This is a genomic window from Pseudomethylobacillus aquaticus (genome assembly GCF_003730115.1).
Taxonomy (GTDB): Bacteria; Pseudomonadota; Gammaproteobacteria; order Burkholderiales; family Methylophilaceae; genus Pseudomethylobacillus; species Pseudomethylobacillus aquaticus.
Window position 1 is genome coordinate 461,373 of the sequence record NZ_RJVP01000001.1, and the last position, 113,906, is coordinate 575,278.

109 protein-coding genes, 4 tRNA genes, 1 other RNA gene and 1 pseudogene (2 of these 115 cut by a window edge) are annotated in these 113,906 nt (G+C 59.7%); 52 read left to right on the top strand and 63 right to left on the bottom strand.

Annotated elements, in window-relative coordinates; translation table 11 throughout:
- The 7 genes from ED236_RS02145 to ED236_RS02175 form a co-directional block, all read right to left on the bottom strand.
- A protein-coding gene (locus ED236_RS02145) for a tetratricopeptide repeat protein (protein ID WP_193726049.1) crosses the window boundary here: on the bottom strand, positions 1 to 403 show its 5' portion. The gene continues 257 nt to the left of window position 1, outside the view; only the first 403 of its 660 coding nucleotides appear in the window; it begins with the start codon at positions 401 to 403; the stop codon falls past the left edge of the window.
- Complete coding sequence (locus tag ED236_RS02150; RefSeq protein WP_123236280.1) at positions 400 to 1,236, bottom strand: SDR family oxidoreductase; 837 nt, start codon at positions 1,234 to 1,236, stop codon at positions 400 to 402. The genes ED236_RS02145 and ED236_RS02150 overlap by 4 nt, the downstream gene beginning before the upstream one ends.
- Entirely contained in the window at positions 1,227 to 1,985 is a 759-nt protein-coding gene (locus ED236_RS02155; RefSeq protein ID WP_123236281.1) for an iron-containing redox enzyme family protein, read from the bottom strand. The genes ED236_RS02150 and ED236_RS02155 overlap by 10 nt, the downstream gene beginning before the upstream one ends.
- Positions 1,972 to 3,489, bottom strand: a complete 1,518-nt coding sequence (locus ED236_RS02160) for an AMP-binding protein (protein WP_123236282.1) — start codon at positions 3,487 to 3,489, stop codon at positions 1,972 to 1,974. Before ED236_RS02160 ends, ED236_RS02155 begins: the two co-directional genes overlap by 14 nt.
- Positions 3,489 to 4,223, bottom strand: coding sequence for a thermostable hemolysin (locus tag ED236_RS02165; RefSeq protein ID WP_123236283.1), 735 nt, complete (start codon positions 4,221 to 4,223; stop codon positions 3,489 to 3,491). The genes ED236_RS02160 and ED236_RS02165 overlap by 1 nt, the downstream gene beginning before the upstream one ends.
- A gap of 220 nt (positions 4,224 to 4,443) precedes the next feature.
- The gene (locus ED236_RS02170; protein WP_240031990.1) at positions 4,444 to 4,923 is read right to left on the bottom strand and encodes a hypothetical protein; all 480 of its coding nucleotides are present in this window, start codon (positions 4,921 to 4,923) and stop codon (positions 4,444 to 4,446) included.
- A gap of 11 nt (positions 4,924 to 4,934) precedes the next feature.
- Positions 4,935 to 5,936, bottom strand: coding sequence for a hypothetical protein (locus ED236_RS02175; protein WP_123236284.1), 1,002 nt, complete (start codon positions 5,934 to 5,936; stop codon positions 4,935 to 4,937).
- A gap of 169 nt (positions 5,937 to 6,105) precedes the next feature.
- On the opposite strand from ED236_RS02175, the gene ED236_RS02180 reads away from it, so the two are divergent.
- The 5 genes from ED236_RS02180 (at position 6,106) to ED236_RS02200 (ending at position 14,291) form a co-directional block, all read left to right on the top strand.
- Positions 6,106 to 7,794: a sensor histidine kinase gene (locus ED236_RS02180; RefSeq protein ID WP_123236285.1), complete on the top strand. Its 1,689-nt coding sequence runs from the start codon at positions 6,106 to 6,108 to the stop codon at positions 7,792 to 7,794.
- Positions 7,791 to 9,146 (top strand): sigma-54-dependent transcriptional regulator, encoded by a 1,356-nt coding sequence (locus ED236_RS02185; protein WP_123236286.1) that lies wholly within the window; start codon positions 7,791 to 7,793, stop codon positions 9,144 to 9,146. The genes ED236_RS02180 and ED236_RS02185 overlap by 4 nt, the downstream gene beginning before the upstream one ends.
- Positions 9,147 to 9,209: 63 nt before the next feature.
- A complete protein-coding gene (locus ED236_RS02190) occupies positions 9,210 to 11,114 on the top strand; it encodes a polysaccharide deacetylase family protein (protein WP_123236287.1) in 1,905 nt (634 codons plus the stop codon).
- Positions 11,111 to 12,859, top strand: a complete 1,749-nt coding sequence (locus ED236_RS02195) for a hypothetical protein (RefSeq protein WP_123236288.1) — start codon at positions 11,111 to 11,113, stop codon at positions 12,857 to 12,859. The genes ED236_RS02190 and ED236_RS02195 overlap by 4 nt, the downstream gene beginning before the upstream one ends.
- Before the next feature lie 70 nt (positions 12,860 to 12,929).
- Positions 12,930 to 14,291 (top strand): TAXI family TRAP transporter solute-binding subunit, encoded by a 1,362-nt coding sequence (locus ED236_RS02200; RefSeq protein ID WP_123236289.1) that lies wholly within the window; start codon positions 12,930 to 12,932, stop codon positions 14,289 to 14,291.
- A gap of 71 nt (positions 14,292 to 14,362) precedes the next feature.
- On the opposite strand, the gene ED236_RS02205 is transcribed toward ED236_RS02200, so the two are convergent.
- The 3 genes from ED236_RS02205 to smpB all read right to left on the bottom strand — a co-directional run bounded on the left by ED236_RS02205 (position 14,363) and on the right by smpB (position 17,027).
- A complete protein-coding gene (locus ED236_RS02205; protein WP_193726050.1) occupies positions 14,363 to 15,628 on the bottom strand; it encodes a multidrug effflux MFS transporter in 1,266 nt (421 codons plus the stop codon).
- Between the two features lie 485 nt (positions 15,629 to 16,113).
- Positions 16,114 to 16,478, bottom strand: a transfer-messenger RNA (tmRNA) gene (gene ssrA / locus ED236_RS02210).
- 99 nt (positions 16,479 to 16,577) lie between these two features.
- Positions 16,578 to 17,027 (bottom strand): SsrA-binding protein SmpB, encoded by a 450-nt coding sequence (gene smpB, locus ED236_RS02215; protein WP_123236291.1) that lies wholly within the window; start codon positions 17,025 to 17,027, stop codon positions 16,578 to 16,580.
- Positions 17,028 to 17,175: 148 nt separating this feature from the next.
- On the opposite strand from smpB, the gene ED236_RS02220 reads away from it, so the two are divergent.
- From ED236_RS02220 to ED236_RS02265, 10 genes are all read left to right on the top strand, one after another.
- Positions 17,176 to 17,607: a type II toxin-antitoxin system RatA family toxin gene (locus ED236_RS02220; protein WP_123236292.1), complete on the top strand. Its 432-nt coding sequence runs from the start codon at positions 17,176 to 17,178 to the stop codon at positions 17,605 to 17,607.
- Between the two features lie 32 nt (positions 17,608 to 17,639).
- Positions 17,640 to 17,960, top strand: a complete 321-nt coding sequence (locus ED236_RS02225; protein ID WP_123236293.1) for an RnfH family protein — start codon at positions 17,640 to 17,642, stop codon at positions 17,958 to 17,960.
- A gap of 158 nt (positions 17,961 to 18,118) precedes the next feature.
- Positions 18,119 to 19,579 carry an IMP dehydrogenase gene (gene guaB, locus ED236_RS02230; RefSeq protein WP_123236294.1) on the top strand — a complete coding sequence of 487 codons (1,461 nt, stop codon included), beginning with the start codon at positions 18,119 to 18,121 and terminating at the stop codon, positions 19,577 to 19,579.
- A gap of 14 nt (positions 19,580 to 19,593) precedes the next feature.
- Positions 19,594 to 20,331, top strand: coding sequence for an SIMPL domain-containing protein (locus ED236_RS02235; protein WP_123236295.1), 738 nt, complete (start codon positions 19,594 to 19,596; stop codon positions 20,329 to 20,331).
- A gap of 106 nt (positions 20,332 to 20,437) precedes the next feature.
- Positions 20,438 to 22,000, top strand: a complete 1,563-nt coding sequence (guaA, locus tag ED236_RS02240; protein ID WP_123236296.1) for a glutamine-hydrolyzing GMP synthase — start codon at positions 20,438 to 20,440, stop codon at positions 21,998 to 22,000.
- Between the two features lie 186 nt (positions 22,001 to 22,186).
- Positions 22,187 to 22,678: a GreA/GreB family elongation factor gene (locus tag ED236_RS02245; RefSeq protein WP_123236297.1), complete on the top strand. Its 492-nt coding sequence runs from the start codon at positions 22,187 to 22,189 to the stop codon at positions 22,676 to 22,678.
- Between the two features lie 8 nt (positions 22,679 to 22,686).
- Positions 22,687 to 23,289: a nitroreductase family protein gene (locus ED236_RS02250; RefSeq protein WP_123236298.1), complete on the top strand. Its 603-nt coding sequence runs from the start codon at positions 22,687 to 22,689 to the stop codon at positions 23,287 to 23,289.
- 119 nt (positions 23,290 to 23,408) lie between these two features.
- Positions 23,409 to 25,004 (top strand): ABC-F family ATPase, encoded by a 1,596-nt coding sequence (locus ED236_RS02255; RefSeq protein WP_123236299.1) that lies wholly within the window; start codon positions 23,409 to 23,411, stop codon positions 25,002 to 25,004.
- A 112-nt stretch (positions 25,005 to 25,116) separates the two neighbouring features.
- The gene (locus tag ED236_RS02260) at positions 25,117 to 28,788 is read left to right on the top strand and encodes a bifunctional diguanylate cyclase/phosphodiesterase (protein ID WP_123236300.1); all 3,672 of its coding nucleotides are present in this window, start codon (positions 25,117 to 25,119) and stop codon (positions 28,786 to 28,788) included.
- A 13-nt stretch (positions 28,789 to 28,801) separates the two neighbouring features.
- Positions 28,802 to 28,876 (top strand) — tRNA-Arg (locus tag ED236_RS02265).
- An 18-nt stretch (positions 28,877 to 28,894) separates the two neighbouring features.
- Here the strand turns inward: ED236_RS02265 and ED236_RS02270 are convergent.
- The 8 genes from ED236_RS02270 to ED236_RS02305 form a co-directional block, all read right to left on the bottom strand.
- Entirely contained in the window at positions 28,895 to 29,764 is an 870-nt protein-coding gene (locus ED236_RS02270; protein WP_123236593.1) for a mechanosensitive ion channel family protein, read from the bottom strand.
- Between the two features lie 48 nt (positions 29,765 to 29,812).
- A complete protein-coding gene (locus ED236_RS02275; RefSeq protein ID WP_123236301.1) occupies positions 29,813 to 31,765 on the bottom strand; it encodes an amylosucrase in 1,953 nt (650 codons plus the stop codon).
- Entirely contained in the window at positions 31,758 to 33,965 is a 2,208-nt protein-coding gene (locus ED236_RS02280; RefSeq protein WP_123236302.1) for an HAD-IIB family hydrolase, read from the bottom strand. The genes ED236_RS02275 and ED236_RS02280 overlap by 8 nt, the downstream gene beginning before the upstream one ends.
- Entirely contained in the window at positions 33,962 to 34,909 is a 948-nt protein-coding gene (locus ED236_RS02285) for a carbohydrate kinase family protein (RefSeq protein WP_240031991.1), read from the bottom strand. The genes ED236_RS02280 and ED236_RS02285 overlap by 4 nt, the downstream gene beginning before the upstream one ends.
- A gap of 117 nt (positions 34,910 to 35,026) precedes the next feature.
- Complete coding sequence (locus ED236_RS02290) at positions 35,027 to 35,512, bottom strand: MarR family winged helix-turn-helix transcriptional regulator (protein ID WP_240031992.1); 486 nt, start codon at positions 35,510 to 35,512, stop codon at positions 35,027 to 35,029.
- Between the two features lie 370 nt (positions 35,513 to 35,882).
- The gene (gene pqqA / locus ED236_RS12705; protein WP_123236554.1) at positions 35,883 to 35,954 is read right to left on the bottom strand and encodes a pyrroloquinoline quinone precursor peptide PqqA; all 72 of its coding nucleotides are present in this window, start codon (positions 35,952 to 35,954) and stop codon (positions 35,883 to 35,885) included.
- A 144-nt stretch (positions 35,955 to 36,098) separates the two neighbouring features.
- Positions 36,099 to 36,707, bottom strand: coding sequence for an LON peptidase substrate-binding domain-containing protein (locus tag ED236_RS02300; RefSeq protein WP_123236304.1), 609 nt, complete (start codon positions 36,705 to 36,707; stop codon positions 36,099 to 36,101).
- 17 nt (positions 36,708 to 36,724) lie between these two features.
- Positions 36,725 to 37,072, bottom strand: coding sequence for a hypothetical protein (locus ED236_RS02305; protein ID WP_123236305.1), 348 nt, complete (start codon positions 37,070 to 37,072; stop codon positions 36,725 to 36,727).
- 317 nt (positions 37,073 to 37,389) lie between these two features.
- Here ED236_RS02305 and ED236_RS02310 point away from each other — a divergent pair, with 317 nt between their 5' ends.
- The 6 genes from ED236_RS02310 to modC all read left to right on the top strand — a co-directional run bounded on the left by ED236_RS02310 (position 37,390) and on the right by modC (position 42,551).
- Positions 37,390 to 37,935, top strand: a complete 546-nt coding sequence (locus ED236_RS02310) for a LexA family protein (RefSeq protein ID WP_240031993.1) — start codon at positions 37,390 to 37,392, stop codon at positions 37,933 to 37,935.
- A 45-nt stretch (positions 37,936 to 37,980) separates the two neighbouring features.
- Entirely contained in the window at positions 37,981 to 38,322 is a 342-nt protein-coding gene (locus tag ED236_RS02315; RefSeq protein WP_338053139.1) for a winged helix-turn-helix domain-containing protein, read from the top strand.
- Positions 38,323 to 38,475: 153 nt separating this feature from the next.
- Positions 38,476 to 39,930, top strand: coding sequence for a porin (locus tag ED236_RS02320; RefSeq protein WP_123236307.1), 1,455 nt, complete (start codon positions 38,476 to 38,478; stop codon positions 39,928 to 39,930).
- A gap of 42 nt (positions 39,931 to 39,972) precedes the next feature.
- Positions 39,973 to 40,755 carry a molybdate ABC transporter substrate-binding protein gene (gene modA / locus ED236_RS02325; RefSeq protein WP_123236308.1) on the top strand — a complete coding sequence of 261 codons (783 nt, stop codon included), beginning with the start codon at positions 39,973 to 39,975 and terminating at the stop codon, positions 40,753 to 40,755.
- Positions 40,756 to 40,762: 7 nt separating this feature from the next.
- Positions 40,763 to 41,473, top strand: a complete 711-nt coding sequence (gene modB, locus ED236_RS02330; RefSeq protein WP_123236309.1) for a molybdate ABC transporter permease subunit — start codon at positions 40,763 to 40,765, stop codon at positions 41,471 to 41,473.
- Positions 41,466 to 42,551, top strand: coding sequence for a molybdenum ABC transporter ATP-binding protein (gene modC, locus ED236_RS02335; RefSeq protein ID WP_123236310.1), 1,086 nt, complete (start codon positions 41,466 to 41,468; stop codon positions 42,549 to 42,551). Before modB ends, modC begins: the two co-directional genes overlap by 8 nt.
- A 52-nt stretch (positions 42,552 to 42,603) precedes the next feature.
- On the opposite strand, the gene ED236_RS02340 is transcribed toward modC, so the two are convergent.
- Genes ED236_RS02340 through ED236_RS02360 form a run of 5 tightly spaced genes read right to left on the bottom strand, consistent with a single transcriptional unit; the run spans position 42,604 to position 48,596 of the window.
- Positions 42,604 to 42,831, bottom strand: coding sequence for a formate dehydrogenase subunit delta (locus ED236_RS02340; RefSeq protein ID WP_123236311.1), 228 nt, complete (start codon positions 42,829 to 42,831; stop codon positions 42,604 to 42,606).
- A gap of 2 nt (positions 42,832 to 42,833) precedes the next feature.
- Entirely contained in the window at positions 42,834 to 43,673 is an 840-nt protein-coding gene (gene fdhD, locus ED236_RS02345) for a formate dehydrogenase accessory sulfurtransferase FdhD (RefSeq protein WP_123236312.1), read from the bottom strand.
- Between the two features lie 24 nt (positions 43,674 to 43,697).
- Positions 43,698 to 46,544, bottom strand: a complete 2,847-nt coding sequence (fdhF, locus tag ED236_RS02350; RefSeq protein WP_123236313.1) for a formate dehydrogenase subunit alpha — start codon at positions 46,542 to 46,544, stop codon at positions 43,698 to 43,700.
- Between the two features lie 13 nt (positions 46,545 to 46,557).
- Entirely contained in the window at positions 46,558 to 48,132 is a 1,575-nt protein-coding gene (locus tag ED236_RS02355) for a formate dehydrogenase beta subunit (RefSeq protein ID WP_123236314.1), read from the bottom strand.
- The gene (locus tag ED236_RS02360; RefSeq protein ID WP_275669189.1) at positions 48,129 to 48,596 is read right to left on the bottom strand and encodes a formate dehydrogenase subunit gamma; all 468 of its coding nucleotides are present in this window, start codon (positions 48,594 to 48,596) and stop codon (positions 48,129 to 48,131) included. The genes ED236_RS02355 and ED236_RS02360 overlap by 4 nt, the downstream gene beginning before the upstream one ends.
- A gap of 230 nt (positions 48,597 to 48,826) precedes the next feature.
- Between ED236_RS02360 and ED236_RS02365 the strand changes: the two genes are divergently transcribed.
- From ED236_RS02365 to rpoH, 3 genes are all read left to right on the top strand, one after another.
- Positions 48,827 to 50,191, top strand: coding sequence for an L-lactate MFS transporter (locus ED236_RS02365; protein ID WP_123236316.1), 1,365 nt, complete (start codon positions 48,827 to 48,829; stop codon positions 50,189 to 50,191).
- A gap of 11 nt (positions 50,192 to 50,202) precedes the next feature.
- Complete coding sequence (locus ED236_RS12710; RefSeq protein WP_123236317.1) at positions 50,203 to 50,328, top strand: MFS transporter small subunit; 126 nt, start codon at positions 50,203 to 50,205, stop codon at positions 50,326 to 50,328.
- 261 nt (positions 50,329 to 50,589) lie between these two features.
- On the top strand, positions 50,590 to 51,459 hold the full coding sequence (rpoH, locus tag ED236_RS02375) for an RNA polymerase sigma factor RpoH (RefSeq protein WP_123236318.1): 870 nt from the start codon (positions 50,590 to 50,592) through the stop codon (positions 51,457 to 51,459).
- 311 nt (positions 51,460 to 51,770) lie between these two features.
- Here the strand turns inward: rpoH and ccoS are convergent, their stop codons facing one another.
- Complete coding sequence (gene ccoS, locus ED236_RS02380; RefSeq protein WP_123236319.1) at positions 51,771 to 52,019, bottom strand: cbb3-type cytochrome oxidase assembly protein CcoS; 249 nt, start codon at positions 52,017 to 52,019, stop codon at positions 51,771 to 51,773.
- Positions 52,020 to 52,129: 110 nt separating this feature from the next.
- Between ccoS and ED236_RS02385 the strand changes: the two genes are divergently transcribed.
- From ED236_RS02385 to ED236_RS02405, 5 genes are all read left to right on the top strand, one after another.
- The gene (locus ED236_RS02385; RefSeq protein WP_123236320.1) at positions 52,130 to 52,510 is read left to right on the top strand and encodes a gamma-butyrobetaine hydroxylase family protein; all 381 of its coding nucleotides are present in this window, start codon (positions 52,130 to 52,132) and stop codon (positions 52,508 to 52,510) included.
- Positions 52,507 to 53,250: a bifunctional demethylmenaquinone methyltransferase/2-methoxy-6-polyprenyl-1,4-benzoquinol methylase UbiE gene (gene ubiE, locus ED236_RS02390; RefSeq protein ID WP_123236321.1), complete on the top strand. Its 744-nt coding sequence runs from the start codon at positions 52,507 to 52,509 to the stop codon at positions 53,248 to 53,250. Before ED236_RS02385 ends, ubiE begins: the two co-directional genes overlap by 4 nt.
- 19 nt (positions 53,251 to 53,269) lie before the next feature.
- Positions 53,270 to 53,881: a ubiquinone biosynthesis accessory factor UbiJ gene (locus ED236_RS02395; protein ID WP_123236322.1), complete on the top strand. Its 612-nt coding sequence runs from the start codon at positions 53,270 to 53,272 to the stop codon at positions 53,879 to 53,881.
- Complete coding sequence (gene ubiB / locus ED236_RS02400) at positions 53,881 to 55,425, top strand: ubiquinone biosynthesis regulatory protein kinase UbiB (protein ID WP_123236323.1); 1,545 nt, start codon at positions 53,881 to 53,883, stop codon at positions 55,423 to 55,425. Before ED236_RS02395 ends, ubiB begins: the two co-directional genes overlap by 1 nt.
- A 180-nt stretch (positions 55,426 to 55,605) precedes the next feature.
- Positions 55,606 to 57,075: a high affinity choline transporter 1 gene (locus tag ED236_RS02405; RefSeq protein WP_123236324.1), complete on the top strand. Its 1,470-nt coding sequence runs from the start codon at positions 55,606 to 55,608 to the stop codon at positions 57,073 to 57,075.
- Between the two features lie 229 nt (positions 57,076 to 57,304).
- Here ED236_RS02405 and ED236_RS02410 read toward each other — a convergent pair whose 3' ends face one another.
- Together ED236_RS02410 and ED236_RS02415 are read right to left on the bottom strand one after the other, a co-directional pair.
- Entirely contained in the window at positions 57,305 to 57,988 is a 684-nt protein-coding gene (locus ED236_RS02410) for a DUF4197 domain-containing protein (RefSeq protein ID WP_123236325.1), read from the bottom strand.
- Between the two features lie 125 nt (positions 57,989 to 58,113).
- The gene (locus tag ED236_RS02415; protein WP_123236326.1) at positions 58,114 to 60,618 is read right to left on the bottom strand and encodes a glycogen/starch/alpha-glucan phosphorylase; all 2,505 of its coding nucleotides are present in this window, start codon (positions 60,616 to 60,618) and stop codon (positions 58,114 to 58,116) included.
- Positions 60,619 to 60,886: 268 nt separating this feature from the next.
- Here ED236_RS02415 and ED236_RS02420 point away from each other — a divergent pair, with 268 nt between their 5' ends.
- Complete coding sequence (locus ED236_RS02420) at positions 60,887 to 61,417, top strand: peroxiredoxin (RefSeq protein WP_123236327.1); 531 nt, start codon at positions 60,887 to 60,889, stop codon at positions 61,415 to 61,417.
- Between the two features lie 137 nt (positions 61,418 to 61,554).
- Here ED236_RS02420 and ED236_RS02425 read toward each other — a convergent pair whose 3' ends face one another.
- A complete protein-coding gene (locus ED236_RS02425) occupies positions 61,555 to 62,352 on the bottom strand; it encodes a DUF6776 family protein (RefSeq protein ID WP_148042231.1) in 798 nt (265 codons plus the stop codon).
- Positions 62,353 to 62,431: 79 nt separating this feature from the next.
- On the opposite strand from ED236_RS02425, the gene ED236_RS12485 reads away from it, so the two are divergent.
- Positions 62,432 to 62,644 carry a hypothetical protein gene (locus ED236_RS12485; protein WP_162299571.1) on the top strand — a complete coding sequence of 71 codons (213 nt, stop codon included), beginning with the start codon at positions 62,432 to 62,434 and terminating at the stop codon, positions 62,642 to 62,644.
- Between the two features lie 197 nt (positions 62,645 to 62,841).
- Here the strand turns inward: ED236_RS12485 and ED236_RS02430 are convergent.
- The 8 genes from ED236_RS02430 to ED236_RS02465 all read right to left on the bottom strand — a co-directional run bounded on the left by ED236_RS02430 (position 62,842) and on the right by ED236_RS02465 (position 67,710).
- Positions 62,842 to 62,928, bottom strand: a tRNA-Leu gene (locus tag ED236_RS02430).
- 90 nt (positions 62,929 to 63,018) lie between these two features.
- Positions 63,019 to 63,092: transfer RNA gene (locus tag ED236_RS02435), tRNA-Cys, on the bottom strand.
- Between the two features lie 55 nt (positions 63,093 to 63,147).
- A tRNA-Gly gene (locus ED236_RS02440) sits at positions 63,148 to 63,223 on the bottom strand.
- Positions 63,224 to 63,301: 78 nt separating this feature from the next.
- Complete coding sequence (gene pgsA / locus ED236_RS02445; protein ID WP_123236329.1) at positions 63,302 to 63,913, bottom strand: CDP-diacylglycerol--glycerol-3-phosphate 3-phosphatidyltransferase; 612 nt, start codon at positions 63,911 to 63,913, stop codon at positions 63,302 to 63,304.
- A gap of 17 nt (positions 63,914 to 63,930) precedes the next feature.
- The gene (gene uvrC / locus ED236_RS02450; RefSeq protein ID WP_123236330.1) at positions 63,931 to 65,730 is read right to left on the bottom strand and encodes an excinuclease ABC subunit UvrC; all 1,800 of its coding nucleotides are present in this window, start codon (positions 65,728 to 65,730) and stop codon (positions 63,931 to 63,933) included.
- Between the two features lie 23 nt (positions 65,731 to 65,753).
- Positions 65,754 to 65,936 (bottom strand): tautomerase family protein, encoded by a 183-nt coding sequence (locus tag ED236_RS02455; RefSeq protein ID WP_123236331.1) that lies wholly within the window; start codon positions 65,934 to 65,936, stop codon positions 65,754 to 65,756.
- A 2-nt stretch (positions 65,937 to 65,938) separates the two neighbouring features.
- Entirely contained in the window at positions 65,939 to 66,574 is a 636-nt protein-coding gene (locus ED236_RS02460; RefSeq protein ID WP_123236332.1) for a uracil-DNA glycosylase, read from the bottom strand.
- 68 nt (positions 66,575 to 66,642) lie between these two features.
- Positions 66,643 to 67,710: a cation diffusion facilitator family transporter gene (locus ED236_RS02465; RefSeq protein ID WP_123236333.1), complete on the bottom strand. Its 1,068-nt coding sequence runs from the start codon at positions 67,708 to 67,710 to the stop codon at positions 66,643 to 66,645.
- A 135-nt stretch (positions 67,711 to 67,845) separates the two neighbouring features.
- Between ED236_RS02465 and sodC the strand changes: the two genes are divergently transcribed.
- The 3 genes from sodC (at position 67,846) to ED236_RS02480 (ending at position 69,881) form a co-directional block, all read left to right on the top strand.
- Positions 67,846 to 68,367, top strand: a complete 522-nt coding sequence (sodC, locus tag ED236_RS02470; protein WP_123236334.1) for a superoxide dismutase family protein — start codon at positions 67,846 to 67,848, stop codon at positions 68,365 to 68,367.
- A gap of 12 nt (positions 68,368 to 68,379) precedes the next feature.
- Positions 68,380 to 69,219 carry a 23S rRNA (adenine(2030)-N(6))-methyltransferase RlmJ gene (locus ED236_RS02475; protein ID WP_123236335.1) on the top strand — a complete coding sequence of 280 codons (840 nt, stop codon included), beginning with the start codon at positions 68,380 to 68,382 and terminating at the stop codon, positions 69,217 to 69,219.
- A 125-nt stretch (positions 69,220 to 69,344) separates the two neighbouring features.
- A complete protein-coding gene (locus tag ED236_RS02480; RefSeq protein ID WP_123236336.1) occupies positions 69,345 to 69,881 on the top strand; it encodes a TIGR00645 family protein in 537 nt (178 codons plus the stop codon).
- A gap of 114 nt (positions 69,882 to 69,995) precedes the next feature.
- Here ED236_RS02480 and ppsA read toward each other — a convergent pair whose 3' ends face one another.
- The 4 genes from ppsA to ED236_RS02500 form a co-directional block, all read right to left on the bottom strand.
- Complete coding sequence (gene ppsA, locus ED236_RS02485; protein ID WP_123236337.1) at positions 69,996 to 72,380, bottom strand: phosphoenolpyruvate synthase; 2,385 nt, start codon at positions 72,378 to 72,380, stop codon at positions 69,996 to 69,998.
- 116 nt (positions 72,381 to 72,496) lie between these two features.
- The gene (ppsR, locus tag ED236_RS02490) at positions 72,497 to 73,339 is read right to left on the bottom strand and encodes a posphoenolpyruvate synthetase regulatory kinase/phosphorylase PpsR (RefSeq protein ID WP_123236338.1); all 843 of its coding nucleotides are present in this window, start codon (positions 73,337 to 73,339) and stop codon (positions 72,497 to 72,499) included.
- Between the two features lie 134 nt (positions 73,340 to 73,473).
- Positions 73,474 to 76,053 carry a bifunctional aconitate hydratase 2/2-methylisocitrate dehydratase gene (acnB, locus tag ED236_RS02495; RefSeq protein ID WP_123236339.1) on the bottom strand — a complete coding sequence of 860 codons (2,580 nt, stop codon included), beginning with the start codon at positions 76,051 to 76,053 and terminating at the stop codon, positions 73,474 to 73,476.
- Between the two features lie 120 nt (positions 76,054 to 76,173).
- On the bottom strand, positions 76,174 to 76,584 hold the full coding sequence (locus ED236_RS02500) for a hypothetical protein (protein ID WP_148042232.1): 411 nt from the start codon (positions 76,582 to 76,584) through the stop codon (positions 76,174 to 76,176).
- 165 nt (positions 76,585 to 76,749) lie between these two features.
- Between ED236_RS02500 and purB the strand changes: the two genes are divergently transcribed.
- The 9 genes from purB (at position 76,750) to ED236_RS02545 (ending at position 87,590) form a co-directional block, all read left to right on the top strand.
- A complete protein-coding gene (gene purB / locus ED236_RS02505) occupies positions 76,750 to 78,120 on the top strand; it encodes an adenylosuccinate lyase (RefSeq protein WP_123236341.1) in 1,371 nt (456 codons plus the stop codon).
- 160 nt (positions 78,121 to 78,280) lie between these two features.
- The gene (locus ED236_RS02510; RefSeq protein WP_123236342.1) at positions 78,281 to 80,020 is read left to right on the top strand and encodes an autotransporter assembly complex protein TamA; all 1,740 of its coding nucleotides are present in this window, start codon (positions 78,281 to 78,283) and stop codon (positions 80,018 to 80,020) included.
- Between the two features lie 20 nt (positions 80,021 to 80,040).
- Positions 80,041 to 83,340, top strand: a complete 3,300-nt coding sequence (locus tag ED236_RS02515) for a translocation/assembly module TamB domain-containing protein (RefSeq protein WP_162299572.1) — start codon at positions 80,041 to 80,043, stop codon at positions 83,338 to 83,340.
- 21 nt (positions 83,341 to 83,361) lie between these two features.
- Positions 83,362 to 83,955 (top strand): NAD(P)H:quinone oxidoreductase, encoded by a 594-nt coding sequence (gene wrbA / locus ED236_RS02520; RefSeq protein ID WP_123236344.1) that lies wholly within the window; start codon positions 83,362 to 83,364, stop codon positions 83,953 to 83,955.
- Positions 83,956 to 83,957: 2 nt separating this feature from the next.
- Positions 83,958 to 84,656: a HugZ family pyridoxamine 5'-phosphate oxidase gene (locus tag ED236_RS02525; RefSeq protein ID WP_123236345.1), complete on the top strand. Its 699-nt coding sequence runs from the start codon at positions 83,958 to 83,960 to the stop codon at positions 84,654 to 84,656.
- Positions 84,653 to 85,039, top strand: a complete 387-nt coding sequence (locus tag ED236_RS02530; RefSeq protein ID WP_123236346.1) for a DUF2069 domain-containing protein — start codon at positions 84,653 to 84,655, stop codon at positions 85,037 to 85,039. Before ED236_RS02525 ends, ED236_RS02530 begins: the two co-directional genes overlap by 4 nt.
- 18 nt (positions 85,040 to 85,057) lie before the next feature.
- Entirely contained in the window at positions 85,058 to 85,834 is a 777-nt protein-coding gene (gene surE, locus ED236_RS02535) for a 5'/3'-nucleotidase SurE (RefSeq protein ID WP_123236347.1), read from the top strand.
- Between the two features lie 26 nt (positions 85,835 to 85,860).
- A complete protein-coding gene (locus ED236_RS02540; RefSeq protein WP_123236348.1) occupies positions 85,861 to 86,517 on the top strand; it encodes a protein-L-isoaspartate(D-aspartate) O-methyltransferase in 657 nt (218 codons plus the stop codon).
- A complete protein-coding gene (locus ED236_RS02545; RefSeq protein ID WP_193726051.1) occupies positions 86,514 to 87,590 on the top strand; it encodes a peptidoglycan DD-metalloendopeptidase family protein in 1,077 nt (358 codons plus the stop codon). Before ED236_RS02540 ends, ED236_RS02545 begins: the two co-directional genes overlap by 4 nt.
- Positions 87,591 to 87,659: 69 nt before the next feature.
- On the opposite strand, the gene ED236_RS02550 is transcribed toward ED236_RS02545, so the two are convergent.
- The 7 genes from ED236_RS02550 to ED236_RS02580 form a co-directional block, all read right to left on the bottom strand.
- Complete coding sequence (locus ED236_RS02550) at positions 87,660 to 88,403, bottom strand: dienelactone hydrolase family protein (protein ID WP_123236349.1); 744 nt, start codon at positions 88,401 to 88,403, stop codon at positions 87,660 to 87,662.
- 19 nt (positions 88,404 to 88,422) lie between these two features.
- The gene (locus ED236_RS02555) at positions 88,423 to 88,785 is read right to left on the bottom strand and encodes a thioredoxin family protein (RefSeq protein ID WP_123236350.1); all 363 of its coding nucleotides are present in this window, start codon (positions 88,783 to 88,785) and stop codon (positions 88,423 to 88,425) included.
- Positions 88,786 to 88,964: 179 nt separating this feature from the next.
- On the bottom strand, positions 88,965 to 89,564 hold the full coding sequence (locus ED236_RS02560; RefSeq protein WP_123236597.1) for a nitroreductase family protein: 600 nt from the start codon (positions 89,562 to 89,564) through the stop codon (positions 88,965 to 88,967).
- A 113-nt stretch (positions 89,565 to 89,677) separates the two neighbouring features.
- Positions 89,678 to 90,757, bottom strand: coding sequence for an alkene reductase (locus ED236_RS02565; protein ID WP_123236351.1), 1,080 nt, complete (start codon positions 90,755 to 90,757; stop codon positions 89,678 to 89,680).
- A 40-nt stretch (positions 90,758 to 90,797) separates the two neighbouring features.
- Positions 90,798 to 91,376, bottom strand: a complete 579-nt coding sequence (locus ED236_RS02570) for a YceI family protein (RefSeq protein WP_123236352.1) — start codon at positions 91,374 to 91,376, stop codon at positions 90,798 to 90,800.
- 108 nt (positions 91,377 to 91,484) lie between these two features.
- Positions 91,485 to 92,054, bottom strand: coding sequence for a flavodoxin family protein (locus ED236_RS02575; RefSeq protein ID WP_123236353.1), 570 nt, complete (start codon positions 92,052 to 92,054; stop codon positions 91,485 to 91,487).
- A gap of 10 nt (positions 92,055 to 92,064) precedes the next feature.
- Positions 92,065 to 92,787 carry a pirin family protein gene (locus ED236_RS02580; protein WP_123236598.1) on the bottom strand — a complete coding sequence of 241 codons (723 nt, stop codon included), beginning with the start codon at positions 92,785 to 92,787 and terminating at the stop codon, positions 92,065 to 92,067.
- Positions 92,788 to 92,890: 103 nt separating this feature from the next.
- Between ED236_RS02580 and ED236_RS02585 the strand changes: the two genes are divergently transcribed.
- Genes ED236_RS02585 through tadA form a run of 3 tightly spaced genes read left to right on the top strand, consistent with a single transcriptional unit; the run spans position 92,891 to position 94,829 of the window.
- Complete coding sequence (locus tag ED236_RS02585) at positions 92,891 to 93,793, top strand: LysR substrate-binding domain-containing protein (RefSeq protein ID WP_123236354.1); 903 nt, start codon at positions 92,891 to 92,893, stop codon at positions 93,791 to 93,793.
- Between the two features lie 46 nt (positions 93,794 to 93,839).
- Positions 93,840 to 94,295 (top strand): phosphate-starvation-inducible PsiE family protein, encoded by a 456-nt coding sequence (locus tag ED236_RS02590; protein WP_123236355.1) that lies wholly within the window; start codon positions 93,840 to 93,842, stop codon positions 94,293 to 94,295.
- Positions 94,296 to 94,316: 21 nt separating this feature from the next.
- On the top strand, positions 94,317 to 94,829 hold the full coding sequence (gene tadA, locus ED236_RS02595) for a tRNA adenosine(34) deaminase TadA (protein WP_123236356.1): 513 nt from the start codon (positions 94,317 to 94,319) through the stop codon (positions 94,827 to 94,829).
- A 51-nt stretch (positions 94,830 to 94,880) separates the two neighbouring features.
- Here the strand turns inward: tadA and ED236_RS02600 are convergent, their stop codons facing one another.
- The 9 genes from ED236_RS02600 to ED236_RS02640 all read right to left on the bottom strand — a co-directional run bounded on the left by ED236_RS02600 (position 94,881) and on the right by ED236_RS02640 (position 102,081).
- Positions 94,881 to 95,570: a Bax inhibitor-1/YccA family protein gene (locus ED236_RS02600; RefSeq protein WP_193726052.1), complete on the bottom strand. Its 690-nt coding sequence runs from the start codon at positions 95,568 to 95,570 to the stop codon at positions 94,881 to 94,883.
- Positions 95,571 to 95,673: 103 nt separating this feature from the next.
- The gene (gene nagZ / locus ED236_RS02605; RefSeq protein WP_123236358.1) at positions 95,674 to 96,720 is read right to left on the bottom strand and encodes a beta-N-acetylhexosaminidase; all 1,047 of its coding nucleotides are present in this window, start codon (positions 96,718 to 96,720) and stop codon (positions 95,674 to 95,676) included.
- On the bottom strand, positions 96,717 to 97,442 hold the full coding sequence (locus ED236_RS02610) for a queuosine precursor transporter (protein ID WP_123236359.1): 726 nt from the start codon (positions 97,440 to 97,442) through the stop codon (positions 96,717 to 96,719). Before ED236_RS02610 ends, nagZ begins: the two co-directional genes overlap by 4 nt.
- Before the next feature lie 58 nt (positions 97,443 to 97,500).
- Entirely contained in the window at positions 97,501 to 98,319 is an 819-nt protein-coding gene (locus tag ED236_RS02615) for an ABC transporter permease (protein ID WP_123236360.1), read from the bottom strand.
- Positions 98,316 to 99,227 (bottom strand): nickel ABC transporter permease, encoded by a 912-nt coding sequence (gene nikB, locus ED236_RS02620; RefSeq protein ID WP_123236361.1) that lies wholly within the window; start codon positions 99,225 to 99,227, stop codon positions 98,316 to 98,318. Before nikB ends, ED236_RS02615 begins: the two co-directional genes overlap by 4 nt.
- 57 nt (positions 99,228 to 99,284) lie before the next feature.
- A complete protein-coding gene (locus ED236_RS02625) occupies positions 99,285 to 99,764 on the bottom strand; it encodes a L,D-transpeptidase (protein WP_123236362.1) in 480 nt (159 codons plus the stop codon).
- A gap of 145 nt (positions 99,765 to 99,909) precedes the next feature.
- Complete coding sequence (locus ED236_RS02630) at positions 99,910 to 100,194, bottom strand: type II toxin-antitoxin system RelE/ParE family toxin (protein WP_123236363.1); 285 nt, start codon at positions 100,192 to 100,194, stop codon at positions 99,910 to 99,912.
- A 1-nt stretch (position 100,195) separates the two neighbouring features.
- A complete protein-coding gene (locus ED236_RS02635) occupies positions 100,196 to 100,441 on the bottom strand; it encodes a CopG family ribbon-helix-helix protein (protein ID WP_123236364.1) in 246 nt (81 codons plus the stop codon).
- Between the two features lie 74 nt (positions 100,442 to 100,515).
- Complete coding sequence (locus ED236_RS02640; protein ID WP_420820405.1) at positions 100,516 to 102,081, bottom strand: ABC transporter substrate-binding protein; 1,566 nt, start codon at positions 102,079 to 102,081, stop codon at positions 100,516 to 100,518.
- Positions 102,082 to 102,114: 33 nt separating this feature from the next.
- Here ED236_RS02640 and ED236_RS02645 point away from each other — a divergent pair, with 33 nt between their 5' ends.
- On the top strand, positions 102,115 to 102,666 hold the full coding sequence (locus ED236_RS02645; protein ID WP_123236365.1) for a DNA-deoxyinosine glycosylase: 552 nt from the start codon (positions 102,115 to 102,117) through the stop codon (positions 102,664 to 102,666).
- A complete protein-coding gene (locus ED236_RS02650) occupies positions 102,663 to 103,226 on the top strand; it encodes a GNAT family N-acetyltransferase (RefSeq protein WP_123236366.1) in 564 nt (187 codons plus the stop codon). The genes ED236_RS02645 and ED236_RS02650 overlap by 4 nt, the downstream gene beginning before the upstream one ends.
- A 61-nt stretch (positions 103,227 to 103,287) precedes the next feature.
- Here ED236_RS02650 and ED236_RS02655 read toward each other — a convergent pair whose 3' ends face one another.
- Positions 103,288 to 104,193, bottom strand: a complete 906-nt coding sequence (locus tag ED236_RS02655; protein WP_123236367.1) for a hypothetical protein — start codon at positions 104,191 to 104,193, stop codon at positions 103,288 to 103,290.
- 437 nt (positions 104,194 to 104,630) lie between these two features.
- On the opposite strand from ED236_RS02655, the gene ED236_RS02660 reads away from it, so the two are divergent.
- Positions 104,631 to 106,517 (top strand): choice-of-anchor I family protein, encoded by a 1,887-nt coding sequence (locus ED236_RS02660; RefSeq protein WP_123236368.1) that lies wholly within the window; start codon positions 104,631 to 104,633, stop codon positions 106,515 to 106,517.
- Positions 106,518 to 106,701: 184 nt separating this feature from the next.
- On the opposite strand, the gene ED236_RS02665 is transcribed toward ED236_RS02660, so the two are convergent.
- Positions 106,702 to 107,181, bottom strand: a complete 480-nt coding sequence (locus tag ED236_RS02665; protein WP_123236369.1) for a DUF4188 domain-containing protein — start codon at positions 107,179 to 107,181, stop codon at positions 106,702 to 106,704.
- A 235-nt stretch (positions 107,182 to 107,416) separates the two neighbouring features.
- On the opposite strand from ED236_RS02665, the pseudogene ED236_RS02670 reads away from it, so the two are divergent.
- Positions 107,417 to 107,641, top strand: a pseudogene (locus ED236_RS02670) (IS110 family transposase); the annotation flags it as partial.
- Between the two features lie 350 nt (positions 107,642 to 107,991).
- On the opposite strand, the gene ED236_RS12340 reads toward ED236_RS02670, so the two are convergent.
- From ED236_RS12340 to rlmD, 3 genes are all read right to left on the bottom strand, one after another.
- Positions 107,992 to 108,252, bottom strand: coding sequence for a hypothetical protein (locus tag ED236_RS12340; RefSeq protein ID WP_148042233.1), 261 nt, complete (start codon positions 108,250 to 108,252; stop codon positions 107,992 to 107,994).
- 111 nt (positions 108,253 to 108,363) lie between these two features.
- A complete protein-coding gene (locus tag ED236_RS12450; RefSeq protein WP_155522419.1) occupies positions 108,364 to 108,513 on the bottom strand; it encodes a hypothetical protein in 150 nt (49 codons plus the stop codon).
- A 157-nt stretch (positions 108,514 to 108,670) separates the two neighbouring features.
- The gene (rlmD, locus tag ED236_RS02675; protein ID WP_123236370.1) at positions 108,671 to 110,011 is read right to left on the bottom strand and encodes a 23S rRNA (uracil(1939)-C(5))-methyltransferase RlmD; all 1,341 of its coding nucleotides are present in this window, start codon (positions 110,009 to 110,011) and stop codon (positions 108,671 to 108,673) included.
- Between the two features lie 172 nt (positions 110,012 to 110,183).
- Between rlmD and ED236_RS02680 the strand changes: the two genes are divergently transcribed.
- Entirely contained in the window at positions 110,184 to 111,176 is a 993-nt protein-coding gene (locus ED236_RS02680; RefSeq protein ID WP_162299573.1) for a helix-turn-helix domain-containing protein, read from the top strand.
- Positions 111,177 to 111,219: 43 nt separating this feature from the next.
- Here ED236_RS02680 and ED236_RS02685 read toward each other — a convergent pair whose 3' ends face one another.
- Entirely contained in the window at positions 111,220 to 112,074 is an 855-nt protein-coding gene (locus ED236_RS02685; protein WP_123236372.1) for an SDR family oxidoreductase, read from the bottom strand.
- An 80-nt stretch (positions 112,075 to 112,154) separates the two neighbouring features.
- Between ED236_RS02685 and ED236_RS02690 the strand changes: the two genes are divergently transcribed.
- Positions 112,155 to 112,601, top strand: a complete 447-nt coding sequence (locus ED236_RS02690; protein ID WP_240031994.1) for a winged helix-turn-helix transcriptional regulator — start codon at positions 112,155 to 112,157, stop codon at positions 112,599 to 112,601.
- 47 nt (positions 112,602 to 112,648) lie between these two features.
- Here ED236_RS02690 and eutC read toward each other — a convergent pair whose 3' ends face one another.
- Both eutC and ED236_RS02700 read right to left on the bottom strand, forming a co-directional pair.
- Complete coding sequence (eutC, locus tag ED236_RS02695) at positions 112,649 to 113,428, bottom strand: ethanolamine ammonia-lyase subunit EutC (RefSeq protein WP_123236374.1); 780 nt, start codon at positions 113,426 to 113,428, stop codon at positions 112,649 to 112,651.
- A protein-coding gene (locus ED236_RS02700) for an ethanolamine ammonia-lyase subunit EutB (RefSeq protein ID WP_123236375.1) crosses the window boundary here: on the bottom strand, positions 113,425 to 113,906 show its final stretch. 916 nt of this gene lie beyond the right edge of the window; the window shows 482 of its 1,398 coding nt (coding positions 917-1,398); its start codon lies beyond the right edge, outside the window; its stop codon occupies positions 113,425 to 113,427. The genes eutC and ED236_RS02700 overlap by 4 nt, the downstream gene beginning before the upstream one ends.

Sequence of the window (113,906 nt, forward strand, 5' to 3'; positions counted from 1 at the left end):
CCGGCACCTTGTAATGCAACGAGCCCAGCGTGGTGTAGACCGAGCCCTGCAAGGCGGCCGGATCCTTCTTTTCGGCTTCCAGCAACAGGTCGCGTGCCTGTTCCGCCAGCTTGAGCGCACCCAGCCCTCCCTTGGCCTTGGCATAGCTGCTCAGGATGATGGCTTCCCAGATCAAACTCTCGGCAGAACGTGCCTGCTGTTGTGTAACCTCGTGCGCACGCTCGGCCAGTGTCTGCAAAGTCGCTTCACGCGTATCGTCACTGCTGGCGTAGCTGGCACTGGCCCAGCCGTGCTGCAGGTTGACGATGTCCTGCGACAGCGACTCGGCGGCCTGAACTGGCAGCCCAGCGATACTCAGGCAGAACGCTACAATCAATAATTGGTTTTTTAGTTGCTTGCTCATGCGGAATCTCCATTGATAACAGCGGGGTAAACATAATGACGGGCGATCCTGGCCTGCTTGCGCAGGCCCTGACTGACCAGTTTGGGTAGCACACCATTCAGCCAGGCAAACAAGGACTCGGGCTGCCCCAGGTAACACTCTTCCTGACGCGCCAGCACTGCCTGCAGAATACGTTGGGCCACCCAGTGCGGTGCATCCTGTGTGGTGCCCGTCGCTTGCATCATGGCAGCGGCGCGGCTGTCGTTGATGCGGGTGCGCACTGCGCGCGGCGCGACATAGCTCACATCCAGCGGGCCATCGGCCAGCTCGCGGCGCAGCGCCTGTGAAAAGCCGCGCATGGCGAATTTGCTGGCACTGTAGCTGGCGTAGTAAGGGAAGCCGATGGAGCCGTACATGGAGCCGATATTGACGATATGCCCACGCTGCTGATGCAGCATCTGCGGTAGCAAAGCCCGCGTGAGCAGCATGGGCGTGGTGACGTTGACCTGCATGATGTCGCTGATGCGCGCCGGTGATTGCTGCTCATAGGCGGTGAAATCAAGGATACCGGCATTGTTGATCAGCATGTCCACATGGCCCAGTTGCTGCAGCGCGGCATCGGCCACGCCCTGGGCAGCATGCACATGGCGGAAATCCGCGACGATGGTGACCGCCTGTGCACCTGACACCGGCGCTGCGGCAGCATCCACCTCATGCTGCAAGGCTTGCAGGGCTGATCTGTCATGGCAGACCAGCGCCAGCCGCGCACCCTGAGCCGCCAGCAGCAGCGCCAACTCGCGACCTATGCCGCCAGTCGCGCCGGTCAGCAGGATATGTTGATTGTTCAGGCGCATGCTGCCAGTGCCTCCGTTTTGCTGGCTAGCGGGATAAAACGCGCTGCCAGATCGCGGAAGATGTTGCCGTACAGCTGATAGAACATGCGCGCACTGTGGATCAGCTGGCGCTGATCTTCTGCATCGGTGATGCGGTTGACCAGGCCTGCATAGAATTCGGTGTGCCCCACATCCAGCGCACCGTGCGAACTGAGATAACTGAATGCACGCGGACTCAAGCCCAGGCTGTCACGTATCGCCGTACCGGCCTGCGAGGCCATGGCGGTGCTGGTGCCTTCCAGTACCAGCACCATGCCCAGAAAAGCAAGCGGGTTGATACGGTGGATGGTGTCGTAGACGTAGGCCACCATGAGCTCGGTGGCAGGGCCAGGCCTGCCCTGCCGGACTTGTTCGGCATCGGCTCCGCAAGCGGCGATGTCATTGAGTATCCACTCCTGGTGCCCCAGCTCTTCTTCTATATATTCGGCCATGCCGGTGCGCAGCCATTCGTAACGCTCCGGCAAGCGGGAACCGCATGCCATCAGCAAGGGCACCGTGTGTTTGACGTGGTGATAAGCCTCGGTCAGAAAAGCGATATAGGCATGCAGGCTGACCTGCCCTGCTGCACCTGCGCGCAGCAGGGGCAACTGTTGCAGTTGCTGGCGCTCAAGCTCGGTGGCCTGCAGCAACTGCTCATAGAACGAAGGCGGTTGAAAATGCGCTGCTTCAAAATGTGCTACTTCAAAATTAGATAACTCAGACGTGCTCATGTAGAACTTCCTCATAAAGTGCATTGATCTTGTGTTGATAGGCTTGCCAGATCTGGTCGCGACGCAAACGGAAGTTGGCCGTCAGCTGCTGATTGGCGGTGCTGAACGGCGCATCGGCGCGGCGCCAGGCGGTGACGCGCGCGTAATCCGGCAAGGCGGCGTTGATCATCTGGATGCGGGCATCGATCTGGGTGTCGCTAGCACCACTGGCCGCGACGATCAGCGCCACATTGTATGGACGCGCTTCCCCGAACAGGGCGGCCTGGGCGATCTCCGGGCTTTGCACCAGCTGGCTCTCCACCCATTCCGGCGAAACATTGCGGCCGAACGACGTGATGAACATGTGTTTCTTGCGGCCGTGGATATGCAGATAGCCCTCTGTATCCAGGTAACCCAGGTCACCCGTGGGCCAGTAATCGCCATCGTTACGCAGCAAGCCGTTGTAACCCAGCATGGTGGCGCCCGATACCATGATCTCGCCATCAGCCGCGATGCGTATGCGCACATGCGGCAGGGGTTTGCCCACGCTGCCGGGGCGGCGTGCCGTCATGGTGTTCAATGCCACCACAGACGCGCACTCCGACAAGCCATAGCCTTCGTACACCGGTAGGCCCACCGCCTCGGCACGCTCCAGCAAGCTGACGGCCACAGTGGCGCCGCCCACCGCGATGAAGCGCAACCGTTCCGACAGGGTGTGACCCGCCTCGGTCAGCTGCACCACCGCCTTGAGCAGCTCAGGCGTCAGCACCAGGGTGGAAGGTTGTCGCTGGCGCAGCGTATTGAGCAGCAAACCGATCTCCAGGTGGCTGGCCCCCGGCAGCCCCAGCTGGCTGCCCGGCAACAGGGTCACACTAGCGCCTGCCATCAAGGGCACATACAAGCCGGCCAGGTTCTCCAGCAAGGTGGATAAAGGCAACACACTCAGATGCTCATCCTGTGCGCTGGCAGCCGTACTGAGCAACAGGCTGTGCACCACCTGCTCAATGGCGTTCAGGTCCAGACATACCCCCTTGGCATTGCCCGTGGTTCCCGAGGTGTAGGTCAGCTTGCAGCAACTCACGGGCAACACCGCCTGCATGCGCGGCGCGATCTCGAACTCGGTCAGCCAGCGTTCCGCCACCAGATAACGCGAGCGCTTGAGTATCTGCACACCACCTGCCAGCAAGCGCTGCTCCATGTCGATGGGCTGGTCACTGATCACCGTGCCTACGCCGGCATCGCGGATCACATGCAACTGCTGCGCCTCGGAGAAAAAGCCGGGCAGCGGCACCAGCACGCCGCCTGCGGCGAGCACAGCCAGGTCCACCATGGCCCAGGCCGGGTCATTGTCCATGCACAGCGCCACCACCGCAGGCCCGCTGCGCGCAAAGCGCTGCTGTAAACGCAGCACCGCGTCAGCCAGTGCCTGATAGCTCCAGGTGGTATGGGCTCCGCGCAGCGCTGTCCGGTCTGGCGTTCGTACTGCATGCTGGCGTATGGCGTGCAGAATGATGGAGTCGCGCATCACTGCACCTCGTCGTTAAGCAGCGGCTGCTGACGCTGTATCGCCATCACCAGGGGTTTTTGCTGGTAATAGCTGCCCCAGGCCGCGCGTTCATGCGCAGGCAGCCGCTCTATGCTGGCCGTGCCTAGCGGGTGCAGCTGCATATTGAGCTTGGTCAGGGAGTTGCGCAGCGCCGAGATGCCGGTGAACACCGCCCAGCGCGTATCCGTGCCATGCAGATACAAGCTGATGGCAGCCAGCAGGCAGCGCGAACTGGAAGGCTCACCCACAGCCAGGTTACCGATCTCGATCAGCTGCTCACGCGGCACCTGCTTGCCGGTGGCGAGGGCCAGGGCCTGCTGCACTGGCATGTCCAGATAGCGTTCCAGGAACAAGGGCGTGCTGTCGGCATGCCGTAAGCCGCACACGGCCAGCAGATCGCCGTGCGCATCACGCAGACTCAGCAATTGCGGCATGAAATCACGCACATCCGCACCGTAAGCCCGCTTGAATATCTGATGGATATAGCCTTGCAGCTCGGCACGGTCGGCGGCGTCCGGGCCGGACATGGTCACCGTGACCTGCTGCGGACCATGCAGGCGGACATCAGCGTGATGACGGCTCTGGGCATGCTGGCGGCCCTTGCCATGCTGATGCACTGGCATGCAAGGCAAGTCGAATGCAGGCAGCGCCAGCGTGGTGCTAGCCTGGCCGGATGTAGTCAGAAAAGAAGCGGGTTGATGCAGCGGTAGCATGCGACGATCTCCAAATGAATGATGGAGATAGCGCAACCGTCATGCCATGCTGGCCCGCTGCTGCAGGCACAGCACAAAGTGCCAGGCTAAATTTTATTCACCATAACTATCATAGAGTTAGTGAAAAAATACTGGCGATGAAGTCAAGAATCAATCGTGTTTGGTAAGTAAAGCATACTTTTTTTGCGTGGCACATCCCTGCAAACCATGCAGTCTGCAATCATTGCGGGGTGGCGTCGGCACACTCCGGCCGCTCGCTGCGTCGCCCGTCTGCATCCAGCCAGAGCAAGACCTTGACGCGTTTGTCGACCGCACATGCGGCTACATAGCCGATCGCGCCGCTGGTTTCCGCCACATAGCGCAGCATGCCTTCCGATGAGCCCACCACATGCGGTGGCGAGATGCCATGGAAGTACTGCTCGTTCCAGTATTCCACCTGCGATTCAGGCAAACCGCCCAGCAGCTGCCGTGAGAACTGCCTGCGCAGCGGGTGCTGTGTGGGGAGATTAGCCGGGTGCACGGGCTTGCCATTGGGCCAGTACAGCTTTTTACGCAGATAGATCAGCCCGATGTCGGCTAACTGCATGGGCTTGATGCTGTCTGTGCCCGATACGATCACCGCCATAGGCTCGTCGGCATGGCTGGCCTGAGCCGCCAGCAGCAGGCTGCACATCAGGGCTGTGAATATGGGCTTGAGCATCCGCACGGGCATCAGAACAGGATGGCAAACGAAGCCAGCAGGCCCTTGGGCGAATCCGGGCGTTCTTCATCCCCGCCTACATATTCGACCTTGACGATACGACTGGGCGCCACTTTCCAGGCGGCACCGATCAGCCAGCGGTCACTGGAGCCATCACCGGCACGCTTGTAGTTCTCCAGCCTGCCCACCGCGAACCAGCGCGGGGCGATGGGCGCCACCGCTTGCAGGTAGCCACCGCTGCCACCGTCGCCGCCACTGGTGAGCCAGCGCTGGAACAATTCGCCACTGATCTCCCAGCCAGCATAGCGGCTCAGGAAATCCACGCCCATCAGCCGGTAGCGCTGATTGCCTGCGGTGCTCTCATTGAATTCCAGTGCAGACAGGCCGAACTCGGTACGGCCGGTGAGGTTGAGCCGGCCGCCCGCCGTATTGCGGTACTCCAGCTCGTCACGGTCCACCTGCTGGTCCTTGAGCGCCTCGGCAAACACGGTATATTCCAGCACGCGGGTCTCGAATGGCACCGCGCCGAACAGCATCAGGCCATTCAGCGCCACGGGAAACAGCTCCCGCGTGGCCAGCGGCCGTGTGGTGGTCCACACCAGCGGCGCGGCGTGGATCAGGTTCCAGCGCCCGACCGGCGTCAGATAACGGCCGGCCCTGAGATTGAAGGTCTCGTTGATGTTGTAATCAAAGTACAGGCGCTCGACATCGAGCACGGAGTCCTGATCGGTCAGGCCCTTGCCGGATTCCCAGCGCACTGGCTGTTCGATCTCGATCTCGGAAAAGAACTTCCAGCGGCTGTCACCAGACCAGCTGATGAGCAGGCTGAGCTCTTCCAGCGAGGCTTCGGCGCGGCCGCCAGGGTGCAGGTTGGCTTGGACACTGCTGTAACCGCCCAAGTGAAAGCCTTCCAGCCAATCCGACGTCAGCCCATCCCACCTGGGTTCTGCAGCGTGTGCCTGCAGGGCGAGCGCGGACAGCAGGATGAATCCCCACCAACGTATCGCATGCATTTTGTGCCACTCCTTGCCTTGAACCGGCGAACATTCTAATCTTGTTTGGCTGCTTATTTTGTTTGGCAGCTTAGCTCTTGTTTCACTGATCAGCATCGCACAACCATGATGGCCAGATTACGCCAAACCGAATGAGAACCACAGTGCCCGCTTTATACTTGCCTGCCACATGCTGAACAGACTCAAATCGCTGCCTATCCGTCACCTGCTGTTGGCGGCCTTCCTGCTCACCGGCCTGCTGCCCAGCGTGCTGGTCACCGGGCTCGCGTTCCATGAAGCAGGCCATGTGCTCACCACCGAGATCGCCCACGATCTGGAGACGCGGGCGCGCGCCAGTGCCGATGACATAGACCGCGTGATGTTCGAGCGTGTGCAGAACGCCGCCTCCTGGAGCCGGCTGGAGATCATGCAGGAATTCCGCGTGGACGATGTGGACAAGCGCCTGTCCAAATTCCTGGGTGAGCTCAAGACCAGCTACCAGCAAGTGTATGACGCGCTCTACGTCACCGATGCGCAGCTGCGCATCATCGCCTCCAGTGAGCCGCGCAGCCTGGGCCGCCCTCTGTCAGTACCTCCGGACTGGCTGCATATCCAGCTCGGTGGCACCGATATCCACCTATCACGCCCGTATCACCAGCAACTTTACATCTCGGCACGCATCACCGACAGCATCGATGCCGGCCAGCCCGGCAAGCTGGTAGCCGTGCTCAACTGGCAACAAGTCAGCCGCATCCTCGACGATGCCGTGTCCGGGCGCACCTCGGCCGTGCTGCTGGACAGCGCTGAGCAGCCACTGGCCGCGACCGCCGGCTGGCAGGCGGAGCAAACCATGGCCAGCATCACCGCCAGTGCGCTGAACCAGGGCTTTCAGGGCCTGACCGAAGTACGCTGGCGCGTGATCTTTTCCCAGCACAGTGAAGAAGCGCTGGCGCCAGTGCGGCGCATGGGACTGATCTTTCTGGGCCTGCTGCTGGCCACGCTGGTGCTGGCCAGCGTGATGGCGGTGCCGGTGGCGCGCACCCTGTCGCGGCCACTGGCGGCACTCACTGCGTTCGCCCAGCAATTCATACGCTCCGGTGCCAGCCTGCAACCACCGGTGGGTGGGCCGGCCGAGATCGACAGCATGGCGCGCGCCTTCGGACAGATGATCGCCGACCTGGAACGCTCGCGTGCCAACCTGACCCGCGCCGCCAAGCTGGCAGTGGTGGGCGAGATGGCCGCCGCCATGAGCCATGAGGTACGCACACCGCTGGGTATCCTGCGCTCTTCCGCGCAACTGCTGCAGCGCGAACCCGCGCTCACGCCCGAAGGCCGCGAGCTGTGTGGGTTCATCATCAGCGAGACCGAACGCCTTAATCGCCTGGTGACCACACTCATCGACGCTGCCAAGCCACGCCCGCTGGAATTCACCACCACCGACTTGAGCCAGCTGGCCCGCCAGACCAGCGCCATGCTGGCCGCGCAGGCACAGAAGAAGTCCATCACGCTGAGCTGTCCAGGCACTCGCCAGGTGGTGTGCCAGTGCGATGCCGAGCAGATGACGCAGGTGTTGCTCAACCTGCTGCTCAATGCCATCCAGCTATTGCCGGAAGGGGGTCACATTGAAGTGCTGCTCAGCGAGACCGATCATGAGGTGTTGATCAGCGTGGCCGATGACGGGCCTGGCATCCCGCCCGAACAGCGCGAACTGGTGTTCGACCCCTTCTTCACGCAGCGTCCGGGGGGCGTGGGCCTGGGCCTGGCGGTAGTACGCCAGATCGTGCACGCCCATCTGGGCAGCATCAGCGCCAGCGAGAGTAGAATGCACGGAGCATTGTTTACCATCCACCTGCCCAAGCTGAAAGTCGAAACAACGTGAACGAACAAAAACGCATCCTTGCCGTGGACGACGAGCCCAGCATGCGCCGCCTGCTGGAGATCGGCCTGCGCCAGGCCGGTTATCAGCCACTGCTGGCCGCCAATGGCCGTGAAGCGCTGGACCTGCTGCGTCAGCAAGGGGCCGACCTCATCGTCAGTGACCTGCACATGCCGGGCATGGGCGGCCTGGATCTGCTGCGCGCCCTGCGCAACGACAGCAACGACATCCCGGTGATCATCGTCACGGCACAGGGCGAGATCGGCACGGCAGTGGACGCCATGAAGCTGGGCGCTTCCGATTACATCCTGCGCCCGTTCGACTTGGACACGCTGGAGATCGCCATCGACCGTGCGCTGTCGCTGACGCGACTCAAGCTGGAAAACCAGTTCCTGCGCGATGAAGTGGAGCGCGATGCCAGCGATCTGATCGGCGACAGCGCGGCCATGCAGCGCGTGAAGCGCGCCATCCAGCAAGTGGCCCCGGAAAAGGCCACCGCCATGATCGTGGGCGAGACCGGCACCGGCAAAGAGCTGGTGGCGCGCGCAATCCATCAGTTGTCGCCGCGCAAGGACGCGCTGTTCGTGGCCGTCAACTGCGCCGCCATTCCGGGCGAGATGCTGGAATCCGAGCTGTTCGGCCATGCACGCGGGGCCTTCACCGGCGCCATCAAGGACAGGGTGGGCAAATTCGAACTGGCCGATGGCGGCACCTTGTTCCTGGATGAAGTGACCGAGATGCCCATCGCGCTGCAAGCCAAGCTGTTGCGCGCACTTCAGGAAGGCGTGATCGAAAGGCTGGGCAGCAACCGCCCCACGCAGGTGGATATCCGCATCATCGCGGCCACCAATCTGGACCCACTGCAGGCGGTGAAAGACGGCAAGCTGCGCGAGGACTTGTACTACCGCCTCAATGTGTTCCGCATCGAAGTACCGCCACTGCGCCAGCGCCTGCAGGACATCCCGCAGCTGGCGGCGTTCTTCCTGCGCGTGAGGCAAGGTCAGATCAGTTCGGACAGCATGCAGGTACTGCAGAGCTATCACTGGCCCGGCAATGTCCGCGAGCTGCAGAACGTGCTGGAGCGTGCCGCCATCGTCAGCGGCCAGCAGACCATCGCGCCTGAACACCTGCCTGCCGACCTGCTGAGCCACAGCCTGCCCGCCCAGCATGCCGTGCGCTTGGAAACGGAAATGCTTTCCTGCAGCCTGCCCGACGCCATCGAGGCACTGGAACTGCGCCTGATCAAACAGGCGCTGCAACAATCCGGGGACAACAAGAGCCGCGCCGCCAAACTGTTGGAGATCAGCGAACGCTCGCTGTGGTACAAACTGGGACGCTACAAGATCGGAAGCTAGCCGCATGCATCACCCCTACCTTCACACCACCAGCCAGGCACTCATCTGTGGAAGGTGCCAGGCATGACCCTACGCCGCTACTTGCTGCTGGCCTTGTTGATCGCCCTTGGTCTGGGCTGGTGGCTGTGGCAAGACAGATCGCCGCTCAGCCCGGTCTACGTTTTCAATGGCGTGGTCGGGCCCAGCCACAAGACCGTGCTGCCACCACCCGCACCTGCCATCTGGAAAGACCATGATCAGGGCAGCCAGTCGCGTCTGGCCATCCTGCTCACCGACCCGGATTCCGCCTGGCTGGGGCTGGTGCACGGCCTGCGCAGCATGGGCGTGCCGCTGCGTATCACACGTGATTACAAGGAAGCGCTGCGTCACCGCGTGGTGCTGGTCTACCCCACCATCTCCGGGCGTGTGCTGCCTGCCGAAGCGCTGCAGGCGCTGATCCGCTTCCCGGAAAAAGGCGGCACGCTGATCGGCGTGAACGTGGAAGGCGGTGGTATGGCCGCCACCTTCGGCTTTACCGACATCGCACCGGCACGCACACGCCAGGCCTTCACGCTGGATGCCAGCCACCTGCGTGCGCAGCAATTCGATGATGCGCTGGAACGCACCGTGCCCTTCTCCAACACCGCCTCGGGTGCCGATGCCGCCGGCAGCCTGGGCTATCTGGGCGCGCAGGCACCGCTAGCCAGTTTCGAGGATGGCAGTGCCGCCATCACCGCGCGCAGCCTAGGCAGCGGTCATGCTTATGCCTTTGGTGTGGATATCGGCTTCATGCTGCTCACCGGCTACAACAACCGTGAGCAAGGCGTGGCGCGCAGCTATGTGAACCGTTATGAACCCGCGCTGGATGTGGTGCTGCGCCTGTTGCAGGACATCTACCGTCAGGGCGAACCTCATGCCGTGACGCTCAACCCGGTGCCGCAGGGCAAATCACTGGCGGTGGTGATCAGTCACGATGTGGACTACACCACCTCGCTGGCCAACGCCAACGCCTATGCCGACTACGAGACTTCGGTGGGCATCAAGGCCACCTACTTCATCCAGACGAAATACGTGCGCGACTGGAACGATCAGGTGTTCTTCAATGAACAAGGCCTGGAGCCGCTGCGCAAACTGCGCGCGGCCGGTATGGAGATCGGCAGCCACAGCGTGGCGCATGCCATGGATTTCCACCGCCTGCCGCTGGGCAGCGGGGACGAGCAATACCCGGCCTACCGGCCATTGGTGCGCGACAAGGAAAAAACCGAGGAGGCCACCATCCTCGGCGAGCTGCGCGTCAGTCGCTTCCTGCTGGAGCACTTCCTGCCGGATTACCAGATCAACAGCTTCCGTCCCGGTCACTTGCGTAACCCGTATGTATTGCCACAAGCGCTGCAGGCCACCGGCTATCAGTTCAGTTCCTCGGTCACCGCCAACAACTCGCTGACCCATCTGCCCTTCCGTCTTACCTACAGCCGCGAAACCGCCGCGCCCAGCGCCGTGTATGAGTTTCCGGTCACCATCGAGGACGAATCCGCGCCGCCTCTGGGCAGCCGTTTACCTGAAGCGCTCAGGCTGGCGGAACGGCTGGCACGTTATGGCGGTCTGTTCATGGTGTTGATCCATACCGACATCACTGGTCACAAGCTGGAGTTCGAACGCGGCCTGGTAGAGGCGCTACGCCCCACCGCCTGGTTCGGCACGCTGGGTGACTATGGCCGTTTCTGGCAGGCGCGCGACCGCATCGGTGTGGATATCCTGCCCAACGGCCAGCAACTGGTGCTGCAACTGAGTGTGCCCGTGCCCGTGGACGGCCTGAGTCTGGATCTGCCCATGGGCTACCGCGCGGTGACAGCCAGCCCGTCTGGCGTCAGCTACACTCAACAAGGCGCACGACTCGTTATCGACAAACTCACTGATGACGCCACGCTGACGCTGGTGCGTGACGGTAGCCGGCCGTATGCGAATGTGCCGTTTGGAAGCCGACCATGAGGCGGGCCAGGCAACTGGCCCTGTGCACTGTCAGCCTGCTGGGTTTGCTGATGACTGAACCCGCTTCGGCAACCTGGCTCAGCCTGTGCGATGCCAATACGCTGCCTCCGGGTGCGCAGCTGCTGGCCAGCTATGCTTCCACCTCGGGCAGCAAGCGTGCGCTGGTGCTGAGTGACACGCCACCGCCATGCAACACCGTGCAGCTGCCCGTCCCGGCCAGCCAGGTCAGCGATGGCCGTTTACTGTCGCCCGGCCTCGCCAAGGCTATCCAGCAGGGGTTTTCCCTGACCGGCCAACAAAGCGCAGAGCGTTTTGCAGCCAGCGAAGTCGCTGCACCCGAAACGGCATCCGACCCCAGCCAGCTGCCACTGGACGTGGCCTTGCTGCTGCAGGTGAAGGCAGTAGCGTTCGGGCATGAAGAGCGGGTCAGCGTCAGCCAGCATAACGGTCAACTGCAACTCAGTTGCCAGGCCGGCCACAGCCCGGCGGGCGTGGTGTTGCAACTGCCTTACCGTGGCCTGCCCGGTCAAGTGGCCATGCAACTCCGTGCGCAGTACCGCGCCAGCGCCGGGTTCGAGATCGGCATCTCGGACAGCCCGCGCCAGCAACGCGGTGACCCGCTGACGCTGGGCGCACTGCCCGCCCGTCAGTCACTAGCCGCCTTGGCTATCGCCGGGCACACGCCTAGCATATCCATGCCCATGCCCACCCAGCCACTGGATACGGGCAGCGTGCAATCGTTCACCATCGCTTGCCCGGTGCAGGCCGCCACCCTAGAGCTACAAGACTTGCGCATCCTGCCCGCCAGGCCTGCCAAGCCAGCCGGGAGAAGCCTATGGGTATGGCAACCGGCCGCCTGGATGGATGAGCCGCATGTTCTGCTGAACAAGTTGAACAAGGCCGGTGCCGATAGCGTGTTCATCACCGTGCCAGTCGATCTGGACAGCGGGCTGGTTGCGCAGCCCGACACGCTAGCCGCCTTTGTGAAGCTGGCCCGCCAGCAAGCGGTCAAGGTATGGGCGGTGGTGGGTGACCCAGGTGCCGTGATAGCTGATCAGCGCGCAGCATTCGCGCGTCTGCCTGCCGCTTACCGGCAGTACAATCGCGCCGTTGCTGCGGATGCACAGCTGGCTGGCGTGCAGTTCGACATCGAGCCCTACCTCAACCCTGGCTATGCACTGGACCCGGCAGCCTGGCATGAGGCGTACATCAGCACGCTCACGCAACTGAAACAGGTGGCTGACATGCCGGTGGATATTGCCATCCCGTTCTGGTGGGCCACGCAGGACACCCCGCAAGGCACGCTGCTCGACAGGCTGGCGCCCGTGGTAGACGTGGTCAGTGTGATGAACTACCGCACCCAGGCTGCGCAGATCAAGCAGCTGGCGCAGCCATTCCTGGAATGGGCCGCGCACCATGGCCGGCAGGTGCGCATAGGCCTGGAATCCGGGCCTATCCCGGACGAAGTGCAGCGCCATTACCGCCCCTGGCAGACCGGCACAGCGCTGATGGTCACGCTGGGAGCACAGCAGGTGCTGCTGCAACTGACTGAGCCGGTGACGGTAAAGCCCGCTCAAGCTGGCCTGCAGCCGTTCCGTTTCTCGCATGAAACGCCAGTGCCCGGCAGCGCCACCACCTTCGCCGGCAAGCGCAGCGCACTGTTGGCGCTGTTACCGGAACTGGAAACGCTGTGGAGCGCCTGGCCCGGCTTTGCCGGCATCGCGCTGCACGAATTTGAACCTTGAACACCGTGAATGTTTGGATCGCCAATGCCGGCCATGATGCTGATGGCCGCTACGCCACAGGAACCCGCCCATGACTTTGAAACAAATGATCGCCAGCAGTTTTGCCCGCCTCACCGACCTGTACGGTCGCAGCTTCATCCATAGCCTGATCGTCATTGCAGGCTGCGGCCTGGTGATCTGCGTGCTGGTATTCAGCTTCATCAACGCTGCCGCGCCCACCAGCCTCACCATCGCCAGCGGCCCGGAAGGCAGCTCGTTCAGCAAGAATGCCGAGAAATACAAGGCCATCCTCGCCAAGGAAGGCGTCAAGCTCACCATCGTGCCGTCGGAAGGCTCCACCGACAACCTCAACAAACTCACTGCCAAAGGTAGCAAGATCGACGTGGCGTTCGTGCAGGGCGGTGACACGCAAGGCCCGGATGAAAACAAGGTGGATACCAGCAAACTGATGTCGCTAGGCAGCATCTCCTATCAGCCGCTGTTCGTGTTCTATCGCGGTGAAGGGCGACGCCTGTTGTCGGACTTCCGCGGTGCACGCCTTTCTGTGGGTCAGGTCGGCAGCGGCACGCACAACCTGGCCATGACACTGCTCAAAGAGAATGACATAGACAGCGACAATACCCGCCTGCTCAATGAAAGCCCGGCCGAAGGCGTGGATGCGCTGATGCGTGGGGAGATCGATGCACTGTTCGTGATGGGTGACTCTGCTTCGGTGGACCTGATGCGCAAGCTGGTGCAATCGCCAGGCATCAACATCTTCAACTTCACCCAGGCCGACGGCTATACGCGCCGCGTGAAGTACCTGAACAAGCTGGTGCTGCCGCAGGGCTCGCTGGACCTGGGCAAGAACATCCCGGTCAACGACCTGTACCTGGTGGCGCCCACCGTGGAACTGGTGGCCCAGGACGATCTGCACCCGGCGCTGTCCGATTTGCTGCTGGAAGCGGCACGTGAAGTGCACGGCTCGGCTGGCCTGTTTCGCAAGAATGGCGAATTCCCCACCATCCTGGAGCACGACATCCGTATCAGCCCGGACGCCACGCGTTACTACGCCTCGGGCAAGAGCTTTCTGTACCGCACTTTTCCGTTCTGGCTGGCCAGCCTGATCAACCGCGTGCTGGCGCTGCTGGTGCCCATCTTCCTGTTGCTGATCCCCACGCTCAAGATCGCGCCCATCATCTACCGCTGGCGCTTCCAGTCGCGCATCTACCCCTGGTACAAAGTGTTGCTGGAGATCGAGCGCGAGACGCTCAGCGTCAACATGAGCAAGGAAACGCGCGCGCATCTGGTAAAAAAGCTGGACCACATCGAGCAGTCGGTGAACAAGATCAAGATCCCGCCTTCATTCGGCGACATGCTGTACGGCCTGAAAGGCCATATCGACTTCGTGCGCAGCCGCCTTGGCAGCACAGACCCGGAACCCGTCGGCTGAGCTGCCAGCGCTGAGCCTAGCAATATTGGGCAGGCAACGTTAAGCCAGGACGGCATCTTTTGCGCTGCGCCCTACTCCACCGTCTCCCAGGCATTCACCGTTTTGGGCGGCAGCACATGATGGTCATGGTAGTAACGCCCACCCAGCCATAAACACAGGCCGATACTGGCAAACGCGAGTTGCCCCAGCGCCAGCCACAACACCGAGTGCACCAGGAACGGCGCGGCGATGCCCGACATGGCTGCGCCCAGCATGGTCTGTGTGAACGACTGGCAGGAGGCCACCGTGCCACGGATATGTGGGAACAGGTCCATCACCAGCAAGGTCAGCGTAGGCGCCACCAAGGACATGCCGAAGGTGTAAAAGAACAGCGGCAACACCGACCAGGGCACCGCAGGCGGCATAAACAAGTGGTACACCACGTTTGCCAGCGCCGCGCCTATCAACAGCGTGTAGCCCATCAGCATCAGCCTGGAGATGGCCACCCGGCCTGCCATCCGGTTCGCACTCAGCGCACCCAGAAAGATGCCCGCCACCGCTGGCACGAACTGCCAGGCGAACTGGTCCGGCCCCAGCCCAAGATGACGCGTGATGAACACGGGCGCCGCCGCCACATACAAAAACAGCCCGGCAAAGTTGAAGGCGATGGCCCCGGCCTTGAGCTGGAACGGCAGCGAGCGGAACACCTGCCGGTAACTCTGCCATAGAAAATGCGGGTTGAACGGCGTGCGCTGCTCGGGCGGCAAGGTCTCCGGCAACTTGCGGTAGCAAACCCAGAACAACAGCACGCTGTAGACGAACAGCGACAGGAAAATCACTCGCCAGTCGTAGGCCTTGACGATCCAGCCACCAAAGATGGGCGCCACGGCGGGCGCGATGGCAAAGATCATGGTCACCAGCGACAGTAAGCGCGCTGCAGCCGCATCTGCATACAGATCGCGGATGATGGCGCGCCCCACCACCACCCCGGCCCCGGCCGACACGCCCTGCATCACGCGGAACGCCCACAGATACTCGATGCTGTGCGAAGCTGCACAACCCAGCGTGCCAATCGCAAACACCGCCAGCGAGATCAGGATGATGCTGCGCCGTCCCATCTCATCCGACAGCGCACCATGCCACAGGATCATCACCGCAAACGAGAACATGTACGCCGTCAGCGTCTGCTGCACACCCACCAGATCCGCGCCCAGCGACAACTCGATGTTGGGGAACGCGGGCAGGTAGGTATCCACCGAGAACGGCCCCAGCATGGCCAGCGCGGCCAGGAGGATGGCCAGGCCGTTCTTGCTAGGCATGGGGATGGGTTTGCGTGCCGGGGTTTGGTCTGGAGTCATGACGGGACTATAACAAATTAGCGATTAGTGCTCTTGTTGGCCGGTATTCGACCTAGCTGGAGTTGATTGTGGTCGGCCGGGCGAACCCCAACGGGAGTTCTCATCTACATTGGAGCTTCTTGATTGGGGAAATCGGCCATCCTGGCCAGCCAGTGCGCCTGCATGCGCACTGTCGTTCGCAGGCTCGTCGCATGCGACTCGAAACCGCTGCTCACCCCCCGTCCCGTGGGTTCGATACGCTCAGCGGCACGCATAAAACAAAACAGGTCACCACAAGGGTGACCTCTTTTGTTTGTTTGGTGGAGCCGGGGGGAATGTGTCAGTCTCGCCTAAGGGCGATCCTGCCATCTTTCGCTACGCTCAAGACCGTGCTTACGCACGTCCAGCCGACCAGTGGTCGGCTAGTCGAACCCCAACGGGAGTTCTCATCCAACCAGGCCTTTCAAACAAACAAAAGGCCACCCGAAGGTGGCCTTTTGTTTGTTTGGTGGAGCCGGGGGGAATCGAACCCCCGTCCGCAAGCCCTCCACAGACAGTTCTACATACTTAGCTGTGTTGTTTGATTTAACCTGATGCACACCAACGAGCAAGCAAACAGCAGGCGAGTCACCTTGGATTTAATGGTGTATCAAGTGACCCGATACAACACGATCCTCTCTATATGACGCTGCTGCGGGTTTTACCCCGCCCGACCGAGAGGCTCTTCGGTGCAGCGTTCAGCCGGGATTAAGCGGCTAAAGCGTAAGTTTCGTCGTTTGCGACTATACTTTTTCTAGTTTATTTACGAGGTGACTAGGCCTCGGTATGCCCTGCACTGCTTTGCAACCCACGTCGAAACCTGGTCGGCCCCAATGTGTATTACTGTTTTACGACTGCACTTGTGCGTACAAGTTGCGGTCGGTCCGTGATTATACGCCGGTTTGACGGCGTACCCGGCGATTTCCTGCACTCACTTGTTGTGGGCACGCATGATGCGGCCTTTTTCGCGTTCCCAGTCACGCTCTTTCTCGGTGTCGCGTTTGTCGTACTGCTTCTTGCCCTTGGCGAGGCCGATCTGGATCTTGATGCGGCCGCGCACATAGTGCATATCCAGTGGCACCAGCGTATACCCGGCGCGCTCGACCTTGCCGATAAGCTTGGCGATCTCTTCCGAATGCAGCAGCAGTTTGCGCGTGCGGATGGCGTCCGGGCGCACATGCGTGGAGGCGGAGCCTAACGGCGTGACGTGGCAGCCGATCAAATAGATCTCGCCACGCTGGATGATGACGTAGGCTTCCTTGAGGTTGATGCGGTTATCGCGGATGGCTTTGACTTCCCAGCCTTCCAGCACGATGCCCGCTTCGTACTTCTCTTCAATGAAGTAGTCGTAAAAGGCTTTTTTGTTCTGGGCGATGCTCATGAATTCATTTTACCTGTGTCCGCGCGTGCGCTGCGGTTGCCTGCGCCGTCCCGGCAACATGTCTCAAGCTCACAGACTCTCAAGGTCAAAGACTTAAGCGCGACGGAATCGGCTAAAATCGTTATTTTACTCTAGTTGAATTGTTGCAATGGCGCAGGTTGAAAAAAGCGTGCTGGTCGGCCACTCCGCAGAGCGTATGTACACGCTGGTGGATGACGTGCAGCGCTACCCGGAGTTTCTGCCCTGGTGCGGCGGTGTGGATCTGCTTGAGCGCTCCGAGCAGACCACCACGGCCACGCTGCACATCGCCTATCACGGCATCAAACAGCATTTCACCACGCAGAACGCCAAGACCTTCCCCAGCCGCATGGACATCAAGCTCAAGGACGGCCCGTTCCGTCATCTGGAAGGCGTATGGCACTTTATCCCGCTGGGTACAGAAGCCTGCAAGATCGAGTTCCGCCTCAATTACGAGTTCTCCAACGGCTTCCTGGAGAAGATCATTGCGCCGGTGTTCAGCCACATCGCCAACACCTTTGTAGATTCTTTCGTGACGCGCGCTGACCAACTCTATACCTGACATGCCCCGCCCCATCTGCCGCGAGAAGCCTTATGCCTGACCGTATCACCGTGGAAGTCGCCTACGCGCTGCCCAGCGAGCAGCTCATCATTCCCGTGCTGGTGGCGCCGGACACCACCGCCGAAGCCGCCGTGCGCCTATCTGGCATCCTGGAAAAATTCCCGGACATCGACCTCAATGTGAACAAGATCGGCATCTTCGGCAAGCTCACCAAGCTGGATACCGTGCTGCGCGCGCACGACCGCGTGGAGATCTACCGTCCCCTGATCGCCGACCCCAAGGAAGTGCGCCGTCAGCGTGCCGCCGAGGGCAAGGTGATGAAAAAAGGCGGCGGTGAGGCTGGCACAGAGTAAACAGCGGCGCGCCTGGTTGCGCTGGCGGCCTGGATACGCAAGCCGCCTGGCGGCGCAGACGGCTTTGGCGGCATAAACTTCAAGCACATCATCCGCATGCACAGATTTACCGACACCCGGCTTGTCGGTATAATTGCCTTTTGCCGGAAAGGTATTCCATGCGTCTGCTGCAACAAGCACTCACATTCGATGATGTTCTGCTGGTTCCCGCTCATTCCAACGTCCTGCCACGCGAAGTCAGCCTTGCCACGCAACTGACGCGCAACATCCACCTGAACATTCCATTGGTCTCTGCGGCCATGGACACCGTCACCGAAGCGCCACTGGCGATCGCACTGGCGCAGGAAGGTGGCATTGGCATCATCCACAAAAACATGACCGCGGCAGTGCAGGCTTCCCACGTCTCGCGCGTCAAGCGTTTCGAATCCGGCGTGGTCAACGACCCGGTCACCATACAGCCACACATGACCGTGCGCGACGTGCTCACCCTCACCCGTCAGTACAAGATCTCCGGTCTGCCCGTCGTGGATGGCAGCAAAGTGGTCGGCATCGTCACCAACCGTGACCTGCGCTTTGAGACCAACCTGGATCAAGCCATCAGCAACATCATGACCCCGCGCGAGCGTCTGGTCACCGTGCGTGAAGGCACCAGCCGCGAAGAAGCCATGCACCTGCTGCACAAGCACCGTCTGGAGCGCGTGCTGGTGGTCAACGAAGCCTTTGATCTCAAAGGCCTGATCACCGTGAAAGACATCCAGAAATCCAGCGACCACCCACTGGCGTGCAAGGACAGCAAGGGCCGCCTGCGTGTAGGCGCCGCCGTGGGTGTGGGCGAAGGTACCGAAGAACGCGTCGCCGCACTGGCAGAAGCCGGTGTGGACGTGATCGTGGTGGATACCGCGCACGGTCACTCGCAAGGCGTGCTGGATCGTGTGAACTGGGTGAAAAAGCATTTCCCGCACGTGGAAGTCATAGGCGGCAACATCGCTACAGCAGCAGCCGCAAAAGCACTGGTGGATGCCGGTGCTGACGGCGTCAAGGTCGGTATCGGCCCTGGCTCCATCTGCACCACGCGTATCGTCGCGGGTGTGGGCGTGCCGCAGATCAGCGCGGTGGCCAATGTGGAAGAAGCCCTGCGTGGCAGCGGTGTGCCGTTCATCGCTGATGGCGGCATCCGTTACTCCGGCGACATCTCCAAGGCCATTGCCGCTGGCGCCTACTCGGTGATGCTGGGCGGCATGTTCGCCGGCACCGAAGAAGCACCAGGCGAGATCGAACTGTTCCAGGGTCGCTCCTACAAATCCTACCGTGGCATGGGCTCGGTGGGCGCCATGCAAAAGGGTTCCAGCGACCGTTACTTCCAGGACAACGAAGGCAACGCCGACAAGCTGGTGCCGGAAGGCATCGAAGGCCGCGTGCCTTACAAAGGCAGCGTGCTGGCGGTGATCCACCAACTGATGGGTGGCCTGCGCGCCTCCATGGGTTATGTGGGTTGCAGCACCATCGAGCAGATGCGTGAGCGTGCCGAGTTCGTGCAGATCACCTCGGCGGGCATGCGTGAATCGCATGTGCATGATGTGCAGATCACCAAGGAAGCACCTAACTATCACGTTGAGTGATGCCAGGAGATGTCATGACCGATCAACCACCAGCCCGCGCCACCTTGAGTGCCGTGCCTACCGCGGCCGTGCTGGGCGGCTTGCTGCTGATCGGCTTGACCTTGCTGGGCTATCAGATCGCCCAGAGCATCGTGGATATCAAGCTGCTGGAGCGCTCGGTGGAGGTCAAGGGCCTTTCCGAGCGCGAAGTCACCGCCGATATCGCCATCTGGCCGATCAGCTATAACGTGGCCGACAACGACCTGGGCAATCTGTACCTCGTATTGCAGGACAAGAACGCCAACGTGATCGCCTTCCTCAAGGCCAACGGCTTCGAGGACAAGGAGATCAGCAGCTCGGCTCCGGCCGTGGTGGACAAGCAGGCGCGCGAATACAACGATGGCTCGGCTTCGGCCTACCGCTACACCGCCACCTCCACCATCACCGTGTACAGCAGCAAGGTGGAAGCGGTACGCGACACCATGACCAAGCTGGCCGACCTGGGCAAACAGGGCATCGCCATCGCGGGGGATGCCTACAGCACCCAGTTCATGTACAGCAAACTCAACGACATCAAACCGGCGATGATAGAAGAAGCCACCAAGAACGCACGCGAGGCCGCCACCAAGTTCGCCAAGGACTCGGACAGCAGCCTGGGCAAGATCAAGCGCGCCAACCAGGGCACCTTCAGCATCGAGAACCGCGACTCCAGCACTGCGCATATCAAAAAAGTGCGCGTGGTGTCTACGGTTGAGTACTATCTATCCGATTGATTTTTATACTTATTGATCTGTAACGCAATACTAAACCATGTGCTGTGCCAGCTGAGTGGCCAGCCTGTTTTCTACTATCTACCTTCTGGCGCCCTATCCTTCTGTCATGACGCAAAAAATCCTCATTCTCGATTTCGGTTCCCAATACACCCAGCTCATCGCACGCCGCGTGCGCGAAGCCAATGTCTACTGCGAGTTGCATTCCTGGGATGTCAGCGATGACTTCATTCGTGACTTCGCCCCGGCTGGTGTCATCCTGTCTGGCGGCCCGAACTCGGTGTATGAAGATGAGACGCCACGTGCGCCACAAGCAGTCTTTGAACTGGGCGTGCCAGTGCTGGGCATCTGTTACGGCATGCAGACCATGGCAGCACAACTGGGCGGCAAGGTCGAGAATGCCGCCAAGCGTGAATTCGGCTATGCCGAGATCCGCGCACATGGCCATTCTGCGCTGTTCAAGGATATTCAGGACCGCAGCAACGAGCAAGGCCACGGCCTGCTGGACGTATGGATGAGCCATGGCGACAAGGTCACCGAGATCCCGCCCGGCTTCAAGGCCATCGCCAGCAACAGCTCCACCCCGCTGGCCGGCATGGCCGATGAAGTGCGCCGCTTCTACGCAGTGCAGTTCCACCCGGAAGTGACGCACACCAAACAGGGAAAAGCCATTCTTGGGCGCTTCGTGCACGACATCTGCGGCTGTGACCAAAGCTGGAACATGCCGGATTATGTGGAAACAGCGGTCAAGCGCATCCGCGATGAAGTCGGCAGTGATCAGGTGATTTTGGGCCTGTCCGGTGGCGTGGATTCTTCCGTCGCTGCCGCACTGATCCACCGCGCCATTGGCGACCAGCTGACCTGTGTGTTCGTGGACAACGGCCTGCTGCGTCTCAACGAGGCAGAACAGGTGATGGAGACCTTTGCCAACAACCTGGGCGTGAAGGTCATCCACGTGGATGCCAGCGCCAAGTTCCTGGGTGACCTGGCCGGGGTGACCGACCCGGAGGCCAAGCGCAAGATCATCGGCCGCGAGTTCGTGGAAGTGTTCCAGACCGAATCCGCAAAACTGCCGCAAGCCAAGTGGCTGGCACAAGGCACCATCTACCCGGATGTGATCGAATCGGCCGGTGCCAAGACCAAAAAAGCCCACACCATCAAGAGCCACCACAATGTGGGTGGCCTGCCGGATACCCTTAAACTCAAGCTGCTGGAACCGCTGCGCGAGCTGTTCAAGGACGAAGTACGCGAGCTGGGTGTCGCGCTCGGCCTGCCGCACGCCATGGTCTACCGTCACCCCTTCCCCGGCCCTGGCCTGGGGGTGCGTATCCTGGGTGAAGTGAAAAAAGAGTACGCCGACCTGCTGCGCCGTGCCGATGCCATCTTCATCGAAGAGCTGCGCGCCTCCGGCTGGTATGACAAGACCTCGCAAGCGTTCGCGGTGTTCCTGCCGGTGAAATCGGTAGGCGTGATGGGCGATGGCCGCACCTACGACTACGTGGTGGCACTGCGCGCCGTGGTGACCAGCGATTTCATGACCGCACACTGGGCGGAACTGCCGTACGAGCTGCTGGGCAAGGTGTCCAACCGCATCATCAACGAGGTGCGCGGTATCAATAGAGTAGTCTATGACATCTCCGGCAAGCCGCCCGCAACGATCGAATGGGAGTAAAGCTTCTGCAGGGGTAGCAGGTTCCATCGACAACGTCGATGGATGCGACCCGGAAGAAGCGCCAACTGATGCCGGCAGCTCATTTACTAAGATTGTTTGGCGTACCCACGGGGATTCGAACCCCGGTCGGACAACACCCTTGGCGTTTTCGAGTATGCTCAAACGCAATAGATCAGGGTTATTAGCATGAGCCGCGGTTTCGTCAAGGAAGACGATCTGGAGCATGCCGGCACCGACCTGCCGGAACGCCCGCTAAGCCCGTTTCCCAATTACGTCACCCCTACCGGGCTGCAGCAGTTGCAGGAGCAGGCGAATCTGCTGGAACAGCAGCGTGTGCAACTGGCGCCGCGCAAGGAAGACCCGGTGGTGCAGCAAACGCTGGCACGTGTGGAACGCGACTTGCGTTATCTGGTCGCCAGGCTGGAATCCGCCATCCCGGTAGAGCCTGGCAGCGCGCTGGACACGGTGCGTTTCGGCTGCACGGTGGAGGCCGAAGACGAGACTGGCGCGCTGCAGCAGTTTCAGATCGTCGGGGAAGACGAGGCCGATATCGCGGCTGGCAAGGTAAGCTGGGTGTCACCACTGGCCAAAGCATTGTTAGGCCACAAGCTCGGTGACAGCGTGCTGTGGCCGCGCCCGGCAGGCAATCTGCAATTAGAGATCATTGATATACGTTAAGGATTAAGATGGACGTTCGTACCGCAATTGAAACCCGCCGCTCGATCAAGGCTTATGACGCAGCACACCGCATGAGTCAGGCCGAGATCGATCAGCTGATGTCGCTCGCCATGCTGTCACCCACCGCGTTCAACATCCAGAACTGGCGCTTCGTGGTGGTGCAGGACCCGGTGCTGCGCCAGCAGATCCGTGCAGTGAGCTGGAATCAGGCACAGGTCACCGATGCTTCCCTGCTAATCGTCCTGGTCGCGGACCTCAAGGCTTGGGAAAAACAGCCCGGCCGCTATTGGAAAGACGCGCCTCAAGCCGTGCAGGATTACCTGGTGCCGGCCATCGGCCAGTATTACCAGGGCAATGAGCAGGCGCAGCGCGATGAAGGCATGCGTTCCTGCGGCATGGCCGCCATGACGCTGATGCTGGCAGCCAAGGAGATGGGCTACGACACCTGCCCCATGGACGGTTTCGATTTCGACGCCGTGGGCAAGCTGCTGAACCTGCCGGCTGACCATACGCCCAGCATGTTCGTGGTGGTAGGCAAAGGCCTAAAGGAAGCCTGGCCACGTGGCGGTCAGCTGCCTATGGACGAAGTGGTCATCCAGAACACGTTTTAAACACCTGTTTAGAGACAAACTCTAGATTCAATACCCGAAATGATGCGGCGCGTCCGCCATCGTCGCCTGCGCTTAGCCAGGCCTAGACCATGGATGAGCGCCTTAACCAGGAACACTGAATGTTAATCAGCAACAACATCACCATGCAATTCGGCGCCAAACCCTTGTTCGAGAACGTCTCGGTCAAGTTCGGCGACGGCAACCGTTACGGCCTGATCGGCGCGAACGGCTGCGGCAAATCCACCTACATGAAGATCCTGGCCGGGGTGCTGGAGCCGAGTGCCGGCAACATCACCATCGACAACAACGAGCGCATGGCCTTCCTGAAACAGGACCAGTTCGCTTATGAAGACCAGCGCGTCATCGATGTGGTGATGATGGGCCATGAGCAGATGTGGAGCGCCAATGTAGAGAAGAACGCCATCTACATGAATCCGGACGCCACCGAAGACGACTACATGCGCGCCGCCGAGCTGGAAGGCGTGTTCGCCGAATACGATGGCTACACCGCCGAAGCGCGGGCAGGTGAGCTGCTGCTGGGTGTGGGCATCCCCATCGAACAGCATGACGGCCCGATGAGCGCGGTAGCGCCGGGCTGGAAGCTGCGTGTGCTGCTGGTACAGGCGCTGTTCGCCAACCCGGACATCCTGCTGCTGGATGAACCGACCAACAACCTGGACATCAACACCATCCGCTGGCTGGAAGACGTGCTGAACAACCGCGACTGCACCATGATCATCATCTCGCATGACCGGCATTTCCTGAATCAGGTGTGCACGCACACGGCAGATATGGACTACGCGAAGCTGACCGTGTACCCCGGCAACTACGACGATTACATGGAAGCCTCGGCGCAGGCACGCGCCCAGCAAGCCAAGGACAACGCCAAGGCCAAGCAGCAGATCGCCGACTTGCAGGAATTCGTACGCCGCTTCTCGGCCAATGCCTCCAAAGCCAAGCAGGCGACCAGTCGCGCCAAGCAGATCGACAAGATCAAGATCGAGGAATTCAAGCCGTCCAGCCGCCAGTATCCCTTCATCCGCTTTGAATATGACGAGCGTGAAAAGCTGCACCGCAACGCTGTGGAGCTGAAGAAACTGAGCCATGGCTTCGACCGCCCGCTGTTCAATGACGTGGACCTGATCTTTGAAGCAGGCGAAAAAGTCGCCATCATCGGTGAGAACGGCATCGGCAAGACCACCTTCCTGCGCTGCCTGGCGCGTGATCTGCAAGCCAACCATGGCGAAGTGAAATGGGCGGAAAAGGCCACGCTGGGCTATTTTGCACAGGACCACGAGTACGAGTTCGCCAATGGCGAGAACCTGTTCGACTGGATGTCGCAGTTCACCCAGGAAGGCGATGACGACCAGTCCGTGCGCAGCATGCTGGGCCGCTTGCTGTTCTCGGGCGAGGACACCAAGAAATCCGTCAAGGTGCTGTCCGGTGGTGAAAAAGGCCGCATGCTGTTCGGCAAGCTGATGCTGGCCCGCACCAATGTGCTGCTCATGGATGAACCGACCAACCACATGGACATGGAATCCATCGAATCACTGAACACGGCACTGGACAAGTACAAAGGCACCTTGTTCTTCGTCAGCCATGACCGCGAGTTCGTCAGCTCCATCGCCACCCGCATCATCGAGATCCGCGCTGATGGCATCATCGACTTCCGTGGCAACTATGAAGACTACCTGACCAGCCAGGACCTGGCTTAAGCCCTGACGGCGCGGCATTCCAGGGGCCTGGAAGCCGCGCCTGTAATTGTGCATTTGCATAAAGGCACGCATAATCGGGATGACATGACCCTACGCTCTGCGATCATCCGCCATGAAATTGCGTAACATCACGTTCGGTTCGCGGCAGCCCGCTTCCCCCATGCGCTTGTCGCTGTTGTATGCCCTGCTGGGCGCCGTCTGGATCCTCATCAATGACCGGCTGCTGACTTCCTCCACTGACGCAGTGGCGGCGATCGACCCGATCAACATTCTGCTGGGCCTGATCCTCATCGCGGTCAATTCCGGCGTGCTGTACCTGTTGCTGAAGACCCGCAACGACAACACCAAGCTGCCGCCACACAAGGCCACCACTAGTACCCAATCCCCTACTCCGTTCCTGCTGGCGGTGTTCGTCAGCCTGCTGCTGGTGGCGCCGATGTTCAATTTCGGCATCAACCACATCTACGCGGCCAAGGTGGAAAAAGATGCCTACAGCGACCTGCGCCTGATCGCGGAGATCCGCAGCCTGCAACTGGCACGCTGGGTGGATGCCACGCGCGCCGAGTTGGAAAGCCAGTCCAATCAGCGTTATCTGCTGCAGTTCCTGGCTAACGGCCAAAGCACTGGCAATGCCGAACAGCAACTGGACAGCCTGCTGCGCCAGTACGACTTTTCCAGCCTGAGCCTGCTCGACGCTCAAGGCCGTACCTTGCTGCTGCGCGGCAACAAAACGCGCAAGACCGAGGTGCAGGAGGCACTGTTCAAGGAAGTGCAGCGCAACGGCAAGTTCTCGCGCAGCGATTTCTACCTGCTACCTGACGGGCAGATCCAGCTTGACCTGATGCTGCCCCTGCATAACAGCGACCAGACGCTGCTGGGCTACCTGCGCATCAGCACCGCGCCACATAAATCCATCCTGCAGCAGGTGCTGCAATGGCCCAACGTCAATTCCAGCGCCGAAGCCCTGCTGGTCAAGAGCGACGGCACACGCGAGCAGGTCGTGCATGCCGGCCAGGACGAGATCGCTCATGCGCTGACGCGCCCGGCCATGACCATCAGCCCTTACGACAACACACGTTATCCGGCACGCGGCTATGACTACCACGGCAACTTCGTGCTGGCTGCGCATAAACCGATCGAGAAGTCCTCCTGGCATATCGTCGCGCAGATCGACAAACAGGAAGTGATGGCGCCCCTGCAAGCGCTGATGCAGTTCAGCGGCGTGGTGCTGATGGTGATCTCCATCATCTCGTTCTTCCTGCTGCTGATATGGCGTCAGCAACGCCGTGCTTATGAACTGGAGCTGATGGCGCAAAGCGGTGAACGCGATCGCCTGCTGAAACGCTTTTACGACCTGCCCTTCTTCGGCATGGCCATCAGCGAACCCAACAGCAAGCGCTGGATCCAGGTGAACGACCGCCTGTGCGAGATCCTCGGTTACGAGCGCGACGAGCTGCTCACGCTAAGCTGGGACGACATCACCCACCCGGACGACATCGCCATCGATCAGGATTATTTCAACCAGATGCTGATCGGCATCCTGGACCGTTACGGTCGTGAAAAGCGCTACCGCCGCAAGGACGGGCTGTACATCGACGTGAAGCTGGAAGTGAATTGCCTGCGTAACGCCGACCATCAGGTGGAAGTGGTGCTGACCACCATGGACGACATCACCGAAGCCAAGCGCGCGGCCGATGCGCTGCGCGATTCCGAACAGCGCCTGGCACTCGCCTTCAAGGCCAGCCGTGATGCCTGGTGGGACGTGGACCTGATCACAGGCCGGCCACGCTATTCCGAGCTGTGGGCCAGCATGCTGGGCTACCAGCCGGTGGAGCTGCCGGATGACCCGAACTACTGGCAGATCATCACCCATCCGGAAGACTTGCCGCAGGCCCTGCAGGTGGTATCTGCCGCGCTGAACAGCCAGGAATCCGGCTATCAGGTGGAATTGCGTCTGCAGCATCGGGATGGGCATTATGTGCCGGTGATGATGCGCGGTTTCATCGTGCGTGACCCGGAAGGGACACCGACCCGCATCACCGGCGCCAACACCGACCTCACGGCGCGCAAGGCTGGCGAGGAAAGCATGCGCATGACCACGGTAGTGTTCGAAAACACGCGCGAGGGCATCCTGGTCACGGATGCCGATCAGCGCATCGTCAAGATCAACCGCGCCTTCAGCGAGATCAGCGGCTATAGCGCCGAAGAGGCCATCGGGCTCAAGCCCAGCCTGGTCAGCTCAGGCCGGCATGGCCGGGATTTCTATAGCCAGATGTGGCATTCCCTGAACACGCTGGGGCACTGGCAGGGGGAGATCTGGAACCGGCGCAAGAACGGCGAGATCCATCCTGAACTGCTCAGCATCACCGCCATCAAGGACGGTACTGGCCGCGTCACCAACTATGTGAGCATCTTTGCCGACATCTCCAGCATCAAGGAATCCGAAGCCAAGCTGGAGTTTTTGGCTCACCATGACCCGCTGACCGGGCTGCCCAACCGGCTGATGCTGATCTCGCGCCTGAACCACGAGATCGAGATCGCCAAGCGCAACAACACGCTGATCGCGCTGATGATGCTGGACCTGGACCGCTTCAAGAACGTCAATGACAGCTTTGGCCACCCGGCCGGAGATGCGCTATTGCAGCAGGTGGCCGAACGCCTGACCGCGCGCTTGCGCAGTGTGGACACGGTGACGCGACTGGGTGGCGATGAATTCACCATCGTGCTTGGCGGTATCAACCAGCCTGAAGACGCGGCGCGCGTGGCCATGGACATCATCAGCATGATAGAAGCGCCGTGGAAGCTGGCCAACAACATCGAGGTGCGTATCGGCGCCAGCATCGGCATCAGCCTCTACCCCGGCCACGGCGGCGATGCCATGGAGCTGCTGCAGCACGCCGATGCGGCACTCTATCAGGCCAAGGCGGCCGGACGCGGTTGCATGCGCTTCTTCTCGGAGAGCCTGACCAAAGCAGCACGCGAACGCTTCGACATCGAGGCGCGCCTGCGTAATGCACTGAAACAGAACGAATTGATGGTGTATTACCAACCCAAGGTGGACATCAACACGCGGCGCATCGTCGGTGCAGAAGCGCTGGTGCGCTGGCAGGACCCCAAAGACGGGCTGATCATGCCGCTACGTTTCATTGGCATCGCCGAAGAGACCGGGTTGGTGGGTGCCATCGGAGAGTTCGTGCTGCGCCAGGCCTGCCGGGATGGCAGGCAGTGGCTGGATGCAGGCCTGCCGCCACTCAGCATCGCCGTGAACCTGTCCACGCACCAGCTGCACCACAGCGACATGCTGGCTTATGTGGACAAGGTATACGCCGAGACCGGCTTCCCGCTGGAGCTGCTGGAATTCGAATTGACTGAAAGCGTGCTGATGCAGCGCGAATCCGAGGTCATCAACACGCTCAACAAACTGCGCAGCAAGGGCATCAGCCTGGCCATCGATGACTTCGGCACCGGCTATTCCTCCTTGTCTTACCTGAAGAGCTTCCCGCTGGACGTGCTCAAGATCGACCGCAGCTTCATCGAGGACATCGAGAAGGACGAGGATGACCGCGCCATCACCGCCACCATCATCGGCATGGCGCATACCCTGGGCATGCACGTGGTGGCCGAAGGCGTGGAGACCAAGGAACAGCTGGCCTTCCTGCGCGACCACAAATGCGATATGTATCAGGGCTATCTGTACAGCCCGCCGGTCCCGGTCGCGCAATTCGTGGAGATGATGCGCGCTTCCCTTGCATCAGAAGCGGTCAATCTGGAGCAAACCGGTTAAAATACGCGCTGGCGTCCTCGTGGTGAAATGGATATCACAAGATCCTCCTAAGATTTAGTTACAGGTTCGATTCCTGTCGGGGACACCACTTCCAGCTTCCTGCCTGCTAGACCACCGCTTCGGCACCGCGATACAGCGTGAGATGTGGGTAGGGGATCTCGATGCCCTGCTCGTCAAAGCGGCGTTTCAGGCGTCGCAAATATTCACGGCGCACGCCCCACTGCTCCAGCGGCAGCACGCGGAAGCGGCAACGCAGGATCACTGCCGACTCGTCCCAGCGATCCACACCCGCCATTTCCAGGTCATCTAGGATCTTTTCACGGTAGACCTGATCGTCTCGCAGCTCGGTGCCCACCTGCCGCATGATCTGCATCACGCGGTCCATATCTTCACGATACGCCACACGCACATCGATCACCGACTGCGCGAAACCCCGGCTCATGTTGGTCACGGTGCTGATGGCCCCGTTGGGGATGAAATGCACGTTGCCGTCATAGTCACGCAGCTTGATGTGGCGCAGCGTCACTTCTTCGACCAAGCCACCCTTGCCTGCCGCCTCCACCACATCACCCTGACGTATCTGGTTCTCGATGAGCAGAAAGAAGCCATTGAAATAATCCTTGATCAGGCTTTGCGCCCCAAACCCCACGGCCAGCCCGACCACGCCTGCCGCGGTGAGGATGGGCGCGATGGAGACACCCAATTCATGCAGGATCTCCATCCCGGCCACACCGGCGATCACCACCGTGGCCACATAGCGGAACACGCGCAACAGGGTGTCGATGCGTTTAAGGTCTTCCAGATCCTGCCCAGCACGGGCGCGCAGATGGGCTTTGAGGATCAGGATGCCGCGCCGGCTCAGGCGGATGAACAACAGGGTCAGCAGCACGATCACGCCTATGCGTAGCATGGTGCCGGACACCTGCAATAACTCGGGCCAGTGTAAAAAATCCAGACTATCCATCATGCCCTCCATCATCAATCCTTGTTCCAATTGCATCATCACGCCTGTCAGGTCACCGGCTCAGGTCTGCAGCCAGTAAAAACCGCGCGCCGGGATCATCAGGGCGTCCTCGGCCAGCGTCAGTATCTCGCCGCCATGCCAGTCTCGCACCGTGGCATGCTTCAACAGACCGGCACGCTGCAGGCTTGCCAGCGGGAGTGGCTGCGGTGCCGTGTCAAAATTACCCACCACCAGCACGCGACTGGCCGCATGCAGGATATCGAAGCGCACGAACGCGAACAGATGCGGGTTATCCACTTCCAGCAGTTCGCGGTTGTTGTGGTCGGCGAACGCGCCTATCTCCTTGCGCACCGCGATCAGCTTCTTGAGGCCCTGGAAGATGCGGAACTCCACACTGCCCGGTTTGTTGCGCAGCTCCGCACGCGTCCAGTCCATCTTGCGCCTGTGCACCCAGCGGCTGTCCAGATGCTTGCTTTCGTCATGCACATAGTCACGATCATTGAGCGTACCGATGGCGTCACCGTAATAGATCAGCGGCAGGCCGCCGAACGACAAGGTCATGCTCTGCAGCAGCAGTATGGTGCTGATGGCCAGATCGATCGCTGCCGCATCGTCCTGTTCCAGCGCGGATTCCAGCCCGGCCAGCGAGGCCAGCGAGCCGGAGATGCGTGCGTCCCCGGTCTTGATGTTGCGGCCAAAGGCCAGGCCACGCGCTGGCGAGCCCGGATGATCGCCGGTGAAATAATCAGTGAGAAAGCGGCGATGCGCTTGCGGCTCATAGCCGACCTTGACGATATCGCGGTCATCGAAGCCCCAGCCTATATCGTCATGGCAGCGGATGTAATTGATCCAGGTGGCTCGCTCCAGCTTGTTGGGCAGGCTGCGTATGCCGCGCTCCAGCAAGTTGGTCTTGCGTGTGGCGATGGCGTCCCACAGCAGCGCCATCAGCGTGGCGTTATAAGCCAGCTCGCATTCCTTGGCATTGATGGCGTCTTCGCCGAAGTATTTGATGATCTCCACTGGCGCGACGATGGCCTCTGCGATGAACAGCACGCCGGGGGCGGTGACCTGGCAGCAATCCTTCATCAATTGCAGGATCAGGTGTGCCTCGCGCTCGTTCTGGCAGCTGCTACCCAGTTTTTTCCATAAGAAAGCCACCGCATCCAGACGCAGGATGTCCACGCCCTGATTGGCCCAGAACAAGATCACGTCCATCATCTCGATGAACACCGCCGGGTTGCGGTAGTTGAGGTCCCACTGAAAATCGTTGAACACCGTCATCACCCATTTGCCCATAGCGGCATCCCGGGTGAAATTGCCGGGTGCGTTCTCCGGGAACACTTCCGGCATGGATTGCTCGTACAGGTCCGGCATCTGCCTGTCGTCGAAGGTGTAGTAATAATCCTGATACTGCGGGTCACCAGCGCGCGCCCGCTGTGCCCAGACATGCTGGTCCGAAGTGTGATTGACCACCACGTCCAGCGTCAGCAGCATGTCGCGCTGTTTCATCTGCTGGCTGAGCATCGCCAGCGTGTCCAGGTCACCGTAACGCGGGTCTATCTTGCGGAAATCGCGCACCGCATAACCGCCATCGCTCTTGCCGGGCGGACAATCGAGGATGGGCATCACATGCAGCATGTTGATGCCCAGATCCTGCAGGTAATGCAGATGCGCGATCAGGCCGGGCAGGTCCTGCGCGAACTCCGTGCAATACAAGGCGTAACCCACCCACTTCTGGCTCAGGAACCAGCTGTGATCCTTTTCGCGCGCCATATCCTGCTGCTTGAGTGCGTTGGAACGCGCGATGTATTGCCGCGCCAAGGTCTCGACCAGTCGCTGCAACTGCGGGTGGAAGTCGGCACGCTCACCGTACAGCGTGTGGAACAGGGCATGGATAGCGTAGAAGTTGGCGCCCAGCCGGATGTAGAAATGCTGCAGATCATGCTCAGCCAACTGCGGCTGCAGCGCGATGAGGATGTCGTTGAGCTGGGAATGGGAGACCTGTTCATACATGGTGATGCTCCTCCTGCGACAAACGGTTGTCGAAGGCCTGTTCGAACCGGTAATGGCTCAAGCCTTGCAGAATGCCTGCGGCATAGGCTGCTTCAGCGAAATACACTTGCGGCAGGCCGCGCAGTGGCGCCAGCTCCGGGCTGTGGTTGCCCACCACCACGCCCAGCGTATCGCCGATCAGCATCTCCTGGTCATTGCCGGAATCACCGGCCACCAGAAATGCCTGCAAGGGCAGGCCCCAGCGGTAAGCCAGATAACGGATGGCATGCCCTTTGGACGCACGCACGGGCAGCACGTCCAGGAACTCGCCATGGGAATAGATGAGCTGTGCCTGCAGACGATGGTGCTGCAGATGCCGTGCGATCTCCTGCATGGGCAGCATGCGCTGCGGATGCGTGATGTAACTGAGCTTGAATTCACGCTGATGCTCGGCGGCCTGCAGACGCAAGCCCGGCAGTTCGGCCAGTGCCGCTGCCAGTGCGTCGCGTCGCCACAGATGCCGGATATGCTGCGCCCAGCCTTTATCCGGCGTGAGCTTGGCACCATAGTGGATCTCGCTGCCTACCGAGGTGATGAGTACGTCCGGCATGGGCACGCGGTGCTGCTTGAAGATGCGCACGGCACTTTCCAGTGTGCGACCGGTGGCGATACCAAAAGCGACCTTGTCGCGCTGGCTTCTCAACCAGTCGATCAGCACCATCAGGGCCTGATCGTCGCCGATCAGGGTGTTGTCGATGTCACTGACCAGCGCACGTTCCACCACCGGCAAGGCGGAGCGGCCACTGTGCAGATGACTGGCCAACTGACGGCGCCAGCGCTTGCGGTCACGCCGTAGCAGCTTGCGTACTTCTTTCATGTACTGGCTGACGTGGGCGCTCCAGCTGTAATGTCGCCACACACCAGCCAGACCGGCATTGGCACGCTGGCGCCATTGTTTGCTGTCACCCAGCAATGCCAGCAAGGTGTGTGCGATCTGATCGCTGTCCAAGGTGTTGGCCAGCAGGCCGCTGCGGCAATTGGCCACGATGTCGCGTGGGCCGCCATCATCCGGTGCCACGAAAGGCAAACCGCTGGCTGCGGCTTCGATCAAGGTCAGGCCGAAGGGCTCGGTAAGGGCCGCGTTGACGAACACGCCACGACGGCGTGCGGCCAGCCTGTACAGATCGGGGATAGCTTGCTGATCGACCACCTTGGGGATAGCGACCTTGCCCCACAGATCATAGCGGTCGATATCCAGCAACAGCTCGGTCATGACCTGACGCTGCGAGGCCTCCATACCACTAATATCGTCGCGCGTGCCCGCCACGATCAACAGATTGGCCTGTTGCTGAAGCTGTTTGTTCTCGCCATAGGCCTTTAGCAGGCCTTTGAGGTTCTTGCGCAGATCGGGCCGGCAGATGGTCAGGATCAAGGGTTTATCCGCGTCACTGAGGAAGCGGTCGACCAGCGCCTGCACTGCGACTGGCAGCTTGCTGCGGCCCGGCGGAGAAAAGCGCGAGGTGTCGGTACCGGGCGGGATCACGGCAAAGCGTTTGCGGTCTGCCTGCTGGTACATGCCGTACTGATCATCGATCTCTTGCCGGGTGCTGGTGACGATGAGCGAGGCATGCTGCAACACCTCCTCCTCAGCGGCGATGCGACGACCGAAATTGTATTGTTTGGCGATGGTGTGGGCTTTGCGGCCGCTGGCCAGCAACCTGGCCTGCTTGGGACGCCCCAGTGAATGGCCGGTATGCACTTGCGGGATCCCCAACAGCAGGGAAAGCTGCTGACCTACATACCCCGCATCGGCATAATGACTGTGGATCAGGTCAGGTAACCGCCCTTGCTGGCGCAGAAAATGCAAACAGCGATCCACCAACTGGTCCAGATGTGGCCACAACAGCTCTTTGCGCAGATAGCGCCTGGGGCCGAACGGCAAACGGATGATGCGGGCGCCGGGGGCCAGCGGCTCTTCGGCCTGCGCATAATCAGCGGCCAGGTCAGCATCCTCGATCAGCCTGGTCAGCAGATCGACCCGCCCCACCTGTGGATGCGCCGCCAGTGCGCATGACATTTCCACCACGTAGGTGATCTGCCCGCCAGTGTCAGCGTCGCAGCCCAGCTGCATGTCATGACCGCGCAACAGGCCATGCAGACTGATCATGAGGATATATAAAGGGGTTTCAGCCGACTCCCCCTGCGGATGGGGGCGACTCATCCCCAGGACTCCATCAAACGGGAATAGAGATCGGGCGTAGCCGGCACGGCGCCACGCACGCCACACAAGGCCGAGGCGAATGCCGAGGCGCGCTGCATGGTTTGTGGCAAAGGCCACTGCATCAATTGCCCGAAGATGTACACCGCTGCAAAGCCGTCACCCGCCCCTACCGTATCGACAAATTCAGACACAGGTGCGGCTGGGCAGCGGATCTCCATGCCATCCGCGGTACGTAAGCAGGCACCCTGATCGCCTGCCGTGACGATGAGATAACGGAGTGCGAAACGCTCCATGAGCTGCTGTCCCCAGCTGGCTGGCTGCAGACCCGACAACTTGAGCATGCTGGCCAGTTCCTGCAGTTCATCCTCGTTGAGTTTGACGATGTCGGCGCGCTGCAATGAGCGGCGCACACTGTGCGCGTCGTACCAGGGCGCACGCAGATTGATGTCGAGGAAGCGTGGCGATTTGGCATCTGCCGAGGTCTTGGCATCGCTGAGAAAGGTGTCCAGTGCCAGGCGCGATTCCATATTGCGCTGCGCCAACGTGCCGAAATAGACCATCTCTGGCCTGGCGGCCATGGTCAGCATGTGGGTCACACCAGCATGGATGTAGTCATAGGCCTGGTCGGGCAGGATGTCGAAGCGGTGGCCGTGGTCCTGCATGTGCACCTCCACGCGTCCGGTGGAATGTATGGGGTCGCATTGCACCCCGCTGCTGTCCATGCCCAACTGCTCCATCTCGGCGAGCAGTGTGTCGCGCAGACTGTCGTTGCCAGTGCGCGTGATCAGTAAAGGCTGCAGGCCAAAAGCGCACAAATGACGCGCGACGTTGTAAGGCGCGCCGCCGAGTACCGATCTGTCCGCGAACACGTCTGCCAGCACCTCGCCGAACAGGGCGACGCAGACGGGCGTGGCAGACGCGCGCAAATGCGCAGGAAGATTCAATGTTATCCCCTCATTGCAGTTGGCCCGGTAGATCACCGGTCACTGTTGATAGGCGCCATGACGTGGCACTAGGCCATAGGCAGGCGTAAGACAGCCCGGAAAGGGCCGGTAGGATGTTTACTTGGTGCCGGCGAGCGGCATTAAGGCGTCATCTTCATCTGGCTTGAGGATATCCACCACCTTGGCAAGACTGCTATGCAACAGTTGCAGATCCTGCGCACTGAGCTGCTCAAGTGCATCGAGCAGGATGCCACGTGGAGCACCCGGCGCTTTTTCAAGCACTTGCAGGCCCTGCTCGGTGATGAAAAGTCGTACCACACGCTGATCCACATCCTGACGCTGTTTTTGCAGCATGCTGCGTCGTGCCAACTTGTCGATCAGATTACTGGCAGTGGATTGGTGGATGGACAACTTGGTGGCCAGCTCGGACACTTTCAGACCGGGGCGATTGCGCAGCTCCCACAACACCCATAATTGGGAACCACTGATACCGCATTGGGCTTCCACATTCTTGAAATGCTTCTGAATGGAGCTGAACACCATCCGAAAATCCCGCAAGGTGGTATTGACCAATTTTTCGGCATCTGTTTTTTCAACACCCACGATGAAGCACTTCCTGAAGTCACGGTTTAGTTAACATCATACGCATTTGAGTATGTCAGATTATATACATTTAGACAAATATATTTTGTGTAAATATATTAAGGCGATTTGTACCATTGACCGACCCAGCCTTGTCATAGATGGGTTTGCTAGCAAAGAACTGAGCGACATGGTTCGCCATGAAAACGGCTTGGCAAGCAATTGCCTGGTTGGCAGACAATAAAAAACGGCGCTTTGAGCGCCGTTTTTTTAGTGCAATCGTGATTTATTTTGATTATAGCGATTGCACTCTTTTTAGTTCGCAACCTTAGCGGTTGCGCTTATTTCTGTTTGCAACCTTAACGGTTGCGCACTGTTTTTGTTTGCAACCTTAGCGGTTGCAAACGTACATCGTGACTTCAAAGCCAAAGCGCATTTCGGTAGCTGCTGGGGTGGTCCACATAATGAATCTCCTAAGTTAGATTATTCAGCTAGCAATATTGCTTGCTGGTATGAGATGCATTGTACGCAGCCCGCCTAATGACACGCTGCCTATGATCATGAATGAAGGCTAATGAAAATCATGAGAGATCGCTGCGGGCTGCTTTCAGAACGGCTTGTTATGGTCCAGCATGTCGCAGATCAGCTCCAGCCTCAGCAGATGGCTGTCCAACTCCAGCAGCCGTTGCTTGTTGATGAGCGGCATATTCAGCAGCTCGGTCCAGCGATTGGCCACCCAGGCACAGTCATCGAACTGGTAGGGAGAACAGAACGGCATCTGGGTGATGTCCACGCCCTGCTCTTTCAATGAGGCGATCAACTGCTGCAAGTACTGAACCGTGATCTGCAGGTCTTCCGGGATAGGCAGGCTGGCCTGCTCGATAAGCAGCTCCACCTGTCCCAACCACAAGCCATCGGCTTGTTGCCTGGCGGATACGACGCGAAAACGCTGTGTCGCCAGACAGCGTATCGTCATCAGGCTGGGCTGCGGCACTTCCGCCGCAGTAATGGAAAAGCTGGTACCAATGGCAGCGAATGGTAACGCTGTCGGGCATTCAGCCTCAGGCAACGCGGCCACCATGCCGAACTGGCTGTCATTGCGCAAACAACGGCGCACCATATCCAGATAGCGTGGTTCAAAGATGCGCAGTGGCAACATACCGCCCGGGAACATCACCATCTGCAGCGGGAACAACGGCAATTCAATCAAAGGCATCGGGCTTCCTGCTCGGCTTATCTGCTGCGCACATCAAAAGGTGACACCGGCTCATCCGGGTCATCCACATCTGGCCTATGGTAAGCATCTGCAACGTAAGCCGGCCCTTTCATCAAGCTGATGATCGAGCAGGCGATGCCCAGCACCATCACCAAGGTCCAGTGCAGGATGATCAGGCTGATGACAAAAATCGCCAGTAATTTGAAATCGCGTGGCTCCATACCCGCCAGCAGATAGATGGCGGCCAGGAACAACAGCGGAAGCAAGGTGCCCAGCAGGGTGATCAAGTGCAAGCGACGCAGGATCTGCCATTCCAGACCCGCAGGACTGCGACGAAAACCAGGCAGTTTGTTGAAATAGTCCATCGTGATCCGCCGGTGTCCGTGCATGTAAAGGTGACTGTACTGACCTGCATCGTAACGTCATGTTCCCGACTTGTCATCAAACCGCCTGCTTGCAAGCCGAGATTGATAGTTAGAGCGCCAGCGGCTACACTTGATTCAACGTTACAAAAATCAGAATGATGATGGAACACGGTTCAAGCCAGCAAGCAGCAAACCCGCCTACGGTCAGCGAGCACAATTCTAGCGAGCCTACTTTTAGTGAGGATAGTGAGAACGCGCGCAAGCCAAACAAGGCACATGGCGGTGCTCGCCAGGGCGCAGGACGCAAACCTGACCCAATGACCGAACCCAGCACAGTGGTACGCCTGCCGCTCAGTGCGGTCGCCCCCGTGCGCGATTTTGTCACCGCATTGAAACGTAAACGCCAGTTGAACGCATTGGATCCGGTAGGCGATATCCTGCAGTCCGTGGCACCAGAGCAGGCAAGTCGGCTGGCACTGCCGCTATTTTCCAGCAAGGTCTCTGCCGGCCTGCCCTCCCCGGCAGACAACCATGTGGACAAACGTCTGGATACCAATGAGTATCTGGTGGAACGACCGGGCTCTACATTCTTTGTGACCATACAGGGGCGTTCCATGATCGATGTGGGTCTGATGCCCGGAGACAAGGCCGTGGTCGATCGGTCCCGTGTCGCGGCCATCGGCGATATCGTCATGGCCATGCTGGATGGCGAATTCACTATCAAGACCCTGTCGCGCAAAAAAGATGGCACGCTACGTCTGCTGCCTGCCAACAGCAGCGGGGAATACCCCGCCATCGACATCAGCCCCGAGGCCAGCTTCGAGATCTGGGGCGTGGTCACCGGCTCGTTCCGCAAGTTCTGATGCGGAGCGTGTTCTAATGCAGAGCGTGCCGCGATGACAGCAAACGTGATCCTGAAGGTCCGTCTGGCCCACGGGCCACACACGGCCATGGGCCCAGGCAAGGCTGAGCTGCTGCTCAGTATCCAGCAACTTGGCTCCATCTCGGCAGCCGCCAAACAACTCGGCATGTCCTATCGGCGCGCCTGGGAGCTGGTCAACACCATGAACCTGTGCTTCAAACAGCCGGTGGTGAAGACTTCGCCAGGCGGCAGTCACGGCGGTGGCGCACAGGTCACCGAGTTCGGTCTTAAGGTGCTGACCTTGTATCAAACCATGCTGCATAAAGCCGAGTCCGCTGCTCAGCATGAGCTAGCCGAACTGGCCGAGAGCCTGACTCCAGCACCCTGATCTGGCACTACAGCCACAACCCACCCTAACCATACTGCCCCTGCTCGCCCACGTTCGATACGTCTTGACGCTATCGCTATTCCCGAATGAAAATAGCGAAACATCAAGCTACCCGCAGTAGCGCTTAACACATCACTTAATTCGGAGAACCGCATGTATCAAACCCAAGCTGCAGGCGTGCGCATTCCTGTCATGGCCATGCTGTGCGCGCTAGCCAGTGCCGCGCAAGCGGAGGATACGACCGGAACCCGGCTAAAGCAGCTGGAAACGCTGGTCAAACAGATGCAGCAGCAGCGTGCCGAGCAGGACAAGCAGATCGAGCTGCTGACCAATGAACTGGTCGCCATCGAACACCACATCAGCCAGGCCAAACTTGCCACAAACGAGCCCAACAGAAGCGAAGAGCGTGGAAGCAGCAAGGGTAATCCTGTGTTTGCCGCGTTCAAGGACGGACTGGTATTCGAAGATGGCAGCGGTAACTGGAAACTGCAGATCAATGGCCGCGTGCAGGCCGATTTCCGCCGTTATGACCCGAGCGAATGGCGTGATGACACCTTCTCGATCCGCCGTGCACGCTTCGGCGGCACCTTCAGCTTCCTGAAGGATTTCGCGGTGCGCGTAGAAGGTGAATACGCAAACGACAATACCGGTGCACGGTCCACCACCGCCTTGACCTATGGTTATCTGGACTATACACGCTGGCAAGCCGCCAAGCTGCGCGCTGGCCAGTTCAAACCGTTCTTCGGTCTGGAACGCAGTTACAGCACCAATTTCACCGATTTCGGCGAACTGTCGCTGGCCGGCAACAACGGCAGCATTTTCAATTCCACCTATGACCGCGGCGTGATGGTGCATGGCGACCCGGCAACCTGGCTCAATTACAACGCCTACTACGTGAACGGCACCGGACAGAACAACGACGACCAGAACGATGGCAAGGACATGGGCGCACGCGTGAATGCCAACCTGGCCAGGCTGGGTCAGATCGACGATGCCGTACTGCACATCGGCGCTTCGGCCAGCAAGGGTGATCTGGGCAGAACCTCGCTCGCGCAAAGCACAGAAGCCAATGGCGTCAGTTTCTTCAGTGTTACTGGCCTGGACGCCAATGCCGATCGCGAACGCTGGGGAGTGGAAACCGCGCTCAGTTACGGGCCGGTAAAGTTCCAGGCAGAATATATCAATGCCAATTTCCAGGGAGAACGTGGCGCAACCAGCTATAACAACGACATCAAAGCCTGGTATGCCGATGTGAACTGGCTGGTCACGGGCGAATCCTGGGCTGATGCGTACAAGAGCGGCGTATTCGGCCGGGTCAGACCAAAGCAGAATTTCGATGACAAGCACGGCTGGGGTGCCTTTGAACTGGGCTTGCGCTACAGCCAGTTCGACGCCAGCGATTTCCGTAACATGCTGGCATCAGCCACGGCCAATGCCAGCAAAGCCGAGGCCTGGACACTGGGCGCGAAATGGATACTGAACCCGCATGCGCGCATCGTGCTCAATTATGTGCAGACGCGGTTCGATGCACCCTACGCGCTGACCATCGCTGGCGAGACGGACGATACCGAAAAAGCCGTCTTGCTACGCGCGCAGTACGATTTTTGAGCGTTGCTTCTATACCACCCACTGACTTGAACAAGGACCTGTATGCGCCATTCGAGATCGCTTCCCAATAAGCTGCTGCGCCTGATGTTGCTGGCCAGCCTGAGCCTCAGCATGATGACTGCAAGGGCAGAGCAGAAAGTCACCGTGTTCGCAGCGGCCAGCCTCACCAACGCACTAACCGAGATCGCCAGCGCCTACGAGAAAAGTAGCGGCATCAAGGTGACCAGTGCCTATGCCGCTTCATCCGCGCTTGCCAGGCAGATTGAGAATGGCGCACCTGCCGATGTGTTCATCTCCGCCGACCTTAAATGGATGCAGTACCTGCAGGACAAGAACAAGATCCAGACTGCCACGCGTCGTGACCTGCTGGCTAACCAGCTGGTGCTGATCGCACCGCGTGGCAAGGGTTTCAAGTTCAACATGGATGGCAGTACCGAGCTGGCGCAAGCGTTTGACGGCCGCCTGTGTACCGGTGATGTGGACGCGGTGCCGGCTGGCATCTATGCCAAACAGGCCTTGCAGGGCCTCAGCTGGTGGCAAGGTATCAAACCCCGCATCGTCGGTACCCAGGATGTACGCGCTGCGCTGAATTTCGTTGAGCGTGGCGAATGCGCAGCGGGCATCGTCTATGCCACCGATGCGCGCGTTTCGCAAAAAGTCGAGGTCGTCAGCGTGTTCCCTGCTGCCAGCCACGCGCCTATCGTTTATCCTGTCGCTGTGACGGCGAATGCGCAGGCGTCCGCACGCGGCTTTGTGGATTTTCTCGGCTCGCCTGCTGCCGATGCGATCTTCACTCAACATGGCTTCACCCTGATCAAGCGATAACGCCCTTTTGGACTGGTTATATTTCACAGAAGCAGAAACAGCAGCGCTACTTTTATCCATCAAGGTCGCGCTGTGGTGCACGGTCATCAGCCTGATCCCGGGCGTGGCCACCGGCTGGCTGCTGGCACGCAAGGATTTCCCAGGCAAACCGCTGCTGGATAGCCTGGTGCATCTGCCACTGGTGTTGCCGCCAGTGGTGCCTGGTTATCTGCTGCTGGTGTTACTTGGCTCACAAGGCATCATCGGCCAGTGGTTGCAGCAGCAGTTCGGCATCAGTCTGGCTTTCAACTGGAAAGGTGCTGTGATCGCCTCGGCACTGATGGCCTTCCCGCTCATGGTGCGCGCTGTGCGGCTGGCCATCATGCAGATCGACGCGCGGCTGGAAACCGCTGCCAGTACACTGGGTGCCAGCAAGCTGCGCGTGTTCCTGAGCATCACACTGCCGCTCGCCGCGCCCGGCATCCTCACCGGCCTGATCCTGGCCTTCAGCCGCAGCCTGGGCGAGTTTGGCGCCACCATCACCTTCGTCGGCAATATCGAAGGCGAGACCCGCACCCTCCCATTGGCTATCTACACTTACACGCAAGTACCGGGCGGCGATGCCCAAGCCATGAAACTGGTGGTGCTATCCGTGCTGCTGGCACTGGCTGCCCTGTTCATCAGCGACGCGCTGGAACGCCGCGCTGCACGTCATCTGGCGAGTTCGTCACATGATTGAGTTCGAGCTGGATCTAAAGCGTGGCAATTTCCAACTACAGGCCAGCCTGAACAGCGAGGCCAGCGTGATCGGCCTGTTCGGCCCATCCGGCTCCGGCAAGAGCACGCTGTTGAGCCTGCTCACCGGCAGCCTGCAGCCACAGCATGGCCGTATCCTGGTGGATGGGCGCTGCCTGCTGGATACTGCCCGCCGTATCAACATCCCGGTGCACCAGCGCCGCATCGGCATGGTGTATCAGGAAGGCCGCCTGTTTCCGCACCTGAATGTGCGCCACAACCTGAGTTACGGCCTGCAACTACTGAAACCGGCGCAACGCCGTTTCAAGCTGGACGATATCGTGGCGTTGCTGGAGCTTGGCCCGCTGCTGGAACAACGCCCACGCCAGTTGTCGGGTGGGGAACAGCAGCGCGTGGCTCTGGGGCGTGCGCTACTCGCCGCGCCGCAACTGCTGTTGCTGGACGAGCCGATGGCGGCGCTGGATGACAGGCTGAAAGCGCAGATCCTGCCCTTCCTGCGTCGCATCAAGGACGAGACCGGCGTGCCCATGTTATACGTCAGTCACGCACTGCACGAGATTCTGACACTCACGCAGCACATCGCCGTGATGCAGGCTGGGCGCCTGCTGGCCCATGGGGATGCCTATGAAGTGTTGGGAACGGAGCATGTGTTACCGTTGACGCAGTCGCTGGGGCTGGAAAACCTGCTCAAGTTGCAACTGCTGCCATCACCTCAGGAGTCGGGTTGCAGTGTGGCGCTATGTGGACAACAGCAGGTGGTGCTGCCCTGGGTGGATGCCGTTGCAGGGTGTGAAGTCGCGGTGGTGATCCCGGCTTCCAGCATCGCGCTGGCCAAGCAACGCATAGAAGGCATCAGCATACAGAACCAGCTGCACGGCACCATACGTGCCATACGCACGCATGATCAGCGCGCGCTGCTCAGCATCGACGTGGGTGCGGAACTACTGGTGGAGATCACCGAAAAATCGCGGCAAGACATGGACTTGCAATGCGGCGACAGCGTCTGCTGCCTGTTCAAGACGCAGGCGATCCGGCTACTGGGACATCAGCGCAAAGCATGACCGCGATACGCTGGCTTGGCACAGGGCAACGCCAGCCAGTAGCGGTTCTGCCTTAGCTGGCCAGCGCGGCGCGGTGCTCCTTGATGGCCTCGCCGACGATGGCATGCAAGCCTGCACCCTGCTGTGCTTCCACATGCGCAATGATCTGTTCGCGCATGCTCAGCGCCCAGAACTTCTTGAGATGGTTGGCGATGTCTTTTCTGGCTTCGACCGGGTCCGGGTAGGACTGAAAAAAATCGCCGATCTGGTTGGCCATTTCTAGCAAGCGTTGGGTCTGCATTTCTATTCCTTGTACTGCACGCGCTCGGCGCCACTGTAAATTACGAATTGTTGATTGCGGGCGAACCCGATCAGGGTCATGCCACATTGCTGCGCAATGCGGATCGCCAGCCCGGTAGGGGCGGAAACCGCCACCAGCATGGCCACGCCGGCCGCAGCTACCTTCTGCACCATCTCATAACTGGCCCGACTGGTGGTCAGCACGAAACCCGGCGTCTGGATAGCTTGCCTGAGCCTGGCGCCGATCAGTTTGTCCAGCGCATTATGGCGGCCCACATCTTCGCGCACCAGGCAGATGCTGCCATCCGGTGCCACCCAGGCACAGGCGTGGGTCGCGCCGGTCAATAGCTGCAGCGGCTGGAGTTCGCGTATGCGATGATGCGCCGCGTCGATGGCCACGCTGGCCACCGGGGGCAGCACCGACGTGACCGGCTGAGGAGCCAGTTGCGCTGGCAAACGCATGGCCTGATCCAGGCTCTCGGCACCGCACAGGCCACAACCCGTCTTGCCGGCCAGGTTGCGACGGCGTTCTTTGAGCAGGTGGAAGCGCTCGGTGGCCAGGGCTATATGCACCTCGATACCCTTGTCATGGCGGACCACTTCGATGCCATAGACCTCGTCCAGACCATGGATGATGCCCTCGGCCAGCGAAAAGCCCACAGCAAAATCCTCAAAATCCTGCGGTGTCGCCAGCATCACCGCATAGGAGATGCCGTTGTAGACCATGGCGATCGGCACCTCTTCTGCCACCTGGTCCTGCACAGGCTGAACCAGATGCGCATCGCGCTTGATCACCGCTTGCTGGCTGGAGGTGGCTGAGGTGGCGATCAGCTCAGCGGACAATTTTTCCCATTCTCGTGTTGACCATCACTCTGTCGCCGCGACATCGGCTGGCAAGCCTGCGAAGGCGATCTGCGCTTCACTGAAGTTCTGGTACTCGGTCTGCCAGTCGGACAGCTGCGTCACACGCGCCACCTGCACAGCGGTCACCTTGTACTCGGGGCAGTTGGTGGCCCAATCCGAGTTGTCGGTGGTGATCACATTGGCGCCCGATTCCGGGTGGTGGAAGGTGGTATACACCACGCCAGGCTGCACACGCTCGGTGATGGTGGCGCGCAGCACGGTCTCGCCGGCACGGCTGGTGATGCCCACCCAGTCGCCCTCCTGGATGCCACGCTCCTCGGCATCATGCGGATGAATCTCGATGAGGTCTTCCTGATGCCAGGCCACGTTGGCGGTACGCCGTGTCTGTGCCCCCACGTTGTACTGGCTGAGGATGCGGCCGGTGGTGAGGATGAGCGGGAACCTGGCTGTGACCTTCTCGCTGGTGGGCACATACTGGGTGATGAAGAACTTGCCCTTGCCGCGCACGAATTCATCCACGTGCATGACCGGGGTGCCGTTCGGATGCGTGTCGTTGCATGGCCACTGGATGCTGCCCAGTTCGTCCAGCTTGGCGAAACTCACACCTTCGAAGGTGGGGGTGAGGCGTGCGATCTCGTCCATGATGTCAGACGCATGCTGGTATTCCATGGGGTAACCCAGGGCGGTCGACAGCTTGGCGGTGATCTCCCAGTCTTCCATACCGTTCTTGGGCGTCATCACACGGCGCACCGGCGAGATACGGCGCTCGGCGTTGGTGAAGGTGCCGCTCTTTTCCAGGAAGGACGCGCCCGGGAAGAACACATGCGCATACATGGCCGTCTCGTTCAGGAACAGGTCCTGCACGATGACGCATTCCATGGACTCCAGTGCGTGCGTGACGTGCTGGGTGTTGGGGTCGGACTGGGCGATGTCTTCGCCATTGCAGTAGATAGCCTTGAATTTGCCCTCGCCTGCCAGATCCAGCATGTTGGGGATGCGCAGACCCGGATCGTTGCTCAAGGGACGGCCCCAGGCCTGCTCGAACAGGGCACGCGTCTCGTCGTCCGACACATGACGGTAACCCGGGAACTCATGCGGCATGGAGCCCATGTCACAGGACCCCTGCACATTATTCTGGCCACGCAATGGGTTCACGCCCACACCTTCACGGCCGATGTTACCGGTCGCCATGGCCAGGTTGGCGATGCCCATCACCATGGTAGAGCCCTGGCTGTGTTCGGTGACACCCAGCCCGTAGTAGATGGCGGCATTGCCGCCGGTGGCATACAGGCGCGCCGCCGCACGCAGTTCTTCAGCATCCACACCGCTGAACGGCTCCAGTGCTTCAGGGGAGTTCTCTGGTTTTGCGACGAAATCACGCCAGGCTACAAAGGAATCCCACTCGCAACGCTCGCGCACGAACGCTTCGTTAACCAGGCCTTCGGTCACGATCACGTGAGCCAGCGCCGAGATCAGTGCCACATTGGTGCCAGGACGCAGCTTGAGGTGGTGGTCTGCCCTGACGTGCGGCGACGACACCAGGTCGATGGCACGCGGGTCGGCGATGATGAGCTTGGCGCCTTCACGCAGGCGGCGCTTCATCTGCGACGCGAACACCGGGTGACCGTCGGTGGGGTTGGCGCCTATGATCATGATCACATCGGATTGCATCACGGAATCAAAGGTCTGCGTGCCCGCCGATTCGCCCAGGGTCTGCTTCAGGCCATAACCGGTAGGCGAATGGCAGACGCGTGCGCAGGTGTCCACATTGTTGCTGCCGAACACGGCGCGCACCAGCTTCTGCACCACATAGACTTCTTCGTTGGTGCAGCGCGAAGAGGTGATGGCACCGACGGAATCCTTGCCATATTGGCGCTGGATACGCGTGATCTCGCTGGCGGCGTAGTTGATCGCCTCGTCCCAGCTGACTTCCTGCCAGGGATCCTTGATGCTCTTGCGTATCATCGGTGTGGTGATACGGTCCTTGTGGGTGGTGTAGCCCCAGGCGAAACGGCCCTTGACGCAGGAATGGCCATGATTGGCGCCACCGTCCTTGTTGGGCACCATGCGGATGACCTCTTCACCACGCATCTCGGCATTGAAGGAACAACCCACGCCGCAATAGGCGCAGGTAGTGGTCACGCTATGCTCGGGCAGGCCTTGCTCGATCACCGATTTTTCCATCAGCGTGGCAGTCGGGCAGGCTTGCACGCAAGCACCACAGGACACACACTCGGAGTCCATGAAGTTACCGGTACCGGAAGCGACCTTGGAGTCGAAGCCACGACCATGGATGGTCAGTGCGAAAGTGCCTTGTGTCTCTTCGCAGGCGCGCACGCAGCGAGAACAGACGATGCACTTGGACGGGTCAAAGGTGAAATACGGATTGGAGGTGTCCTTCTCGGCCTTGAGATGGTTCTCGCCTTCGTAGCCGTAACGCACTTCACGCAGCCCCACCGCCCCGGCCATGTCCTGCAACTCGCAATCGCCGTTGGCAGCGCAGGTCAGGCAGTCCAGCGGGTGGTCGGAAATGTAGAGCTCCATCACGCCACGACGGATATCCGCCAGTTTTGGGGTCTGGGTATGCACCTTCATGCCGGCATCCACAGGCGTGGTACACGAAGCCGGATAGCCACGACGCCCTTCGATCTCGACCAGACACAAACGGCAGGACCCGAACGGGTCCAGACTGTCCGTGGCACACAACTTGGGCACCGTGATGCCAGCTTCCATCGAAGCGCGCATCACGGAAGTGCCTGCTGCGACGGTGACTTCGCGGCCATCAATCTCCAGCGTCACCTGCTTGTCGGCGATCGCCGCCGGCGTACCATAATCTATTTGTTTGTCCATGATGTCTCTCCTCTCAGGCCGGATCAGCCAGCGCGGTTTCGCTGGTGATGGCCGAAGCCTTGCTAAAGTCTTCCGGGAAGTGGTTGAGCGCACTCAACACCGGGTATGGCGTCATGCCACCCAGCGCGCACAGCGAACCATTGAGCAAGGTATCACTGAGGTCGCGCACCAGAGCGATGTTCTTGCTCACCTGCTTGCCCTGCATGATGTTGTCCATCACTTCCACGCCGCGCGTGGAACCGATGCGGCATGGCGTGCATTTACCACAGGATTCCACAGCACAGAATTCGAAGGCATACCGGGCCATCTTGGCCATGTCGACGGTATCGTCAAACGCGACGATGCCACCATGACCGAGCACCGCCCAGATCTCGCTGAATTTCTCGTAATCCAGCGGCGTATCGAACTGCGATTCCGGCAGATAAGCGCCCAGCGGGCCACCCACCTGCACGGCACGGATAGGCCGACCGGAGGCGGAACCACCGCCATAGTCATACAGTAATTCACGCAAGGTGACGCCAAAGGCTTTTTCGACCAGACCAGGCTGCTTGATGTTGCCCGCCAACTGGATAGGCAAGGTGCCGCGTGAGCGACCCATGCCATAGTCACGGTAGTATTCCGCGCCCTTATCCAACACGATGGGCACGGTGGCCAGCGAGATCACGTTGTTGACCACGGTGGGCTTGCCAAACAAACCTTCGATCGCTGGCAAAGGCGGTTTGAAACGCACCAGGCCGCGCTTGCCTTCCAGGCTCTCCAGCAAGGAGGTTTCTTCACCGCAAACATAAGCCCCCGCAGCGCGGCGCACTTCGAGGTGGAAGGTATGGGCGCTACCCAGGATGTGTTCACCCAGATAACCGGCCGCCTGGGCACGCTCGATGGCGGTATTGAGCGACACCAGCGCATGCGGATATTCGGAACGCAGGTAGATGTAGCCTTGCGTAGCCCCTACTGCGATAGCGGCGATGGTCATGCCTTCGATCAGTACGTAGGGGTCGTCTTCCATGATCATACGGTCAGAATAAGTACCGGAATCGCCTTCATCCGCGTTGCAGACGATGTATTTCTGATCCGCCACGCAGCCAGCCACGGTCTTCCATTTGATGCCAGTCGGGAATGCCGCACCGCCACGTCCTCGCAGACCGGAATCGGTGACCTGCTGCACGATGGCATCCGGCGTCATCGCCAGCGCATTGCGCAGTCCGCGATACCCGTCATGGGCCAGATAATCATCAAGAGAAACCGGGTCGGTGATACCTACACGCGCAAAGGTCAGGCGTTCCTGATTCTTGAGCCAGGGCAGCTGGTCAGTGATGCCAAGATGCAGGGCATGGGCCCCGCCATGCAGGAAATCTGCATCGAACAGGCTGGCGACATCCGCCACCTTCACCGGACCATAAGCCACGCGTCCATCAGCCGTGCCAACTTCCACCAGCGTTTCCAGCCAGTACAAACCACGCGAGCCATTGCGCACCAGCTCGATAACGAGACCGCGGCGCTCGGCTTCGGCACGGATGGCCTTGGCGACGCGCTCGGCGCCCATGGACAAGGCGCCGGAATCACAGGGGACATAGACTCGCACGCTCATGCCGCCTCCAGCGTATTCAGCAGCTCGTCGATGGTGGCCTTATCCACACGGCCCAGCACCTGTTCGTCGAACATCACGGCAGGCGACAAGGCACAGTTACCCAGACAATAGACCGGCTCCAGCGTCACGGCATGATCGGCACTGGTGCCATGGTAATCCACGCCCAGCCTGGCTTTGACATAATGTTCCAGCTCGCTGCAGCCCATGGCCTGACAGGATTCGGCACGGCACACCTGCAGGATGTGACGGCCAGGCGCATGGGTACGGAAGTGGTGGTAAAACCCCACTACCCCATGCACCTCCGCTACCGACAGATTCATGCCTTTGGCGATGGCGGGATAACTCTCCTCGGGGATATACCCGATGGCATCCTGAACCGCATGCAACAGCGGCAGCAAACCACCCGCCATACCGCGATGGGCTTCGATTTTTTCAGCTATCAGCTCATTATGACCTTGAACCACACTTGCTCCTCGGACGCTACATTTATTGTTTTATTGATCACGGCAGATTGCCATCTTGTGTTGATGTAGACAGCAAAATAGAACGTTTGTTGTATTCTGTGCTACACAAGGAAAAACTGTCAAACTAACATCATGTGGGCGGGATGATACCGACCGCCACGATGACCGATTAAGTGATATTGCGATATAGAAACACGGATAAATAAAATCAATAATTAAAGGAGAGTGACTTGTCTGGCTTTTTTTCAAAGGAAAGAATCACCGCAGGGCCGAACTACAATCGTTGGCTGATCCCTCCGGCAGCACTTTCCGTGCATCTGTGTATCGGGCAAGCCTATGCCTTCAGCGTGTTCAACGAGCCACTCACGCGTGTTATCGGCATCCAGGAGGCACTTCCTGAGGACTGGAAACTCACCACCATAGGCTGGATCTTCAGTCTGGCCATCGTTTTCCTCGGTTTATCCGCTGCTTTCGCTGGCAAATGGCTGGAAAAAGTCGGCCCGCGCATGACCATGTTCACTGCCGCCTGCTGCTTTGGCGGCGGACTGCTGATCTCAGCCATCGGCGTCGAGCTGCATCAGATCTGGTTGATCTATCTGGGTTACGGCGTGGTCGGCGGCTGCGGGCTGGGCCTGGGCTATGTGTCACCGGTATCCACGTTGATCAAGTGGTTCCCGGACCGGCGCGGCATGGCCACCGGCATGGCCATCATGGGTTTTGGTGGTGGCGCGATGATAGGCTCGCCACTCAGCGTGGCCTTGATGAATTTCTTTTCCAGCGACACCTCCACGGGCGTGGCACAGACTTTCGCTGTGATGGGCACGCTGTACTTCATCTCCATGGTCATCGGCTCGCTGGCGATCCGCATCCCGGCCGAAAACTGGAAACCAGCGGGCTGGGTACCGTCCGAAAAGCCTAAAAAGATGGTCACCCAGCACCATGTGCACATTGATGAAGCGCTTAAGACGCCGCAGTTCTATCTGCTGTGGGTGATTCTGTGCTTTAACGTGACGGCGGGTATCGGCATCCTTGGCCAGGCCTCGGTGATGATCCAGGAGATGTTCAAGGGCGGCATCAGCCCAGAGGCGGCGGCAGGCTTTGTCGGTCTGCTCAGCCTGTTCAATATGGCAGGCCGTTTCATCTGGTCTTCCGCCTCGGACTACATCGGCCGCCAAAACACCTACTTCGTGTTCTTCGCGCTTGGCGCGCTGTTCTACTCACTGCTGCCCAGCCTGGGCCAACAAGGCAATGTGGTGCTGTTCATCGCCGCCTCGGCCGTCATCATGAGCATGTATGGCGGCGGCTTCGCGACCATCCCGGCTTACCTGGCCGACATCTTTGGCACCAAGTTCGTGGGCGGCATCCATGGACGCCTGCTCACCGCCTGGGCCACAGCAGGCATCCTCGGCCCGGTACTGGTCAATTACATCCGTGAATACCAGATCGAGCAGGGCATGGCCAAGGCAGATGCTTACAATTTCACGCTGTATATCATGGCCTGTCTGCTGGTCGTCGGCTTCATCTGCAACCTGCTGATGCGCGAAGTGCACCCCAAACATCATCTCAAAGCTGATACTGCCGGCAACGGCCAATAAGGAGATCGCACATGGAAACCAAATCTGCCAGCCTGGGCCGTTATGTGGTGGCCATCCTGTTCTGGGCTTATGTCTTGATCCCACTGGCCTGGGGTGTATCACAGACCTTGCGTAAAGCGCTACTACTGCTGCATTGAACCAACAAGAACGAATATCGGTATCTGCTCTAAAAAGCGATCGCCCATGCATGGGCGATCGCTTTTTTCACAGCTTAATTATCTAGCCGACAAGGCACTTGATAAATGACGCTCAATCGATCTTAAAAGTTATACCGAACCAGTCTCGGCTCCCTCAGCCAGAGTCTTGTCCAAACGCAATATATTCAGAACTTTTCGCCACTAGCACTCTCTCATGGTGAGTGCTAAAATCAACTTAATGCGAAATACGAGGGAGTCATCATGAGCAACGCCCTGACAATTGCTTCATTACCTACTGTTGATAGTGGTTCGGTCGACAGCCTGGATCGCTATCTGCGCGTCATCAAAACCTTCCCGGTACTGACTGCGGAGGAAGAACACGACTATGCCACACGCCTGAAAACCACAGGCGATCTGGATGCCGCCAAAGGCCTGATCATGTCGCATCTGCGCCTGGTCGCCAGCATCGCGCGCGGCTATTCCGGCTACGGCCTGCCTCAGGCGGACCTGATCCAGGAAGGCAATATCGGCCTCATGAAAGCGGTACGCCGCTTCGATCCGGACCGCGGTGTGCGTCTGGTTTCCTTCGCCATCCACTGGATCAAAGCCGAGATCCACGAATACATCGTGCGCAACTGGCGCCTGGTCAAGGTCGCCACCACCAAGGCACAACGCAAACTGTTCTTCAATCTGCGCAGCATGAAACAGGGCAGCGGCAGCTTGCAACCGGATGAAGTGGCCCACATCGCGCGCGAACTCAAGGTCAAGCCGGAAGAAGTGCTGGAGATGGAAGCCCGCATGGGCGGTCACGAGATCTCGCTGGAAGGCGATAGCGACGACGACAGCGAAAGTCACTTCAGCCCTATCGCTTATCTGCCAGACCCTGCCGCCGAGCCATCACAGTGGCTGGCTGAGCAACAAAGCGAGCAATCGCAGATGGATGGACTGGCGAACGCGCTGGACAGCCTGGATGAACGCAGCCGCCGCATCGTGCAGGCACGCTGGCTGCACGAAGGCAGTGGTGCCACGCTGCATGACCTGGCGGCTGAATTCGGCGTATCAGCCGAGCGCATCCGTCAGATCGAGCAAAAAGCCATGCAGAAGATGAAAAGCATGATCGCCACTGCTTAAGCGAAGCTGATCGCAACACAATAAAAAAGCTGCCTTAGGCAGCTTTTTTATTGGTGGTGTCATTGAGCAGATTTACGTTTTGGAGAGGTGTAGATGTTGCTCGATGTTGCGGTTTCGTCACTGAATGCTGGTCTGAATACCGATACCTGCCCTCAATACCCGAGCCTGACCGAATCAAAACTCAGTCTAGTGCTCGATCAGCCGAAGAAAATCACCGACAGGGCGCTCAGCCAGGACATGGTGATCAAGCCCACGGTGATGGTCAGTGGCAGCTTCTCAAAGGTGAAATACTCTTTCATGACGCGTTTTCCTCATTGGTTGGTATCTGCCGGCGCTTTGGATGTTTGCTCGGCGCTTTGCGTGATTTTATGCGCTGCAGCGTTTTGCTTCAAGCGGTTGAACGGGATCATCGGGTCGTCGTCGTCCATGAGGATGCGCTGCGCCGGCCCTTCCATGTCGTCATATTGGCCATTGCGTATCGCCCACAGGATGCCTGCTGCCGCGAGGCCGACAAAAACCAGCGTCAGTACCAGTAACAAACTCAGGGTGGTGAGGGTCATTTGAGCCTATCCGTGGAGTGACCAAGTAGCCTGTCTGCAGGCGCGATCCGCGCTGGATGCCACTTTGATTCTGCTATCATGCTGGTTTAGATTATACGCCAAACATTGTCATGAGCGGTCTGCACCCGTCCTCCCCTCGCCCGACTGAAATCCGCCTGCACCAGGCTTCACGCCTGCTGGAAATAAAATTCGATGATGGTATCCGTGGCATGCTGTCATGCGAGTTGCTGCGCGTGTACTCGCCTTCCGCTGAAGTGCGCGGCCATGGTCACGGCCAGGAAGTGCTGCAGGTGGGCAAGCAGGACGTGAATATCAGCGCCGTCGAACCGGTAGGCAATTACGCTATCAAACTGACCTTCTCGGACGGTCACGATACCGGATTGTATTCCTGGGACTATCTGTACGAACTGAGCGTGGAAACCGACACGCTCTGGCAAACCTACCTGGACAAACTGGCTGCGGCCGGTCAGCAACGCAAGGGATCCGCATGAGCGAACATGACAGTACCACCCATTTCGGCTTCAAAACCGTGGCCGAGAGCGAAAAGGCACGCAAGGTCGGCGAGGTGTTCCATTCCGTGGCCAGCAAATACGATTTGATGAACGATGTGATGTCGGCTGGCATGCACCGTGGCTGGAAGCGCTTTGCCGTGGAAGTCAGCGGCGTGAAAGCCGGTGACCGCGTACTGGATATCGCCGGGGGTAGTGGTGACTTGTCGCGCCTGTTCGCCAAAAAAGTCGGTGCCAGCGGTCAGGTGATCCTCACCGACATCAACGCCTCCATGCTGGCGGTCGGCCGTGACCGGCTCATCGACGATGGTGCCGCGGTGCCTGCCATGCAGTGTGATGCCGAGAAACTGCCCTTCCCGGACCAGCATTTTGATTGCGTGATCGTGGCGTTCGGCCTGCGCAACATGACGCACAAGGACAAAGCACTGGCCGAGATGCAGCGCGTACTCAAAGTGGGGGGTCGCCTGCTGGTGCTGGAGTTCTCGCAGGTATGGAAGCCGCTGGCACCGCTGTACGATCTCTATTCATTCAAACTGCTGCCGCTGATGGGCAAGCTGCTGGCCAAGGATGCAGAAAGCTATCAATATCTGGCCGAATCCATCCGCATGCACCCGGATCAGGACACCCTCAAACAGATGATGCTGGACGCCGGCCTGCACAAGGTGGATTACTACAACCTGTCCGCAGGCGTGGTCGCGCTGCACAAGGGCTGGAAAGTCTGACCGCCAGGGATACATTGCCATGATCAAAGCCATACTGACCCGCCTGCTCAACCACCTGATCACCCAGAATGCCTGGGCGCGTGAGCAATTACTGCCTTACGCCGGGAAATCGGTGCGCTTCGCCATCCCCCCGGTGGAAGCCACGCTGACCGTGCTCGAAGACGGTGGCCTTGCCATGGCTGGTGAATCCAGCGACATCGATGCTGGCATCCAGATGCCGCTGTCCGTCGCGCTGCGCCTGCTGACCGGTGACGAACATGCTGCCACGCTGGTCACGCTGGAAGGCGATACCGAACTGGCTACAGCTATCGCGAAGATATTGCGTGGCCTGCACTGGGAATACGAAGAAGACCTGAGCCGCGTGATCGGCGATGCGCCTGCACACGAACTGGCCGAGGTCGGCCGTAAAGTCGCTAGCGAAGTCAAAAAACAAAGCACCAACCTGGTCGACATGCTGGTGGAATACTGGCAGGAAGAACAGCCCATGATCGCCAAGAAACGTCATGTGGCCAACTTCGTCACCGAGGTCGATACCTTGCGTGACGACACCGAGCGCCTGCAAAAGCGCCTGGAGCTTCTGGAAGCACGCCGTGCTGCCGTCAGACCCGCTGACACGACGAACCCTTCCTGATGCGCCTGTTACGTCTGTTCAAGATCCTGCGCATCGCCCTGCGCTTCAGTCTGGATGAACTCATCCTGTCCCATACCCGGCTACGCCCGCTGCAGCGCGTGCTGAACCGCCTGCTGTTCTGGCGCGACAGCAGCACATCGCGCGGCGAGCGCTTACGGCTGGCCTTTGAGGCGCTGGGGCCCATCTTCGTAAAATTCGGCCAGATGCTGTCCACGCGCCGCGACCTGATCCCGCTGGATATCGCTGACCAGCTGGCTCGGCTGCAGGACCGTGTGCCGCCCTTCCCTTACGCCCAGGTCGTCAGCACCATCGAAACCGCCTTCGGGCAACCCATCGCCAGCCTGTTCTCGCAATTCGACGAAACCCCGGTCGCCAGCGCCTCGGTGGCACAGGTGCACTTCGCCCATCTGCCGAACGGTGCGCCAGTGGCGGTGAAAGTGCTGCGTCCGGGCATAGGTAGCATCATCGAGAAAGACCTGGCCCTGCTGGACACCGGTGCCTGGCTGTTCTCCAAGCTGTGGCATGAGGCGCGCCGCCTCAAACCGCGCGAGATCGTAGCCGAATTCGCGCGCCACACCCATGGCGAACTGGACCTGATGCTGGAAGCCGCCAACTGTAGCCAGCTAAAACGCAACTTCGCCGACAGCACGCTATTACTGATCCCGGATGTGCACTGGGACTGGTGCCGCGAACAGGTGATGGTGATGGAACGCATGCACGGCACCCCCATCAGCCAGATCGAGCAACTGCGTGCACAAGGTCTGGATATCCCCAAACTGGCGCGTGACGGCGTGGAGATCTTCTTCACCCAGGTGTTCCGTGACGGCTTCTTCCATGCCGACATGCACCCGGGCAACATCCAGGTGGCTGCCGACGGCCGTTACATCGCGCTGGATTTCGGCATCGTGGGCACGCTGGATGACATCGACAAGGAATACCTGGCACGCAACTTCCTGGCCTTCTTCCGCCGCGATTACCGCGAAGTGGCCAAGGCCCATGTGGAATCCGGCTGGGTGCCCAAGGACACGCCCATCCCGGAGTTCGAAACAGCGATCCGCGCCATCTGCGAACCCATCTTCGACAAGCCGCTGAAAGAGATCTCCTTTGGCCGCACGCTGCTGGCGCTGTTCCAGATGGCGCGCCGGTTCGGGGTCATCATCCAGCCGCAGCTCATCATGCTGCAGAAGACCCTGCTCAATATCGAAGGTCTGGGCCGTGATCTGGACCCGGAGCTGGACCTGTGGAAGACCGCACGCCCGTTCCTGGAACGCTGGATGTCCGAGCAACTGGGCTGGCGCAGCGTGATGCGCAATGTGCGTGCCGAACTACCATTCTGGGGCAAGATCCTGCCGCAGATCCCCCGTCTCATGCACCACCAGTTACAACGTGCGCATGACACGCCGCTGCAGCCTGAACTGAGCGCCCTGATCGAATCACAGCGCCGTCAGCATAGCGCACTCAAATGGATCGCCGTGGCACTGCTGGTGCTGGTCTTGCTGCAGGCAGCTGCCGCCTATCTGTACTGGATGGCGGCTCACGGCTGAGCGACTGTGGCCTGGACGGCGCATGATCGGGCCAAGACCTTGTTCACCCCCATGGCAAGGCGCAGTTTTTGCTAGAGGTTTTGCTAGCATTCGGGCTTTGCTAGAATTCTCGTTTTGCTGAAATTGCAGGCATCCTGATTCCGGGCACCGTTTGTTGCCGCTTCAACCTAGAGGACTTCCATGCTGATCTGGTTTGTTGTGCTTTACCTGCTGGTCTCCATCAGCATCGGCCTGATTGCCGCCACACGCGTCAAGAACACCAAGGACTTCGCCATCGCTGGCCGTCACCTGCCCTTGCCCGTGGTGATGGCGACCGTGTTCGCCACCTGGTTCGGTGCCGAAGCGGTGTTCGGTGTGTCAGCCACCTTCGTCAAGGACGGCCTCAACGGCGTGGTGGCGGATCCGTTCGGTTCCAGCATGTGCCTGGTGATCGCAGGCTTCTTCTTCGCAACGCAGCTCTACAAACTCAACATCATCACGCTGGGCGACTTTTACCGCATGCGTTACAACCGCACTGTGGAAGTGCTCACCACCATCGCCATCGTGGTCTCCTATCTGGGCTGGGTGGCGGCGCAGATCAAGGCGCTGGGGCTGATCTTCAACATGATCACGCAAGGCGCGGTGAGTGAAGAAGCGGGCATGGTATTGGGTACCGCCATCGTGCTCACCTATACCACCTTCGGCGGCATGCTGTCGGTGGCCATCCTCGATTTTGTGCAGATGATCGTGATCATCGGCGGTCTGCTGTTCATCGGTTATCTGGTATCCGGCATGACCGGCGGCGTGGCACCGGTGATCGCGCACGCCGAAGCGGCAGGCAAGCTGGACTTCTTCCCGGTAGGCGACATCTGGGTATGGATCACCTTCATCGGCACCTGGATGACCATGATGCTGGGCTCCATCCCGCAACAGGACGTGTTCCAGCGCATCACGGCGGCCAAATCAGCCAGGATCGCACTGTGGGGCTCCATCCTGGGGGCTTCCGTCTATTTCTGCTTCACCTTCGTGCCCATGTTCATCGCCTACTCTGCCACGCTGATCGACCCGGCGGTGTTCGGCAAACTGGTGGAGGACGATTCACAAAAAGTGCTGCCCACGCTGGTGATGACCCATATGCCCATCGTCGCGCAGATCATCTTCTTCGGTGCGGTGATCTCGGCCATCATGAGTTGCTCGTCTGCCACCCTGCTGGCGCCGTCGGTCTCGTTTGCCGAGAACATCGTGCGCGGCTACATGCCGCACCTGACCGACAAGGGCTTTCTGAAGGTGATGCGCATCTGCCTGGTCGGCTTTGCCGCCTGTGTGCTGATGTATGCGCTGAACTCCGAGCTGTCCATCTTCGGCATGGTGGAAGCCGCTTACAAGATCACGCTGGCCGGCGCTTTCGTCCCCCTGTTCTTCGGCGCATTCTGGAAACGCGCCAGCAATCAGGGAGCACTGGCGGCCATCGTAGGCGGTATAGGCAGCTGGGTGCTGGTGGAAGTGCTGGTCGGGGAAGCCAGCCTGGTGCCGCCGCAGATGATAGGCCTGCTGGTCAGCATCATCGGCATGGTCGCAGGCTCCCTGCTGCCACAAAAGGTAGGTATCTCGCCACATCAACAGGCCAGCTACCTGCACAGCCACGCGGCGCATCCCCATACACCCCACTAGGCCCGGCACTGCCAGTCAGAAAACCAACGGCGGCGGCTTTAAGGTGCAAGTGAAAAAGCAGCCTGTTGGCTGCTTTTTCGTGCTGACGTTACATGGTCAGTGACTGGCTTATGGCGTGTGCCTGGCGCCAGTGCGCGCCTGAAGCAGACTGCCCGGTCATCTATTTTCCAGACGTTTATTATTTAGACGTCTATGCTTAGACTATCGTCTATTGTGCTTAGACTATCGTCTATTGTCCGATCGCGCCGAACACTTTTTTGACCAGGCTGCTGGCCTGCCCCAGCGGATTGCTGCGTATGGCCTTCTCTTCCTGCGCCATCATCAGGTAGACCCCGTCCAGGGTCTTTTGCGTAACGTATTGTTCCAGGGAAGCCTGCTCTTTCTTCACCAGCCCGTACTTGAGACCAGTTGCGGCGAACTGGTTGTATTGCTGTGCCAGTTGCACGTTCTCGGTGGCCTTGGTCACGATGGGCAGGAATTTCTCTGCCATGGGCGCGGAAGTGGTCTTCTTGAAGTATTGGGTGGCGGCATCATCGCCACCGGTGAGGATGTTCTTGGCATCGGCAAGGCTCATTTGCTTGACCGAGTTCACTAGCAATTCCTTCGCTTCCGGCACCGCCGCTTCCGCCGCCCGGTTCATCTTCAGCACCAGTTCGTCTGCCTGATCGCCCATGCCGAACAGGCGCATGGCTTTTTCCGCTTTTTTCATGGATTCGGGCAAGGGGATCTTCACCTGAGGGTTCTTGAGAAAACCATCAGCAGCACCCAATTGACTCACTGCCTTAGCTGCGCCCTGGATCAAGGCCTCCTTGAGGCCGCTACTGGCCTCGCTGCTGGTCAGGTCTGCAACCCCTGCTGCGCTAGCCTGCAGGGCGAACAGGGCGGATACAAACAATACGGTCAGACGCTGCATGATGATCTCCGAAAAAATAACAGGGAAGCGGCACGTTGCCAGTCTTGCACTCGACCCATAGTCTACTGCAAGACTGACGCGGTGCAAGCTTCCCTGCCGCTGCGTAGGATGAAATGACGCTGGTGCTAACGCTGCACTGGCTTCACCTTCCAGATATTGCTGGCGTATTCGGCAATGGTACGGTCACTGGAGAACTTGGCCATACGCGCCACATTCAACACGGCGCGGCGGGTCCATTCGTCCTGATCCTTGTACAGCGCACCCACGGCATCCTGGGTCGCAACATAACTGGCATAGTCCGCCAGCAGCAGGTAGTGATCGCCCTTCTGCAACAGCGTATCGAGGATGGCACGGTAACGGTCCGGCTCGTCCACCGAGAAGAACCCGTTGCCTATCATGTCCAGCACCTGCTTGAGCTCGGCATTGCCATGGTAGTAATCCCAGGGGTTATAACCTGCCGCCTTGGTCGCGGCCACTTCCGGCGTGGTCAGGCCGAAAATGAAGATGTTGTCGTCGCCGACTTCTTCCTTGATCTCCACATTGGCACCGTCCAGCGTGCCTATGGTCAGTGCGCCGTTCAGGGCCATCTTCATGTTGCCGGTACCTGATGCCTCGGTGCCCGCCGTGGAGATCTGCTCGGACAGATCACTGCCCGGGAACAACAGCTCGGCGGCCGAGACCTCGTAGTTGGGGTAGAACACCACCTTGAGCTTGTCGCCCACCGCCGGGTCGTCATTGACCAGTGCAGCCACATCGTTGATGAGCCGGATGATCTGCTTGGCCATCCAGTAACCCGGCGCGGCCTTGCCGCCGAAGATCACCACGCGCGGCGTGCTGTCCTTGACCTGACCGCTGCGGATGCGGTTATACAAGGTGATCACGTGCAACACATTCAGCAGTTGACGCTTGTATTCGTGGATACGCTTGATCTGCACATCGAACAGGCTGTTGGGGTTGAGCTTCACACCGGTGAGCTTTTCGATGCGGGTGGCCAGGCGCTGCTTGTTGGCAAGCTTGACCGCGCGGAAGGCATTGCGGAAATCGGCATCCTCAGCCAGGGGCTCCAGGCTGGACAACTTGCTCAGGTCCTTCTGGAAGCCATCGCCCAGCGCACTGGAGATCAGTTGCGTGAGACCAGGATTGCACTGGTTGAGCCAGCGGCGCGGCGTGATGCCGTTGGTGACATTGACCAGCTTGCCCGGATAGATGCGGTTGAAATCAGCGAACAGCGTGGTCTTGAGCAGTTCGCTGTGCAGCGCAGCGACCCCGTTCACGGTATGGCTACCCACCACGGCCAGGTGCGCCATGCGCACGCGCCGACCATGTGTCTCGTCGATGATGGAGACCCGACTCAACAAGTCCGTGTCGCCGGGGAAATGGTGGTTCACCATCTGCAGGAACTGATGGTTGATGCGGAAGATGATGCCCAGATGGCGCGGCAACAGGCGACCGAACAGCTCCACAGACCAGGTTTCCAGGGCCTCAGGCATCAGGGTGTGGTTGGTGTAGGCAAATACCTTCACCACCAGTCCCCAGGCGTAATCCCACTTGAGTTTATGCACATCCACCAGCTGATACATCATTTCTGCCACCGCAATAGCCGGATGGGTGTCGTTGAGCTGGATGGCCACTTTCTCAGGCAACAGGTTCCAGTCTTTGTGCTCGCACAGAAAGCGGCGCAGCAGATCCTGCACCGAGGCCGACACAAAGAAATATTGCTGCTTCAGGCGCAGTTCGCGACCAGAGGCAGAAGCGTCATTGGGGTAGAGCACGCGCGAGATGGTTTCCGAGTCATTGCGCAACTCGACAGCCTTTTCGTAATTGCCGTCATTAAAGTGTCCCAGATCGAACTCCCGAGCCGCCTTGGCAGACCACAGACGCAGATTGTTGACGGTTTCAGTACCGTAGCCGGGGATAGGCACATCGTAAGCCATCGCGACCACATGCTCGGTGTCCACCCAATGGTATTCCGTGCCGTGGCTTTCCACGCATTCCACCACACGACCAAAGAACTTCACGTCGTAGGTGTGTTCCGGGCGCTGGAACTCCCAAATGTTACCGTAGCGCAGCCAGTTGTCCGGATTCTCGATCTGTTGTCCACCTTCGATGGTCTGGCGGAACATGCCGTATTCATAGCGGATGCCGTAGCCGGTGCCTGGAATGTCCATGGTGGCCATCGAATCCAGGAAGCAGGCTGCCAGACGGCCCAGGCCACCATTACCCAGTGCCGCATCGTTCTCTTTCTCCACCACTTCTTCCAGGCTGTGGCCGAGCTTGGTCAAACCATCGCGTATTTCTGGTGCAATGCCCAAATTCAGTGCAGCATTGGACATCATGCGGCCGATCAGGAACTCCAGAGAAAGATAGTAAACGCGCTTGGGGTCCTGCTCACGGTAGGCGTCCACCGTCTTCACCCAGCGCTCGATCACGTGATCGCGTATGGTATTGGCCGTGGCTGCATACCAGTCGCGTTCGGTCGCCGACGTGCTGGTCTTGCCGGAAGAAAAGGTGAGATGGTTCTGCAGCGATTGCACTGCCGGCGCCTTGTGCGCAGAGATGCGTCGTGCCGCTGGTTTGGCTGGCCTGGTTGGAGTGCGTGGTTGGTCAGTCGGCGTTTTGCTTGTCGTCATGGCGGTTCTCTCAGTATGAAGTTGCCTGAATATCAGGCATACAGGTTGCAGCGTAGGCAGTGAACTCGTTCATCGGAAATACAGTGTGATTGCAGTACGATAAACCCTGCAATATCCAAGCCAGCTATCAAATCCGATTTTAACCGATAGACTATGCCCTTAGTATTGCTGTCCATGACAGATCAAGGAATTTTTTGTGCACAACATGTCTTAATGGCAGCAGCCTCTACCCTGGCGCCTTCGATCAACACTCTACACAGGATACCTCATGAAACTTCTCGCCATGTTCATCATCACGCTGTTAGCGTTGGCTGCCTATCGGTATGCGGCGGCGGCCAGCGTGCCTGTCGCAGGGCAGCAAGCCCCCGATTTCAAGCTGCTGGATTCTAAGTCCCAGCCTCACCAGCTTAACGACTATGCGGGCGGCTGGCTGGTGTTGTACTTCTACCCCAAAGACGACACACCGGGCTGCACCGAGCAGGCCTGCAAATTCCGGGATGACCTGTTCGCACTGGAAAAGCTGGGTGCCAAGGTAGTGGGCATCAGCGTCGACGACTCGGCCTCACATGCCAAGTTCGCGGAGAAATACAATCTGCCGTTCCCACTGCTGGCAGACAAGGATGGCAAGGTGGCTGACAGCTACGGAGCACTACGCAACCTGGGCGTCATCAAGATCGCCAAACGCTATACCTTCCTGATCAATCCGGCAGGAAAAGTGGCGAAGGCCTACCTCAGCGTGAATACCTCGCGACATTCGCAGGAGATCATTGATGATCTGAAGAAACTGAGTGGTCGCTAGCTGATTCAACAGGCCGTTAGCTGATTCAACAAGACATTAGTTGAGTAAACGAGCATGCTGCCCAAACCGGCATGGCAGGCTCCTGGCTCACCATAGCTTCGCTCAGCATGGCTTCCGGATTGCGCCATGCGCATGGATCAATCCGGAACGCGCACCACCCAGCGGTAAGTCGCTTTAGCCTTGCCCGCTTCATACAGACTGGCTCTTACCTTCTTGCCGGTCCAGTATTCGGGTATCTCCATATCGCCACTGAGGCGTTGTGACTGCTTGAAATTCACCTTCAAGGGCTCGCCGGTCCAGTCCAGATTAACAGGCTTATCGACCTCCAAGCCGGACAAACTCAGCTTCAATTCACCTTGTACTGCAGTGGTCGGCTGCGTCTCTTTGGCAAGCAGTATGGAGAACCGGTACTGACCCGGCTCGTCCTGCCTGCTCACGGTGAAGCTTCTGAGCTTTACTTCCATGGTGACGGGCGTCGTCGCAGGCAACGCGGCGCCAGCCGTCGCCAGCGCTGCTGTGGTGACCGGCGGCGTGGTGACAGCCAACCTGGCGGTAGCGGACGCCTGCTGCATATCCTGCAGCTTGGCCAGCAACTGTTTTGATTTATCCGCCTTGCCAGCAATATTCTTATAGAAGGCCAGATCCTGCTGCAGGGCTATACGCTGCTGCTCCATGGCCTGCATCTGCGTGCTTAGCTTCTGGATGGCGATGCGCTGCACTTCCAGCTTCTGCTTTAACTGCAGCACCGTGTCGCTACTGGATTCCGCCTCCTGCCTGACACTGGCCAGCCTCAATTCTAGCGCCGAGACTGAGATGCCCTGATTACTGAACCTCGCCAATAGATAGCCCGCAGCAAGCAGGGCGAGTATTTGCACACATCGGCGTAGCAGATAAGGCCCGTCGAAGGTGCTGACCACTGCATTTGCAGCGCTCATGCGCTTCAGGTCTTTTCTGGAATAACCTGTTGACGCAGCCCTGCTGAACGATGCACTTGCATCACGCACACGTGCTGATTTGAACAAACCGTGGCGCATCTTTGCAGCAGACGGCATGGTCGACCTGCGAGAAAAACGTGCGAAGCTGGGAAACATGGTGAATGGCGCTTTGGTTACGGCACACCCCAAGGTGGGACAGCATCCTGCTGATACCAGCATGTTCCTGAAAGCAGCGGCATGCGCTTCGTTCAAGAGGATGCTGGCAGGTACGGGGTTGAGTAGAAGCAAGTAACAAGCCACGCAGTTGGGGCCTGGGTGCCGAGACTATCGCCCTGCGCCCGCGATCACACCGAGTGGTACGCAGACGCAGCAAGGCTGGCAATGACAACATAACGGCGGCACATCGATGGCGACCGTTCGATATGGCTGTCAAAAACGGTCAGTAGCCACTTTGGTTGATGATGATGTATCGGAGATAATGCCTGGAGATGGTGCCCGGAGCCGGGGTCGAACCGGCACAGCCGTTAAGCCGAGGGATTTTAAGTCCCTTGTGTCTACCAATTTCACCATCCGGGCGGATTTTGCCAATTTCACCATCCGGGCGGATTTTACCAAGTCCACCTTCCGGACGGGTACTGTCAGTTTCACCATCCGGCGGATATGGACTGGAGGCGCGAGCCGGAGTCGAACCGGCCTAAACGGCTTTGCAGGCCGCGGCATAACCGCTTTGCTATCGCGCCTTTGAGGCTGAAACCAAAACGGGGAAAGCGTCTGCCTTCCCCGTTTTGTTTTGTCTGGAGCGGGAAACGAGTCTCGAACTCGCGACCTCAACCTTGGCAAGGTTGCGCTCTACCAACTGAGCTATTCCCGCGTTGTCTTCAGGACGTCGTCTTGAAGAAGGCTGCATTTTAATGACTTTCCAGCGGCTGTCAACACCGAAAATGTCATATTATTTTGATTGCATATTGGGCCAGGCGGCGCGCAGGTAGTAAGCCATTGACAGTAATGTCAAAAACGCTGCGATCACAATCAGCACGCTGCCGATAAAAAATGTATCGATGATGGCGAGATCAGCAAAAGCTGCCGGAATCTCGACAAACATGGCCAGGTTGATCGGGTCGGCATACAGCAGAAAAAGGATGGCTGCCATCTGCGCGGCAGTTTTCACCTTGCCCAGCGTGGCCACGGCCACACTGCTGCGCTGCCCCAGACCTGCCATCCACTCGCGCAAGGCACTGATGGCGATCTCGCGTCCGATGATGACCAGCGCCACGATGGCCCCGGCGCGGTCCAGCTCCACCAGCACGATCAGCGCCGCTGCCACCATCAGCTTATCTGCCACCGGGTCCAGAAACGCGCCAAAGGCCGAGGTCTGGTTCAGCACCCGCGCCAGATAACCATCGAACCAGTCAGTGATGGCCGCCAGCGCAAACACCAGCGTCGCGGTGAAATTCACCCAGTGCGGCGGGATGGTGGTGGCTGGCAGATAGAAGATCCCCACGAACACCGGAATCAACAGAATGCGCAGCATGGTCAGGCTATTCGGGACATTCCACAACATGCAGGATTCTCACTTTATTAATGTAATTGCTGATAGATCTTTTCTGCCAGCGCGCTACTGATGCCTTCCACCTGTGCCAGCTCGTCGACACTGGCATTACGCACGCCATCCAGACCGCCAAAACGCAGCAGCAGGCGCTGTCTGCGCTTGGCACCCACGCCGTCGATCTCTTCCAGTGAAGATTGCAGCCTGGCTTTGCCGCGCCGTGCGCGGTGGCCAGTGATGGCAAAACGGTGCGCCTCGTCGCGGATCTGCTGCAACAGATGCAAGCCCGGGTGGTCTTTTTTCAGACTGATGCCGTCGCTGCGTTCCGGGAAGAACAGCTGTTCCAGACCAGGTTTGCGCTCTTCACCTTTAGCAATACCGACCAGCAGAATATCAGGTAAGCCCACTTCCCGCATCACTTCGACCGCCACGCCCAGCTGACCTTTGCCGCCGTCGATGAACACCAAGTCAGGCAATTTGCCCTCACCCCCGGCGATCTTTTTATAGCGGCGTGTCAGGGCATCGCGCATGGCGGCATAATCATCGCCAGGCGTGATGCCGGTGATGTTGTAGCGCCGGTATTCCGAATTCTGCATCGCCCCCTTGTCGAACACCACACAGGACGCTACCGTGGCCTCGCCCATGGTATGGCTGATATCGAAGCATTCGATGCGCTCTGTGGTCGCACTCAGTTCCAGCGCCTCGCGCAGCGCCTGCAAGCGCTGCTGCTGACTGCCGTGCTGGCTGGCACGCTGCTGCAGCGCCAGTTCAGCATTGGTCTCGGCCATTTTGAGCCAGACGCGCTTGTCGCCTATGGATTTGCAATTGATGCGGATACGTCGGCCCGCCTGGGTGCTGAACACCTCTTCCAGCGCCTCGGTCTCGATCACCACGCCCAGCACGATCAGCGGCGGGATGGCCTGCGCCAGATAATGCTGTTCCAGGAAGGCTTCCAGTGTGCTTTCCATGTCTGCACCATCGGCATTCTTGGGGAAGAAGCTTTTATCGCCCAGGTGCCGCCCGCCACGCACCATGACCAGATTCACGCAGAACTGGCCCTGCAACTCGGCACAGGCGATCACGTGCGCATCGTTGACGCCGAAATCACTGACGAACTGGCGTGCCTGCACCTGACGCAGGCTTTGCATGCGGTCGCGGAACAGCGCGGCGGTCTCGTATTGCTGCTGCTCGGCGGCCTGCATCATCTTGTCGCTGAGCTCGTCCATCACCTGCTGCTCCTGACCACGCAGGAACAGGCTGGCGTGGTGCACATCGCTACGGTAGTTCTCGGCGCTGATGTAATCGACGCAAGGCGCGGTACAGCGCGCGATCTGATATTGCAGACAGGGCCGCGAGCGGTTGGCGAACACGGTGTCTTCGCAGGTGCGCAGACGGAACACTTTCTGCAGCAGCTGGATGCTCTCGCGCACGGCGACAGCATTCGGGAACGGGCCGAAATAATCATGGCCTTTGCGCTGCGTGCCGCGGTGGAAAGCAAGCCGTGGGAACGTGTCACCCGTCAGCACGATATACGGGTAGGACTTGTCGTCACGGAACAACACGTTGTAACGCGGCATCAGCCCGCGGATCAGGTTGTGTTCCAGCAGCAGCGCCTCCGCCTCGGAACGCGTCACCGTGGTTTCGATGCGCGCGATCTGGCTCACCATCATGCGCGTGCGTGGCGATGGCAGGTTCTTGATGAAGTAGGAGGACACCCGCTTCTTGAGATCCTTGGCCTTGCCGACATAGATCACTTCGTCCTGCGCATTGATCATGCGGTACACGCCGGGCAGGCCCGGCATGGTCTTGAGGAAGGGCTTGGCGTCAAACATGGTGCAACTTCACTAGCGTCAAGTCATTGATCCAGCAGCTCTCCGGCCACCGCCCAGTTCTCTTCTGCCACTTCGTCGAACACGATATAGGTGTAGGACGGCGGCTTGTGGGCGATGCGCTGCATGGTATCGGTGATCTCCTTGGCGATCTTGTCCTTCTGCTCGCGGGTCAGGCTTCCAGCCAGTTTCACATTGATGTACGGCATGCTCAGCTCCTTGCTTCCAGTTGTATCTGTGCGAACACCTGATGGAACATGGGCTCCGTCAGGCGGCGGGTCTGGGTATTGTAGCGACTGCAGTGATAACTATCATAGAGTACGCGGCCATCGGGCAAGGCATGGCGCACCGCATGGCCGAACTTCCAGGCCGCAGGCTTGAGACCCAGCGCCTTGAGCACGGCCAGATGCGCCACATTGCCCAGCGCCAGCATCACCGTGCTGGTCGGCAAGGCCGCGATCTCGTTGGCCAGATAGCGGTTGCAGGTATTGATCTCCTGCGTGGTGGGCTTGTTCTCCGGAGGCAGGCATTTGACCGCATTGCTGATACGGCAACCGATCAGCTGCAAGCCATCGTCAGCCGACACCGACACCGGCGCGCTGGCATAGCCAAAACGATGCAGCGTGTCGTAAAGCAGCACGCCGGCATAATCGCCCGTGAACGGACGACCGCTACGGTTGGCACCGTGCATGCCGGGCGCCAGGCCCACGATCAGCAAGGCAGGCTCATCCACGCCGAAGGGCGGCACCGGGCGGGCGTAATAATCCGGATGCTGCAGCTTCACCTGATCCAGAAAACCAGACAAGCGTGGGCATAAGCGACATGCGCTATCAAAACAGGGATTCATGGGCGTGCTTTTCTGTATCGGGCTTTATCTGTATCGGCAAGAGCTAGGCAATACCTGGGCACGAGGCATCAGTGCTTGTGCGCACCAGGCTTATGACTGGATTGCTGAGTTAGCGGCATGTCAGCCTGCTGGGCGCTGGCAGGCTGCGTGAGCCAGCAAGTGGGCTCGTCATGCAGATGCCCGCCGTGGGCATGCGCCCCCGCCAGCTCAGGCTGCAAAGTGATGTGGTCGATGCCGAAACGGCTATGCAGCACATGCCCGCACGCGGTCAGCACCTGCTGCCAGTGCTGCATATCCTCTACCACCACATGGGCAGACAAGGCGGTCACTTCTGAAGACAGCGCCCAGATATGCACACTGTGCAAGGCCTGCACCTGCGGCACACTGATGATGGCGGCACTCACCTCCCCCATGTTGATATGGTGCGGCACGCCCTCCATCAGCACATGCAGCACCTCGCGCAACAAGCGCAGCGTGGAGATCAGGATCAGCGCGCAGATGAACAACGACAGGATAGGGTCGATGGCCAGCCAGCCGGTGAAATAGATGATGGCCCCCGCCGCCAGTGCCGCGATCGAACCGAGCAGGTCACCCAGCACATGCAGCAAGGCGGCACGATGATTGAGGCTGTCCTGATGCTGATGCAGCTGGCGTGCCACCACGATGTTCACGATCAAACCCAAGGCAGCGATCAGCATCACCTCGATACCCTGCACCGCTTGCGGATGCTCCAGCCTATGCAGCGCTTCGACGACGATGGCGATCACTACCGCCAGCATCAACAAGCCATTGATGAGCGCCACCATCACTTCGGCGCGCACCAGGCCATAGCTATGACGTTGCGAAGCGGGTTTACGGGCGATCCAGCTGCCCAGCCAGGCCAGGCCCAGCGCGGCGGCATCCGAGATCATGTGCCCGGCATCGCCCAGCAAGGCCAGCGAACCGGTGAACCAGCCACCTAGCGCTTCGACAATCGCAAAACTGGCGATCAGCAGCAAGGCCCACAACAGCGTGCGATCCCCGCCCCCCTTGTGATCGCGATGATGCCGATGATGATCCACATCATGCGCGTGCGCATGTGTCTCATGCTGGCCTGGTGCTGCGTGGTCATGCGCCTGGTGGTGTGTGTGTGCCATGAAAAAACTGCCTGTGTGGAAACCTGCAGCCCTGCGCCGACTCCAAGGCTGGCAAGTGTTAAATGCGCGGGCACATCAGCATACCCGCCAACAGCCTCTATAATACAGCCTACTTATACCCCTCAGGAGCAGAACATGCAGATTCGCACTCTCTTGCTAGCCGCACTGATCAGCACGCCCATGATGTCGCTGGCCGCGGAAAAGATCGTCGTCATCAACGCCATCAGCGATAGTGGCATCGGCCCCATCATCGGCGTGATCAAGTTCAGCGACAGCGACAAAGGCTTGATCGTGGACCCCGATATCGGCACACTGACGCCGGGCGAACATGGCTTCCATATCCACGAAAAACCCAATTGCGGTGTGGCCGAGAAGGATGGCAAAAAAGTGGCTGGCCTGGCCGCTGGCGGCCATTTCGACCCGGCCAAAAGCAGCAAGCACGAAGGCCCGGAAGGCCACGGCCATCATGGCGACCTGCCTGCCTTGCAAGTGAATGAAGACGGCAGCGCCACGCGTGCCATGCTGGCCCCGCGCCTCAAACTGGCGGATGTGACCGGGCGCGCCATCATGATCCATGAAGGCGGCGACAACTACAGCGACGATCCGAAACCACTGGGTGGTGGCGGTGCGCGCGTGGCCTGTGGCGTCATCGAATAACAGGCTGTCATCTTGCTCAGTTATCGTCACGGTTTTCACGCTGGCAATCACGCCGACGTACTCAAGCATTTTGTGTTGACGCAGGTGCTGCGTCATGCGGCGCTCAAGGAAAAGCCGTATAGCTACATCGACACGCATGCCGGTGCCGGCATGTATGCGCTGGATCATGGCTTTGCCGCGCAGAATGCCGAATTCAACAGCGGCATCGCGCGCTTGTGGGAGGCGACCGACCTGCCCGCTGCGCTGGCGGAGTATGTAGCGCTGGTCAAAGCCTGTAACAAGAACGGGCCATTGCGCCATTACCCCGGTTCACCGGTGGTGGCGCAGCGCTTGTTGCGCCCGCAGGACCGCATGCGTCTGTTCGAGCTGCATCCCAATGATTTCAAGCCGCTGCAGCAGCAGATGAGTTCGCGCCAGATCATTGTTGAACAGGCGGATGGCTTCAACGGCATCAAGGCCCTGCTGCCGCCACCAAGTCGGCGCGCCATCACGCTGATCGATCCGCCGTATGAAGACAAACAGGATTACCGGCGTTTGGTGCAGATGCTGCGCGACAGCCTGCAGCGCTTCGCCACGGGCACCTATATGGTGTGGTATCCGCTGTTGCAACGGCAGGAACCTGCCATGCTCGCGCATCAGCTGTCTGCCCTGCCGGTCGATAGCTGGCTGCATGTCAGCCTGAGCGTGCATGCCCCTTCTGCTGACGGTTTTGGCATGCATGGCAGCGGCATGTTCGTGATCAATCCGCCGTGGACACTGCCTGCCGTTCTGGAGGACGTGATGCCCGTGCTGGTGCAGCATCTGGGACAGGACGATGCCGCCAGTTTCAGCCTGGACAGTCACATCCCCTGAGGACAAGGTAAAATCCGTCTTAATCAGCCAGCCAAATCAAGGGTTTTCAGCCCCAAAAACAGCCTTATAAAAATCAAGCAAGCAACTAATTCAATTAACTTTTTTATACTTCACAAGGATAGACAATGGAACAACCCCCGGTCAACCCGCGCATGAAACCGATGAGCGCCATTCTGTTCGGCAGCCGCTGGCTGCAACTGCCGTTATACCTGGGCCTGATAGTGGCTCAAGTGGTGTATGTGTTCCACTTCATGGTGGAGCTGACCCACCTGGTGCAAGGCATGGTCACCCTCAGCGAAGAACACATCATGCTCATCGTGCTGGGCCTCATCGATGTGGTCATGATCTCCAACCTGCTCATCATGGTCATCGTGGGCGGTTATGAGACCTTTGTATCGCGCCTCAACCTGCGCGGCCACCCGGACGAACCGGACTGGTTATCGCATGTGAACGCCAACCTGCTCAAGGTGAAGCTGGCCACGGCCATCATCGGCATCTCCTCCATCCACCTGCTCAAAACCTTCATCAACGCCGCCAATCTGGATAACAAGGTACTGATCTGGCAAACCGTCATCCACATGGCCTTCGTGCTGTCTGCGGTGGCCATCGCCTACATCGACAAACTGATGTCGGGCGCAGCGCACCCTCCAGAAAAACACTGAGTGGTTGAGAAACCGCTGACCGGCACAGCGTCGGTCAGCCGATAAAAAAGGCTGCCAGATGGCAGCCTTTTTTATGGTCAGTGTCATGGCGAACAAGCCATGACAGGCGCGGTGTTACTTGCCTGCTTTCGCCAGCCTGCCCCAGGTTTCCAGCAGGGTGTCCGGGTTCAGCGAGATGGTCTGGATGCCTTGTTCCATCAGCCATTCAGCGAAATCCTGATGGTCGGATGGGCCTTGGCCGCAGATGCCCACATACTTGTCCAGGCGGTTGCAAGTGCTGATGGCCATGGACAGCAGCTTCTTCACCGCCGCGTCACGTTCATCGAAGCTTTCCGCCACCAGGCCGGAGTCACGGTCCAGGCCTAGCGTCAGCTGAGTCAGGTCGTTGGAGCCGATGGAGAAGCCGTCGAAGTATTCCAGGAACTCTTCGGCCAGCAGGGCGTTGGACGGGATCTCGCACATCATGATCAGGCGCAGGCCGTTCTCGCCACGCTTGAGGCCGTGCTCGGCCAGCAGCTCGATCACCGCTTTGGCTTCGGCGGTGGTGCGCACGAATGGCACCATCAGTTCGATGTTGGTGTAACCCAGCACATCGCGCGCCTTCTTCATGGCTTCGCATTCCAGCGCGAAGCAGTCGCGGAAATCTTCGGCGATGTAACGTGCCGCACCGCGGAAGCCCAGCATGGGGTTCTCTTCGATAGGCTCGAACAGGTCGCCGCCGATCAGCTTGCGGTATTCATTGGACTTGAAGTCGGACAAGCGCACGATGACCTTGTTGGGCCAGAAAGCCGCCGCCAGCGTGCTGACGCCTTCGGTGATCTTTTCCACGTAGAAGGTGCGTGGGTCTGCATAGCCTTGCGTACGCTTGGCCACCGCGTCGTGCAGGCTGTGTGGCACCTGGTCGAAGCGCAGGATGGCCTTGGGGTGGATACCGATCAGGTTGTTGATGATGAATTCCAGACGGGCCAGACCCACACCAGCGGCCGGCAGCTGCGCGAATTCGAACGCCAGCGAGGGGTTACCCACGTTGAGCATCAGCTTCACAGGGATCGGTGCCAGCTCTGCCTTGGCTTGCACCACCTTGTCGTAATCCAGCGCACCACGGTAAACGTGGCCGGTATCGCCTTCTGCACAGGAAGCGGTGACGATGTCGTCTTCCACCAGGGTTTCAGTAGCGTTGCCGCAACCGACGATGGCGGGGATACCCAGTTCACGCGCGATGATGGCGGCGTGGCAGGTACGACCGCCACGGTTGGTGACGATGGCCGAGGCCTTCTTCATCACCGGCTCCCAGTTCGGGTCTGTCATATCGGTGACCAGCACATCACCGGCTTTCACCAGGTGCATGTCAGCAGCGCTGTCCACGATACGTACCGGGCCCACACCGATCTTTTGACCGATGGCACGGCCTTCGGACAGCACTTCACCGCGCTGCTTCAGGGTGTATTTTTCAGTGGTGGTGGTGCTGGAACGCGACTTGACGGTCTCAGGGCGCGCTTGCACCACATACAGTTTGCCGTCGATGCCGTCCTTGCCCCACTCGATGTCCATCGGGCAGCCATAATGCTTTTCGATGGCGATGGCATGCTTGGCCAGCTCCAGCACTTCTGCGTCGGTCAGCGAGAATTTGGCGCGATCCGCCGGGCTCACTTCCACCACTTTGACCGAACGACCAGCGGAACGCTCGGTGTTGAAGATCATGCGCTGCTGCTTGGAACCCAGGCCACGGCGGATAACAGCCGGGAAACCGGCTTCCAGTTGTGGTTTGTGCACATAGAACTCGTCCGGGTTGACGGCGCCCTGCACCACCATCTCGCCCAGGCCGTATGCCGAGGTGATGAACACCACGTCACGGAAGCCGGATTCGGTGTCCAGCGTGAACATCACACCGGAGGCACCCAGGTCGGAACGCACCATGCGCTGCACACCGGCAGACAGGGCGACTTCGATGTCGTGGTAACCGGAGTGCACGCGGTAGGAAATGGCGCGGTCGTTATATAGTGAAGCGAACACTTCGCGGATGGCATGCAAAATGTTGTCGATGCCGCTGATGTTCAGGAAGGTTTCCTGTTGTCCGGCAAAGGAAGCGTCCGGCATGTCTTCGGCGGTGGCCGAGGAACGCACCGCAAAGCTGCCGTCCCCCGTGGTGTCCAGTGCGGCGTAGTGCGCGCGGATCTCTGCTTCCAGCTTGGCTGGCAGCGGGGCTTCGATGATCCAGCTGCGGATCTGCTCGCCGGTCTTGGCCAGTGCGATCACGTCATCAACATTGAGGGTCTTGAGGGTTTCCTTGATGCGCGCTTCCAGGCCTTCGTGCGCCAGAAATGCGCGATAGGCGTCAGCCGTGGTGGCAAAGCCGCCAGGCACGAGCACATCACTGGCAGCGAGGTTGCTGATCATCTCTCCGAGAGAAGCGTTTTTACCACCGACGCGCTCGACATCGTGCATGCCGAGTTGGGACAGTGGGATTACGTAGTCTTGCTGGGTTGAATCGGCTTGCATACTGCTTTCCTCTTTAGATGATTAGTTGCCTGTTATGCTGTGTAACAGCACAACACCTTCCCGTGGTGATTGCTTTGCTTAATTTCTTAACAGCTTATTTCTTAATAACTTGTAACTTAATATCCGACCAGCCGCTTGTTCTGCCGCATGGTCAGCTGTTGCACGATCATGGACGAGATTTCTTCGACGGAACGCGAGGTGGAGTCGATCATGTTGATGCCTTCACGGTGCATCATGACTTCGGCCATGCGCACTTCTTCCTTGCAGTTATCCAGTGAGGCATAACGGCTGTTGGGTCTACGCTCGGTGCGTATCTTGTGCAGGCGCTCGGGGTCTATGGTCAGGCCAAAGATCTTGTCGCGGTGGTTGGCCAAGGTGCCGGGCAAGGTATCGCGCTCCAGATCCTCGGGGATGATGGGGTAATTGGCGGTGCGGATACCGAACTGCATGGCCATGTACAGGCTGGCAGGCGTCTTGCCGCTGCGCGACACACCGACCAGGATGGCTTCGGCTTCCTGCAGGCCGTTGTCACTGATGCCGTCATCATGACCCAGGGTGAAATTGATGGCTTCGATACGGTCGCGGTATTCACTGCCGCCCACGTTACGCGACATGCCGATGGTCTCGTTGGCGGGCATACCCAGTTCGGAAGACAGCGGATTCACAAAAGTGCCGAACATATCCAGACACATGCCACCGGTAAGCTGGAACAGGGCGCGGATGGAGGGGTTGACGATGGTCATGCACAGGATGGCGCGTACACCGTCCTTGGCCTGTGTGGCATTGATGATCTCGACCGCTTCACGCGCCTTCTGCTCACTATCAACGAACGGCATGCGCACCTGACGCATGGTCACGCCTTCGAAATGCGACAACAAACAAAGGCCGAGCGCCTCTACCGTGATGCCGGTACTGTCGGAGATAAAGAAGATAGTACGCTTGGTGCAGTTGTAGACCATAGGCGGCGCTTGGGCGTCTCTTTTACGTGCGATTAGATGGAACCAGTCTGGATTGTAATACGCTCTGCCCACAGAATCCAGCCAGCTTGCGCTGGCTGGGGTGTAACGGCCTTGCTTGTCTTCTGGCTCGCCCGCTAACTCACTGCGGCTTCGGCGATCGGAATGATCTTCTTGGCCTGGTATTCCGGCATCTGATCGAAATTGAGATACTTGTAGATGCTGTCAGCGTTGCTGGTGATCTTGTCACCTACCGTGTCCAGATACTCCTCCACGCTAGGCATGCGGCCCAGGCGGGCACAGACCGAAGCGAGCTCAGCAGAACCCAGATAGACACGTGCATCGCGGCCCATGCGGTTGTCGAAGTTACGCGTACTGGTGGAGAACACCGTGGCACGGTCCGCCACGCGCGCCTGGTTACCCATGCACAGCGAGCAGCCCGGCACTTCGGTACGGGCACCGGCGATACCGAACACCGAATACACGCCTTCGTCACGCAGCTGCGCTTCGTCCATGCGCGTAGGCGGTGCGATCCACAGCCGCGACGGGATGGCACCCACGCCTTCCAGCACGCGTGCCGCCGCACGGTAATGGCCGATATTGGTCATGCAGGAACCGATGAACACTTCGTCGATCTTGTCGCCCTTGACCTCGGACAGTGGCTTGATGTCGTCCGGGTCGTTCGGGCAAGCCACCAGAGGCTCCTTGATGTCCTTGAGATCGATCTCCAGCACGTAGGCGTAGTCGGCATCGGCATCCGGCTCCAGCAGGCTGGGCGCAGCCAGCCAGGCCTGCATGGCGTCGATGCGGCGCTGCAGGGTGCGCGGGTCGGAGTAGCCCTGCTCTATCATGTTCTGCAGCAAGGCGATGTTGGAGTTCAGATACTCGATCACCGGCTCTTTATTGAGCTTGACGGTACAGCCATTAGCGGAACGTTCGGCCGACGCATCAGCGAATTCGAACGCCTGCTCCACTTTCAGGTCTGGCAAACCTTCGATCTCGAGGATGCGGCCATTGAACACGTTCTTCTTGCCCTGCTTGCCCACGGTCAACTCACCCTTCTGGATAGCCGCGTAAGGAATGGCATTGACCAGATCACGCAGGGTGATGCCGGGCTGCATCTCGCCCTTGAAGCGCACCAGCACCGATTCCGGCATATCCAGCGGCATGGCGCCCATGGCAGCAGCGAACGCCACCAGACCAGAGCCTGCCGGGAAGGAGATGCCGATCGGGAAACGGGTATGCGAATCGCCACCGGTACCCACCGTGTCCGGCAGCAGCATGCGGTTCAGCCAGGAGTGGATGATGCCGTCGCCAGGGCGCAGCACCACGCCGCCACGCGTGGACATGAAATCCGGCAGGCTGTGTTGCAGCTTGATGTCGACCGGTTTTGGATAAGCCGCGGTATGGCAGAAGCTTTGCATCACCAGATCGGAACTGAAGCCCAGGCAGGCCAGCTCTTTAAGCTCGTCACGCGTCATGCCACCCGTGGTGTCCTGCGAGCCGACCGTGGTGGCCTTGGGTTCGCAATAGGTGCCTGGGCGCACGCCCACGCCTTCCGGCAGACCACAGGCCCGGCCCACCATCTTTTGTGCCAGCGTATAACCACGCTTGGAGTCCTGCGCAGGTAAAGGCTGGATGAACAGGTCACTGGCCGGCAGGCCCAGGGATTGTCTGGCACGCGTGGTCAGCCCGCGGCCGATGATCAGCGGGATACGGCCACCGGCACGCACTTCATCCGGCATGGTCAGCGGGGCCAGCTCGAAACTGGAGATCAGGCTGCCGTCTGCCGCCAGCACCTGGCCAGCATAAGGTTTGATGGTGATCACATCACCGGTCTCCATCTTGCTCACATCACACTGGATAGGCAGCGCACCGGAGTCTTCGGCGGTGTTGAAGAAGATAGGGGCGATCTTGCCACCCAGCACGATACCGCCGCTGCGCTTGTTGGGGATGTGCGGGATGTCCTGCCCCATGAACCACTGCACCGAGTTGATCGCGGATTTACGCGAAGAACCGGTCCCGACCACATCACCGACATAGGCCAGTGGCAGCCCGGGGTTGGCCAGCTTGAGCGCGGCGATCTTGTCCTGACCATCCGGCATCTTGTTGACCAGCATGGCTTTGGCATGCAGCGGGATATCCGGTCGCGACCAAGCGTCCTGCGCTGGAGACAGATCATCGGTGTTGGTTTCGCCCGGCACCTTGAATACCACGCAAGTGATCTCGGCTGGCATCACCTCGCGCATGGTGAACCACTCGCCCGCTGCCCAGGACTGCATGAGCTGCATGGCCGCCGCATTACCGGCGCGCGCGCGCGTTTCCACATCATGGAAAGCGTCGAACATCAGGATGGTGTGTGACAGTGCTTTGACCGCTTCTGCCGCCAGCGGGCCATCCAGCAGCTCGACCAGTACCGGCACGTTGTAGCCGCCCAGCATGGTGCCGAGCAGGACCACGGCGCGCTGTGGGGTCAGCAAGGGCGAACTGGCCTTGCCATTGGCGATGTCGGCGAGAAAAGCAGCTTTTACGTAAGCCGCCTGGTCCACACCGGCAGGGACACGGTTCTCCAGCAGATCGAGTAATGCCTGCGCTTCACTGGCTGGCGGGTTCTTGAGCAGATCGACCAACTGCGCGGTCTGTTCAGCGTTAAGAGGGAGGGGAGGTAAAGCTTGCGCAGCACGTTCAGCGCAATGATCACGGTAGGCGGATAGCATGGCTTTCAGTCGGGGAAGTTGAAGGGGTTGACCCGATTATAGCGCTTGCGGACACGGCTTGTAACCGCTATCCGGCCTCAAAAACAAGGATTTTTTACAGCAGGCTGATTTATAAGTCTTCTAGAAGACTGAGCCCGAGAAAGCGGAGCCACAACTGCGGCTTCCGGAAGACAATTCCAGCCGGTCCAGCGTGGCCGACTGATAGCCTTTTCCACGTAGCGATTCGAGATAATGACGCACTTCGCTGACGTCCACCATGCCATTGCGGTCTTTGTCCATGAGACGCAGGTTGTCTTCCACACTGAGCGAGGGGAACGTATTGCTGACAGACGAAGACGCGACGGCACCCGAAGCAGCCGATGGTGCATCCTCTGCGCTATTTTTTATACTGCTATCGTTTGTGCTGCCAGCCTTTATGCTGCCAGCCCCTCCGATGGCATTGAGGCAGAAAAACAACAGCATCATCACAAAAGTGGGTTTCATGGAGATTAGTCTAGCCCAAACATGCAAACTTACAAATATCTTCATCATCCAGTCGCCATGACCATGTAAAACCAGAAAAAGTTGCTTACAAATCAACGCCGCCTGGCATGCAATCAAAATTCGGGATTTTGACTATGTCCCGAGTAGGGTAAAATTATGTTTCGTCTGGATGCCGGCCCTGCCGATCCCAACATTTTATGGAACAGTCTTCTGATGGATCTCTCCCCGCTTAACGCCCTTTCCCCACTCGACGGCCGCTACCAGGGCAAACTCGATAACCTGCGCCCGTATTTCAGCGAATATGCGCTGATCCGCCATCGCATGCTGGTGGAAGTGGAATGGCTGAAGGCGCTGGCGGCGGCCCCTGCCCTGCAGGAGATCAAACCGTTCGGCGCCGACACACTGGCAGAGCTTGATGCCGCCATCAACAGCTTTGGTGAAGCCGAAGCTGCCCAGGTGAAAGCCATCGAAGTACGCACCAATCATGACGTGAAGGCGCTGGAATACTGGCTGAAAGAACGCTTCGACGGCAATCACGAGATCCGCGCCGTGAGCGAGTTCATCCACTTCGCCTGCACCTCGGAAGACATCAACAATCTGTCGCACGGCCTGATGCTCAAGCATGCGCGCGACAAGGTCATGCTGCCCATGCTGGACCAGCTGATCACGCGCTTCACCGAGCTGGCGCACAATCTGGCCGAGCTGCCCATGCTGTCCCACACGCATGGCCAACCGGCTTCGCCCACCACACTGGGCAAGGAGCTGGCCAATATCGTGCACCGCCTGTGCCGTCAGCGCAAACAGGTGGCCGAGATCCAGATCCTCGGCAAGATCAACGGTGCCGTCGGCAATTTCAACGCACACCTGTCGGCTTACCCCGAATTCGACTGGGAAAGCTTTGCACGCAAGTTCGTCGAATCGCTGGGCCTGACCTACAACCCGTACACCATCCAGATCGAGCCGCATGACTACATGGCTGAACTGTATGATGCGCTGGCCCGCATCAACACCATCCTCATCGATGCAGACCGCGATATCTGGGGCTATATCTCGCTGGGCTATTTCAAGCAGAAGGTCAAGGAAGGCGAAGTCGGCTCGTCCACCATGCCGCACAAGGTCAACCCCATCGACTTCGAGAACTCCGAAGGCAATCTGGGCCTGGCCAATGCCGTGCTGCGCCACCTGGCCGAAAAGCTGCCGATCTCACGCTGGCAGCGTGACCTGACCGATTCCACGGTGCTGCGCAATATGGGCGTGGGCCTGGGCTACACGCTGCTGGGCTACGATTCCTGCCTGCGCGGGCTCAACAAGCTGGAAGCCAACCCGGCCAAGCTGGCCGCCGATCTGGACAATAACTGGGAAGTGCTGGCGGAACCTATCCAGACCGTGATGCGTCGATATGGTATCGCCAACCCGTACGAGCAACTGAAAGCGCTGACGCGCGGCAAGGGCGGCATCAACCGCGAATCGCTGCATGCCTTCATCAGTGAACTCAAGATCCCGGCCGCCGCCAAACAGGCATTGCTGGAGATGACGCCGGCCAGCTATATCGGCATCGCAGCACAACTCGCAAAAACCATCTAGCCCAGCATACGCCTGCGATGCCTGCTCAGTCAGGCGTCGCAGCGGCAAGCACGCAGGCTGGGCGCATGGGTCAGCCAGCAAGCGCCGACCCAAAACCGATCTGACAGCACCAATCTGATAGCAAGGAATCCTCGGGCTGAAACATCACCTGACTCATCATTTGCAACGCTGGCATCACGGCCTGTTTGTAGTATTGCTGTTATGGGGCACCCCCCAGGCCAGCCTGCATGCCGAGGAGATCCGCTACCGTGTGGATATCGAAGCCCCGGACAGCCTGGACAGCCTGCTACGCAAGCACCTCGATATCGTCAAAGCGCTGGACAACCCGCGCCTCAACCGCAACGAATGGTTGCGCCTGCTAGGCGAAGCCGAACAGGACGCGCAGTCCATCCTGGCCACCGAGGGCTACTTCAGCCCGCAGATCGACATTGAAACCGACCAGCAAGACACGCTTTCTCACGCCAGTTTCAAGGTAGAGCCGGGGCCACAGACCAGGGTCGCGGAGGTGGAGATCGAGTTCACTGGCGCCATCCATCTGGAAGATGAGCATAGCCGCGTCAACAAGCTCAAAGAGAACTGGGCCTTGCAGGCTGGCGCACCTTTCAGCCAAGACAACTGGGGCAAGGCCAAGCGCACCCTGCTCAGTGACCTGATCGCTTACCGCTACCCCGAAGCACACATCCTGCGTAGCGAGGCGCGCATCCAGCGCGAGCGCAACCAGGTCAAGCTGCGCATCGAGATCGACAGTGGCCCGGTATACCGTTTTGGTACGACGCGCATCGAAGGCGTGCAGCGTTATGATGCCGCCATCATCGAACGCCTCAACCCCATCAAACCGGGCGACATCTACGACCAGAACAGCCTGTTGCGCCTGCAGACCCTGATCCTTGAGAGTGGCTACTACCAGTCGGTGGAAGTCAGCGCCGACACCGAGAACGGGCCCGTGGATGCGGCTCCGGTCATCGTTAAAGTATCAGAGCGCAAAGCGTCCACCTTGAGCACTGGTGCCGGTTTGAGTACCAACACCGGCGCACGTGTGCAACTCAATTATGAGGATCTGGATGTGTTCGGACTGGACTGGCGCTTTGTCGGCAGTTTCAAGGTCGAGCAACTGGCCCAGTCCCTGAATGGGCAGTTACAGCGCCCGCAGACCGAGAACGGCTTCCGCGACAGCCTCAGCAGCACGGTAGGCCGCACCGCCATTGAAGGTCAGACCACCACCATCTTCAACAACAGCCTGAAACGTGCCTGGGGCCCGCGACGCTTCGAACAATTCGTAGGCACCGGCATCCTGTTCGAGCAGGTGGACCTGGATGGTGCGGAATCCAGCAACAAGCAGGTGGCCACCGTCTCCTACGGCATCACGCTGCGCCGCGTGGATAACGAATTGTCGCCCAACCGCGGTTATCTGCTCAATGCGCAGGTCGCCGCTGCGCCGCTGGATAGCCTGTCCGATGGCAAGTTCGTGCAGACCTATATCAAGGGCCAGGCCTATTGGCCGCTGGCAGAACGCACCCAACTGATTACCCGGCTGGAAATCGGTGCCGTGAATGGCGGCAACGCGCCCGCCACCTACCTGTTCCGTGCCGGTGGCGACCAGTCGGTGCGTGGCTATGCCTTCCAGAGCCTGGGTAACCGTGAAGGCGATGCCATCGCAGGTGCGCGCTATCTGCTGACCGGCAGTGCCGAGCTGGTGCAATGGCTGACGCGTGAGTGGGGTGGTGCCGTGTTCGTGGATTTTGGTAACGCCGCCGACACCATCAAAACACTGAAGCCGGTCTATGCTTACGGCCTGGGCGTGCGCTGGAAAAGCCCGGCCGGCCCTATCGGTGCGGATATCGCCTACGGCCAGGACACCGGCGAGTTCCGTCTGCACTTCAACCTGGGGGTCTCATTCTGATGCGCGTACAGGCTGGGTTGATGCGCCACTGGCACTTGCTGTTGCGAGGGAGCCGCGGGCTCTACGCTGCACTGGCCGTGCTGCTCAGTCTGGGGCTGGTTTATACCGTGCAGGCCATGAACATCAACGTCACTACCAGCCTGGACAGCTTCAGCTATCAGCTTGGCAGCCTGGACCTGCAGCTGGAAAAGCTGGAGACCACCATGCAGCTGGCGCCGGATGACCCGGGCCGACTCAATATCCAGAAGTTGCATGCGCAGCGCCTGACCATCCACATCAAGGACGACCAAACCACCGACGCACCTGCGGCCGACAAGAAGCTACCTGAGAAGATCACCCTGCCAGTCTTGCTGGAGATCCAGCAGGCCGACATCCAGGAAGTCATCATCGTCAACGGCGATGACCGCCAGGTACTCAAAGCGGTGCAACTGACGCTCAAGGCCGACCCGCAGCAGCTCAGCTTGCAGCTGGGCAGCGCGCAAACGCCCTGGGGTGGCATCGCGCTGGATCTGGGCATGCAGGCGCACTACCCGTTCGCACTGAACGGCAGCCTGGCGCTCAAGCAAAAGACCGCCAGCCTGGATGCCGACCTCAAGCTCAGTCTGGGTGGCAGCCTGCAACAATTGCAGCTCAACACCGATGTCTACGCCTCCAAGCCCGCGCAAACACTGGTACTGCATGCCAACGCCACAGGCAACGACGACGAAGCACACTTGCAACTGCGCGGACAACTCAGCCTGGAACGCGACTACCCGGTAAGCGTGAACGCTGATCTCAGCCAGATCAGCCCGGCGCTGTTCGGCTTGCAGGACAGCGGCCGCATCGACCTGACCAGCACACTACAAGGCCACCTGCTGCCTGGCCCAGCGTTCACGCTCAGCCTGCGCAGCCAGGACAGCCTGTGGCGCGGCGAACCATTACAACTCCAGCTGCAGGCCGCGCTCAAGGACGGCCTGTTACGCGACCTCAAACTCGACGCGTCCCTGGCGGCCAATCACCTGCATGCGGCCGGCAGCCTGGGCGCTGCCGGTGACACGCTGAGCTGGCGCGCACAACTGCCGGAGCTGAGCCGTCTGGGCTCGGCTATAGGCGGCAAACTCAGTGCGGATGGCGAAATACGCGGCACCATGGACCAGCTGTTGACCGAATTCAAGCTGCAGGCAGAAAAACTCACCCTGCCCGGTGACCTGCGTATCGACACGGTGACGGGCAGCGGCCGACTTGGTCCTGCCGGGCTCACCGCCGCCAGCTCAACCCCGGAAGCTACGAAAAAATCCCTGGCACCCGTAGGCGGCACGGCCTCCAACACGGTGCCAGAGACGGCACTGGCGGCGCTGGACCCGGCCAAACTGACCATGGACGCCAGCCTGCAACTCACTGGCCTGCGCACCCTGGCCTATCCCAAACGCGTCAATGCGGATGTCAAATTAAAAGGCACGCTGGACCAGCACAGCCTGACTGCGCAAGCGCGTTCCGTTGACCTGGAGCTGGACGCGCTGCTGCAAGGTGGCCTGCTGGCGCAAGGCGGCTGGCAGGGCCAGCTGCAACGCTTCAATTATCAGGAAGCGGGCGGCGCCCAGACACTGCAACTGAAAGCGCCCGCCACGCTGACCATCGCGGCCCCACAAGGCTTGCAACTCGGCCCACTAGTGATGAATGTGGGCCAGGGTGCCCTGCACCTGACCCAGCTGCGCTCCGGCCCGCAAGGTTTGCTCAGCACCGGCGAGCTACGCGGCATCCCCCTGCAGGCATTGCCACGACGCTTGTTGTCGCTGCCCGCCAACCTGGATGGCGATGCCGTGTTCTCCGGGCAATGGCAACTGGTGGTCGATCAACAGGTCAATGGCCTGCTACAGATCAAACGTGATTCCGGTGACATCGTACTGCGCGAGCAGAACCAGAAACCCATCCCGCTCGGCCTGCAACAACTGGAAAGCACCTTGCGCATAGACCACAACGTGGTCGAGCTACAAGCGGCGGCGCAAGGCACCCAACTGGGCAATATCCAGCTGCAATTCGAATCCCTGCTCAACACCAGCACCGGCAATATCAGCCTGCGCCGGGATGCGCCACTGCAGGCCAGCATCAGTGCCGATCTCAACACGCTGAGCTGGCTGGGCATGGTCACCGATGCCGTGCAGATGGACGGCAAGCTGCAGATCGCCTTGCAGGCTGACGGCACCATCGCCCACCCGCGTCTGCGCGGCACTGCAGCCGGACAGGCCTTGCAACTGGCGCTGCCTGACGAAGGCGTGTCACTCAAACAGGGCGTGCTGCAGCTAAGCCTGGCGGATGACACCCTGCAGATCCAGCAAGCGCGGTTCATGGGCGGCGAAGGCACACTGGAAGTGGTGGGCAAGCTGCAGTGGCAGCCGGGCAGCCCTAGTCTGGCGCTGGACTGGAAAGCAGACCGCTTCACCGCCACCAGCCGCACTGACCGGGTCGTGGTCGTCAGCGGCACCCTCGCCACCGCGCTCAGCGACGGCAAATTGCAGATCAGCGGTGACCTGAGTGCCGACCGCGGCAATCTGCTGCTGTCGGACGATGACAAGCCCAGTCTGGGCAAGGATGTGGTGGTGGACGACACGGACGACAGCGCAGCTGCTGCACCGCTGGACTATGTGCTGTCCGGCCTGAACCTGAATCTGGGTGGCAATTTCAGTATCCAGGGGCGCGGCCTGGATGGCAAGCTGGGCGGCAAGCTGCGCCTCACCGGCAGCAGTCAGCGCGGCCTGCGTGCGGATGGCAATGTGCAGGCTTCCGGTACCTATATGGCTTACGGTCAGGTGCTCAATGTCGAAACCGGCCAGATCACCTTCACCGGCCCAGTCGACAATCCTGGCCTCAACATCGTCGCCACCCGCCAGCAACAGGCCGTAAAGGTCGGCGTCAAGATCACCGGCACCGCGGTGCTGCCCACCGTCAAGCTGGTGTCCTGGCCGGAAATGAGCGATGGCGACAAGCTGTCCTGGCTGATCCTGGGGCATGGCATCTCCGAGGCCGGACAGAACGATTTTGCCCTGCTGTCGCTGGCCGCCGGTGCGCTGCTGTCCCAGGGGCAATCCGTGCCCTTGCAGACCCGCTTTGCGCGCGCAGCGGGCCTGGACAGCTTCAATATAGGCGGCACCAACGCACAGAACACCAGCCTCAGCCTGGGCAAACGTCTTTCATCCAAGCTGTTCCTGAGTTATGAAAAGGCCTTCAACGGCCTGCTCAATGTGGCCAGACTCACCTATCAGCTCACCGACCGCTGGTCGGTACGCTCGCAGGCCGGTTCCGAAAGCGCGGTGGACGTGCTGTATACTTTCAGCTTCCGTTAGTCATCCTCATCGAGCCTCCACATGCAAGAAATCCTCGTGCTTTATTACAGCCAGGGCGGCGCTGTGCGCGACATGGCGCAGCTGATCGCGCGTGGTGTCGAATCCGTCAGCGGTGTCAAAGCGCGCTTGCGCACCGTGCCCAGGGTGTCTGCCAACTGTGAAGCCAGCGAACCTGTCGTACCGGCCAGCGGTGCGCCTTATGCCGAACTCAAGGACCTGCAGGAATGCATAGGCCTGGCGCTGGGCAGTCCTACCCGTTTCGGCAACATGGCCGCGCCCATGAAATATTTTCTGGATGGCACGGTCAGCCTGTGGCTCAAAGGCGGCCTGATCGGCAAGCCTGCCGCGGTGTTCACCTCCACCGGCTCCCTGCATGGCGGCAATGAATCCACACTGCTGACCATGATGCTGCCGCTGATGCACCACGGCATGCTCATGGTAGGCCTGCCCTACTCAGAGCCATCTCTATCGAGCACCAGCAGCGGTGGCACCCCCTACGGCGCCAGCCATATCGGCGGCCCGGCGGACGACAGGCCCATCAGTGAAGATGAGCGCAAGCTGTGCATCGCGCTGGGCAAGCGTCTGGCCGAAACTGCCGTCAAGCTGGCGGCGTAAGCATGGATCTGGCCACAGAAGCACGGCAATTCCTGCGCAGCACCCACAAAGGCATCCTGTCCACGCAGTCGGTGCGCATGTCGGGCTACCCGTTCGCCTCGGTGGCGCCCTTTGTGCTGGACCATCAGGGCCAACCGCTGATCCTGATCAGCACGCTGGCGGAACACACCAAGAACATCCAGGCCGATCATCGCGTCTCGCTGCTGGCCTTCACCGATGCCGATGACCTGCAAGCCCATGGCCGCCTGACGCTGGTCGGCGATGCCGAACAGACCGACAAGGAAGACCCCTTGCTGCGCGCGCGTTACCTGCGCTACTTTCCGCAAGCGGAACAGTACTTCGCCATGCACGACTTTTATTTCTACCGCATCCTGCTGCGTGAAGTGCGCTATATCGCCGGTTTCGGCCGCATGGGCTGGCTGCAGGCGGAACCCATGCTGTCGGCACGCAGTCCGCTGCCCGCACAGGAAGCCGGTATCCTCACGCACATGAATGCAGACCATGGGGACAATCTGCGCGCCTACTGTCAGCATGTGCATGGCATCAGCGCTAGCGCGGTCGAGATGATAGGCATCGACGCCGATGGCTTCGATGTACGCGCCGACCAGCAGGTGCTGCGCTTCAACTTCGAACAGCCCATTCAGGACGCTCAGGGAGCGCGTGCCGCCCTGGTGGCACTGGCCCAGGCGTGCCGCGCATGATCGCGCGCCTGCGTTTTCTCGCCAGCGCCAGCCTGATCGCGCTCATCCTGCTGTGTCTGGCCTGGGAAGGCTGGCTGGCACCGCTCAAACCGCAAGGCTCGCTGCTGATCCTCAAGGCGCTGCCTTTACTGCTGCCGCTGTTCGGTATCCTGCGCGGCAAACGCTACACCTATCAGTGGGCCTGCATGTTCATCCTGCTGTACTTCACCGAAGGGGCGGTACGTGCCTGGGCGGACACCGGTCTATCGGCGTGGCTGGCACTCGCGGAAGTGATGCTGACACTGCTGTTCTTCACGGTCAGCGTGCTGTATGCGCGCGCCACCGCACCCAGCAGACTGGCGATTGCCACAACTGCTGCGAGCGACCGCATTCCTCCCACATAATTCCCTTATAATTTGCCTATGCGCATCCTCCTCTCCAATGACGACGGCTACTTTGCTCCCGGCCTGAACATCCTCGCCCAGCACATCGCCAAGATCGCCGACATCGTGGTGGTAGCGCCCGAACGCAACCGCAGTGGCGCCAGCAACTCACTCACGCTGGACCGTCCGCTCACCGTACGCAAGGCGGCCAATGGCTTCTTTTATGTGAATGGCACCCCCACCGACTGCGTGCATCTGGCACTGACCGGGCTGATGGACGCGCCACCGGACATGGTGATCTCCGGCATCAATGACGGTGCCAACATGGGCGACGACACCATCTACTCCGGCACGGTGGCCGCCGCCATGGAGGGCTTCCTGCTTGGCATCCCGTCCTTTGCGGTGTCCATGTCGCAACACAATTCGCGCTATTTCGAGAGTGCCGCACAGACCGTGGTCAAGCTGGTGACCTATTACCACCAGAACGGTTTTCCGCCGCCGCTGCTGCTCAACGTCAACGTGCCAGACATTCCACATCAGGACCTCAAAGGCTGGCAGGTCACCCGCCTGGGCAAACGCCACAAGGCCGAGCCGGTGATCAAGTCCACTACGCCTCGCGGTGAGACCGTGTACTGGGTGGGTGCTGCTGGCAGCGCACAGGATGCGGGGCCGGGCACCGACTTTTACGCCGTGTCCAACCGACTGGTGTCCATCACCCCGTTGCAGGTGGACCTCACCCAATACAAGCAGATCCCCGGTTTGCAGCAGTGGCTGCCAGACTATGACGCAAGCAATGCATCAGGCAGTGCTGCCTAGATATGTAGTGTAGAGATGGTGTAGAGATGGCAACCGTGATGAATGGCATAGGCATGACCTCGCAGCGCACACGTGAGCGCATGCTGGCGCGTCTGCGCGAGCAGGGCATACGCGACGAAGTGACCCTGGCTGCCATGGGCAGCATCGCCCGCCATATCTTCGTGGATGAAGCGCTGGCCTCGCGTGCCTATGAGGATGTCTCGCTGCCCATAGGCTTCGGTCAGACCATCTCGCAGCCCTACGCCGTGGCACGCATGACCGAGATCCTGCGTACCGGCAAGCCGCTGGGCAAGGTGCTGGAGATCGGCACCGGCTGCGGCTACCAAACCGCCGTGCTGTCCAAAGTGGCCAGCGAAGTCTATTCGGTGGAACGCATCAGCCCTTTGTTGATGAAAGCCCGCAAGCATCTGCGCGAGCTGCGCCTCAGCAATATCAAACTGAAACACGCAGACGGCAACATCGGCCTGCCCGAACTGGCTCCGTTCGACGCCATCATGGTCACCGCTGCTGCTCCACACATACCGCAGCAGTTGCTGCAGCAACTGGCACCCGGCGGGCGGCTGGTGATCCCGGTGGGAACCAGCGAGCAGTTCCTTTATCTCATCGAGAACACTGGCACTGAATATCGTCAATCCAAGCTGGAAAGTGTCAAATTCGTGCCTTTACTGGGTGGAACCAATTGAAAACAACGCATCATCTGTACCTTGCCTGTGTGACGCTACTGCTGGCCGCCTGTGCCAGCAACCCACCGGCTCCTGTCATCGAGCGCCTGCCACCAAGCAAACCAGCCCCTCCCGCCGCCGCTGTGAGCAAACCCGCCGCGGCAAAACCAGCGCCACGCGAAGGGCTGCCCGATGTACACGTAGTGAAGAAAGGCGACACGCTCTACAGCATAGGCCTTGAATACGGTCAGGATTACCGCGATGTGGCACGCGTCAACAACCTCACCCCACCTTATGCACTGCGCATCGGCCAGCAGCTCAACCTGCAAGCCTTGCGCAGCACGGAGATGCGTAGCACCGAAAATGGTGATGAAGCGGTGACGTCTGCAGTGCAGATCGCCGCACCCCCCACTGCCACGGCTGGCACCGGCACTACGGCTGGCACCCCGATCACCAGCCCGCTGCCGACCAGCACCACGCCAGCCCCCGGCGGCGCACCCGTGATCGGCTACCCCAAGGCGTTACGCGAACCTTACAGTTTGCAGGCCCTCAACACGCCGCCCGAGACCAAGGCACCCGCCTCGGCAGCGGCAGCAAGCGCCAGTGCAAAACCAGCCACCACCGCCCTGCCCGGCAGCACAGACAGCAAGCCAGTCGAAGCCAAGCCAGCAGACACCACTTCCACTGCCAGCCCACCAGCAGCGGCTAGCGAGACCGGCCCGGACGCGGTCAACTGGGCCTGGCCGGCAAAAGGGAAACTGATCGCGGGCTACAATGACACCAGCTCCGCCAAAGGCATCGACATCGCTGGCAGCCAGGGCCAGGCTGTGCTGGCCGCTGCGGCAGGCAAGGTGATCTACAGCGGTGCCGATCTGCGCGGTTACGGCAAACTGGTCATCATCAAACACAATGCCACCTACCTGTCCGTATATGCCCACAACAGCAACATCCTGGTCAAGGAAGGCCAGCAGGTTAGCCAGGGGCAGAAGATCGCCGAGATGGGCAGCACCGATACCGACCGCGTGAAACTGCATTTCGAGATCCGCCGTCAGGGCAAATCCATAGACCCGGCCCCACTGCTGCCAGCCCAGTAGCCAGTCAGCATCAATGGACGTAAAAAAGCCCACGATCATCGTGGGCTTTTTCATTTAGGCGGATGCCGATCAGGCCTGGTGCAAAGTGCGGCCAAACATCTGCAAGGCCAGCTGGTAGCCGGTCATCGCCAGCGCCGGGTCATAGCGCTCCCCCTCGTCGCGCATGAACGCATGCTGGGCATTGAACTCATGCCAGGTGAACACCAGGTTGGCATGGGTGAGCTTGCTGTAGACCTCGGCACGACCCGCGGTAGGGATATGGTTGTCCTGCTTGCCCCAGATCATCATCAGTTCACCCTGTATATCCGCCAGGCGTTCCATGCTGTGCTGGCCAGCTTGGTTGGGGATGATGGTGGTATGCAGATCGGTGGCGTAAAAACAGGCGGTGGCTTTCACTTCAGGCTGCAAGGCCGCGCGGAATGCCAGATGACCGCCGATACAGAAGCCCATGGCGCCGATCTGGCCATTGCTCCAGGGCTGTTGCTGGGCGTATTCGATCATGGCACGGTTGTCGGTGTCGTAACCCTGCACGTCCTTGGCGGCCTTGTCGGCGTTGCCCTTGTCACGGCCCGCATCGTCATAGCCGAGCACGGTACCGATCTCGTTGAGCTCATGGAACACTTCCGGCACCAGCACGGCATAGCCATGGCCCGCCATGATGCGTGCAGCGCGCTCGATGGGGCCGGTCTGCTGGAAGATCTCCGAATAGAACAGGATCACCGGATAACGGCCTGCAGCGGCTGGCCTGTGCACATAAGTGCGCATGGTGCCGGTAGGCGTGGCGATATCGGCGATGTGGCTTTGTACGTTCATGTGCTCTCCCTGAACCGGCTCAAGCGGATTGCTGTGCCAGGTAGGCACGCACTTCGGTCATGTCGTAGTCACGTGCCCATGCGATGAGCTTGTCCAGCGCAGGCGCACCGATCTCGCCCTGCTGGGCGTGGATGCCGGCGGTTTCGCGCACGATGAGGATAGCCGGGATCTTGCTCACATCGAAATATTCGCTGATCTCGGGTTCGGCTTCGGTGTTGACCATGCCGAACACGATGTCCGGGTTGTTCGCTGCAGCGGCTTCGAACACGGGCGTGAAATTGACACAGGGCTCGCACCACGGTGCCCAGAAATCGACAATCACGAACGGATTGTTCTCGATGGTTTCCTTGAAATTGGCTTTGGTGAGTTCTACAACGGCCATAGCAAAGCATCCTGATGATTTGAAAACGCATATTCTATCAGATAGACAGGCTGGCAGATGCCTGCACGGCGTAATCAACACTTGGCGGTAAACAAAGCAAAAACCCGGCGGTGGCCGGGTTTTGCGAGGATAAACGCCAAATAAAGCAGAGCGAGTATCCGGCCAGGCGACTGGCAAGCTTACACGATGGGCGTACCCCAGCTGCCGGCAAAGAACAGTTCGCCCAGTGCGCGGCGTGTGCGGGGTGCGGTTTCACGTTCCAGCAGTTCTCCGGTAACGGTGGCGATATCCGCCGGATAGCCGACCGACACCATGGCCATCAGGCTGATCTGCTCGGGGATACCGAATTCGGCACGCAGCATGTCGCCATCGAAGCCGCCCATCTGGTGCGCCATCAAGCCCATGCTGGTAGCTTGCAGGCACAGGTTCTCCATGGCGGCGCCGGTGTCGTAGCCATGCCAGCGGTTAGGCTTGCCGTTGTGCGTGAACAAAGTATCTGCTGCCGCCAGGATCAGCAGGCCGGCATGCTGGGCCCAGCTTTGATTGCCCGGCACCAGGCAATCGTAGGCACGTTGCCAGTTGACCGGATCGGCATGTTTGTCCCACACCACAAAACGCCAGGGCTGGTCACCGAAACAGGACGGCGCCCAGCGCGCGGCTTCCAGCAAAGCCAGTTGCTGCTCGGCGGAGACCGGCTTGGTGGGGTCATAGGCGCGGCCGCTCCAGCGTTCAGCGATGAGCGGGTCGATAGGGACTTGTGTGATGGCAGGTTTTTGCAATTGCGATCCTTTGATGTTGTGCATGTCATTGTGTCGATCACCATGGCATGCGCCGCTGACGGCCAGACCGGCTGACCGTCAGCATGATGTTAAACAGCGTATAAACAAACACGCTAGGCAGATTCCAGTGTCGGGTAATCAGTGTAGCCCTTTTCAGTGCCGCCATAAAAGCTGGCCTGGTCCGGCGTGTTGAGCGGTGCATCCTTGGCAAAACGCGCCACCAGGTCCGGGTTGGCCAGGAAAGGCACCCCATAAGCGATCACATCGGCGCTACCAGCAGCCAGCGCCGCATTGCCCTTGGCCTTGTCGTACATCAGATTGGCCATGTAAGCCCCCTTGAACAGGCTGCGCAACAGGGTGAAATCGAAGGGCGGAGTTTCCAGGCCGTGCGTGCCGCCCTCCACCACATGCAGATAGGCCAGCCCGAACGGACTCAGCGCTTCGGCCACATGGTTGAACAGTGCTTGCGGGTCACTGTCTGCCATGTCGTTGAACGGATTGAGTGGCGAGATGCGCACGCCGACACGGTCGGCACCGGCCACGGCGACCACCGCCTCGGTCACTTCCAGCAGCAGACGCACACGGTTGGCGATGGAGCCGCCATAGTTGTCGCTGCGTTGATTACTGCCATCACGCAGAAACTGATCCAGCAGGTAACCGTTGGCCGCGTGGATCTCCACGCCGTCGAAACCGGCTTCCAGGGCATTGCGCGTGGCCTGGGCATAATCGGCCACGATACCCGGCAACTCCTCTGTACCCAGGGCGCGCGGGGTCACGAAATCCTGCAAGCCGGTATAGGTATAGGCCTGCCCAGCCGGCTTGATGGCGGATGGCGCTACCGGCAAGGCTTGGTCCGGCAACAGCGAAGGGTGCGAAATACGGCCCACATGCCACAGCTGCAGCACGATCTTGCCGCCAGCTTCATGCACGGCCTTGACCACTTTCTTCCAGCCAGCGATCTGCTCGGCGGTGTGGATGCCAGGCGTGGCCGGATAGCCGTGCCCCATGGCGGAGATGGGCGTGGCTTCGGTGATGATGAGGCCAGCACTGGCACGCTGCTGATAATAGGTGACGTTAAGGTCTTGCGGCACATTGCCTGCGCCGGCGCGGTTACGCGTCAACGGCGCCATCACCATGCGGTTGTTAAGGGCGATACTGCCCAGCTTGGTCGGTGTGAATAGATCGATGCTCATGTGGTGCTCCTGACGATACGGTGGAAAGTATAAAAGTGGATCATGGCTTGGTGCGTATGCCTTCGATCAGCAGGCTGATCTCGATGTCATCGCCGACCGGGCCGTTCGGCTTGGTACCCCATTTGAAGCCGAAATCCGAGGCTTTGAGGGCGGTTTTGGCTTCAAAGCCAGAACGGTAGCCACCGAACGGGTCTGCACCAAAGCCCAGCACCTTGAACGGCATGGTGAGTTCGCGGCTCACGCCATGCAGCGTCAGCGTGCCGGTCAACAAGCCTTCGCCTGGTGCGGTCTCGACCACTTTGCTGCTGACAAAAGTCATTTCGCCAAACGTGTAGGCGTTGAGGTAATCCTCTTTCTTGATGTGCTCGTCGCGCTTGGGGTGTGCACTGTTGACGCTAAGCACATTGATCCTGGCATTGACGCTGGAGTTGGCCAGGTTGCTGCGGTCTATGCTGATGCTGCCGGTGATGTCGCTAAAGGTGCCCGAGGTTTTGGACACCACGTGGCGCAGCGACCAGTTGGCAAAGCTGTGCGCATTGTCGATCTTGTAGGTTTCAGGTTCGGCATGAGCGACATTGAAGGCAAACAGCAGGGCAAGCAAAGACAGGGATGGTTTCATACTGTAGTTCCTGAGATTAAAGCCGGAGCAGCTCCGGCGACTGGGTTGAAAAGTGAGTGTTGAAAAGTGAGTGTTGCACAGTGAGTGCCGATGGTTGCATCAGGATCATCAGTCTGGCTTGAACTGCACGGCTTTGCCAGCCACGCGCTCGCCCAGATATTCGGCCGTGGCAAGGTCGCTGGCGATCGGGCCGTGTTCCGGCCCCTGGTCCGCGTTGGATTGTGCCAGCGCGCCCAGAAAACCGCCCAAACGGTTCAAATCATGGACCGAGCCCTGGCTGTGATTGTTCCCGGGCATCAGGTCCAGGCCTACCCAGATCATGCCGTGTTGCGCCGCGAACACGGCCAACTGGATCAGCGAAGCCAGCTTGTCGCCGCTCTGGCTGGCCGAATTGGTGAAGCCGGCAGCGATCTTGTCTTTCCAGTCACGCGCGGCCCAGGCTTTGGATGAGGCGTCCATGAAGGCTTTGAACGGCGCGGACACCGAGCCCATGTAAGTCGGGCTACCAAAGATGATGGCATCGGCGGACTTGAGCAGTTCCCATTGTTGCTGGGCCTCATCCGCAGTAAACAGGTGCACGGTCACGCCTGCCACCTTGGCGGCGCCGCGTGCCACGGCCTTGGCTTGTTCTGCGGTATGGCCGTAGCCACTGTGATAAACGATAACGACTTGCGTCATGATGCTCTCCTTAAGATGAATACGGTCCTGCCACCGAAGGCAGGTCGAATAACAGGATCTCGGCTTCTTCCAGCGCCTGCAGGCTGATGGCCTGAGCCTGGTCTATCTTGGCAGCGTCACCGGCATCCAGCAGCTCGCCATTGAGGCGCAAACTGCCACGTGCCACCTGCAGGTATACGCTACGATCTGGCGCCATGCTGTAATCCAGGCGGTTGCCAGCACTGATCACGCTGGCATACAGCGCAACGTCCTGATTGATGTGCAAAGCCCCGTCGCGGCCACCACGTGCTGCCACCAGACACCAGCGGTCACGCTTCTCGGCTGCTTCGAAATGCTTCTCTTCATAGCCTGGCGTCAGGCCGTTGGCTTCCGGCAACAGCCAGATCTGCAGCAGATGCACGTCCTGCGTGGCAGAGGCATTGAACTCGCTGTGCACGATGCCGGTACCGGCGGTCATGCGCTGCACATCGCCTGCCGCGATCACCGAGCCATTGCCCAGACTGTCCTTGTGCTGCAACTCGCCACGCAGCATGTAGGTGATGATCTCCATGTCGCGGTGCGGGTGCATACCAAAGCCCTGCCCGGCCGCCACCACGTCCTCGTTGATGACGCGCAGCACCGAATAGCTCATGTGCTGGGGGTCGTAATACTGGGAGAACGAGAACGAATGATAGCTATCCAGCCAGCCGTGATTGGCGTGGCCGCGCTGCTCGGATCTGCGTAACTGGATCATGGTGAGGTCCTTTTCATTCAACGTGTTTGAATAAGATGATGTATGCTATTCCTGATCGATTTATGAAAAAAGCGAAATGATTTGCATGGGTTGTTCAAAATAAATGAACATTAGATTATCGCTGGATGCGCTGGAGGTCATCGACGCCATCGCCCGCAAGGGCAGCTTTGCAGCGGCGGCGGATGCCTTGCACCGCGTACCGTCTGCCATCACCTACAGCGTGCGCAAGCTGGAAGAAGATCTGGGCGTCAGCCTGTTCGACCGCAGCGGTCACCGCGCCCTGCTCACCGAGGCCGGTGCCGAACTGCTGCGCGAGGGTCGCCACCTGCTGCAGGCCGCAGGCGAACTGGAAGCACGTGTCAAACGAGTGGCAACCGGCGTGGAAACCGAGCTTGCCATCGCCGTCAGCGACCTGTTGCGCATAGCACCGCTCTACCCCATCCTGGAACGCTTCTATGCGCAGGGCTTCGGCACCCGTTTGCGCGTGCTGCGCGAAGTGTATGGCGGCAGCTGGGACGCCCTGATCAGCGGACGCGCTTCCATTTCCATTGGCGCCCCAGGCGAAGGTCCGCCCGGAGGTGGTTATTCCATCCGGCCCATGGGGCCGCTTAATTTCCACTTCTGCGTAGCCCCGCATCACCCGCTCGCGGCGCTACCCGAGCCCCTCAAGAATCAGGACATCCAGCAGCATCGTTCCATCTCCGCTGCGGACAGCTCACGCAACCTGCCACCACGCACTTCCGGCATCCTCAGCGGTCAGGACGTGCTCACCGTGCCGGACATGCACAGCAAGCTGCTGGCGCAAGTGCATGGCCTGGGGGTAGGCTATCTGCCGCAGGGCCTGGCTGAACGCGAGGCAGCGGCAGGTCGCCTGCGTATCAAGCGCGTCGCCGAACCCAAACCAGAAGCAGTGAGTTACCTCGCCTGGTGCAGCGAAGGCGGCAAGGCGCAGCAGTGGCTGCTGAAACAATTTGAACAGCTCACACTGGAACAACTCATCATCTGATGCCAAAATGCGGGGGTCTCAAGCCAACGTGAATCGGTAACCCGCCATGCCCCAGACCCATTTCCCTGAAGAGTTCAGTGTCGTCAACCGCTACATCGTGCGCGCCATGTTGTGGCTGAACGGCTTTGCACACATCGTGATCGGGCTGGCACTGGCCGTTTCGGTCATCATGTTCACCTGGCTGTTCTTCGTGGATGTGAAAGAAGCCGCCTACTCACACAACCTGGTGCATGGCTTTTTGCATGCGCTGGGCACATTGATGTTGCTGTGGTCGGTGTCGGCGCTGATCTCGGCCGAGATCAGCTATCTGATGGGCAGCAAGCTGCGTGTGGAGACCTTCATCGAAGTGGCCATGGTGCTGGTGCTGCGCAAACTGATCGTGCTGCCGGTGCAGGAGATCACGCCCACCGCGGAAGAACTGTTCCTGTGGGTAGGCTCAGGCCTGGGGCTGGCCATCACCTTCGTGCTGGTGCGCTGGGGACAGAAACAGCTGCATGATTAAGCCGTTTCTGCTTGCCTCCCGATGACCGAGTCCAGCACCGACCAGCTATTCATGCAGCAGGCGCTACAACTGGCTGCCGAAGCCGCCGCGCTGGGCGAAGTGCCAGTGGGTGCGGTGGTGGTCAAGGATGGCATCATCATCGGGCGTGGCCGCAACGCTACCATCAGCGGCAATGATCCCACTGCGCATGCCGAGATCATGGCCATGCGTGACGCCGCCGCGTATCTCGGCAACTACCGTCTGGTGGACTGCAGCCTGTATGTCACCCTGGAACCGTGTGCCATGTGCAGCGGCGCCATCCAGCATGCGCGCATCACCCGCCTGGTGTATGGCGCGCACGACCCCAAGACTGGTTGCTGCGGCAGCGTGCTGGACCTGATGGCAGAACCCAGACTCAATCATCACACCCAGGTCGCAGGCGGACTGCTGGCAGCGGATTGCGGCCAGATCCTGTCCGACTTCTTCGCTGTGCGCCGACGCAAAGCCAAACCTGTGACTGACGTGGCCTCCCCGGACGCAGACGGCGGACAATAAAAAACCGGCCCCGAAGGGCCGGCCAGATCCGCTTGCCAGCGAATTCCGTGCTTATTCGCGGTCGCCAGCAAACGCCATCAGCAGTTGCAGCAGGTTCACGAACAGATTGTAGATACTCATGTAGATGCCCAGCGTGGCCATCACGTAATTGGTTTCGCCACCGTTCACGATGCGGCTCACGTCATACAGGATGAAGCCGGAGAACAGCAGCACTGCCACACCAGACAAGGCCAGCGACAGGGCCGGGATCTGGAAGAACAGGTTGGCCAGCGAAGCCACGATCAGCAGGATGATGCCTATCATGAGGAAATTGCCCATGAAGCTGAAATCGCGTTTGGACGTGGTGGCGATACCAGCCAGCGTCATGAAGATGATGCCGGTACCACCTGCGGCCAAACCGACCAGCTCGGCGCCATTACGCAGGTTCAATGCCACTTGCAGGATAGGGCCCAGCATCAGGCCCAGCATGAAAGTCAGGCCCAGCAGCAGGACCACGCCCATGCTGTTATTACGGTTGGCCGAGATCAGGAAGAACATGCCGAAGATCACCGCCAGCATGATCAGCGAACTCATGATCGGGCTGCCCTGCATCCAGCTGAAGTTCATGCTCATGCCGATGAACGCGCCGATCACGGTCGGGATCATGGTCAGGCCTAGCATGGCGTAGGTGTTACGCAATACCTTGTGGCTCTCGGCGCTAAGGCCGCCAGCTTGCGTGGAAACTTGATAATTGCTTTGCATCACTTACTCCTTGGTGAACAACTGAGTTTAAGACTACCCAAACTATAGCAAAGTTTCAACCTTGCTCATGTAACAAATCAGCTATAACAAATCGGTATCTGCGTCACAACGGCAGCGTGCCGGCCACTTTGCCGACCAGGCCCACCTCGTGCAGCGCATGCACGAAGCTTGCATCTTCACGCAACTGATCCATGCTGGCCGGATGATGCGCGCCGTGCATGCGTGCCAAGCGCGCCAGACTCTGCGCCGGCATGCGCCATTCCAGCCGGGCGAGCAGCTCATCGGCCAGATCGGGGCGGTTGCACAACAGCACCATATCGCAACCCGCCTGCAGCGCGGCCTGCGCACGTGTGGTGACATCGCCACCAGCACTCGCCGCCTCCATGGTCAGATCGTCACTGAAGATCGCGCCATTGAAGCCCAGCCGCTGGCGCAGCACTTTCTGCAACCAGCGCTCCGAGAAGCCGGCCGGCTTGTCGTCCACCGCAGCGTAGATCACATGCGCAGGCATGATGGCCGGGATGCCGTCGTCTATCATGCGCCGGAACGGCTGCAGATCCGCCTCGGCGATGCGGTCGAAACTGCGCTCATCCACCGGCATGGCCACATGTGAATCCGCCACCACGAAGCCGTGACCCGGGAAGTGTTTGCCTACCGCCGCCATGCCGCCTTTTCTGAGCCCCTGCATGAGCGCGAACGCCAGCTCGTGGATGGCCTGGGTGTCCGCATGGAACGCACGGTCACCGATGACCAGGCTTTCGCCATAGTCCATGTCCAGCACTGGCGTGAAGCTGAAATCCACGCCATGCGCACGCAGTTCGGCGGCCAGGATCCAGCCCGCCGCCTCGGCCAGCTGGCGCGCACGCTTGGGGTGCTGGTCCCAGATCTTGCCGAACTCGCGCATGGGCGGGATGCGCGTGAAGCCGTCGCGGAAGCGCTGTACACGCCCGCCTTCATGGTCCACGCCGATCAACAGCGGTGGCTGCCGCACCGCATGGATGCTGGCGGTCAGCGCTTTGAGCTGCGCACAGGAGGTGTAATTGCGGGCGAACAGGATCACCCCGCCCACCAGCGGATGCTGCAGGCGGCGGATATCGTCGTCGGTCAACTCGGTGCCGACGACATCGAGCATGATGGGGCCTAAACTCATTCTGCACCTTTCATGCTGAACGGATTGAAATCGGTGTTACGGTCATAGTAGTCCTCGTTCTCGGCGCGCTTGAGCCAGGCCACGATTTTATAGGTGATGGGCATGAACGCCACCTCCACGGCCACCTTGGCCACGAATTGTATCCATACCACATACCAGATCTGATCATCCGGGATCACACCGGTGCCATAGAACGCCAGCGGGAAGAACAGCACGGTATCCACGCCCTCACCAAAGATGGTGGACCCGGTCATGCGCCCCCACAGGTGACGCCCGGCAGTCCAGATCTTCATCTTGGCCATGATGTAAGAGTTGACGAACTCGCCCGCCGCAAATGCCACCAGACAGGCCAGCGAGACGCGCCAGGCCGAACCGAACGCCACTTCGTACTCGTGTTGATTGTCCCAGAACGGCGCTGGTGGCAAGGCCACGATCACCCAGGCCATGAAAGACGCGAATGCCAGCCCCAGAAACCCGGCCCAGATCACCCGGCGTGAATTGGCATAGCCATACACCTCGGTGAGGATATCGCCAAAGATGAACGAGATCGGGAAGAACATGATGCCCGCGCCGAAGGTCAGCGTATCCATGCCCAACACGCCGAACGGCCCCAGCTCGATCTGCGCCACCTTGGCCGGTCCGATCAGGTTGGAACACACCAGCACGGTGACGAACGCGGCCATCATGAGGTCGTAGTGACGATACTGGCGTTTGGCTTGCATACGGCTTATAGCCTGGAAGAAGAAGGATGGTTCATGTTAGCAGGGAAACGCCAGCACATCAGTCGCTGCGCCGTACATCCAGCGCATCGCGCAGGCGGTCACCCAGCACATTCACGGCCAGCACCAGCGACATCAGGCTGAAGCCCACCGCCAGCACATAATGTGGTGCCACCAGCAGATAACGCACACCATCACGCAGCATGCTGCCCCAGGAGGCATGCGGAGCCTGGATACCCAAGCCCAGAAACGACAGGCTGGCCTCCGCGATGACCAGCCCGGCGATGCCGTAAGTGGCTTCCACCAGCAGCGGCGCAGCCAGCAAAGGCAATATATGCCGCAGCAGGATGCGCGGCACGCTGGCGCCCAGAGACTCGGCCGCCTGCACATGCTGGCGTTGCCGCAAGGACAAGGCCTGCACACGCGTCAGCCGTGCATAGCCCACCCAGGAGGTCAGGCATAGCGCCATCACCAGATTGAGCAGGCCTGGCCCCAGCACGGCCGCAAACGCAATGGCCAGCAGGATGCCAGGAAAAGCCAGGAACACATCGGTGATCTGCATCAGCAGCCGGTCCAGCCAGCCGCCGTAATACCCGGCCAGCAGTCCCAGCAAGGTACCAAACAGCAGCGTGATGCTGGTGACCACCAGGGCCACACTGAGCGCCACCGAGGCACCCTCTAGCAAACGGGACAGGATATCGCGCCCCAGATCATCACGCCCCAGCCAGGCGCTGCTGTCCGGCAAAGCCAGCAAGTGGCTCAGGTCGATCTGGTCCGCTTGAGCAAAACCGGGCAGTGCCAGCCCTGACACGGACAGCAGCAAACCCAGCAGCGCGGCCAGCAGCCAGAACAGCACTACATACCCAGCCCAGTGCTTCATGACGCGAACCGGATACGCGGGTCCAGCCTGGCGTAGACCAGGTCGGTGAGCAGATTGACCAGCACATAACTCAGGGCGATCACCAGCACACAGGCCTGGGTAACCGGATAATCGCGTTTTTCGATGGATTCCACCAGCAAGCGGCCTATGCCGTCCCAGCTGAAGATGGTCTCGGTGATCACGGCCCCAGCCAGCAGCGAACCCAGTTGCAGGCCCAGCACCGTCACTACCGGCAGCAAGGCGGCCCGCATCGCATGCCCCAGGATCACCTGCCGTTCAGGCAAGCCCTTGGCGCGCGCTGTGCGCACATAATCCTCGTGCAGCACTTCCAGCAGGCTGGCGCGTGTCATGCGGGTGAGGATGGCAGCCAGGCCGAAGCCCAGCGTCAGCGCAGGCAGAACCATAGCCCAGCGCCCTTCCATGCCACTCACCGGCAACCAGCCCAGCCACAGCGCGAACAGCAGCATCAACAAAGGGCCCAGCCAGAAGTGCGGCATGGCCGACAGGGTCAGGCTGGCGATGGTCGCCAACTGGTCAGGCCAGCGTCTGGCGTGCAAAGCCGCCAGAATACCGAGCGGCAAGCCGATCAGCACGGCGATCGCCAGCGCCAGCAAAGCCAGTCTCAAGGTGGCAGGCAGGCGTTCTGCCAGCAGCCCGGCGATGTCGGCACCACTATGGATGGAGCGCCCAAAATCCCCCTGGGTAAGCTGCAGCAGGTAATGGCCGAACTGCACAGGCAGCGGCTGATCCAGGCCCAGCGCAGCACGTAGCCCGGCACGGTCGGCCTGGGTGGCGGATTCGCCAAGCATCACCTCGACCGGATCGCCCGGCACCAGATGCACCAGCAAAAAGGTCAGCAGCAGCACCCCGAACACCACCGGCAGCACACCCAGCAAACGTTTAAGCATCGTTCCTAATCATCACGTTCAAGGATAGCCTTCAAAAATAGCGTTCAAGCAGCGTTTTCAAGCATGGATGTGCACGACGGTGCCAACCGGCACCTGCTCGAACAAATCGATCACATCGGCATTACGCATGCGGATACAGCCGTGCGACTGCGCCACGCCCATGGGTTCGCTATCCGGTGTGCCGTGGATGTAGATGTAACGCTGCATGCTGTCCACCGCGCCCAGGCGGTTGATACCGCGCTCGCAGCCGGACAGCCACAGGATACGCGTCAATATCCAGTCCCGTTGCGGATGCGCCGCTGCCAGCGCAGGCGACCAGATCTCGCCTGTAGGGCGTCGCCCACGGAACACCGTGCCCACCTCTGCGCCCTCGCCTATCCTGGCCCGCACCACATGCTGACCACGCGGCGTGCAGCCGCTATCTTTAAGCTCACCCGGCCCGTTCAGTGCGGTGGAAACCGGATATTGCGCGCGCAGCTGCCCGGTGGCGTCCAGCAGGCGCAGGGTCTGGTCAGGGATGGAGATATCGATCTGCATAGGTTTTGTTAGGGATAGGCTTTGATAATCGTTCCGTTTTTTTTGATCAGTACGGCTTTTGATCAATACAGCTTTAACCCATCGCCGGTTTGGATGCTGCTTAAACGCAATGGTACAGCCAGTATTGACACAATATCACCCAGGCCTACCAATGCGCTGGTGGCTGCCTTGAGGTATGAAACACACGCAGGATTTCAATCTGCTGACCACGGATGCGGTAAGGCAAGAGATAAGGCAAGCCTGTCACCAGCAGCTCTCGCGTACCCAGCACCCGGCCTGGCCGGCCCGATGCTGGCAGGGTCTTGAGTTGTTGCACCGCACTCATGATGCGCGCCACCACCATGGCCGCCGCCTGCGGGTTCTCAAGCGCAATATAGGCGGCGATCTCGTCCAGATTATTGAGCGCTGCACGCAGCCACTTCACCTGCATGTCAGCCAGGTTCCGTGTGACGCCATTTCTCTGTCACCGCCTGCAACTCCTGCTCGCTGGCAAAATCACCGGCGTCAGCCTCTAGCAATGCCTGCTGAATCTCGTGGATCTGCCATTCATTGGTTTCCACATAAGCGCGTATCGCCTCTGCCGCCAGAAATGAACGGCTGCGATTGGTGGCATCGGCCAGCTTTTCCAGCTTTTCCTTGATGCCATCCTCCAGTCGGATGGTGACGGTCGTGGTCATGAAAGCCTCCAAACACAATGTGTACATGCTAACACATGCGATTCACAGCCCGGTATGCACCTATCAAACCGGCATCAAGGTTCAACACTTCTACGCAGGCTGACCAAACCGTCCCAGTTGCCGTCCGGCCGTAACTGATAAGCCTGCATGTCCACACGCATCGCGGCAAACTGTCCTTCGTACCACAGCGGCAGATACGGCAGTTGCGCATGCACACGCTGCGTCACCGCTGGCCAGTCCGCCGCCGCTATCATGCCGTCCAGCACCGGGTCGGCATAACGCCCACGGTTGGCCCCACGTGGCGGCACGCTGCCGGCATGGAACGCCAGCCGGTAGATCTCCGGGGTGCGCAGCCCCACCCAGGTCAGGCCATATAACTGGAACTGCCCCTGTTTGATGTCCTCGAAAAAGGTACCCCAATCCAGGCTGCGGATCTCCAGTGCGATGCCCGCCGGTTTCAACTGGGCCTGTAATATGGTGGCAAGACGCACGCGCTGCGCATCGGTGGAGGTTTTATATACCAGCTTGAGCGGCAGCGGCACGCCTGCCTCGCGCAGCAAGGCCAGTGCACGCGCCGGATCATACGCATAGGCCGCCAATCCAGCATTGCCCGCCCAATGTTCGGGCGGCAGCACTGCACCAGCCACACGGCTGCCCGGCACCAGCGCCTGGCGCACGATGGCCGCCACATCCACACCATGGGCGATGGCCTGGCGCACGCGCAGGTCTTGCAGCACCGGATCGTTAAAATTGAAGCCAAGGTAGGAGAAATTGGCACCGGGCGCGCTTTGCACCTGGATGCCAGGACGCCCCTGCAAATAGCGCAGCAATTCGGGCGGCAAATCCCCCTGCAACAGATCCACCTCGCTGCGCAGCAGCTTGAGCACGCGCACGGTGGGGTCTTTCACCTCGCTGATCTGGATGCGCTGCTGATCGGCCAGCCGCTCTAAGGTCAACGCACCCTGCCAGCTCACAAAGCGCAACGGCCCGCTGCCGACTGGCGCACGCGCAAAATCATGCCCAGCCTGGATCAGCGCCGCAGGCAGGATGCCCACCACCAGCCGCGCCGGAAAATCCGCATCCGGCTGTTTCAGCTGGAACAGCACGGTGTCGTCGTCCACCGCATCCACACGCTGAATGTTGGCGAACTCCGCACTGCGTGGCGACGCAGCCATGCCCATCAATGAACGGTAAGTGGCCACCACGTCATGCGCGGTGAGCGGCTGACCATTGTGGAACGCACGCAGCGTGCCTGTGGTGTTCGGCACCAATGTGAAGCGGTAATGGGTCGCGTCCAGCCTCTCCCAGCTGGCCAGCGCAGGCACCGGACGCGACTGTGCATCGAAATCCACCAGCGGGCGATACAACAAGCGGTTGACGCGCTCGGAAGCAGCATCGGTGGCCACGCGCGGGTCCAGGTTCACCGGGGCCTGTGCCACGGCCATGCGGATGGGGGCGTAGGCCGATGTGGCTGGCGGTGTGGCGGCAGGCTGCTCCCCGCAAGCCGTCAGCGCCAGCGCCAGCGCATAAGCAGGTAGTGCAACTGGGTGGGTACTCGCGGGTAAAACCAGGCTGGAGCCGGAGCGGAAACTAGAAAAAAGCTCATAGAAGAAGCAGGAGAAGAAGCGGATGCGCAGCATGTGCGCAGTCTACTTGAGATTACAATCGCTGGCATGTCCACCCCACCCTCACCAGCAGCCAGCCACCTCGCGCGCAGTTTCAATGCCGTGGAGCCTGCACAGATGCATACCCTGATCCTAGGTTCCATGCCGGGCGTGCGCTCCTTGCAGGCGCAGCAATATTATGCGCATCCGCACAACGCGTTCTGGCCTATTTTGAGCGGGCTGCTAGGCATCAAGGCAGCGTGCTATGCAGCGCGCCTGAGCCAGTTGCAACAACACGGCATCGGGCTTTGGGATGTGCTGGCCTCCTGTGAGCGAACCGGCAGCCTGGATAGCGCCATCCAGCCGCAAAGCCTGCGAGTCAACGACTTCGCGCCCATGCTGACGCGCCACCCGGAACTGCAGCGCATCATCTTCAACGGCAGCACCGCATACACGCTGTGGCGACGCCATGTGCACGCGCTGCTACCCGCCTCGCCCGCAGTGCAACTGATACGTGCGCCCTCCACCAGCCCGGCACACGCCGCCATGTCTCTGCACGCCAAGCGCGAGGCCTGGCAACTTGCCCTGCAAGGCCACCCGCGGCACTATAGCGCGCCATGACAAGCAGCCCACCCCACATCAGCTGGCGCATCGCGACGCACGCCGACACCCCTGCCATCGTGACGCTGGTCAACAGCGCTTACCGGGGCGACGCCAGCCGCGCTGGCTGGACTACGGAAGCCGACCTGCTGGACGGCCAGCGCACCGAAGCCGACGAGATCAGCGAGCTGATCGCGGCAGCGGATTCCCTGTTCATTCTGGGTTTTGCACAGCACAGCCTGTGTGCCTCCGCCCATCTCAAGCGCGACCCGGTTGGGGCTTATCTGGGCATGGTGGTGGTCAACCCGCAGCTGCAGGCGCGTGGCATAGGTCGGGCACTCATCGCAGAATGCGAAAGGCTGGCGCAGCAGCAATGGCAGGCCAACACCATGCGCATGACCGTGATCACCCTGCGCGAGACGCTGATCGCCTATTACCAGCGGCTGGGCTATCAGCGCACCGGCATCCTGCATGCCTTTCCGCGTGACCCGCGCTTTGGCATCGCCAAGGTGGAGGGCCTGGTGCTGGAAGAACTACGCAAGCCCCTTGCCGATCAAGCGCATCTTCAACAAACCAGCTAGGCCGTTCGGGCCAACAGCCGCCGGGTATCGATAGCCTAGCCTGCGCTGTTGCCGCTGCGATCTAGGGGTTGAACGACCGTCCGCGGGTGCCAAAGAACTCTTCCATCAGAAAATCCTCCAGCCCGGCATTGTCTTCCCTGCGCGCTGACAGCGTGACGGTACGACCCAGACGGCGCGACTCCCAGGGGAAATCGCCCGGGTTGTCCTGACGGATACGCTCGATCACACGCCGGATGATGGCTTTATTGATGTCGCCATCGGCACCGGGTTCGATCTCGTAGGTTTCCTGTTTGGAGATGCTGTAATCGCCCTTCCAGCCGTTGAAGCGGATGGTGGCACTGCGGCTGTTCTTGCTCAGCACAAGGAACATGCCGCCGTTGCTGTCACGGCCTTGCAGGTTGCGCTTGATGATGGCGTCCCGCCGCTCTTCTTCGGTAGGGCCACGTTCCCTGGCCACTGCATCGGCGTTCTCGATCGCGGCCAGCCGCTCCTCGCGCTCGCGCCGCGCCCGCGCTGCGGCGATGTAAGACATCATGTCAGTAGGCTCCGCGCTGTCGGGCTGCGCAGGCGGAGGGGGCGGCGGCAAAGGACGCGTTTGCACGGGTGGTTCATCCACGGGTGGCTTGTCCACCGCCATCACCGGCGGCGCCTTGGGCGCGGGCGCGCGTTTAGCCGGGCGCGGCTTGGGTGGCGGCTGTAGCACCGGCGCCTCCACCGGCGGTGGAGGTTCGGCCTGCCTGGCTGGGGGTGGGCTGAGTTGCACCACGATCTCTTTGCTCGGCGTGGTGGCGCCCGATGGCGGCATCAGCGGCGTGGTCGGAAAAAAGAAGAACAGCAGCACCGCATGCACAAGGATGGACGCGATCGCCGCCACCAGCGTATTACGGCTGATGCGGATATCAAGCGTGCGATCACCTCGACGCGACTTGGACCATGGCAGTTCTGGGTTTTGGGATGCGGATGACAAGATTTCGGCGTTACTTCGCTGTTCAGTAGGCTCAGGCGAGCATTCGGAATCAATGGTAAACGAGGTCAGACCAGATAGTGCGCAATCGGTTGATAAATAAATGCAGGAAATGGACAGATCGCCAGCATGAATTGCAATTTAAAGACGGATATTCAGCATCTGATGGAATGAAGACACCCGCATTTTGGGCTACTCGATAGCGTAGACAAGTTTCGAGAACATGCCCGGCGATGGCGAAAATGTGAACTTAAGCAACTTCAATACATGCTGGTTCATGCCATATAAAAACTATCAATATAAAATAAATCAACACCTTGCCAGAGGTAGCGACCTCCCCCACCCCAGCACGATCACCGTTTCACACATTCGCCATACGGCTGTCATGTATGAATCATCTAATAGCTGCCTTTCAGGTCACCCTAGAGGATTGAGAAAACATGGCAACAGCGATCAGCAATTCATTTATCGACGCACGCTTTGATGTGCTGGATTCCATTGCACTCAGCGGTGCGGAAATCTCCGCCTACGATGCGGCTTCCCAGAAATTCTTTGTGACCACGCCAGGTAATGGCCTGCTGATCGTGGATGCCAGCGACCCGGCAAACCTGATACTGGAAAAGACCCTGGACCTCACCGCTGAGCCGTTTTCCTTTGTGAATGGCGTCAACAGCGTTGCCGTAAAAAACGGCATCATCGCAATTGCCGTCGAAAACTCCCCCAAAACCGAGCCCGGCAAGGTGTTGCTGATCAATGCTGACGGACAATTGCTGAACAGCATCACCGTAGGCGCGCAACCAGACATGCTGACCTTCAGCCCGGACGGCAGCAAGATTCTGGTGGCCAACGAAGCTGAACGCAGTGCGCCCAATGGCGCGATTGATCCTGAAGGGTCCATTTCCATCATTGACCTGTCTGGCGGCGTGGCACAAGCCAGCGTACAGACCGCTGACTTCACTGCATTCAATGGCACAGAAGACGCTCTGCGCGAAGCCGGGGTACGCATTTTTCACGGCAAAACGGTTAGCCAGGACGTGGAGCCCGAATACATCGCCGTGAGCCCGGATGGCAAAACGGCCATGATCACGCTGCAGGAAGCCAATGCCGTGGCCATTCTGGACATCGCAACAGCCAAGATTACCGAGATTGTGCCTCTGGGCCTGAAAAGCTATGAAGGCATGAAGTATGACTTCAGTGACCGCGACAGCAGCACTGGCGGCAACGCCTATGTGCCTACCTCCAACAAGCCGGTGTTTGGCATGTACATGCCGGATGCCATCGCCGCGTTTTCGACTGCTGGTAAGACTTACTACGCGATTGCCAATGAAGGCGATGACCGTGACGATTTCATCACTGGTGGTGAAAAAGCACGCTTGTCCAGCCTGAAGCTGGATCCGGAAAAATTCCCCGATGCCGCCGCATTGCAAAGCAACTCATCCTTGGGGCGCCTGAACACACCGGACCCTGACCAGGTAGGCCAGTGGATCTCCGGCGATACCGACGGTGATGGCGACATCGACCAGATTCTGGCCTACGGTGGCCGCTCTTTCTCGATTCTGGATTCCACCGGCAAGGTGGTGTTTGACAGCGGCGATCATATTGAACGTTACATGGCGAGCCAGGGCAATTTCAGCAGTGGCGGCACGTTTGATGACAGCCGCAGCGATGACAAAGGACCAGAGCCAGAAGGCGTGACCATTGCCACCATCGCCGGCCGTAGCTTTGCCATCGTTGGTGTGGAGCGTGGCGGCGGTGGCGCGATGATTTACGACGTGACCAATGTGGACCGCGTGCAGTTTGTAACCTATGTGCGTAACCTGGGCGACATTTCCCCTGAAGGCCTCACCTATGTCAGCGCAAGCGACAGCCCCACCGGTCAAGCGCTGCTGGCACTGACCAACGAGGTGAGCAACACCCTCACCGTGTTTGGATTGACCCGTATCCTGCAGGGAACCGACCGCTCCGAGCGCCTGGCCTCTGGCGAAGGCGTGGATGAACTGACTGGCGGCGGTGCCAAGGATGTGTTTATTTTTGGGGATGTGACCCAGATCGGCACACGTGCAGGCGCACGCGATGTAGTGACCGACTTCACCAGCGGGCTAGACCACCTGGATTTCCGCAAGATCGACGCAAACGTCCTGGCACGTGGCAATCAGAAATTCGTGATGGCAGAGGCGTTTGAAGTGGGCGTGGCGGGTCGTCTGGTGGCAACCCAGGTCGGCGAAGACACGCTGCTTTCTGGCGATGTGAACGGTGACGGGCAAGCTGACTTTACCATCGAACTGCTGGGCGTGAGCAAGCTGGAAAACGTGGACATCCTGTTCTAGATTCACAGCCATCCGGGGTTGGACACGTTAACAATTTACGCAACTTGATTATGTTGAGTTCAGTCAGTGGCTTAAAATTGAATCGCGTGTCCGCCCATTTCTTTCGGCACGCGCCTTGATGGCAATACTTATACCATCTTGGCGGCAGCGTAATACCCATGCAAACCACCTCTTAGCGACAGGGTCAAGGAACGTGATAGCTGCTTTTCAAGCGCCCTGCTGCAGACTGCCTGCCGCCCGTGGCTGGCTGCAACACACCCGCCTTGCCCAGGCCGAACGGCGGCATGTTGACATAGACGTTTTCATACCCACCCGGCGAGACGTGATAGGTTTCATGCCAGATACCAACCGAGCCATCAGTACCCACCGCCTGATTGAACGCACGCCAGGCTGGCAGATGCTCAGCCTGCTTATCTTTGGCGTAGGCCAGCAACTGCTCCATCGAGCGCCAATATTGCACGAAGATGATGTTGCGAGAGAACCACATTTCGGCGTGTATCAAGCCCAGCTCCGGCTGGCGCTTCAACTCCCTGAGCATGCGCGGCATGGCAGCCGCCGCAGGCAGCCACTTATGCACTTTCAAGGGTTGGTTGATGCGCATGCCGATGAGAAACACCACGAAGTCCCCATCAAGCGTCGCCGTCAGTCGTTCTTTGTGGATCACGAATAAGCCCCCTCATGAAAAAACAAGACTACACAATATAATCAATCACTTGAATTGACTCAGGTGCGTACTGTCATGCTGCGTGATGAAAGCGGATACCCCTATGGCTGACGCAGGGCCACAGAATAAAAGTTCAGGTGGCTGATCGTTGCAGATTGAGTATTAGACCGGGTAAGCGTGAATAAAAACCGAGCACAATCATAGCTTTAGCCGTCAATATCGTGTCTGACCCTATTTATTAATTCAAGGCGCCCGCAGTAGCTTGCAAAGCGCCCTGAAACAGCCACCGGAACGCGCCAGCCGTCTCCAGCGCTGGATCGTGGAAGTCTATGCGCGGGTGGGCTACCACAAGACGCTGATTGCCATTGCCAACAAACACGCCCGCATTCTGTGGGCGATGCTGGCCAAAGACGAAGCCTATGACGCCGACGCCTGGAAGCGAAGCGTGACACCAGCGTAAAAGAGCAACCGCACTGCAAAATGCAGCGATAGCCAAGAGGTAAGACCGAGCACCTGGAGAACCTGACTAACCTGATGGCCGGCAACACGCGGGGGAGCCTGATCAGCGAACCCGGCCAGGCCGATGAATGAATGAGGTCCAGGTGCGCGGCTAATATCATGGCCCGCGAAGCAACAATGATCCGCAACAAGGCCGACTAGAGAGATGCAGTCTGATCCTTGAAGTTATCGGGCAATTGCAGGGGAAAGTAGTACCAATCAACAATCAAGGCGCATCCATACCCGGCTTCACCGGGTGTCAGGATCATTATGCTTGACGGGCGGGGGAAGTCCCTAGAGAGGGGTTAGGCATTATTCTTTAAGTAGCTCAGAAAAGTTATTGGCTTTTTCGACTACTAGATTTACAGAAATAGTGCTTGTGGATGAGTATGTAAACAAACGTGAGCGAATTTTGTAGGCGTCATCAGTAACTGAAAGGCAAACATAATCGCCGACTGTCGGTATGTCTGAAATTGACTGAGCTGTTAAATTGTCTTCGTTAAGTGCACAATCATCAGGCCTTTTGGTTGTTTCATTCCATTCTTGGTATTGAATCGTAATCGTAGTTGTCATAGTTTTCCTTAAAAGTTTAGTATTTGATATCAATTTATTTTTAATCAGTATGACTAAATTATTTTAGTACGTCCTAATTTTCTGTAGAAAATCAATCAATATCGGCGGTGCTCACGTTACTTGATCAAGACCGGTAGGGCGTACCCGCTTGCGGTACGCCGTATGAATAATATCCAGTACTTCGTCCATCTTCAAAAACCGAAACACGCATCTCAACAGCAACTCAATCTTAAGGGCAAATGCTTTGGTTTGTTTACTCATTTCGTGCACTTCTTTGCGGCGTAGCGCAAGCGGGCAGGCCCTATTGGGCTGCAACGCACCACGGGCAGATATGCCCTACCACCCTGATAGTTTGCCACCGCGTAGCAAAGCCCGAGGTTTCAGCAGTACTGGCAGCAACATCATGCCGCCCTAGACATCAGCCCCGCTCAAACCAGGCGATCGATTCCACATGCGCGGTATGCGGGAACATATTGATCACGCCCGCCGCACGCAGTCGGTAACCTTTGAGGTTGACCAGCACCCCCGCGTCGCGCGCCAGCGTGGAGGGGTTGCAGGATACGTAGACGATGCGCTCCGGGCCCCACAGGGCTTGCGGCACGCCCTCTTCGTTCACGGCGTCCGGCAGGGATTTGACCAGGTCCAGCGCGCCGTCACGCGGCGGGTCGATCAGCCATTTGTCGAAGCTACCCAAGGTTTGCAGCAGTTCGGGGGTCATTTTGAACAGGTCAGCCTCGCGGAACTCGACCTGGCCAGCCAGCCCGTTCAGCGCGGCGCTTTCCACCGCACGTGCCACCAGACTGGCGGAGCCTTCCATGCCCAGCACGCTGGCACCACTGCGGGCGATGGGCAGAGTGAAGTTGCCTAATCCGCAGAAAAAGTCGGCGATGCGTTCGTTTTTTTGCGGATCCAGCAATTGCATGGCGCGGCGCAGCATCACGCGGTTGATGTGCGGGTTGACTTGCGTGAACTCGGTGGGTTTGAACGGGTAGGTCAGTTCATATTCAGGCAGCGAATAACTCAGCCCCGGGCCATCCAGCGGGTAGAACGGTTTGACGGTGTCCGGGCCTTTGCTCTGCGTCCAGATCTGTACGCCGTGTTCATCGGCAAACGCCTTGAGGTGCGGGGTGTCTTGCGGCTGCAGGGCTTCCAGGATGCGCAGCACCAGCACGGTGGCGTGCTCGCCCACGGCCACTTCGATCTGCGGTAGCTGGTTGATGACACTGAGTTTGGCCACCAACTGCTGCAAGGGCACGATCAGGGCCGATATCTTGGGTGGCAGCACTTCGCAGCTGTCCATGTGCGCCACATAACTGCTGGCCTTTTCGTTGAAGCCGACCAGCACACCGCCCTTCTTGGGCACATGCCGCACGCGCAGACGGGCTTTGTGGCGGTAGCCCCAGGCCGGGCCGTAGATGGGCGGCATCATGGTCTCTGGCCTTACACGGCCGATGTGCCACATATCCGCTTCCAATAAACGCTGCTTGGCGGCCACTTGGCCGCTGAAGTCCAGATGTTGCAGGGCACAGCCGCCGCACATACCGAAGTGTTTGCATTTGGGCTTGGTGCGCAGGCCGGAGGGCGTGAGCACATCCACCACATTGGCCACTTCGTAGCTCTTTTTACTGCGGTGGGATTTGAAGGTGACGGTTTCGCCGATCAGCGCGCCATCGATGAAGATGGTCTTGCCATCCACATGGGCGACGCCACGGCCTTCCTGGTCCAGGGATTCAATTTGAGCGATAGGGAGCGTTTGCATAAATGATCATCAGTGCACTGAATGTGCCGCCTTGGTGCATGGCAGCGCAACCCTCTGCCAGACACGCCACAAAAGCGGCCCAACAGATTGATTATTCAATATAAAAATTAGCTTGTTCGCAAGGAACATTTATTGCATGCTGCTAGCACATCTTTATCGATGGCCAGACAAAATGCAGCCGCAAGAATATCACAAGGCAGCACCCGCCCTGCGCCCCGGCACCAGTTTTCGCAACCAGAGCTCGGGCGATTTTGAGCAGCAGGCCAGCCTGCTGAGCGGCTGGAATCAGGATTATGTGCAGCTTTCCTCCGGGGCGTTCAAAGGCTATGTCACCGAGCTGCATGTGCAAGGCATGCACCTGTTCCATGAATTCACCAGCCAGAGCCTGTTCCAGCACGGCCAGTTACCAGAATCGGTGATCGCCATCGGCGTGCCGCTGGCCTTGCAGAATGCCGGCATCTTCTGCGGCGCCCCATCCAGCACCCAGTCCCTGCACGTTTTTTCAGGCCGCAACGGCTTTGAATTCTATTCCCCCACCGGTCTGCTCATGGCCGGTATCGCGCTTGAGCGCCAGGAACTGCTGGCCTACATGGGCGAGGCTGGCGAACAGCAACTGAGCCGCGTGTGCCGTGACTCGCACCTGCTGCGCATGCCGGAGTCGCAACTGACCCCGCTGCGTGAGCTGATGACAGGCGCATTCGACATGCTGCGCAGCAACCCGGCGCTGATCCATCAACCGGTGGCCATGCAATCGCTCAAGCACCATGTGCTGCAACAGGTGGCCGCCGTGCTGGCGGGCGAAACCAGCGACGCACATGCCACCAGCGCTGCCAGCAAATGCTGGAACATGCTGGGCGAGTCACGCCAGTTCGTGCAGCAGCATTACGACAGCCCGATCAGCGTGGCCGACCTGTGCCAGCACCTGGACATCAGCCGGCGCAGCCTGCAATACAGCTTTCAGCATTACCTGCATACCAACCCGGTGGCTTACCTGCGCGCCGAGCGCCTGAACGGCGTGCGCCGCATGCTGAAAACCGCCAACTCCGTTACCGAGGCCGCCGCGCATTGGGGCTTCTGGCACTTCGGGCATTTCTCGCAGGAATATAAAAAGATGTTCGGCGAACTGCCCTCCACCACCTTCAAGCGCTTGCGTAGCCTGAATTAAGCAAGCTAGCCCGAACGGATGGGCAGGCAGTTCACCAGCACAGCTAGCCCTTCAAACTGGCTGCAATCACCGAGGCATACGTTGTTGTAGGGCGACCGATCAAACGGCTCAACTGACGCGCATCGTCAAACAGTGCGCCTTTGGCAGCCCCTGCATCCGAATCTGCCAGCAGTGCAGCAAATGCGGGCGGCAAACCTGCACCAGCCAGCGCATCTGCAAAGGCGGCTTGCGGTAGATCCTGATAGCTCACGCGCTGACCAGCCTGGCGGGACAACTCAGCGGCAAAATCAGCCAAGGTGTAGGCCTCATCACCCGCCAGCTCATAGACCAACCCTGCCTGACCCTCGCTGGCCATCACCGTGGCGGCAGCCTGTGCGTAATCGGCCCGGCTGGCGGAGGCGATCCTGCCTGTGCCAGCACTGCCGATGAATACGCCATGCGTCAAGGCAGGCTGAATGCTGGCGGCATAGTTTTCCGTATACCAGCCATTACGCAGCAACACGAACGGGATGCCGGAAGCCTTGAGCGCCTGCTCCGTCGCCACATGCTCGCTGGCCAGCGCAAGCGGTGAAGTGTCGGCCCGCAACAGGCTGGTATAGGCTAACAAGCCCACGCCTGCGCGCTGTGCCGCAGCCATCACCGCCTGGTGCTGCGCCACCCGGCTGCCAACCTCACTTGAGGAGATCAGCAGCACTTTGCTCGCCCCGTTGAACGCTGCATCCAGCGTATCCGGCCGGTTGTAATCCGCCTGCCTCACCTGTACGCCCAAAGCGGCGATGTCCTGCGCTTTTTCCGGGCTGCGCACGGCGGCCACGATCTGTGTTGCTGGTATTTTTTCAAGCAGGGACTGGATGACCAGACGGCCTAATTGCCCATTTGCACCTGTGATCACGATCATTTTTTGCTCCTTTGTAAAATGAGCAGTGACGATAACTGATACACTTACTTTTTGTAAGTACGTACAAAAAGGTGAGTGTCATGGTAAAAATCGCGGATGGAATCATGGATGAAATGAGCGCCTGTTCGGACCAGCCTGCATCGCTGGCCTCGGCCCTGCAGCGTGGAGCGTTGTTTGCTGCCAACTGCCCGTCCAGGACCGTGTTCAAGCACGTGACCAGCCTGTGGGGCGTGCTGGTACTGATCGTTCTACTGGCGGGCACGCACCGCTTCAGCGAGATCCGCAGAAAAGTGAACGGCGTGAGCGAGAAGATGCTGGCGCAGACCTTGCAAAACCTGGAGGCGGATGGGTTTGTGCTGCGCAAGGTTTACCCGGTGGTGCCACCGCATGTGGAGTACACGCTGACGGCGCTGGGGGAAGAGACAGCCAGGCATGTGTACGCGCTGGCCGAGTTGATAGAACGCAGTTACCCACAGATCGCGGCATTGCAAAACGCTCAGCAGGCGGGCGCAAGCGCATCCCGCTGACGGTTTAAGTTGCGCCGCTTTTGAGCATCATGGCGTGATGCTCACCCTCACTTGATCTGCAAGGACCCGGTGACCTCTTTCATATCACTCTCATCCTTGAGCGCGACGCCGGATACTTTCAGGCGCACCGCCTCACGTGCCAGCCACAGCAGTTTGTGCGCCGCGGCCGCGTAGTCCAGACCTTCCGGCCGCACATTGGAGATGCAGTTGCGGTCAGCATCGCTGCAGGCAAGCGTGGGGGCATAGGTGAGGTAGATGCCCAGGCTGTCGGGCGAGCTCAGGCCCGGACGTTCCCCAATCAACATCACCACCATGCGCGCCTTGAGCGTGACGGCGATCTCGTCAGCGATGGCCACACGGGCCTGGCTGGCGATCACCACCGGCCCCAGCGTCCAGTGTTCCGGCAGGCGCTGCACCAGTTGCTCCAACAAAGGCGGCACGTGGCGCTCCACCGCCATCGAAGACAAGCCATCGCCAACCACCACCAGCAGATCCACAGGCGCGGCCATGCTGGCCGGTAATGTTTGCAAGCTGTCCGCACTGTCCGCACTGAGGCGACGCCCCTGGTCCGGGCGCAGCAGATAGCTGTGACGGTCTGCGGCGCGGCTGTGCACCTGCACGGTGGGCAAACCTTGTGCTTCGATCTGCGCGGCCAGTTTGGCCACATCCAGCGGCAGATGCACGGCATCGCGTGCCATGGCATGCGCCAGGCCGAAATCCAGCACTTCTTTGGTAGGCAGGCTGCTGCCGACGCGGCCCAGTGCGATGCGCGCACGCGTGTGGCGACGCAGTTGCTGCCAGGGGTCTGGAGACAGGGCGTCGCTCATGCGGCCACCAGCAAGTGACGCGGCATGTTCTGCAACATGGCGTGCTGGCCGGTGACCGGCTGCACGCGTCCCTGCGCATCCATGATGTTCATCTGCATCAGCCATTGTTCGAACTCAGGCGCGGGTTTCAGGCCCAGCACCTTGCGCAGGTACAGCGCGTCATGGAACGAGGTGGTCTGATAGTTGAGCATGATGTCGTCGGCACCGGGGATGCCCATGATGAAGGTGATGCCTGCCGTGGCCAGCAGGGTCATCAAGGTGTCCATGTCGTCCTGATCGGCTTCGGCATGGTTGGTGTAGCACACGTCGCAGCCCAGCGGCAGGCCCAGCAACTTGCCGCAGAAGTGGTCTTCCAGCCCGGCGCGGATGATCTGCTTGCCGTCGTACAGGTATTCCGGGCCGATGAAGCCGACCACGGTGTTGCTGAGCAGCGGTTTGAAATGACGTGCCACCGCATAGGCGCGGGTTTCTATGGTCT

What these genes read in the sequence shown, in the direction of transcription:
- ED236_RS02590 (WP_123236355.1), top strand. Translation starts at nt 93,840, where the DNA reads ATGCCCCAGACCCATTTCCCTGAAGAGTTCAGTGTCGTCAACCGCTAC.
- ED236_RS02660 (WP_123236368.1), top strand. Translation starts at nt 104,631, where the DNA reads ATGGCAACAGCGATCAGCAATTCATTTATCGACGCACGCTTTGATGTG.
- ED236_RS02275 (WP_123236301.1), bottom strand. Translation starts at nt 31,765, where the DNA reads ATGTATGAACAGGTCTCCCATTCCCAGCTCAACGACATCCTCATCGCG.
- ccoS (WP_123236319.1), bottom strand. Translation starts at nt 52,019, where the DNA reads ATGACCCTCACCACCCTGAGTTTGTTACTGGTACTGACGCTGGTTTTT.
- ED236_RS02640 (WP_420820405.1), bottom strand. Translation starts at nt 102,081, where the DNA reads ATGCTGCGCATCCGCTTCTTCTCCTGCTTCTTCTATGAGCTTTTTTCT.
- purB (WP_123236341.1), top strand. Translation starts at nt 76,750, where the DNA reads ATGGATCTCTCCCCGCTTAACGCCCTTTCCCCACTCGACGGCCGCTAC.
- ED236_RS02465 (WP_123236333.1), bottom strand. Translation starts at nt 67,710, where the DNA reads ATGGCACACACACACCACCAGGCGCATGACCACGCAGCACCAGGCCAG.
- guaB (WP_123236294.1), top strand. Translation starts at nt 18,119, where the DNA reads ATGCGTCTGCTGCAACAAGCACTCACATTCGATGATGTTCTGCTGGTT.
- ED236_RS02250 (WP_123236298.1), top strand. Translation starts at nt 22,687, where the DNA reads ATGGACGTTCGTACCGCAATTGAAACCCGCCGCTCGATCAAGGCTTAT.
- ppsR (WP_123236338.1), bottom strand. Translation starts at nt 73,339, where the DNA reads ATGGTCTACAACTGCACCAAGCGTACTATCTTCTTTATCTCCGACAGT.
- ED236_RS02340 (WP_123236311.1), bottom strand. Translation starts at nt 42,831, where the DNA reads ATGCAGACCCAACGCTTGCTAGAAATGGCCAACCAGATCGGCGATTTT.
- ED236_RS02190 (WP_123236287.1), top strand. Translation starts at nt 9,210, where the DNA reads ATGACCCTACGCCGCTACTTGCTGCTGGCCTTGTTGATCGCCCTTGGT.
- guaA (WP_123236296.1), top strand. Translation starts at nt 20,438, where the DNA reads ATGACGCAAAAAATCCTCATTCTCGATTTCGGTTCCCAATACACCCAG.
- ED236_RS02395 (WP_123236322.1), top strand. Translation starts at nt 53,270, where the DNA reads ATGATCAAAGCCATACTGACCCGCCTGCTCAACCACCTGATCACCCAG.
- ED236_RS02615 (WP_123236360.1), bottom strand. Translation starts at nt 98,319, where the DNA reads ATGAAGCACTGGGCTGGGTATGTAGTGCTGTTCTGGCTGCTGGCCGCG.
- ED236_RS02235 (WP_123236295.1), top strand. Translation starts at nt 19,594, where the DNA reads ATGACCGATCAACCACCAGCCCGCGCCACCTTGAGTGCCGTGCCTACC.
- rpoH (WP_123236318.1), top strand. Translation starts at nt 50,590, where the DNA reads ATGAGCAACGCCCTGACAATTGCTTCATTACCTACTGTTGATAGTGGT.
- ED236_RS02460 (WP_123236332.1), bottom strand. Translation starts at nt 66,574, where the DNA reads ATGAATCCCTGTTTTGATAGCGCATGTCGCTTATGCCCACGCTTGTCT.
- modC (WP_123236310.1), top strand. Translation starts at nt 41,466, where the DNA reads ATGATTGAGTTCGAGCTGGATCTAAAGCGTGGCAATTTCCAACTACAG.
- ubiE (WP_123236321.1), top strand. Translation starts at nt 52,507, where the DNA reads ATGAGCGAACATGACAGTACCACCCATTTCGGCTTCAAAACCGTGGCC.
- ED236_RS02160 (WP_123236282.1), bottom strand. Translation starts at nt 3,489, where the DNA reads ATGCGCGACTCCATCATTCTGCACGCCATACGCCAGCATGCAGTACGA.
- ED236_RS02565 (WP_123236351.1), bottom strand. Translation starts at nt 90,757, where the DNA reads ATGAGCATCGATCTATTCACACCGACCAAGCTGGGCAGTATCGCCCTT.
- ED236_RS02575 (WP_123236353.1), bottom strand. Translation starts at nt 92,054, where the DNA reads ATGACGCAAGTCGTTATCGTTTATCACAGTGGCTACGGCCATACCGCA.
- ED236_RS02170 (WP_240031990.1), bottom strand. Translation starts at nt 4,923, where the DNA reads ATGCTCAAGCCCATATTCACAGCCCTGATGTGCAGCCTGCTGCTGGCG.
- ED236_RS02550 (WP_123236349.1), bottom strand. Translation starts at nt 88,403, where the DNA reads ATGAACGTACAAAGCCACATCGCCGATATCGCCACGCCTACCGGCACC.
- ED236_RS02260 (WP_123236300.1), top strand. Translation starts at nt 25,117, where the DNA reads ATGAAATTGCGTAACATCACGTTCGGTTCGCGGCAGCCCGCTTCCCCC.
- rlmD (WP_123236370.1), bottom strand. Translation starts at nt 110,011, where the DNA reads ATGCAAACGCTCCCTATCGCTCAAATTGAATCCCTGGACCAGGAAGGC.
- nikB (WP_123236361.1), bottom strand. Translation starts at nt 99,227, where the DNA reads ATGCTTAAACGTTTGCTGGGTGTGCTGCCGGTGGTGTTCGGGGTGCTG.
- ED236_RS02310 (WP_240031993.1), top strand. Translation starts at nt 37,390, where the DNA reads ATGACCGAACCCAGCACAGTGGTACGCCTGCCGCTCAGTGCGGTCGCC.
- ED236_RS02580 (WP_123236598.1), bottom strand. Translation starts at nt 92,787, where the DNA reads ATGATCCAGTTACGCAGATCCGAGCAGCGCGGCCACGCCAATCACGGC.
- ED236_RS02525 (WP_123236345.1), top strand. Translation starts at nt 83,958, where the DNA reads ATGGATCTGGCCACAGAAGCACGGCAATTCCTGCGCAGCACCCACAAA.
- ED236_RS02150 (WP_123236280.1), bottom strand. Translation starts at nt 1,236, where the DNA reads ATGCGCCTGAACAATCAACATATCCTGCTGACCGGCGCGACTGGCGGC.
- ED236_RS02195 (WP_123236288.1), top strand. Translation starts at nt 11,111, where the DNA reads ATGAGGCGGGCCAGGCAACTGGCCCTGTGCACTGTCAGCCTGCTGGGT.
- ppsA (WP_123236337.1), bottom strand. Translation starts at nt 72,380, where the DNA reads ATGCAAGCCGATTCAACCCAGCAAGACTACGTAATCCCACTGTCCCAA.
- ED236_RS02455 (WP_123236331.1), bottom strand. Translation starts at nt 65,936, where the DNA reads ATGCCGTACATCAATGTGAAACTGGCTGGAAGCCTGACCCGCGAGCAG.
- ED236_RS02320 (WP_123236307.1), top strand. Translation starts at nt 38,476, where the DNA reads ATGTATCAAACCCAAGCTGCAGGCGTGCGCATTCCTGTCATGGCCATG.
- surE (WP_123236347.1), top strand. Translation starts at nt 85,058, where the DNA reads ATGCGCATCCTCCTCTCCAATGACGACGGCTACTTTGCTCCCGGCCTG.
- ED236_RS02220 (WP_123236292.1), top strand. Translation starts at nt 17,176, where the DNA reads ATGGCGCAGGTTGAAAAAAGCGTGCTGGTCGGCCACTCCGCAGAGCGT.
- sodC (WP_123236334.1), top strand. Translation starts at nt 67,846, where the DNA reads ATGCAGATTCGCACTCTCTTGCTAGCCGCACTGATCAGCACGCCCATG.
- ED236_RS02205 (WP_193726050.1), bottom strand. Translation starts at nt 15,628, where the DNA reads ATGACTCCAGACCAAACCCCGGCACGCAAACCCATCCCCATGCCTAGC.
- ED236_RS02300 (WP_123236304.1), bottom strand. Translation starts at nt 36,707, where the DNA reads ATGCCTTTGATTGAATTGCCGTTGTTCCCGCTGCAGATGGTGATGTTC.
- nagZ (WP_123236358.1), bottom strand. Translation starts at nt 96,720, where the DNA reads ATGAGTTTAGGCCCCATCATGCTCGATGTCGTCGGCACCGAGTTGACC.
- ED236_RS02610 (WP_123236359.1), bottom strand. Translation starts at nt 97,442, where the DNA reads ATGCAAGCCAAACGCCAGTATCGTCACTACGACCTCATGATGGCCGCG.
- ED236_RS12710 (WP_123236317.1), top strand. Translation starts at nt 50,203, where the DNA reads ATGGAAACCAAATCTGCCAGCCTGGGCCGTTATGTGGTGGCCATCCTG.
- ED236_RS02555 (WP_123236350.1), bottom strand. Translation starts at nt 88,785, where the DNA reads ATGGCCGTTGTAGAACTCACCAAAGCCAATTTCAAGGAAACCATCGAG.
- tadA (WP_123236356.1), top strand. Translation starts at nt 94,317, where the DNA reads ATGACCGAGTCCAGCACCGACCAGCTATTCATGCAGCAGGCGCTACAA.
- ED236_RS02255 (WP_123236299.1), top strand. Translation starts at nt 23,409, where the DNA reads ATGTTAATCAGCAACAACATCACCATGCAATTCGGCGCCAAACCCTTG.
- ED236_RS02540 (WP_123236348.1), top strand. Translation starts at nt 85,861, where the DNA reads ATGGCAACCGTGATGAATGGCATAGGCATGACCTCGCAGCGCACACGT.
- wrbA (WP_123236344.1), top strand. Translation starts at nt 83,362, where the DNA reads ATGCAAGAAATCCTCGTGCTTTATTACAGCCAGGGCGGCGCTGTGCGC.
- acnB (WP_123236339.1), bottom strand. Translation starts at nt 76,053, where the DNA reads ATGCTATCCGCCTACCGTGATCATTGCGCTGAACGTGCTGCGCAAGCT.
- ED236_RS02685 (WP_123236372.1), bottom strand. Translation starts at nt 112,074, where the DNA reads ATGATCGTGATCACAGGTGCAAATGGGCAATTAGGCCGTCTGGTCATC.
- ED236_RS02425 (WP_148042231.1), bottom strand. Translation starts at nt 62,352, where the DNA reads ATGAGCGCTGCAAATGCAGTGGTCAGCACCTTCGACGGGCCTTATCTG.
- ED236_RS02305 (WP_123236305.1), bottom strand. Translation starts at nt 37,072, where the DNA reads ATGGACTATTTCAACAAACTGCCTGGTTTTCGTCGCAGTCCTGCGGGT.
- ED236_RS02570 (WP_123236352.1), bottom strand. Translation starts at nt 91,376, where the DNA reads ATGAAACCATCCCTGTCTTTGCTTGCCCTGCTGTTTGCCTTCAATGTC.
- ED236_RS02280 (WP_123236302.1), bottom strand. Translation starts at nt 33,965, where the DNA reads ATGAGTCGCCCCCATCCGCAGGGGGAGTCGGCTGAAACCCCTTTATAT.
- ED236_RS02155 (WP_123236281.1), bottom strand. Translation starts at nt 1,985, where the DNA reads ATGAGCACGTCTGAGTTATCTAATTTTGAAGTAGCACATTTTGAAGCA.
- ED236_RS02385 (WP_123236320.1), top strand. Translation starts at nt 52,130, where the DNA reads ATGAGCGGTCTGCACCCGTCCTCCCCTCGCCCGACTGAAATCCGCCTG.
- ED236_RS02500 (WP_148042232.1), bottom strand. Translation starts at nt 76,584, where the DNA reads ATGATGAAGATATTTGTAAGTTTGCATGTTTGGGCTAGACTAATCTCC.
- smpB (WP_123236291.1), bottom strand. Translation starts at nt 17,027, where the DNA reads ATGAGCATCGCCCAGAACAAAAAAGCCTTTTACGACTACTTCATTGAA.
- ED236_RS02420 (WP_123236327.1), top strand. Translation starts at nt 60,887, where the DNA reads ATGAAACTTCTCGCCATGTTCATCATCACGCTGTTAGCGTTGGCTGCC.
- ED236_RS02625 (WP_123236362.1), bottom strand. Translation starts at nt 99,764, where the DNA reads ATGCAGATCGATATCTCCATCCCTGACCAGACCCTGCGCCTGCTGGAC.
- ED236_RS02355 (WP_123236314.1), bottom strand. Translation starts at nt 48,132, where the DNA reads ATGAGCGTGCGAGTCTATGTCCCCTGTGATTCCGGCGCCTTGTCCATG.
- ED236_RS02415 (WP_123236326.1), bottom strand. Translation starts at nt 60,618, where the DNA reads ATGACGACAAGCAAAACGCCGACTGACCAACCACGCACTCCAACCAGG.
- pgsA (WP_123236329.1), bottom strand. Translation starts at nt 63,913, where the DNA reads ATGTTGTGGAATGTCCCGAATAGCCTGACCATGCTGCGCATTCTGTTG.
- ED236_RS02515 (WP_162299572.1), top strand. Translation starts at nt 80,041, where the DNA reads ATGCGCCACTGGCACTTGCTGTTGCGAGGGAGCCGCGGGCTCTACGCT.
- ED236_RS02480 (WP_123236336.1), top strand. Translation starts at nt 69,345, where the DNA reads ATGGAACAACCCCCGGTCAACCCGCGCATGAAACCGATGAGCGCCATT.
- ED236_RS02200 (WP_123236289.1), top strand. Translation starts at nt 12,930, where the DNA reads ATGACTTTGAAACAAATGATCGCCAGCAGTTTTGCCCGCCTCACCGAC.
- ED236_RS02175 (WP_123236284.1), bottom strand. Translation starts at nt 5,936, where the DNA reads ATGCATGCGATACGTTGGTGGGGATTCATCCTGCTGTCCGCGCTCGCC.
- ubiB (WP_123236323.1), top strand. Translation starts at nt 53,881, where the DNA reads ATGCGCCTGTTACGTCTGTTCAAGATCCTGCGCATCGCCCTGCGCTTC.
- ED236_RS02585 (WP_123236354.1), top strand. Translation starts at nt 92,891, where the DNA reads ATGAACATTAGATTATCGCTGGATGCGCTGGAGGTCATCGACGCCATC.
- fdhF (WP_123236313.1), bottom strand. Translation starts at nt 46,544, where the DNA reads ATGGACAAACAAATAGATTATGGTACGCCGGCGGCGATCGCCGACAAG.
- ED236_RS02245 (WP_123236297.1), top strand. Translation starts at nt 22,187, where the DNA reads ATGAGCCGCGGTTTCGTCAAGGAAGACGATCTGGAGCATGCCGGCACC.
- ED236_RS02405 (WP_123236324.1), top strand. Translation starts at nt 55,606, where the DNA reads ATGCTGATCTGGTTTGTTGTGCTTTACCTGCTGGTCTCCATCAGCATC.
- ED236_RS02680 (WP_162299573.1), top strand. Translation starts at nt 110,184, where the DNA reads ATGCAGCCGCAAGAATATCACAAGGCAGCACCCGCCCTGCGCCCCGGC.
- ED236_RS02270 (WP_123236593.1), bottom strand. Translation starts at nt 29,764, where the DNA reads ATGGAGGGCATGATGGATAGTCTGGATTTTTTACACTGGCCCGAGTTA.
- ED236_RS02645 (WP_123236365.1), top strand. Translation starts at nt 102,115, where the DNA reads ATGTCCACCCCACCCTCACCAGCAGCCAGCCACCTCGCGCGCAGTTTC.
- ED236_RS02410 (WP_123236325.1), bottom strand. Translation starts at nt 57,988, where the DNA reads ATGCAGCGTCTGACCGTATTGTTTGTATCCGCCCTGTTCGCCCTGCAG.
- uvrC (WP_123236330.1), bottom strand. Translation starts at nt 65,730, where the DNA reads ATGTTTGACGCCAAGCCCTTCCTCAAGACCATGCCGGGCCTGCCCGGC.
- ED236_RS02530 (WP_123236346.1), top strand. Translation starts at nt 84,653, where the DNA reads ATGATCGCGCGCCTGCGTTTTCTCGCCAGCGCCAGCCTGATCGCGCTC.
- ED236_RS02600 (WP_193726052.1), bottom strand. Translation starts at nt 95,570, where the DNA reads ATGCAAAGCAATTATCAAGTTTCCACGCAAGCTGGCGGCCTTAGCGCC.
- eutC (WP_123236374.1), bottom strand. Translation starts at nt 113,428, where the DNA reads ATGAGCGACGCCCTGTCTCCAGACCCCTGGCAGCAACTGCGTCGCCAC.
- ED236_RS02225 (WP_123236293.1), top strand. Translation starts at nt 17,640, where the DNA reads ATGCCTGACCGTATCACCGTGGAAGTCGCCTACGCGCTGCCCAGCGAG.
- ED236_RS12340 (WP_148042233.1), bottom strand. Translation starts at nt 108,252, where the DNA reads ATGACAACTACGATTACGATTCAATACCAAGAATGGAATGAAACAACC.
- ED236_RS02650 (WP_123236366.1), top strand. Translation starts at nt 102,663, where the DNA reads ATGACAAGCAGCCCACCCCACATCAGCTGGCGCATCGCGACGCACGCC.
- ED236_RS02635 (WP_123236364.1), bottom strand. Translation starts at nt 100,441, where the DNA reads ATGACCACGACCGTCACCATCCGACTGGAGGATGGCATCAAGGAAAAG.
- ED236_RS02690 (WP_240031994.1), top strand. Translation starts at nt 112,155, where the DNA reads ATGGTAAAAATCGCGGATGGAATCATGGATGAAATGAGCGCCTGTTCG.
- ED236_RS02180 (WP_123236285.1), top strand. Translation starts at nt 6,106, where the DNA reads ATGCTGAACAGACTCAAATCGCTGCCTATCCGTCACCTGCTGTTGGCG.
- ED236_RS12450 (WP_155522419.1), bottom strand. Translation starts at nt 108,513, where the DNA reads ATGAGTAAACAAACCAAAGCATTTGCCCTTAAGATTGAGTTGCTGTTG.
- ED236_RS02165 (WP_123236283.1), bottom strand. Translation starts at nt 4,223, where the DNA reads ATGCTACCGCTGCATCAACCCGCTTCTTTTCTGACTACATCCGGCCAG.
- modA (WP_123236308.1), top strand. Translation starts at nt 39,973, where the DNA reads ATGCGCCATTCGAGATCGCTTCCCAATAAGCTGCTGCGCCTGATGTTG.
- ED236_RS02630 (WP_123236363.1), bottom strand. Translation starts at nt 100,194, where the DNA reads ATGCAGGTGAAGTGGCTGCGTGCAGCGCTCAATAATCTGGACGAGATC.